Here is a 115343-nt window from a genome sequence, read left to right on the forward strand (position 1 = left end):
TACGGTCTCTTGGCGCTGGCCGCCACTGCATGACGCCGTGATGCCCTCCAGCCTGAGCAACCTGTTGTACCCGATCAGCAAGACAGACCTGTCGCCAGTGCGTTTGCTGCACTTCCTGGCATTGGCTTATGTCACCGCCAAACTGTTACCCGACAGGGGGTGGACACAAAACTGGCTCGCTCAGCAAAGCTGCCGCATGGGGCGCTATTCGCTGGAGGTGTTCTGTTTAGGCGTATTGCTCGCCCCCTTGGCGGACATGGTCAACGCCCTGTCCGACGATGTCTTCGCCATGCAAATATTCACCGCGCTGGCGGGAGTCGGGTTGATGGCATTGCTGGGCGCCTGGCTAGACCTCAACAAGCGGCTGACTCACCCCTCGCACATCGCGACAGCCTCTTAGGCAGGTTCTGATGCCGATGGCGTTGCCGCGAAGTGCCCTTGGCCCGCGGTAACCGCCAGCCCCGCAATCAAGCAATTTGCCGATCCACAATTTTTCCCCCTTCGCCAACCACCGTCTAAGCTTCAGACAAGTCCGATCAATCTGCGTGAATGGATCAATCGACCATGGGCGCTCTGTGGCAAACCGAATCGAACAAACCGGTGGTTCCGACTGAGCGTGTGGATGAAGCGCCTTTACCTGCAAAAAAACACCGTTACCGGCACGGCTGGAAAGCATTCTGGTTGCTGCTGCTGATCATCCTGATCGCCGTCGGCCTGGCTGCCTCACGGGAAATGCGCACCTCGAAATTCCAATCCCGCGAAGTCAGCAAGTTTGCCGCATCCCTGCGCTACGACCTCCAACCGGGACCCAGCGATGCCATTCGCTACCCCGGTGCCGGTCCGTTCGACCGGCGTCTGGGTTACAGCGCCATGGGCGAATTTTTACCGCGCCTGCTCAAGCGCGACTACATCATTGCCGCGCAGACCCGCTTCTCCCCCGCGCTGATGAGTTACAGCAATAAGGGCTTGTTCGTGCCCTATGCGGAAAAAATCCAGGCGGGACTCTCGATCACCGATTGCACAGCCGCACCGCTGTATCAGTTCAACTACCCGCAACAACTTTATTCAAGCTTCGAGTCGATACCGCCAGTGGTGGTCAGCAGCCTGCTGTTTATCGAAAACCGCTTTCTGCTCGACCCTCAGCAGCCCTTAGCCAACCCCGCCGTGGACTGGCCGCGATTCGGCATGGCCGCCTGGTCTCAAGTGGCCAAGTTGCTGCACCTGCCGGGGCAATCCGCGGGGGGTAGCACCCTGGCGACTCAGCTTGAAAAATATCGGCACTCCCCCGAGGGCTTGACGGTATCGGGCGCGGAAAAAATCCGGCAGATGATATCGGCCAGCGTGCGCGCCTATCAGGCTGGCCCGCAAACGTTGCAGGCGCGGCAAAATGTGGTACGTGATTACCTCAACAGCGTGCCCCTGTCGGCAGTCCCGGGCCACGGTGAAGTCCACGGCATGGCCGAAGGCTTGCGGGTCTGGTATGGCGTCGATTTCAACAAGGCCAATGAACGCCTGTCCAGCAACGCCAGCGACCCCAAAGCCTTGGCGGAAAAAGGCCTGGCACTGCGTGAAATGCTGTCGCTGATGATTGCCCAGCGTCGGCCTTCCTATTACCTGAGCAAGGGCCACCAGGAGCTGGCCGAACTCACCGACAGTCACATTCGCCTGCTCGCCCAGAACAACGTCATTGATGCGTCTCTGGCTGCCGCCGCCCTGGCCAGTCAAGTGACTTACCGCGACTGGCTAACCCAGCCGACGATCCAGCCGATTGAAACCAACAAAGGCATCAGCGTCGCTCGTAGCCGACTGGCCGCCCTACTCAACCGTCCGCTGTATGATCTCGACCGCCTCGACCTGTCGGCCACCAGCACCTTGCAGGGCGACTTGCAGAGCAAAGCCACCGACTACCTGAAACACTTGGCCGACCCGGTATTTGCCGGGCAGATCGGTCTGCTCGGCGAACGCCTGCTCACCCCCAGCAGCACCCCCCAGGTCAGCTACAGCTTCACCCTGTTCGAGCTGACCCCGGACGGTTCGCGCGTGCGGGTGCAGACCGACAGCACCGACCAGCCTTTTGACATCAACGAAGGCAGCAAACTGGAACTGGGCTCCACCGCGAAGATGCGCGTGCTGACCACCTACTTGCAGATCGTCTCCGAGCTGCACGATCAATACGGCGCCAAAACCGTCGCTGAGTTGAAGAAAACCGACGTCCCTGGCCAGGACGTCCTAAGCCGCTGGGCCGTCGATTACCTGATGCAGAACACCGACCGCAGCCTCCCGAAAATGCTCGGCGCAGCCCTGGACCGTAAATACTCGGCCAACCCCGGCGAGGCATTTTTTACCGGCGGCGGCTTGCACCACTTTCATAACTTTCGCAACGAAGACAACGGTCGCATGCCGAGCCTGCGCGATGCCCTGCGCGAATCGATCAACCTGCCGTTCATTCGACTGATGCGCGACCTGGTGCGCTACAGCACCTACTCCGGTCCCGACAGCAGCGCCCAACTGCTCAAAGACGACAGTGACCCACGGCGTCAGGAATATCTGGCTCAGTTCGCTGACCGCGAAGGCACGTCCTTCCTGCTGCGGTTTTGGAAGAAGTACCAGAAAAAGGACACCCAGGAGCGGCTCGATACATTCCTCGACGGCATGCACCCGACGCCGATTCGCATGGCCGCCGTGCATCGTTATCTGCTGCCGAACGCTAGCCAGGCAAGCTTTAACAGCTTTGTGCGGGCCCACCTGAAAAGCCTCAAGAGCGGCGAAAAACTTACCGACGAACGCCTCGACAAGCTCTATCAAAGCTACGGTCCCGGTAGATACGACCTGCCGGATCAAGGCTTCATTGCCAAGGTCCATCCGCTGGACCTGTGGCTGATGGGTTATCTGCTGAATAACCCGCAGGCCACGTTCAGCCAGAGTGTCAAAGCCAGTGAGTTCGAACGTCAGGAGGTTTATAGCTGGCTGTTCAAGAGCCGGCACAAGAGCGCGCGTGACAGCCGTATCCGCACGATGCTGGAGATCGAAGCGTTCCTTGATATTCACCAGCGCTGGCAGCAAGTCGGCTATCCGTTCGATCACTTGGTGCCGTCATTGGCCACGGCGATCGGCAGTTCCGGCGACCGTCCCGCCGCCCTCGCGGAGCTGATTGGCACGATTCTCAACGATGGCGTGCGCATGCCGACGCTGCGCATCGACAGCCTGCATTTTGCCGCCAACACCCCGTATGAAACCCAACTGATCAACGACCCGAACGTCGGCAAACGAGTGATGCCCTCCGAGGTTGCCGCGGCCATGCGCGAGGCGTTGTCGCAGGTGGTGGATGCCGGCACCGCGAAACGCGTGGCCGGCAGTTTCAAACTGGCCAACGGCGCGCCACTGGCCATGGGCGGCAAGACGGGCACCGGCGACAACCGCATTGAAGCCATCGGTGCCGGGGGACGGGTGCTCAGCTCCAAATCGATCAACCGCACGGCGACATTTGTGTTCTACATCGGTGACCGTCACTTCGGCACCCTGACCGCGTTCGTACCGGGGCGCTCGGCGGAGAACTTCAAATTCACCTCGGCCCTGCCAGTGCAGGTGCTCAAGGGCATGGCACCGATTTTGTCGCCCTATCTGCAACCCGGCAGTCAAACGCTGTGTCAAGCCAGTGCCCTGAAGCCGGCGACGGACTGAACCTGCGCGGCGCGGCATCACACAAGGTAGACCCCGCTAACCCCGCGCCAACGCTCAGGGGTTTACCGCATCAAACATCAGGTGCGCGGTGCCGTAATACTGCCCCGGAATATAGCCTTCGGCGGGTTTCACCGCCGCGATCTCCAAGCGTACCCGCTGACCGACTCGGGCTTGTTGCTCATCGACTACCGAGGTGTCGAGCAACGACAGCAGGTGACCGTTGAAACGCACTTGCAGGTCGATACGCTCACGACCGTTGAACAGAAACGGGTCATCCACCAATCGTGCCGAGACACTGCCACTGGCATTTTTCACGTCGAAAAATGCACGTAACGGGCTGAGTTCGCCGGTCACTGTGTTCCAGGCCAGGGCTTGTTCTCGTTCCAGAAACGCCGGGTCGACGGGCAGCACGTAAAACTCGTTGGTGGGGATCGTCACCGACACGTGAAACGTCTGCTCTTCACGGATCGCCATCACCGAACAACTGACCAGCACCAGCGCCCCTAGCGCCAAGACATTCCACACCAGCGTCAGAGAGCGCTTCACCCCTTCACCTCATGAACTTTGTGCGTGGCGCCTTCCACAATCCTGAAACGGTAGTGACGTCCCGGCTGTTTCTGGAAGCTGAAGACTTTGCCTGGCATGACGTGGTTCTTGGTCACGGGATGGCAATCGTTTTCATTGCTGACGGAGCAGTCCTTGAACTCATCGACCACCACCACGGTATTGCCGTTGTTGCGCAACGCGTACTGGCCGGTCGTGTCGTCGATCTGGGTGCTGTAGCGGGTGTCTTTGGGCCGCACGAAAAAGATCGTGCCGTAACCGGCCAACACGTTGACCCCGGCCGATAGGGTTTTTTCATATTGATCACGCTCTTCGGCAGAGACCGCGAACGCGTCCTCCTTCTCAGGCACCACCGGTACAAAACGCACCCGGAAATATCGCTCGTGTTCGCGCTCCCCCATAAATAACAATCGCGTGCCCTGCATGCCGTTGGCCGGAATGATCAGCCGCGCGGGGCTGGCCATCAGGCCATCGCGAGCACGGTTGTCAGCGTGAGGTTTGAGGGCCACTTCCCGAGGTTTACCGTCGGCGTCGTAGATAATTTCCAGAATGTTGACCTTGACGAATGCGGTGCTGTCGCCGCCGTTGAATACCCGTTTCAGGTACGTGCTTTTATCGCCATCGAGGTAGTCGTAAACCACCCCGACATTGATCGCAGGCCCGGCATGGGCGATCAGTGGCAAGCAAACAGCACAGAACAGTGCCCAATAACATTTCATCGTTCTCGACCTCTTGAAAATGAGTCTTGCGCAAACAGCGGCGGCGTTATTGTTCAAAGCTCCGAATCCCAGATCACCGTGACGTCGCCCGCATAGGTTTTGGCGGACCCGGTCAGCATCTGCTCGACGTCCGGGCCGGCTATTTCGAAGTGCAGGGCGGCTGGTTTTCGATCGACATAGAAACCCGGCTGAAACAACTCAGTGCCGCTGCCATCGCGCAATAAAGGGCGGCGACTGACAGACTGCCCGAGCGCATCGGTCATCCCGGTTGGCAGGCTGACGCTGATGTTCAGGGGCACGGAGTCTCCGGATTTCGGCTCATACAGCAGGCAGGTATTGCCACCGCCGCTGTACTGGCATTCGAGCTGCATCTTGAAACGGCTGGAAGCCGAAAGGTTGAAGGTCTGGTCGCGGAACAGGCGTTCCGGGCGGCGATTGCGTTGCAGCCAGGCCTGCCAGCCACCTTGAGGGACCAGTTCGACGTGGTTGCCGCCGGGCGGTACTTCGACCTTCAGTGAGTGTTGTACATCGAGGGTGAAGTTGAAGATGAACACGTCATCGGTTGCGACCATGTTGTCGCCAAAATCGAAGTCCCCACCCGGACCGATGCTGTATTTGATACTGCCGGTGTATTGCCCGGACGACATGCTCAGCGGGTTGGGCGTTTTCAACGCGTAGGCGTATTCGATATTGCTGTATTGCAACGCATCAAGCATTAGTCCGGGTTGACGGCTGCAAACACCTGCACCTTCCGGCACCAGCCAAAAGAACAGTGCAAAGTTAACGGCCGCGGCAATGTAACCGGTGCTTTCGCAGGGTCTGGGCGCATTGCGCCATTGAGCATCCCAGGGAATGCCAGGCAACGCCCAATAACTCACCCCTGGGCGCACGTCCCATCGATGGCCGATACCGGCGATACGCATTTGCACTGTGGACACTTCACCCGTGCGGGTGTGGGTGACGCTTAATTCCCGCCATTCGGAAGGTACTTTCCACATCGCGCCTTGCCGAGGATCTTTCGGGTTGGGGTAAATAGGCCCCTTGGAGTGTGCGAAGAACGCGGTGCGAATGGTGAAAATGTTCAGTTGCTTACACCGTGCAGGGATGTGCCAAGGGCATATACCGCTCTCCGGTGTGGTGTTAACGAACTCGTTTCTCAACGGGTTGGCCGGATCAGGCGTAAACACCGCCGTGATGTCCTGAGTCAGGGCCACTGCCGGCCCGGCCAGCACACTCAAAAGCATCCCCGCCACTGCCCCCAATACGTTGAGCGCCATGTGCTTTTTCATCATCAACCTGCCGATTCGGATTTAAAGGTGGTATCGGCCAACGTATCGGGTGTGCAACGCAGGTCACCGATCATCAGCACATTGTTTTCACTGCGAGCGTTGGCCGTGTCGAGGCGGAACTGGCACAGCAACTGGTCGCCACGCCGCACTTGCAGGGTCGGAGAACCGGCATTCATTTCCATCGAGAAGAACCCGTCTGCCTCACTCACCCCTCGGCTGGCGTGGTTGATGAGGTGATGGCCCTTGAGCGGCCGCCCCTGCGGATCGACCAGGCGCCCCAGCACGGTCATGGTTTTCATCACCTGCACCTTGCGGTAGGCCACGCCACCCTTGTTCAGGTGATAGCTCATGCGGGCTGGCTGGATGCTGGCGGCCGGCACATGGTTGCCTTCAAAGTCCAAAGCCACGGAGCCGCTTTTATAGGCCGTGATCGGTACGAAATTGCGCCCAGGGCGCAGGGCCGTGCTGGCGCCACTGAGGTCGTCGGCGCGCAGATCAATGCCCTCCACATCGGATTCAACATCAATGATCATCCCGGCACCGCGCCCTTGATACTGACTGGTCATGACCATTTCCTGCCCGCCGACGGCGAAGGTGCTGTCCAGGTTCAGGCCACCGGTGATGCCGCCGCTGTAGGACGAGCGCTGGGCGAAGGCATCCCCCAGCACCGTGTCGGTCATGAAACTCGCAGTCCCCGAAAGGCCCAAGCCATAGGTATCGCCAAGCGCCGTCGCCGAGATGTTTTGCAGGACATGGTTTTGCAAGTCCTTGCGATAACTCAGCGAACCGTTGGTGTCGCGGCCACCCTCGCGCGAAGTCCGCGAGCCGATGCTCCCGGAAAACTGCTCTCCTGGGCCGCCGAGTGCCAGGCTGATACTGAGGTCCACACCACGGTTGCGTTCATCGCCGCTGCTGGAGCTGGCGGGGCGATCAAACACCGTAAAGCGCCAATTGGCATCGCTGCCAAACAACCTGCCACGCTGACTCCAGCCCAAGTCCAGGCCGACACCTTCAACGTTGCCCTCACTGTGGGAGATTCGCCCGTTGAGCGAGACGCGGTTGTTCAGACGATGGTTCAGCGACAGCGCGGTATTGCTGGTTTGGCCGGTGTACACATTGCGCTGACGAATACGCGTGCCATCCGGCAGGGTTTCGTAGGTGTCGCGGGTGTCGAGCCAACTGCGATTGTGACTGGCGACCACGCTGCCCTGGCCGTAGCTGTACAACCCTTGAAGGTCGACGCCGGTGCCGTAATCCTGGGTCTGGTAGACGTTAGCGAAAAGGCTCGCGTTGTTGGCCATCGTCCAGTCGATCGAGCTGCCGTACTGCAACGAATCGCGAACCTGACGCCCCGAGACGCCAAGAATTACCCGTGGGTGCAACAAAAAGTTGAACGCAGCGCCGGCGGTCATATCGCCCTCGGACTGTTGATCCCAATTGCTCAGCAGTTTTTGCTCGCGACCGGCAAACAGGTTGTAGCGCCAGCGTTCGTCGTGGTTGCGCCAGTTGTTAGGTTTGTAGACCAGTTCCTGAGTGGTCGAGGTGATCTGGCCGTCTTCGATCAGGCGCACCTCGACCTCATAAATGCCACCGGGCAAGGGCCGGGTGTCGAGGGTCTGTAACCCGGCCGGCACCGGCTGCGTATTGATCAACAGGCCATTGCGATAAATCTCAACCGATCCCAGGCGATTCGCCGTGACGTAAATCGGGTAGACGCTGGGCTTGGGATTGTTCACCGCGAGGCTGTCAGAGCTGCCATACATCACACCCACCGCGGTGTCGGGGCTGGCGCCGAACGAACGGGGCTGACGGCTCAGACCTTCAGAGTTGGGCATGAAATAGCCCAGGCGCAGGAAGGTGCCCTCCAGTTCACGCTGGGTATAGAGTTCGTGGACGGCGTGATAGAGCTGGTCATCGGGGCCACCGAGGCGGGCCAGTTGCAGGTTGACGCTTTGGGTCCAACTGCCGAGGCTGCTACTGGCCTCAAGGCCATAACGTCCGCCTAGATCCTGCTCCTGCCCGCCATTGAGGTTTAACTGATTACGCACAATCAGCCCGGTGCTGCCACCGTCCGGCTGGTCGTAGAAAGAACGGGGCTGACTGTCTCTTTCGGCACTTTCAGTGACGATGGAGACCAGCGAGTTTTCAAGGTTGTAATGCACCGCCAACATATCAAGCGGGCAACTTCCGACACACGCACCTAACGGTACACCGGGTTTAAGGTAGGCCCCCCACGTATCACGCTCAGTGGCAGAAAGCGGACTGTCACGGCTGTCGGTAAATTCAAGCAGCGTGAGACGATCATCACGCGACAAAACAATCATCGCCTCCCCCAGAAACTGTTGATCGCGCTCGACCCGAACAACTAACGGAACGTCGAAGAAGTGCTCTTCGAATTCAGCCGGCAAACCTTTGGCCTGCGCAAGCAATGTCGTAGGCACTGCACTACCTTCAGCAGGCGAAGCCAGGGCAGCCGCACAAGTAAATAGTGCAAGCCCCATCGCGATGGGCGTCATCGGGAACATGAAACGAATACTCTGGATGCGGGTAATAAGCGCTTTAAAACCCGATCAACAGCCAACGAATGCCTGTCAACCGGGCGGCATAACTCACTAAAAACTACTGATTCAACGGTTAGTATTAGCGCGGCACAGCATCAAACATCACCACCGGTTTAGCGGTGAACAGACCGGATTGCCCGTCTGCGGGTTTGGCCGCGGTGATCACCAGATCAGCTTGCATCCCAGGGGTAGATGGAGCGTCTGCTGCCACTTCCACCGGGGTTGTACCCAAAGTGACGCCGTTCAGCGAAATGGTCAGTGGAATTGAGCTGGAGCCGCTGTACAACGCCACATCACCGTCAAGGTAGGCTTCGATCGAACCATCGGTGTTTTTCAGGTCATAGGTTGCACGCAGAGTGCTCAACTCGCCGGTGACGGTGTTGAAACTCATGGTTTCATCCTTACCGAAGTTCGGATCCCGTGGCTGGGCATGGAACTGCTTGGTCGGAATGTCAGCCGTGATGTTGATGGTGCTGCTGGCATCATCCTTGGCCTGTACAGCTATCGAGCCGAACATCAGAACAGTCAGAGGGGCAGCCATTGCAATTTTTTTGAACATGTTTGAATACCTGTATTTTCAAAATAGTCAGCTGAATAAAAGACCGTACAAACACAGTTGTTCGCTCTTTAAAACGCTAAGAATTCAACCACCTTGTTGTGCAACCACCCGAGGGCTTCATGCTTGAACTTCTAACGCCGAAACATCATCAACCAGATCAAATTAAAAGTAAGCAGGACCTTTCTGGCAAGCGCGTAGTTAATCGTGCATTTCAAGAAAAGAAAATTACTCGATATTCAATAAAAACGCTTATTGACCGTCAGAAAAATACTACACATCGACAATCCAATAACAAAACAAAGATAAACTTCTGACAGAAGCGTATGACAATTCCAACAAACAATAGGAAAAATAATTGCTTTAGAGAAGTTGCACTAAACCCGTCCGTAGCGATAGAGATAGATACACTTTTTTGAAGGTTACAAGGCTGAAGGTCTGACAGTTTTCAGGGTCTGGATCTGATCTCACGCCGAGGATGGGCCTTGCACCGTTGGTCGCCAGCACTTGTTTTTTCGTAAAGATATATCTTAAGTTGTATCTAAACACGACGAGAGAAGCGAACAATGAGAGACCATCATTCCCATCGAGAACACAGCGACGGCCGCGACGGCTTCGAGAAGCGACCCGGACGCGAGCGCGGCGGTCGCGGCCCACGCGTCTTCGCCCCTGGCGATCTGAAACTGCTGCTGCTCGCCCTGATCGCCGAACAGCCCTGCCACGGCTACGACCTGATCCGCCAGATCGAAGGCATGTTTGACGGTGCCTATAGCCCGAGCCCTGGTGTGATCTACCCGACCCTGACGTTTCTGGAAGAAAGCGAAATGATTCTGGGTGACGCCGAGGGCGGCAAGAAACGCTACGGCGTAACCGATGCCGGTCGGCAATCCCTGATCGACCAGGCCATCGCCCTGGAAGGCGTGCGCATGCGGATCGACGTCAGCAAACGCTCCTTGCGCGGCCATGATCGTCCCGCCGAAATCCACGAAGCGGTACACAACCTGCGCCATGCCTTGCAATTGCACCACGGACGCTGGAATCCGCAGGAAATCCTGCGCGTCAGCACCCTGCTCAACGACACCGCCAAAGCCATCGTCGACGGTCCTGCCGTTGAATTTGTCCAGGAGAACGCCGAATGACTGCTGTCGATACCCAGACCATCCACCGTGTAATGCATGAGATCAAACGTCGTCGACTGGAAGTCCTGCGGGTAGTCGATTTGACCCCACGGATGCGCCGGATCACCTTGGGCGGACCGCAACTGGCGGGTTTCATCAGCCTGGGCACGGACGACCACGTCAAGCTGCTGTTCCCACAAAATGCAGCGGAAACGGCGGCACTGGAAACCCTGGTGCTGGGTGCCGGCAAAGACCAGGGACCGATGCCAGCCATGCGCGACTACACTCCGCGCCGCTACGACCTGAACACCTTGGAGCTGGACATCGATTTCGTTCTGCACGGCGAAGGTCCTGCCTCGACGTGGGCCGAACAGGCCGAGCCCGGACAATTGCTGCACATCGGCGGTCCACGCGGTTCGATGATCGTGCCGGACATCTTCGACAGTTATTTGCTGATCGGCGACGAGACGGCCCTGCCTGCCATCGCTCGACGCCTGGAGGGCCTGGCGGCCAATCGGCGGGCGCTGGTGGTCGTCGAAGTGGAGAACGAAGCCGAGCAACAACCGCTCGAAAGCCCAGCGCAGGTCACGGTGATCTGGGTGATGCGCGAGGGGGGCAACGACCGCCTGCTGACCACCGTCAAACAATTAAAAGTGCCCGAGGGCCATCTGTACGCGTGGGTCGCAACCGAAACCAAAGTGTCGCGTCAGATACGCCGAGTGCTGCTGGAGGAACACGGCCTGGACGATCAGTTCGTCAAAGCCGCCGGCTACTGGCGGCTAGAGGGTAGCGACGAAACGTAATCAAACGCATCAGGCTCGGTGTTTTTTGTGGCGAGGGAACGCACGCCCTCGCCATCGTCAACGCTTACCTGCGAGCCAGGTGCCGATCAAGCCCCACCACCAGCAACGCAATCAGCATAAAACCCGCCAATATCCCCGCGGCATTGACGAACACCTGTGGATAACCGAGCGTACCGACGTCAATGAACGGATAGGCATAAGCACTCAACAAGTGCCCGCGCAGCAGCGCATACGCGAAGTACACCAGCGGATAAATCACCCACAACGCAATGTGGCGTAGACGCAACGTGCCTTTGGGCACACACAGCCACCAATACGCCAGGAACAGCAGCGGCATCACGTCATGCAGCAGTTCATCGGCCACAAATTGCCAGCCTTGTGGATGCCACAGATGGCGCAATAACAGGCTGTAGGCCAGGCCAACCACAGCGATGCTGACGGCAATCGCGCTACTCACCCACGGCTGCAAAAACCAGCGTCGCGACGCCGAATCTCGAGTGGTCAGCTCACAGGTCAGCACCACCGCGACCAACGTGTTGGTCAGCACCGTGAAATAACTGAAAAAACTCACCAGCCCACCGAGCAGACTGGCCCCCAGGTTCCAGCGTGAGTCGATGATCAGGTACATCTGAATGCTCAGCGCCGCCCAACCGAGTACCGCACTCATGGCAACCCACCGACGCCTCGCGGCAGACCCCGGCGCCATCAGGGTGCCCCTGTTCAGACGGGGCGCTTGGTGCGCATCAGCTTGACGTAAAGCCCTTCGACTTTCTCCCGCGCCCATGGGGTTTTACGCAGAAACGTCAGACTCGATTTGATGCTCGGATCGCTCTTGAAGCAGCGAATGTCGACGCGTTCAGCCAGACCCGACCATTCGTAATGTTCAACCAAGGCGTTGAGGATGTGTTCCAGGGTCACGCCGTGCAGCGGGTTGTTGTTCTGTTCGGTCATGCCGGGCCTTTGAGCAAAGTAATAATGAAGAAGCCGCGCACCTTAGCCGAGGGCTTCGTTGGGGGGAAGCGCTCTATGAGCGGTCCGTTAAATGTAGGTGAACGTGGAAAGATCGACGCTTGCGAATCTTCCTGCGCGAAAATGTCGCGGCCCCGACAGACTGTTACCGAATTGAAGATGATCCATGTCAATAAAACATCTTTCTCTATGTGTAACGGAATATTATCCTTGCGCCCTAAAGCTGAAACGGTTCCGCTGCCGGCTTCATTCCTACCGCGTTCAGCTCGTACCCTCATAAAAAGACTCAGAACGACCTCTCTATGCACTATTCACAGACTTTGCGAGACAGCGCTGTCCGACCTTCTGTTGCCCACCGAAAAGTCCTTCACTTGTTCGGTGGCCTCAGCGCTTTGGGACTCATCACCTGCGCTCACGCAGCCCCAGCTTTCGATAGCGATTCGCCGTGGATGCTCGGCGACTGGAACGGCACCCGCACCGAACTTGCGCAAAAAGGCTACGACTTCAAAGTCGATTACACCGGCGAAATGGGGAGCAACCTCCACGGCGGCTACGACCACGACCGCACGGCGCGTTACAGCGATCAATTCGGCCTCGGCACGCATCTGGATTTGCAGAAAATCCTCGGCTGGGACGATGCCGAATTTCAATTGACCGTCACTGAACGCAACGGCAACAACATCAGCAACGACCGTATCAACGACCCACGAGTCGGCGGTTTCACCTCGGCCCAGGAAGTCTGGGGTCGTGGACAAACCTGGCGCCTGACGCAGATGTGGTACCAGCAGAAATTCTTCGATCAGCGGCTTGATATCAAAGTCGGCCGTTTCGGCGAAGGCGAAGATTTCAACAGCTTTCCTTGCGACTTCCAGAACCTGGCGTTCTGTGGCTCGCAGGTCGGCAACTGGGTCGGCGGCATCTGGTACAACTGGCCGGTCAGCCAGTGGGCGATGCGCGTTAAATATCACCTGACACCTCAGCTCTACGCGCAAATCGGCGCCTACGAGCAGAACCCCTCGAACCTTGATCGCGGCAACGGCTTCAAGCTCAGCGGCAGCGGCACCCAAGGCGCGGTCATTCCGGTTGAACTGGTGTGGTCGCCGACGCTCGATGGCCTGCCGGGCGAATACCGCGCCGGTTACTACTACAGCAGTGCCAAGGCCACCGACGTCTATAAGGACAGCAACGGCCAGCCTGCCGCCCTCAGCGGCGAAGCGTATCGCAGCGCATCAAGCAAGCACGGCGTTTGGCTCGGTGTTCAACAGCAGATCACCCGCCGCGCCAGCGACAATTCTCGCGGTTTGAGCGTGTTCGCCAACGGCACGATGCACGACAAGAAGACCAACGCCATCGACAACTACGTCCAGGCCGGCGTGGTCTACAAAGGCCTGTTCGATGCCCGCGCCAAAGATGACATTGGCTTCGCGCTCGCCCGCGTTCACGTCAACCCGGCTTATCGAAAAAACGCCGAGGCCAGCAACCACGCTCGTGCCGTTTATGACTACGACGACCCAGCCTTCTTGCCGCCGCAAGACACCGAATACAGCGCCGAACTCTATTACGGCGTGCATGTGACCGATTGGCTGACCGTGCGCCCGAACCTGCAATACATTCGCCACCCCGGTGGCGTGGACAACGTCGATGACGCACTGATTGGCGGGATCAAGATCACTTCATCGTTCTAACCGACACCCAAAACCCTGTGCGCGCGAGCCCGCCTGCAAAGAAGCCGTCAGTTGACTGCCCCAGGCTCGTTCCCACAAGAGACCGTTTCAACTAAACACGCATAGCCCACATTTCACTTTTGCAACTGAACCAATGCCCACGCAAGATCGTCATCTACAGTGAACTTGCGCGGGACTACTTAAACGTCACGGAGAAACCACACTATGAGCACTGATGGTGCTTTGAGTCGAAGCCGTCTGCTACCGAGCCTGCTCGGTATCCTGCTTCTGCTAATGGGCCTGGCCATGCTGGCCGGGGGGATCAAGCTGAGCATGCTCGGCGGCTCGCTGTATTACCTGCTGGCCGGTATCGGCTTTGCACTGACCGGCGTGCTGCTGATTGCCGCTCGCCGCGCAGCACTGGGCCTGTATGCACTGGTGTTGTTTGCCAGTACCGTTTGGGCGCTGTGGGAAGTCGGTCTCGACTGGTGGCAACTGGTGCCGCGTCTTGCGCTGTGGTTTGCGCTGGGTGTGGTCTTGCTGTTGCCGTGGTTCCGCCGACCGTTGCTGCGCGAAGGCGCCGCACCGCTGGGCACCGCGGCGCTGAGCGTCGCTGTGCTTCTGTCTGGCGCCGCCGCGGTGGGCAGTCAATTCACGCATCCGGGTGAAGTCTTCGGCGAACTGGGCCGCGACACAACGGACCTGACCAGCACCGCCCCAGCGATGCCCGATGGCGACTGGCAGTCTTATGGCCGTACCGAGTTCGGTGATCGCTACTCGCCGCTGAAGCAAATCACCCCGGCCAACGTCGGCAAGTTGCAGGAAGCCTGGCGTATCCGCACTGGCGACCTGCCGACGGCTGATGACCCGGTGGAACTGACCAACGAAAACACCCCGCTGAAGGTCAACGGCATGCTCTATGCCTGCACCGCCCACAGCAAGGTGCTGGCACTGGACCCGGACACTGGCAAGGAAATCTGGCGCTTCGACCCGCAGATCAAGAGCCCGGTGGGCTTCAAGGGTTTCGCCCACATGACCTGCCGTGGCGTCTCTTACTACGACGAGAACGACTACGCCAAGTCGGCTAACGCCTCGGCCGCCGTCATTTCCGACGCTGGCAAAGCCGTTGCTCAAGCCTGCCCGCGTCGTCTATACCTGCCGACCGCCGATGCGCGTCTGATCGCGATCAACGCCGACACCGGCAAGGTCTGCGAAGGCTTTGGCAATAAAGGCACCATTGACCTGACCCAGGGCATCGGTCCGTTCACCGCCGGTGGTTACTACGCCACCTCCCCGGCCGCGATTACCCGTGATCTGGTGATCATGGGCGGTCACGTCACCGATAACGAATCGACCAATGAGCCTTCGGGCGTGATCCGTGCGTTCGATGTGCATGACGGTCACCTGGTCTGGAACTGGGACAGCGGCAATCCGGAGGCGACCGAGCCTTTGGCGCCGGGCAAAACCTATACCCGCAACTCGCCGAACATGTGGTCGCTGGCCAGCGTCGACGAAAAACTGGGTATGGTCTACCTGCCGCTGGGCAATCAAATGCCTGACCAGTGGGGCGGCGACCGTATGCCAGGCGCCGAGAAATTCAGCGCCGGCCTGGTGGCTCTGGACCTGGCCACCGGCAAGGTGCGCTGGAACTATCAGTTCACCCACCACGATCTGTGGGACATGGACGTCGGCAGCCAACCGACCCTGCTGGACCTGAAGACCGCTGATGGCGTCAAGCCGGCGCTGATCGCACCGACCAAACAGGGCAGCCTGTACGTGCTCGACCGTCGCGATGGCACACCGATTGTGCCGATACGCGAGATTCCAGTGCCGCAAGGCGCAGTGGCAGGCGACCACACCGCACCGACCCAGGCGCGCTCGGACCTGAACCTGCTGGCCCCGGAACTGACCGAAAAAGCCATGTGGGGCGCCAGCCCGTTCGACCAGATGCTGTGCCGCATCCAGTTCAAGGAACTGCGCTACGAAGGTCAGTACACCCCGCCGTCGTTGCAGGGCAGCCTGATCTATCCGGGTAACGTCGGTGTGTTCAACTGGGGCAGCGTGTCGGTCGATCCGGTTCGCCAACTGCTGTTCACCAGCCCGAACTACATGGCGTTCGTGTCGAAAATGATCCCACGCGCCGAAGTCGCGGCTGACAGCAAGCGCGAAAGCGAAACCGCTGGCATCCAGCCAAACACCGGCGCGCCGTTTGCCGTGACCATGCACCCGTTCATGTCGCCATTCGGCGTACCGTGCCAGGCACCAGCCTGGGGCTATGTCACCGGCATCGACCTGACCACCAATAAAGTGGTGTGGAAACGCAAAAACGGCACCAGCCGCGACAGCTCGCCACTGCCGATCGGTCTGCCGCTCGGCGTGCCAAGCATGGGCGGTTCGATGGTCACTGCGGGCGGCGTCGGCTTCCTCAGCGGCACTCTCGACCAGTACCTGCGCGCCTATGACGTCAATAGCGGCAAGGAACTGTGGAAGTCGCGCCTGCCGGCCGGCGGCCAAGCCACACCGATGACCTACACCGGCAAGGACGGCAAACAGTACGTCCTGCTCGTCGTCGGCGGCCACGGCTCGCTGGGCACCAAAATGGGCGACTATGTGATCGCTTACACGCTGTCCAAGTAAGCTCTGGCGGCAGTTAAACGAAAGGCGACGCCTGTGAGGGAGTCGCCTTTTTTGTGGCTCAACCGTTAAAGGTTCAGAGCACCGAATTTACTGCTCGATGACCTCGGAGCGCATCGGCGCCAGCCGGGCGATCAAACGGTTCTGCACCGGCACGGCAATCCCCTGCTGATCCATCGCCGCGATCAAGTCTTCAACCAGCGCATTGAAGTCGCTGCGGCTGACGTGCTGCCCCCTGTGACTCTCGGCCATGCTGTCGCCGCTATACACACACGGACCGCCCGCCTCGACACAAAACTTTTCAATCAGCTTGTCGCGCAAACGCTGAATATCGACCTTGCGAAAATGCTCGACGATGCGTTCATCTCGCGCAATGTTCAGCAGCATGCCCTCGACAATTCGCGTGATCCCCGCACGCGCCCCAAGGTCACGATAGAGGCTGTCATCCTTGGCGGGTTGTTGCGCGCAAGCGCTCAAGAACAACACCAGACTCAAAAGGAGAACACGCATCAAAAACTCCCCTGAACGGACAGATATGTACCGTTCTGATTGTCCAGCGTGGCGATTTCTCCGAGCCGTGCGTAGGCCAGCACCACCGACACATGTTTGTTGGGGAAGTAACCGATAAACAGATCCGTCCAATCGCTTTCCCCGGAAAACGACAGGTTGTCTGGCTTCTCGCGATACTCCACGCCCAGCGCCCAACGCGGGTTGAACAACACCGCCAACGAACCTTCTTTGAGCAGGCTGCGGGTATCTCGACGATCACCACCAAACCCCAGCAAGCCCATTTCGTTGGCCCGGCTGTAGCGCAAGCTGCCATTGACCAGCAGGTTGTAGCCAAACGCCGCGCCCATGAATAACCGACTGGCCGCCAGATACCCTTCGGTGTCGCTGTCGCGCTTGGCGCCTACCAGGCTCGGGATCAGGAAATCACGCTGGTGTTTGTACTCCAGGCCCAACGACACTTGCGGCAAGTCGTCGTAGATCACGTCGCCGAACAAGCGCACTTTCACCCCCAGCACGTCCTGACTCAGGCTGTCTTCCGGCAGGTTCAACTTCTGCACCAAAGCGCCTAAATCCAAGCGCTGCCGCGCGAAGGACAGTTCGACGCGGTTGTCGTAAGCCAGGGCCATCCCGGCAACGTCAAGCCGATAGTCCGGCAGGTTGACGGTGGTCGCGAATGCCGTGGCGCCCCACTCGTTCTTTTCACCGTAACCGGCGAGTACCGCCCACGGCGTGATACCACCACCCGCCGCACCTTCGAGGCTGCTGGCGCCGCCAGTGGCGATCAACCGTCCGTTGTCGGCTTGGGCGATGGGCAGGGTCAGACCGACGAGACAGGCAACCAACAAGGAGAAACGCAGCATCGTCAGCCTCAATGAACCAAAGAAGTTTGAGCGCTGAAGGGCAACGCTACCCAGGCTTCGAACGCGGCAGCGGTCAGCGGTCGGCTAATGAGGTAACCCTGGGCCGTGTCGCAGTGCCAACGTTCCAGCAGGCGCAGGCTGCGGGCATATTCCACCCCTTCGGCGACTACTTTGAGCCCCAGGTTATGGCTCATTTCGATGGTCGAACGGACGATCACCGCGTCTTCACTGGTTTCGTCCAGATTGCGCACAAAGGACTGGTCGATTTTCAGTTCCTGCACCGGCAGTCGCTTGAGGTGAGCCAGGGACGAGTAGCCGGTGCCGAAGTCATCCACCGACAGGCTGATGCCGCACTCGCGCAATTCATGCAGTACCTTCAATGCGCGCTCCGGTTCACGCATGACGGCGCTTTCAGTGATTTCGAAAATCAGTTGCTCGGCCGGGAGACGGTACACCCGCAACAGCGCCGAAACCCGTTGCGCAAGGTCATCACTGAGCAGATCGTCCGCCGAAATATTCAACGACAACTGCAAGCGCAGCCCGCGTCGATTCCATTCGGAAAGCTGGCGCATGCCATCAGCGATTACCCAATTGGTCAGCGTCTGGATGCTGCCCGTGCGCTCGGCCAGGGGGATGAACTCCGCCGGCGAAACCAGGCCAAATTGCGGATGCTGCCAGCGCAACAACGCCTCGGCCTGGCGCACAACGCCTTTGCGGATGTCCAGTTTGGGTTGGTAATGCAGCACCAGTTCGCCGTTGGTAGCGGCATGGCGCAGGTCGCGAATCAGGGTGATCTGACGGCGATGCGCAAGGTCGCGGCCCTGTTCATATATTTGCAGGCGGCCGGGCAGTTGGGCGGCGTCTTTCATCGCAATGGCTGCGCGTTCAAGCAAAGTCTGAGCACTCAAACCGTCCACAGGATAGGCGGCGATGCCCAAGCGGCAGTCCAGGGCCAAGTCGTGGCCATTGATTCGCTGCGGCTTGAGCAGCAGTTGCTGAAGTTGGTCAGCGACCGCCACCGCCGCATCACCGTCGAGGCCGTCGAGCAATAACAAGAATTCATCGGCAATCAAATGCGCCACCGTGTCGCCGGGACGCAGCGCTAATTGCAGGCGCTGACCCGTTTGACGCAGTAACTGATCGACCGATTCCGGCCCGGCGTTTTCATTGATTGCGCGCAAATTGTCGATGCCCAGGTACACCAGGGCCATCGGCCGCTGCGCCGAAATCGCACTGCCCAGACGCTCCATCGCGAGCATCCGGTTGGGCAGCCCGGTCAGTGAGTCGTGCAGCGCGTTGTGAGCCAGTTGCTGCTCGCGTTCGGCGATGCCCCGTTGCATGGCATCGACAGCCTTGGCCAATCGACCGAGTTCGTCGCTGCGTTCAAGGCTGACCGGGGTTTGGTAATCGCCCTGGCCAATGCGCTCAGCCGCCTCCGCCAGCTCACGCACCGGTTGCGACACACCACGGGCCAACAGCAACGCGCCGGCTAATGAGCCGAGCAACGCCACCAGCGCAATCCCGAGAATCTTTTCATAAAGCGGCGCAAAGGCCTGCATCGCCGCGTCCAGTGGGCTTTGCAGCAGTGCGATGACCTGGCTCTCACTGCCCGCCCCGGCACTGGCTAACATCAGCGACTGGCTTAAAAAGCTGTGGTCCATGTGCTCGCTCAATTGCACTTGGCTACCGGGGGTTTTATCAAGCATCAAGCGTTTCAGACTGGCGTCCATCGCCTCTGGCTGGGTGCTGACTAACTCACCCACCTGCTGGCGATCCACCGTCAGAAAAGACACCTCCAGATTGGTCAGCGCGCGCAGTTCCATGGCCCAGCTGCTGTCCATGCTGAAACCCATCACCACTCGGGCGATCGGCAATGGCGCCAGCACCGCGGCCTCCACCAGCAAATGCGGTTTGCCCTGCAACGGAACGATCAGCATGGTCTGCTGACTGTCCCGCGCGGTGCGCAGCGCCTGCTCGTAACGAAACAGTGAGCCCTCAGCCACATCATCAAGGGTGCTGGCCAGGACTTTGCCGTCCATGCCCAGCAGGATCATGTCACTGGCATTGATACGTTTGCCGTGGTTCAACAGCACCGAGCGCATCGTCGCCGAATCACCGCTGGCCACCGCATCGCGAAAGCCGAAGTCAGCTGCCAGCAACTGCGCGCCGTCTGCCAGCCGCCGACCGCGCGTGTCCAGCAAGCGTTCGAAGACCCGCGCACCGACTTCCAGCTGAGAGGCGGCCTGGCTGCGCACCGCCGAATTGGTTGCCACTTTCACGCTGAAATACAGCGCGCCCACCACAATCAGCAGCAGCAGGATGAGGACACAGGCGACTCGCGCCTGAAAGCTACTGCGCAGTTTCATGGGCCGCTCGCTTAAAGGCATCACCAAAGGCACTCGGCGGCGCGGCAGTGGCTTGCCCAGGCTTGGCTTGCAGCGTCAGGGCAAAATCATGCTTGAGGCCCTTCGCCGGGACCGTCACTTGAGCGCCATCGACCGGTTGCATGTCCAGCGCCTGGGGATGCCACAGCGTTGCGTGGTAAACCCCAGTCGGCGCCTCCAGCATCAGTTGACCCTGTGCATCGGTCACACCAAATCGCGGGTCGTCGGTGACGTACACGTAACCGAGCATCCAGTCATGAATATTGCAACCAAGGACCACCACGCCAGGTTTGTCGAACAACACCGGGGCCGATGGCGTGCCTTCGTACAACCGCAATTCAAAGCGTTTGGCCGGAGAGAACGAATAGACCTGATGGCGAATGTTGTCGCTGTTGGGGAATTTGATCAACGTGCCGGTGTGAACCGCCAAAACATGGGGCGCGAATTGCTGGTCACGCTGGTCCATATCGGCCTTGAGCGTGCCGGCCGGCTGGCCAATCGGTCCTTGTAACGTAACCACGGCATCGGCCAGCGGCAGACCATTCTGGTCATGTACCTGGATTTGCACGGGAGCAGCGCTGAGCAAAGGGCTGGCGCAGGTGGCAGCAATCATAAGTAAAGAGTAGAAAAAACGGGCCATGGAGCATCCAGTAAAGTCAGGGAGTCGAACTGGCCTGCCTTGGCGGTGAAGTCACGCTGATCAGCATCACGGTGCGTGATCATGCCTCATTTAAGGCCAAGTGCCATCATTGAATATTAAACGTCGCGTTATCACTCACCGAGGCAATACTTATGCAACCTATAAGCTTGTGTATAGGCTATCGACCATCAAACACATATCTGAAGATAGAAGGGGGGCCATTCATCCGCCAGTTTTTCAGGATGCTTCGACGAGGTTTTAACCTTGGTAACCGCACGGAGTAGGGACCGGCGTTTAGGGACGCCGGCTAACCTGAGCGGTGCGAGTCGCTGCTCAAAACCAGTGGCCGGCCACCCTCGCAGCGCTGGGCACATACCTTGAAATATCCGCGCCCATTGAAACCACCCGCCACCTGCCCCATCTAAGAGCCATACTCCATTGCGCAGGTGCCCCATGAGCGACCAGCAAGAATTCCCTGCAGACCCAGGCGAATACGCCGACCCCGAGAACGCCGAACACCCCTCCAGCAGCAAAGGCCTTGCCCTCCCAGGGCAGAACCTGCCGGACAAGGTTTACATCATCCCGATCCACAACCGCCCGTTCTTCCCGGCCCAGGTGCTGCCGGTCATCGTCAATGAAGAACCCTGGGCCGAAACCCTGGACTTGGTGAGCAAATCCGATCACCACTCCCTGGCCCTGTTCTACATGGACACGCCCCAGGAAGACCCGCGCCATTTCGACACCTCGGTGTTGCCGCTCTACGGCACCCTGGTCAAAGTTCACCACGCCAGCCGCGAAAACGGCAAGTTACAATTCGTCGCTCAGGGCCTGACCCGCGTGCGGATCAAAACCTGGCTCAAGCACCATCGCCCGCCGTATCTGGTGGAAGTCGAATACCCACACCAGCCCTCCGAGCCGACCGATGAGGTCAAGGCCTACGGCATGGCCTTGATCAACGCGATCAAGGAACTGCTGCCGCTCAACCCGCTGTACAGCGAAGAACTAAAGAACTACCTCAACCGCTTCAGTCCAAACGATCCCTCGCCGCTGACCGACTTCGCCGCCGCCCTGACCTCGGCCACCGGAAACGAGCTGCAAGAAGTGCTCGACTGCGTGCCGATGCTCAAACGCATGGAAAAAGTCCTGCCGATGCTGCGCAAGGAAGTCGAAGTCGCGCGCCTGCAAAAAGAAATATCCGCCGAAGTGAACCGCAAGATCGGCGAGCACCAGCGCGAGTTCTTCCTCAAGGAACAACTCAAGGTTATCCAGCAAGAGCTGGGGCTTACAAAAGACGACCGCAGCGCCGACATCGAGCAGTTTGAACAGCGTCTGAACGGCAAAGTGTTGCCACCTCAGGCACGCAAACGCATTGACGAGGAAGTGAACAAGCTGTCGATCCTCGAAACTGGCTCGCCGGAGTACGCGGTCACCCGCAACTACCTCGACTGGGCGACGTCCGTGCCGTGGGGCGTGTACGGCGAGGACAAACTCGACCTCAAACACGCGCGCAAGGTGCTGGACAAACACCACGCGGGCCTCGATGACATCAAGGACCGCATCCTCGAATTTCTCGCCGTCGGCGCTTATAAAGGCGAAATCAGCGGCTCCATCGTGCTGCTGGTGGGCCCACCGGGCGTGGGCAAGACCAGCGTCGGCAAATCGATTGCCGAATCCCTCGGCCGGCCCTTCTACCGCTTCAGCCTCGGCGGCATGCGCGACGAAGCCGAGATCAAGGGGCACCGCCGGACCTACATCGGCGCCCAGCCGGGCAAATTGGTGCAGGCGTTGAAAGACGTCGAAGTGATGAACCCGGTGATCATGCTCGACGAGATCGACAAAATGGGTCAGAGCTACCAGGGCGACCCGGCCTCGGCGCTCCTCGAAACCCTGGACCCGGAACAGAACGTCGAATTCCTCGACCATTATCTGGACCTGCGTCTGGACCTGTCGAAAGTGCTGTTCGTCTGCACCGCCAATACCCTGGACTCGATCCCCGGCCCATTGCTGGACCGCATGGAAGTGATTCGCCTGTCGGGTTACATCACCGAAGAAAAAATCGCCATTGCCAAGCGTCACCTGTGGCCCAAGCAGTTGGAGAAGGCTGGCGTCTCCAAAAACAGCTTGAGCATCAGCGACAGTGCGTTGAAGGCTCTGATCGACGGCTACGCCCGCGAAGCCGGCGTGCGGCAGTTGGAGAAGCAGTTAGGCAAACTGGTGCGTAAAGCGGTCGTGAAGTTGATCGACGCCCCGCAAGCGGTGATCAAGCTCGGCCCCAAAGACCTCGAAGCCTCACTCGGCCACCCGGTGTTCCGTAACGAACAGGTTCTGTCCGGCACCGGCGTCATCACGGGCTTGGCCTGGACCAGCATGGGCGGCGCCACACTGCCGATCGAAGCCACACGCATCCACACGCTCAACCGCGGTTTCAAGCTCACCGGGCAACTGGGCGATGTGATGAAAGAGTCGGCAGAAATCGCCTACAGCTACGTCAGCTCTAATCTGAAGTCGTTTGGCGGTGACCCGAAGTTCTTCGACGAAGCGTTCGTCCACCTGCACGTGCCGGAAGGCGCCACCCCGAAAGACGGTCCGAGTGCCGGCGTGACCATGGCCAGCGCCCTGCTCTCGCTGGCACGTAACCAGGCACCGAAAAAAGGCGTGGCCATGACCGGCGAACTGACGTTGACCGGGCATGTCTTGCCGATTGGCGGGGTGCGCGAGAAGGTAATCGCCGCGCGCCGACAGAAGATTTTCGAGTTGATCCTGCCAGAACCGAACCGGGGCAGTTTCGAAGAACTGCCGGACTACCTCAAAGAAGGCATGACCGTCCATTTCGCCAAACGCTTTGCCGATGTCGCGAAGGTATTGTTCTGAAAACCCTCTAGCGTCATCGCCATCGCGAGCAAGCTCGTTCCCACCAGGATTGCATGCCCCCTGCGGGAACGAGTTGGCTCGCGATAGCGTCGGCACTTACGCCGCCCGCTACGCTCGCCCCCGACCGGACCGTCACGCTTTGTCTGTTCTTCAGTTATGCTCGCCGTTCGTCGTGAATGCCGGAGCCGCTGACCTTATGTCCCCCACCCGCCTGCTTGTCCCTCTCGCCCTCACCTTGCTGGCCGCCTGCGCTACGCAACCCAAACAGAACGTGACCGTGGAAAAGCAAAGCGAATGCCCGGCGCAATTGAACAGTGGGCAAAACCTGATTGTGAGCCTGCCGAGCAACCCGACCACGGGTTACCGCTGGTCGATCCAGGATTCGGCCGGTGGCGTATTGCGGGCGCTGAGCCCCGAGGTCTATCGCAACCCGGAGGATTCCGGGATCGTCGGCAGTGCGGGTATCTCGACTTGGCGCTTCCAGGCCTTTGCCGCCGGCGCCGGCCGATTACGCCTGACGTACTCGCAGCCGTGGGAGCCTGAAACACCGGCGGTGCAAACGTTCGACTGCGCGATCAAGGTCAACTGATCATGGGCTGGCTGATCCTGGCACTAATGGGCGCAGTCACGTTTCTCTACGGGCTGAGCATCCACGCCGCGCTGCTTTGTCTGGTGGTCAAGCCGTTGCCGGTGCTCGCCTTGCTCGGCTGGTTGCACGACGCGCCACCCAGCGATTATCGGCGCTGGATCAGCCTAGGTTTGATGTTCTCTTTGCTCGGCGACGTGTTGCTGGCGTGGCCGGGGGATTTATTTGTGTTTGGCCTGGGCGCGTTTCTGGTCGCGCACCTGGCGTACCTGAAAGCGTACTTGAGTGATTGCCGGCGTTTGGCGTTGCTCCCGCTGATGCTCGCCCTCGCCGTAGGCGCCGTGCTGTTGGGGGTTCTGATTGCCCATGGACTGGGGCCGTTGCTGGTGCCCGTGATCGTTTACGGCGTGGCCATCAGCGCTATGCTGTGGCGGGCGCTGGCTCGACTCGGTACTGAGCTGCCCAAGCGCACGGCATTGTTGGCGGCGGCAGGTGCCGTGGCGTTTGTGTTTTCCGACAGCGTGATCGGCATCAGCCGCTTTGTCGTACCGTTCGACGCCGCCCCCTACGTGATCATCCTCAGCTACTGGCTGGGGCAATGGGGCATCACCGCGTCGGCGTTCGGTCCGAAACCGCGCTGAATTCCTCGCCAGCAAACTCGCGCCCCTGGGGTTGCAGTGTCCCTGTGCAAGCGAACCCGCTCACGATAGCGCGATCATTGAAGGCCCAGACTTCAGAGCCGGCCCGGCGGTTTATCAGACAACCCGCGCATCTGCGCGCCAATCTGGCTAAAATGCCGGCCTTTTCCACCTACGCCGCTGGAACCGCCGTGAGCAAAGAACCCGATCGCCTTTTCGCCCAGCCTTTGGCCCAGGTGCCCGACTTCGCCTTTAACGAGGATGTGGTGCGGGTGTTCCCGGACATGATCAAGCGCTCGGTGCCGGGTTACCCAACCATCGTTGAAAACCTTGGTGTGCTTGCCGCACAGTTTGCACAACCCAACAGCGTGCTCTACGACCTCGGTTCATCGCTGGGCGCAGTGACCCAGGCCTTACGCCGTCACGTGCGCACCGATGGTTGCCGCGTGATCGCTGTGGATAACTCGGCGGCGATGGTCGAGCGTTGCCGCGAATACCTCAACGGCCAGGACTCGATGTTTCAGGAGTTGCTGCAGGTGGAGGTGATCGAAGGCGACATTCTCGCCCTCGACTTCCAGCCCGCCTGCGTGGTGGCGTTGAACTTCACCCTGCAATTCATCGCCCCTGACCAGCGCACTGCACTGCTCGCGCGTATTCGCCAGTCCTTGCTGCCCGGTGGCGCGCTGATCCTTTCCGAAAAGCTGCGCTTCAACGACCTCCAAGAACACGCGTTACTGACTGACCTGCACGTGGCGTTCAAGCGCGCCAACGGCTACAGCGAGCTGGAAATTGCCCAGAAGCGCAGTGCCATCGAAAACGTCATGAAGCCCGACAGCCTCGAAGAACACCGTGAACGCCTGTTGGCCGCCGGTTTTTCGAAAGTCGTGCCGTGGTTCCAGTGTCTTAACTTTGCCTCGTTGATTGCCTTGCCATGATTGATTTGTCTCCCCTCGCCCGCCGTCTGGCCGGCACACCGCTGGCCGATTGGGCCAACACCCTGCAAGCACAACTCGATAAGAAAATGGAAAAAGGTCACGGCGACCTGGAGCGCTGGCAAAGTGCGCTGGATGCGTTGCCAAAGATCCAGCCGAGCGAAATCGATTTGCTCAACGGTCTGACGCTGGACACCGACTGCGACGACGAAACCCGCGCGCAAATGCGCACCGCTCTGATGGGGTTGTCACCATGGCGCAAAGGTCCGTTCGACCTGTTTGGCGTACACGTCGACACCGAGTGGCGCTCGGACTGGAAATGGTCCCGCGTCGCGGCGCATCTGGATTTGAAGGGTAAGCGCATCCTCGATGTTGGCTGCGGCAACGGTTACTACATGTGGCGCATGCTCGGTGCCGGAGCGGACAGCGTGATTGGCGTCGACCCCAACTGGCTGTTCTTCTGCCAGTTCCAAGCGGTGCAGCGCTACCTGTCAGCACCTAATGCCTGGCACCTACCGTTCCCCTTCGAAGACTTACCGCCGAACATGGAAGGCTTCGACACGGTGTTTTCCATGGGCGTGTTCTACCACCGCCGCTCACCAATCGAGCATTTGCTGGCGCTCAAGGACTGCCTGGTCAAGGGCGGTGAACTGGTCTTGGAAACCCTGGTGATCGCAGGTGATCAGCAACAGGTGCTGGTGCCGGAAGACCGGTATGCGCAGATGCGTAACGTGTGGTTCCTGCCGTCGGTGCCGGCGCTGGAGTTGTGGTTGCGGCGCGCCGGATTCAGCGACGTGAAGTGCGTGGACGTGAGTGTGACCACTGTTGAGGAGCAGCGCGGGACGGAGTGGATGAAGTTTCAGTCGCTGAGCGACTTCCTTGATCCTGACGATCACAGCAAAACGATTGAAGGCTTGCCGGCGCCGATGCGGGCGGTGATTGTCGCCCGCAAATAAGCCCGCCCCCGACAATGCAGATCCAACGGTGGGAGCGACCCGGCTCGCGCCCACATTGCCAGGTGTTTAGTCGGCAGACTTAGCCCTTCTGGCTTTGAAAAACTCGCTGAGCACCGCCCCACATTCCTCGGACAACACCCCGCCTTCAAACACCACACGGTGGTTGAGAAAACCTTGGGTAAAGAATTGGCCCTGGCTCTGCACAATCCCGGCCTTGGGCTCCAGCGCGCCATACACCACCCGCGCGATGCGCGAGTGAACGATCAGGCCGGCGCACATGCTGCAAGGTTCAAGCGTCACATAAAGCGTACTACCGGGCAGTCGATAGTTGCTGGCCGCCAACGCCGCCGCGCGGATTGCGACCATTTCGGCGTGCGCGCTGGGGTCGCTGCCGCTGATGGGACAGTTGAAGCCACGGCCGATAATTTCGCCGTTCTGCACCAGCACCGCGCCCACCGGCACTTCGCCCAGTGCCGCGCCTTCGGCGGCAAGAACCAGGGCTTCGCGCATGAAGTCTCGATCACGACTGCGATCAATGATCGCGGCAGGACGTATCTGGCGCATCAGGCCACCTCGATGGCGGCCATCAGGCCGGTTTCCATGTGGTCGATCACGTGGCAATGGAACATCCATACCCCTGGGTTATCCGCCACCAGCGCTACTTGCGCGCGCTCATTCTTGCCCAACAGGTAGGTGTCGGTGAAATACGGTATGACCTTGTGCCGGTTCGAAGCAATCACCTTGAAGCTCATGCCATGCAGGTGGATGGGGTGCTGATATTGGGTCATGTTTTTCAATTCAAAAATGTAGCTTTTACCTTTCTCAAGCTTGGCAATCGGACGGTCGGCGCACGTCTTGTCGGTGATGTCCCAAGCCTTGCCGTTGATTTGCCAGAGGCTTGGCGGTTTGCCGTTGTCGACGTTAACCGACACCGAACCGACCCATTCGAAATTGAAGTTCAGCTTCTCGGCATTGGCCAGGTCCGGCTCGGCAATCGGGTTGGCCGGCAGCGCTGGCGGCCACAGGCTCGGCGCATCGCTGTTGGCCACTGAACGCAAGGTGCCCAAGCGAACCGGGCCGTTGCGCAGGGACAGTTCTGCGCCGGCCGGTGGTGCCTTGATCGCCAGACAAATACGCATGCCGGGGCCAAGCCAATACTCCTTGCCCAACGGTCGCGGCTCGACGGGGTTGCCGTCCAGCGCATAGATCTGCGCTTCAACACCGGGAATGTTGATGCGGTAGGTCAGAGTGTTATCGAGGTTGAGCAAACGCACACGGGTGATCTGCCCGGCGGGCAAGTCGATCACCGCTTGCGGGACGCCATTGATGGTCGCCAGCCGCCCCGCCGTACCGCCACGAGCCGCCTCGCGAGGAATGCTGAACGGCACAAACGCGCCCTCCTCGTCGACATGCCAGCTCTTGAGGCTCAGGGTCTGCTCATACTTGAAACCGGTCGGCTCACGTTCTTCGATGATCAGCGGCCCGACCAGACCACGGCCGAGTTCTTGGCTGCTGTTAACGTGCGGGTGATACCAGTAGCTGCCGGCGTCCGGCACACGGAATTTGTAGTCGAAGTATTCCCCCGGCAACACCGGTAACTGCGAGACATAGGGCACACCGTCCATTTCCAGTGGCAAACGGATGCCGTGCCAGTGAATCGTGGTGGCAACCGGCAAATGATTGATGAAACGCACCCGCAGCCACTCGCCCTGACGCACCCGCAACTCGGTGCCCGGCGCCGACGGGCCGAACGCCCAGGCCTGGGTTTTGTGCCCAGCTACCAGTTCAACGTCCAACGGTGCGGCAATCAACTCATAGTCATGGCCCGCGGCGGCATCGGCCCGCTTGCCCAGCCAGTAACGCGATGCACCACCGGCCCCCACGCCAACCACTACAAGACTGGCCAGACCACCGAGTATTTGTCGACGGGTAAAGGACATGAACTCAACTACCTCACGTATCAGCGACAGGCCTGAGCCTGCAAAAGGCGAATACGATACACCTGCGGTTGAGAAACAGTAAGGGTAGGGGTGCGGATGGCCGCAAGCTTGCTACCGATCGTCCCCCAGCGCGAGAACGATCAGTGTTGGAGGCCTAGGATCAAGTGCATCACCCCAGCCTCCAACATCATGACGCCTGACACCCCAGCCCTATTCAAAACCTGCCGATCCACTCGCCCGACATCGCGCAATTCCACCCTTACCCGAGTCAGCGCCAACGGCTGCTGCGACTTGAGGTTAGCGACGCCTCCCAATGCGGCCACGACCTGCGGCGCCAACCCCGAATCAACCTGAGCCACGACCGTCGGCTCATCCACAACCAGATCCGGGGTCAACGCTCTCCAGAGCGACCGCTGTATTTTCTCGAACATACTCAGCTCTCCAACACGGGTGAAATATCGACGGTCGCCGCGCGGTGTAACCGCAACGCCTCGCGCACTTGCTCGGCGCTTTCCAGGCCCATTACCTGCCGGGCGATCAGCTCACAGCCGTGCCGGTCAACCTCGCGAACCGCTGCCTTGATCGACGGAATCAGCGGCACACTTACCGACAGTTCGTCCACGCCCAGCCCTAACAGCAGCGGCGTCGCCAACGTCTCGGAAGCGAGCGCACCACAGACACCCACCCATTTACCATGGGCGTGGGCGGCCTTCACCGTGCTGGCGATCAAGCGCAACACTGAGGGGTGAAAGCTGTCAACCTGGCTGGCCAGTTGCGGATGATCGCGATCCATGGCCAGGGTGTATTGAGTCAGGTCATTGGTGCCAATGGAGAAGAAGTCCACCTCGGGCGCGAATAGATCAGCCATCAGCGCAGCGGCGGGCACTTCGATCATGATCCCCAGCTTCGGCAACTCAGTCAGGCCCGACGCCAAGGCTTGTTCTTCCAACAATTGCCGGGCCAGCCGCAACTCCGACAGCTGAGTGACCATCGGCAGCATGATGTGCAAACGGGCCAGGCCGGCGCTGCTCAGGATCGCCTTGAACTGGTCACGCAACAACTGCGGACGCTCCAGGCACAAGCGAATGCCGCGCATCCCGAGAAACGGATTGGTTTCGCTGGCCATCGGAACATAGACCAACGGTTTGTCGCCCCCCACATCCAGCGTCCGCACCACCAGATTGCGCGCCGGCCCCAGCGCGCGGGCAATCGCCCTGTAGGTGTTAGCCTGTTCTTCATGGCTCGGCGCGTGATTGCGGTCCAGATAAAGAAACTCCGAACGCAATAATCCAACACCTTCGCCGCCCAGGGTCATAGCCCGTTCGGTTTCAGCGAGCGAGGCGACGTTGGCCGTGACTTCGATGTGATGCCCATCGCGCGTACAGGCAGCGAGGCCAGCCTCGGACAGTTGTTGTTGATGGCGCTTCTGTTGCCGCTGCCGGTTGAGTTGAAGCTGCTCGATAAACGCCAGATCCGGATCAAGATGCAGCTCGCCCTTGTCAGCATCGAGCAGCACTTGCCTACCGTTGGTCAGCGCCAGCACTTGAATGGGTAAACCGCAGATCGCCGGCAAGCCAGCGGCCCGCGCCAGAATCGCGACGTGGCTGGTCGCGCCGCCACCGACCGTGGCAAAACCCAGGACTTTGCGCGTATCGAGCCCGGCAGTCCGGGAGGGCGTCAGTTGTTCGGCAATCAAAATGGTCCCGTCAGGTAAATCCATCGCGCCATCCTGTACGCCGAGGATCAGCTTGAGCACACGTTGACCCACGTCGGCGAGGTCCGTGGCACGCTCGGCCAGCAACGGACTGCCAAGGCTCTTGAACAGCATGGCCGTGGCCTCGGTGGCCGCCCGCCAGGCGAATCCGGCGCTTTTGCCTTGGGTAATCAGTGCCTCGGCCTGATCCAACAGACTGGGGTCCTCAAGCAGTTGCTGATGGGCCTTGAAGATGTCGGTCTGCGCATCGCCAGTGGCGTTGTCACGCAGTCGCTGCAAAGCCTGGGCGGCCTCGGCCAACGCGCGCGACAAGTGCTCGCGCTCCTGCGGCGCCCCCGTTGCGAACTCTGCGACCTCAAGCACCTGCTCGGTGATCTGCACGACACGCCCTAACGCGGAGCCCGCCGAAGCGCACACCCCACGCAGCAGGCCAGACGAAAAGGCTTCAATCGGCACGGCCTCGACCTCAGGCACTGCCGCCACCGTTTCGCCACAACCGGCAATCAGCAACTCGGCCAGCACCTGGATCGCCGCATGCGCATCCGCTCCCGCCGCACTGACCCGCACGATATCGCCGTAAGCCGTTTGCAGCGCCATGATTGCCACCAGCGATTTGGCGTTCGCGCGGCCCTGCTGTTTATGCAGGAAAATGCTCGCCGAAAAACCTTTCGCAGCTTGAGCAAACACCGCCGCCGGACGGGCGTGCAAACCGCAGGGATTGGCCAGCGTCACGGGCCTGGAAAACAGCACTTGGCCCTCCTCCGGCGCCTTATCATCGGGCGCGCGCTCGGCACTCTTCAAGCTCAGCAGTGGCTGGCCACTCTCTACCACGCCCACCTCCGGCACCCGCCAGGTGAATGGCTCGCCACTGACCACCAGCATCAAGGTCAACAGGCTGCGGGCGTTGAGCGCTATGTAATCGGCATCGAACTCGATCAGCGCCTGCCCCGCCTCCACCCGCTGGCCTTCCTCCACCAATGGGGTAAATCCCTTGCCAGCCAGGTTCACGGTGTCGAGACCTATGTGCAGCAAGATCTGTACGCCGTTGTCGTCGGTGATGCTGACGGCATGCCCACTCGCTTGCAGATTGCTGATCACCCCGCCCAGCGGTGCGCACAAGGATTGCGAAGTCGGGTCAATACACAGACCGTCGCCGATCACACGGCTCGCAAACACCGGATCAGGCACCTGATCCAGCGACATCAGTACGCCGGATAGTGGCGCGAGCAGTTGCAATTGTTGGGGTGTGGCCATGACGTCACCTGCTGATTTGTTCTTGGAAGGGCCGATGAAGCGCGAGGCTCCGACAGCATCGCTTATTTCCACCAGTACTCGACCTGCAATCCAACGTTCGCACCGTGCAACGCCGTGCCAAAGGCACCGGTGTCGGACAGCGCCGAACCTGCTGCCAATTCATTGGCCGCCCGCTTGGCGGCCTCGTTCCAACTGGCATAGGTGTAATACAGACGCACCTCTGGGCGCGCCCAGAAATCCTGGCCTTTGGGCGACCAGGTTGGGGCGAACGTGAATTTGCTCAGTTTGCGCGTCCCATCCGGGGCTTTCACTTGATCGTGGCCCAATTCCGTCACCAGCTTGAACTGCTCGGTGATTGCGTAAACCGGGCGGACCCCAAGGGAAATCCAGTTTTGATCAGCGCCGTCCGGACGAATGTCTTTTTGATAGACCGCTTCGATTTGCCCGCCAAAGCGCGGCGTCACCTGCCAGTCGAAGAACTCCACCACACGGTAGCTTTTGTTGCTGTCGCCGAGTTTCACGTTACCGGTATAACCCAACCCGGTGCCGGGCCCCTCGCCGTACTGGAAGGCCAGTTTGTTCTTACCGCCCAGAAAGCCACTCTGCACATGCTGGGTGGTGATCGCCCAGCCACGATGCGCATCACGGCTGTCGGGCTTGTCGATGTAGCTAAGGCCGAACTCCAGTTCACCACCGGTGTTGCTCTTGAACCCGGAGACATTAAAGTCATGCCGGTTGATGTAGTCCTTCTGGTACAGGTTGTCCTTGCGCGAGAGGGCGTAGCTGTATTTCAGATCGCCGATGAGCACGTCCTCGATACCGCCGCCGGTGGCACTCTGGTTCCAGTAGTAGAAGTCAGAAATGTGGATGTCATTACGTTTGTAGTAACGCCGACCGGCCCACAGTGAGCCGCCATTGAGGCTCGGCAGTTTTGACCACTGCGTGTACATCTGTGGCATACGCACCGAGCCGTTATCACCGTTGAACGTTAAGTCCTTGTCGTACTGGTTATACAGCGAGGCCATGCCATCGACGCTGAGCACCGAGCCATCGTCCAGGGTGTATACGTCCTGACGAAGTTCAAGTTCGGCGTACTGCTCGCATTCGTTGCCCAATCGATATTTCGACTGTGTACCTTGCAATTGAAAGCATTGCTGGGAACTGCTGTTGACGGAGGTGCCTACGCCGCTGCGCAGGTAACCTGCGAACTCCAGCGCCTGGGCCGACAGCGGCAAAGCCAGGCACACGCAGACGGCCGCAAGGCTACGATTTATTATTATTTTCAAGAATCACCTCATTATTTTTATTCTGTGAAGCAGTAAAAACAGCGCGCAAAATTCCCCCGCACGATGTCTGCGTGTTGTTTGAAACGGTACGGTTAACGGTTAAGCATTAATGCTCGGTCAAGTGCAGAACGAACGACTCATAAGGCCTTAAAGATACCTGCTGATGTCGTGGTGGAGCGTCCGGGTAGTTGCTGATCACCAGCCGCTGTCCCATGGCTTGGCTGATAACGTCCTGCGCCAGTTCAACCTCGCAAGGCGTGCCGTAAAAGTTATTCAGCACCAGCAGTCGCTCGCCGTGGCCTTCACGCACATACGCCCAGATTTGTGAGTGATCGGGCAACAACTGCCGGTACACGCCGTCGGACATCAGTGCTTCGTCGCGGCGCAGGGCAATCAGTCGACGGTAGTGATGCAGCACCGAATTCGGATCGTCGAGCTGGGCAGCGACGTTGATGTGCGCGGCGTTGGCCGGCACGCCGATCCACGGTTTGGCAACGCTGAAACCTGCGTTCGGCTCGTCGCTCCAGTGCATCGGCGTGCGGCCGTTGTCCCGGGACTTCTGCATGATCGCCGCCATGTTGTCGGCGTCACTCTCACCGGCCTCACGCTTGAGGCGGTGGATGTTCAGGGTCTCGACATCGCGGTACTGATCGATGTGGTTGAAACCTGGATTAGTCATTCCCAGTTCTTCGCCCTGATAAACAAATGGCGTGCCCTGGAGAAAATGCAGCGCGGTGCCCAGCATCTTCGCCGAGGTCACGCGGTATTCGCCGTCATCACCAAAGCGCGAAACCACCCGTGGCTGATCGTGGTTACACCAGAACAACGCGTTCCAGCCACCACCGGCCTGCATGCCGATCTGCCAATCGGAGAGAATGCGTTTGAGTTCGAGGAAATCAAAATCAGCGCGAGCCCACTTCTGCAAGTTGGGGTAATCCACCTTCAGGTGATGGAAATTGAATGTCATCGACAGTTCTTTCGATTCCGGCCGCGAGTAGCGAATGCAGTGATCGAGGCGGGTCGAGGACATTTCACCGACGTTGATCAGATCGTGGCCTTCGAACACTTCGCGATGCATTTGCTGCAAGTACTCGTGGACATGTGGACCGTCAGTGTAGAAGCGCCGACCGTCGCTGTTGTCCTCAGGGAAATCGGCCGGTTTGGAGATCAGGTTGATCACATCCAAACGGAAACCGCCCACGCCCTTGTCGCGCCAGAAACGCATCATCTTGAAGACTTCGTCGCGGACCTTCGGGTTGTCCCAGTTCAGGTCAGCCTGGGTGTGATCAAAGAGGTGCAGGAAATACTGGCCGGTCTGGGCTTCATACTCCCAGGCCGAACCACCAAATTTTGACTGCCAGTTGTTCGGCTGGTCGCGCCAGATGTAAAAATCGCGGTACGGGTTATCAAGGCTACTGCGCGCCTGCTGGAACCAGGTGTGCTCAGTAGAGGTGTGATTAACCACGATATCGAGCATCAACTTGATCCCGCGCTTGCCGGCCTCGCAGATCAGCAACTCACAATCAGCCATGGTTCCGTAACTGGGGTCGATGGCGTAGTAGTCGCTGATGTCATAACCATTGTCTCGCTGTGGCGAGCGCAGGAACGGCGTGATCCACAGGCAATCAACGCCTAGCCAATGCAAGTAGTCGAGCTTGGCCACGACGCCGAGCAAATCCCCGGTGGGGTTGCCGGCATGGCTGTGAAAGCTTTTCGGGTAGATCTGATAGATCACCGAACGTTGCCAGTCTTGCATGACTGAGTTCCTTCAATTGATTTTGTACTGGGCTTGAGAGCCCCTTCGGGAGCAGGCTCACTCCCACACTGGGAGGCCAATCATCTGCGGGAGCGGTCTGGCCCACGCTCGTGGTCGATCAGGCGACGCGATACCCAGGCCGGACAATTTTCTTGCTCAACCCACAGGTCAAGACAAACGGTACGACCATGGCGATGACCATCCCGATCACAAACAGGGGGATGAACTGCGGAATGATCGAGATAAAACCGGGCAAACCACCGACGCCAATCGCCGAGGCCTGAACCTTGTTCAGCGACAGGAACATACCGCCCAGCGCCGAGCCGGTCAGGGCCGCATAGAACGGGAATTTGTAACGCAGGTTGACCCCAAACATCGCCGGCTCAGTGATGCCGAAGTAAGCGGAAATCGCCGAGGTAGAGGCCATACTTTTGTCGCGTATGTTGCGGGTCATGTAAAAAACCCCCAGCGCCGCGCTGCCTTGGGCGAGGTTGGACATGACGATCATCGGCCAAATGAACGTGCCGCCCTGGATCGAGATCAGTTGCAAGTCGACAGCAAGAAACATGTGGTGCATGCCGGTGATGACCAGAGGGGCATAGAGCAGACCGAAAATCGCTCCGCCTACCATCGGCGCCATATCAAACAGCGTGACCACACCTTCGGTGATCAGAATTCCCAAATGCCGGGTCACCGGTCCGATCACGGCCAGCGCCAGTACGCCGGTGACGACGATGGTCGTGATCGGAACCACCAACAGTTGAATGGCGTTCGGCACACGCGCACGCAGCCATTTTTCGATGACGCTCATGACGTAGGCTGCCAGCAGGATAGGCAGGATCTGCCCCTGATAACCGACCTTCTCGATCTTGAACCAGCCGAAGATATCGAAATACGGCAGGCTCTGGCCATCGAGACCTGCGACGGCCTTGCCGTAGTTCCAGGCATTGAGCAAGTCCGGATGCACCAGCATCAAGCCGAGCACGATGCCAAGAATTTCACTGCCGCCAAAGCGCTTGGCCGCCGACCAGCCCACCAACGCCGGCAGGAACACAAACGAGGTATTGGCCATCAGGTTGATCAGGCTCCAGACGCCATCGAGCGTCGGATAGGCCTCGAGTAGCGTCCTGCCGTCGACGAACATGTCCCTGGCGCCCATGAGGTTGTTGATGCCCATCAGCAGGCCGGCAATGATCAGTGCCGGAAGGATTGGCATGAATACATCGGAAAATACCCGGACCAGGCGCTGCATGGCATTGATCTTGTCCGCACTTTTTTGTTTAACGTCGGCGATGGTCGATGCCGCCAGACCGGTTTGTCGGCGCAGTTCGGCATACACCTTCTCCACGTCGCCGGGGCCGATGACAACCTGAAACAGGCCGCCGGTGAAAAACGAACCTTTGACCAGATCGATCTGGTTCAGCGTGGTGCTATTGACCAGGCTCGAGTCCTTGAGTGCCAGGCGCAGGCGGGTCACGCAATGCGCGGCCTGCTCAAGGTTGTCAATGCCACCGAGGCTGTGCAACAGCTCGCTGGTAATAGTGGGGTAATCGTGGCTCATGCTTTTTCTTCCGCTGTAGTTTTTGTTATTGGCAGCACGTCGAAACGAAAAATACTCGTCTGTACGAGTTAAAGCAACAACTCGTACAGACCAGTTTGAATTTGTTTATTTTTAATCATGCAATCAGCGATATTTCCTACATACAAAGCTAAAGAAATCCAAAGCTGCATGGACAAACTCCTACCCTGCCCTTAAGGTTCGATGCTTTGAAACAGCGCGGTACAGAGCAATCCACATGAGTAAATACAACCAGATCTACAGCGATCTGCTTGCCAGCATCACCACTGAACGTCTGGAGCGCGGCGCGCGATTGCCCTCCGAAACCGAATTGATGGATAGCTATCACGCCAGTCGCGGCACTGTGCGCAAAGCCATCGAACAATTGCAGGAGCGCGGCTTCGCCCAGAAAGTCCACGGCAAAGGCACCTTCGTGTTGTCGACCAACCAGATAGAGTTCCAGCTCGGCGGAATCGTCAGCTTCCAGGAAACCTACCCGCGACTGGGCAATGACGTCTGCACCGAGGTGGTCGAATTCGACCAGATTCCCCTCGAAGGCTCCCTGCTGGAACACATCAAGGCCGAAGAGGGCTGCCTGATTACGCGCATCAAGCGCGTAAGGCTGATCAACGGCAAACGGGTGATCCTGGACATCAACCATTTCGTCAACGCCGTGATCCCCGGCCTGTCTCGAGACATCGCCGAGCAGTCGATCTACGCCTTCATCGAACAGACCCTGCAACTGCAAATCGCCTACGCCCAGCGCACCATCGAGGCGGTACCGCGCAGCAAGGACGACCAGCAACACCTGGACCTGGATGGGCAGAGCCATGTAATCGTGGTCAGCAACCAGACGTTCTTACAGGACGGGCGCCAGTTCGAGTACACCGAATCGCGGCACACGCTGGACAAGTTTTACTTTTCGGATGTCGCTCGGCGCTGAATTCCGATTGACCTGCAACGCTGCGCGGCAACTCGCCGTTTCCTACTTGTTGCCTCTGCAACCGGACACCAGCAACGTCCCATCGTCCTACAGATCAAACCCTCTCCGCCTGAGATAGTGGACAGACATCAACGTCTCTCAAGGGCTCCATCATGGACGATACTCACTACACAACCCTGCCCAATGCCGCCGATGCGTTGGCCCTCCAGGCACAGATTCCGGACCTTGTTGCCGATTGTCCCGACATGTACGCCATGGCGTACCAGATCGCCAAAGACATCCTCGTTAGCCATCACATCACCGACATTGAGCCTGACAAAGTCTACTGGCACCGTTTTCACGCGGCTCAAAGCAGCGCCAGAACCTTTACCGGCTGGCAGCACGTCGTTGAAAAGCCCAAGGAGTCGATGACGTTCCCGCAACTGGTAATGCAACGCTTCGACGTCCACGATCAAGACAACGCCGACCTCCTGGACCTCTACGGCGGCTTCTATCGCGTCGGTGCGGACGCCGAAAACTACGACGAAACCAACGAAGTTCGCCTGCATTCCAACGAGGTGCTCAAAGCATTCTGGGCGATCAATTTCAGTGATCGTTATAAAACCGCCATCGCGACGTTTTGGGAAAAACACGACGCCAGCTTTCGCGCGCTGGCCAAATGCACCTTCATCGCCAAAGCCATCGAAGACTATGAAAACGGGCACCTGTGCCGTGAACACTTCACCACAGTCCTGCGGGCCGTCGCCGGCAATGTGAGCAGGCCACTCACTCGGCAAATGTTGATGGACCCATCATTCGCCGCCCAAGGATTGTCTGTGCATCAATTTCGCGTCGGCGACTTCGTGGCCACGGACATTCTTGGCATCACTGACGGCAGCGGCCTGAACATCCTTTACCTCCCGGGTGAATCCAGAGGGTTTCACAGCTTTACAACGGCCGCGCAGTTGCATGAATGGCTGGGCAACGAAGTCGACGATGCTAATGGCCGTGAACGCCTGCTGATGCACTTCCAACAAGAGGACCGCGATATTCTCCAGGACCGGCCCACAACGACGCTGTCCAAGCTCTCGTGGCTCACCGGCGTTGGCGCATTGATCCATGTGTTCGATCAACCGCACATCGACAATATTGGCCTCAACCATGAGTTTGACGTTCTAACCGCTACGGCTCCCGGCGCACATCAGCATCAGGGCAAGCAGATTCTGGGCGACGCCTTCAGCTACCTGAAGGACGCCACCCACGCCCGCATGATCAGCGATGCGAACTTTGTGCTGCACTCCAACGGCGAAATACGCAAAAAACTGTGGATCGGCTACCTCAACGCATTCAGCCATACCTTCGGCCCCTTGGCCGCGCTGGCTTGGCCGGCGGCATTAATGGTGGTGGGCGCCGGCATGGCCAATGTCGGGCTTCACATCGACCGGGCCATCAATGGCACCACGCCGGCTGAACGCAAGGCGGCCATCACGGGCGCGATCCTCAGCAGCGTGGATGTGCTGTTCAATTTGCCGTTTCTTAGAGGCGCCAGCGAATTGGCCGAAGCGTTGGACGTTGAAGAATCGCTCTCGCTCGAAGAAGATCCGAGAACAGAGATTGAAAAGGGCACTGCACCACGGACGCCCACCGACCTCATACCGACGAACCCAAGCGAAGCCGAGGTACTGGCACCGTTTGAAACCAATGAGATTGTCGACGGTGTTTCCCCGGTCAGCGACGAAGGCCGGTTTCGCGGTATTTATCAGCCTGAAACCGGGGGTAACTACATTGCCATTGATGACCGCTTTTACCTCGTGCGTTACCTCAATGAACTGAAGACCTGGGCGATTATCGACCCGATCAACCCCCACTCCTTTTACCGCAACCTGCCGGTACGAATGGATGAACTTGGCCAATGGGTGCCCATTACCCGCGCAGGACTTTACGGCGGCGGCAAACTCTCCAGTCTTTTTACGCGCGGCCCAGCGGAGGTGGCATTGCCTGATTTCGACGCACCGGCAACGGCCTACGATGTCCCGCCAGCACTCAAGTCGGCACTCAAGCCCGCGGCCGAGGGCAACCTCAGCAAATGGGACCTGAAGGACGGTTTCGTAAATATAAACAACCCGAACAACGAGTTTGAGGCTTTCAAAAAACTGCGGAGAACCCTGTACAACGACGCCGAAATTTTTTATTCAAACCTGCAAATACCGACCAGACCGTCGATTCCAACCTTCATCCCCTCCGCCAAAACCAAGGACATCATCAAGACCCTGCTTAACCGCTCATCCGCCCTGGTGGTCGGTGAGAGCCATTCCAGCGTAGGCAGCAAGCAGTTTTTGATCGAGCACATGCAGGTGCTGAGTAAACAAAAAGTCAAAACCCTGTACATGGAACATCTGCTGACCGATTTCCATCAAGTTGATCTGGACGTGTTTAACAGGACCGCAGAGATGCCCGAGGGGCTGGAGCGCTACCTCCAAAACCTCGACGCGGGCTTTCACACCGACCCCAGTGGCCAATTCACTTTTGAACAAGTCATCAGGACCGCGCAAAAAAACAACATCCGCGTTCAGGCTATCGATTGCATGGCCAGCTACCGCAGCAGCGGAATCGAGGGTGCCGACGAAACGTTTCGACAGAAGATGATGAACTACTTCGCCAAAACGGTGATCGGTGCCGATCAAGCCGCGCGCGGCGCACACAAATGGGTGGCGTTGGTGGGTAATAGCCACGCCAACACCTTTGAAGGCGCGGCGGGTCTGAGCGAGCTGGAAGGTGGGATCGGGCTACGCATTGACAGCGTGGGCCTGGATGAACCCGCCAGCATCAAGGCCGATCCGGGTGTGGCCTATGAAGCGCGGCCAGGACAATCAGCAGGCTTCGTAAAAAATGACTTGTTGCTACAAATCAAAACACCGAAAAGCGTGATCCAGGCACAAGCGCTGGAGGATGGCCTGCCCAGTGCGGGCATGTTCACCCTCACTGACGGTATCGATCACACGGTGATCGTTCACCGCAGCAGTAACGGCTTACTGGTTCGCACCCCGATCCTGCGCGATGGCCATCGTTTTTACATCGAACGACCTTCCTGGCCTTCCATCAGCGCTCGACGTTATGAAACCCCCGCCGACTTGAGCACCGCGCTCAGGCGCACAGGCATGACCCTCGTCCGCTTGCCACACGCATAAAACGCAACAGCCCGCGTGAATGGACATTCACGCGGGCTGTTTGATTGCGGCCTGGCATCAGACCATCAAGGCATGCGCGGGATTATTCCCACTCAATGGTCGCTGGCGGCTTGCTCGACACGTCGTAAGTGACGCGGGAGATGCCTTCGATTTCATTGATGATGCGGCCGCTGACGGTTTCCAGCAGCTCGTAAGGCAGGTGAGCCCAACGCGCTGTCATGAAGTCGATGGTTTCGACCGCACGCAGGGCCACAACCCACGCGTAACGACGACCATCACCGACAACGCCAACCGATTTAACAGGCTGGAACACCACGAACGCCTGGCTGACTTTGTGATACCAGTCAGCCTTGCGCAGTTCTTCGATGAAAATGTGGTCAGCGCGACGCAACAAGTCTGCGTATTCCTTCTTCACTTCTCCGAGGATCCGCACGCCCAGGCCTGGGCCCGGGAACGGGTGACGGTAGACCATGTCGTAAGGCAGGCCGAGTTCCAGGCCCAGACGACGGACTTCGTCCTTGAACAGCTCGCGCAGCGGCTCAACCAGCTTGAGGTTCATTTCATCCGGCAAGCCACCCACGTTGTGGTGCGACTTGATCACGTGAGCCTTGCCACTTTTGGCGCCAGCCGACTCGATTACGTCGGGGTAGATGGTCCCTTGGGCCAGGTACTTGATGTTGTCGAGCTTGCAGGATTCGGCATCGAAGACGTCGATGAAGGTGCGACCAATGATCTTGCGCTTCTTCTCAGGGTCCGACTCGCCGGCCAGGTTGTTGAGGAACTGGTCCGCGGCGTTGGCACGAATGACTTTGACGCCCATGTTCTCGGCAAACATGGCCATCACTTGCTCGCCTTCGTGCAGACGCAGCAAGCCGTTGTCGACGAAGACGCAGGTCAGTTGGTCGCCAATGGCTTTGTGCAACAACGCGGCAACCACCGAAGAGTCCACACCGCCGGACAGACCCAGCAACACGTTGTCGGTGCCGACCTGAGCGCGGATGTTGGCGATGGCGTCTTCAGCGATTTTCGACGGCGTCCACAGTGCTTCGCAGCCGCAAATGTCGAGGATGAAGCGCGACAGAATGCGCCCGCCCTGCTTGGTGTGGGTCACTTCAGGGTGGAACTGCACGCCGTAGTAACCACGGGCATCGTTGAACATGCCAGCAATCGGGCAGCTCGGGGTGCTGGCCAGGACATGGAAGTCTTCTGGCATTTTGGTGACCTTGTCACCGTGGCTCATCCACACGTCGAGGCCGAACAGGCCGTCAGCGTCGATGTGGTCTTCGATGCCGTCAAGCAGGCGGCTCTTACCGACCACATCGACACGGGCATAACCGAACTCACGCAACTCGGAACCTTCGACCTTGCCACCCAGCTGTTCAGCCATGGTCTGCATGCCGTAGCAGATACCGAAAACTGGGACGCCCAGCTCGAACACGGCTTGCGGGGCGCGCGGGCTGTTGGCCACGTGTACGGACTCGGGGCCGCCGGCAAGGATGATCCCTTTCGGCGCGAATTCGCGAATCGCTTCGTCGTCCATGTCGAACGGATGCAGTTCGCAATACACGCCGATTTCACGCACACGGCGAGCAATCAGCTGGGTGTACTGGGAACCGAAGTCGAGGATCAGGATGCGGTGAGCGTGAATGTCGAGGGCCATGAGTCAGTCTCGTCTATGCAATTCGAATAAATAGAATCAGAAACAACTCGGGGCTGAATAGCACAGCCCCGGTTACTTAACATATTGCTTGAAGCCTCAACCTACACGGTAGTTTGGCGCTTCTTTGGTGATTTGTACGTCGTGAACGTGGGACTCGGCCATACCCGCGCCGGTGATCCGCACGAACTCAGGCTTGGTGCGCATTTCTTCGATGTCGGCGCTGCCGGTGTAACCCATCGAGGAACGCAGGCCGCCCATCAGTTGATGGATGATCGCGCTCAGGCTGCCCTTGTAAGGAACGCGCCCTTCGATACCTTCCGGAACCAGTTTCTCGGCGCCTGCCGAGGAGTCCTGAAAGTAACGGTCGGAGGAACCTTGCGCCTGGGACATGGCGCCCAGCGAACCCATGCCACGGTAGGCCTTGTACGAGCGACCCTGGAACAGTTCGATCTCGCCTGGCGCTTCTTCAGTACCGGCAAACATCGAGCCCATCATCACGCAGGACGCACCGGCAACGATGGCCTTGGACAGGTCACCGGAGAAACGGATACCGCCGTCGGCGATCAACGGAACGCCTGTGCCTTCAAGGGCCGCTGCGACGTTGGCGATAGCGCTGATTTGCGGTACGCCGACGCCGGCGACGATACGGGTGGTGCAGATCGAGCCAGGGCCAATACCGACTTTGACCGCATCCGCGCCCGCTTCAACCAGCGCCTTGGCCGCAGCACCGGTGGCGATGTTGCCGCCGATGACCTGCACTTGAGGGAAATTGTCTTTGACCCAACGAACGCGTTCGATCACACCTTTGGAGTGACCGTGGGCCGTGTCGACCACCACCACGTCAACGCCGGCAGCAACCAGTGCCGCAACACGCTCGCCAGTGTCCTTGCCCGTACCAACCGCAGCACCGACGCGCAGGCGAGCCTGATCATCTTTGCTGGCCAGTGGGTAGGCTTTGGCTTTTTCGATATCTTTGACGGTCATCATGCCTTTGAGGGCAAATTTGTCATCGACGATCAGGACTTTTTCCAGGCGGTGCTTATGCAGCAACTCGCGGACTTCGTTCTTGTTCGCGCCTTCACGGACGGTAACCAGACGCTCTTTAGGCGTCATCACTTCACGGACGGTGGCATCCAGGCGGGTTTCGAAGCGCACGTCACGAGAGGTCACAATACCGACGAGGTCGCCATCGTGCAGGACCGGAACGCCGGAGATATTGTGCATGCGGGTCAGTTCGAACAGATCACGAACCGTGGCGTCAGCCTCGATGGTAATCGGGTCCTTGACCACGCCGGCTTCGTAACGCTTGACCTTACGGACTTCGGCAGCTTGCTGCTCGATGGTCATGTTCTTGTGGATGATGCCGATGCCACCTTCCTGAGCCATGGCGATTGCCAGCCGGGCTTCAGTAACGGTGTCCATAGCGGCAGAAACCAGCGGAATATTCAGCTCGATGCCACGGGTTAGGCGGGTCTTGAGACTGACTTCGTTAGGAAGCACCTCGGAATAACCGGGCACGAGGAGAATGTCGTCGAATGTCAGAGCTTCTTGGCTGATACGCAGCATCGCGGGGGCTCCCGAGCGGGAAAATGGAAGCGCGCCATTATATTCAGACACCCCCTCGGGTTCAATGTAAAACTCTGTCTATTATTGGCATTACTGACATACGGGATTTGTCAGGGCCTACAGCTCGACTTTCACCCAACTGACAGGCTGATCAAGCCAATCGGCAAATTCATCGATGAAGCGCTGCTTGAACCCGGCCTCGGCCCAGTTATTGAAGATGAAGCCAAGGTTGGAAAAGCCGCATTCCTGCAAAAACAGAAACCCATTGATGTCATCTTCATGCCCGCATTCGGGGCAGATGAAATTATCGGTGCGCCCCGGCATCCAGTCTTCCAGGCTGTCGAACAGCGCTTCGCCGACTTCCTTGCGGCACTCGGCGCAGCCCGCCTCTTCAAGAAAGCCCTTGGCCGGCGTATAGATACAGCGCTTGGTGATGATCTCGAGGCCATTGACCGGCTCACCGAACGGCAGCGCTTCCGGGTGCAGGACCACCGCCCGGGCGCCATCGGCCAGTGCATGACCCATACGGTTACCGGTGCGCCCGCACGTGGTGAGTTCTTCTTTGACAATATTCTTGCGTACCAGCCATCGCACAACCGCCCGGGCCCGGGGTTCGTGTACCGGCAGGGTAGAAATTTTCGGGACGATGATACTTTGCGAATTCATGGTGCAAGCCTGTAAATACTGAATGATCACCCTTGTGGGAGCTGCGGCTGGCAGCTTAATCCCTGACACTCTCAGGTCAAGCACTCAAATACCGCCCGATCAGGGCAATCCCGCTGACCAGTACCAGCCAGGTCACCAGCCGCACAAAAGCTTCGCGGGACAATCTTGAGGTCAACCGCCGGCCGACCCACAGCCCCAGCGCCATGGCCGGCATCAAACACAGCGCCAGCACCCACAAGGTTAGCTCGGCATAGACCCCGGCGATGGCAAACAGACTTAAACGCACCACGGTGCTGCAACTGATCAGCGCACTTTGGGTCGCCCGGGCCGCGTCCTTGGGTAATCGACTGTTCAAATAAATGGCGTATAAAAAACCACCACTGCCAAACAACGCCCCAAACATCCCACCCACGATCCCCATCGGCACCGCCCAGCCAGCGGCCATCTGCGTCGAACGGGTTTTGCCCCACAAGCTGTACAGCGCATAACCACTAATAAACAGCCCCATCAACAGCAGCAATAAATCGGACTTGAGGTTCAGCAGAAAAATTACACCCAGCGTGCATCCGATGGCCATGCAGGGCAGCAATCGCCGCAATTCGGGTTTGACCACATCCCGTCGCGAGGGCAGCAGATTGCCAAACGCCGCCACGAAATCCAGCAGCACCAACAGCGGCACGATTTTCGACAACGGCATGAACAGGATCAATATCGGCCCCGCCACCAGCGCCGTGCCAAACCCGGCAATGCCGAACACGATATACGCCAGGACGATACCCAGCCCTATCACCAGCCAATCCACAGCACCGAACGGCCATTGGCTCAACAACTCAAACACATTCATGGGTACATCGTCCTTGAACACTGAAGCTGGATTTACACCGGCGGGAGATTCTAAATTGCACGCTCGCCCCACAGGATTTTCGCTGGCTCATGGAGATTGATCACAGAATGCCTTTAAACTGCGCCCCATGATTAAAGATCCTTTTGCAAGACTCGGCCTGGACCGGGAAGTGCTGACTGTCAGCCAGCTCAACGGCCGCGCGCGGGTGTTGCTCGAAGACGTGTTCAGTAATATCTGGGTCGAAGGAGAAATCTCCAACCTCGCCCGCCCGGCGTCGGGGCACGTGTACTTCACCCTCAAGGACAGTGGCGCACAGGTCCGTTGCGCACTGTTTCGACAGAATGCCGCGCGGGTGCGACAGGCGCTGAAAGATGGGCTGGCGGTCAGGGTACGCGGCAAGGTTTCGCTGTTCGAGGGCCGTGGCGACTACCAGTTGATCCTCGACACCGTAGAGCCGGCTGGTGAGGGTGCGTTGCGGCTGGCCTTCGATGCGTTGAAGGAAAAGCTCAGCGCCGAAGGCTTGTTCAGTGCCGAACGCAAAGTTGCGCTGCCGGCCCACCCACAACGCATCGGCATCATCAGCTCCCCCACCGGTGCGGTGATTCGCGACATCATCAGCGTGTTCCGCCGCCGCGCCCCCCAAGTCCAACTGACACTGATCCCCACCGCGGTGCAAGGTCGCGAAGCCACCGCACAGATCGTCCGTGCGCTAAAGCTGGCGGATGCCCGCGGCTTCGACGCGTTGATCCTGGCCCGTGGCGGCGGTTCGCTGGAAGACCTCTGGTGTTTCAACGAAGAAGCGGTGGCCCGTGCCGTGGACGCCTGCGTGACGCCAATTGTCAGCGCCATTGGCCACGAAACCGATGTCTCGATCAGTGACTTCGTGGCCGACGTTCGCGCACCGACGCCGTCTGCGGCAGCCGAGCTGCTAGCGCCGGATTCCAGTGATCTGGTGCGTCGAGTCGAAAGCCTGCATCGCCGTCTAGTGATGCGTATCCGTGATCGTTTAATGCGAGATCGCCTGCGCCTGGAAGGCATGTCCCGTCGCCTGCGCCATCCCGGCGAGCGCCTTCGTCAACAAGCGCAGCGCCTGGACGATCTGGACATGCGCATACGCCGCGCGTTTGAACGCAGCCTCAATACCCGCCGCGAACGCTTGATCCGTCTGGAGACTCGCCTTGCCGGGCAACATCCGGGACGGCAACTGGCGATGCTCCGGCAACGCCTCGACAGCCTCGCCGCACGCCTGCCGCGGGCCATGCGCGAAAGCCTCAAAGGTCGCCGCCAGCAACTGCAAAGTCAGGTGCAAACGCTGCATGTCGTCAGCCCGCTGGCAACGTTGGGCCGTGGCTACAGCATTCTGCTGGACGAGCGTGGCAACGCGATCCGCAACGCCGAGCAGACCCATACCGGCCAGCGCCTGAAAGCCAAGCTCGGCGAAGGCGAATTGCACGTGCGAGTCGAAGACAATCACCTGACGCCTGTCACCCTCTCTCTACTGGACTGATTCATGCCGCGTTTTTTAGCTCCCTTGCTTCTGCTGTGCCTGGCCTTCAATGCCCACGCTGACAGCTACATCACTCGCCTGCTGAACAAACCAGTGCCGGGCGGTGTGGCAGTAGTGGACTTGGGTTCCGCTACCCAGGCGCCGAAAGCCACGTATCAGGACAAACCGGTACTGGTGGTCAAAGAGCAGAACAATTGGCTGGCGATTGTCGGCGTACCCTTGACGGTCAAACCGGGCACTCAGCAAGTCAGCAGCAGCGGCCGTCTTCTGACGTTCACTGTCGGCAACAAAAAATACCCAGAACAGCACATCACCTTGAAAAACACGCGCCAGGTCAACCCGAATCCGGCGGACCTCAAGCGTATCGACGGCGAACTGGCCGAACAGATTCAGGCTTACCGCAGTTTCAGTCCAAATACTCCGAGCAATCTGCTGCTGGATAAACCGGTCAACGGGCCGCTGTCGAGTAAATTCGGCGTGCGCCGATTTTTTAATGGCGAAGAGCGCAATCCTCACGCGGGCCTGGACTTTGCCGTACCGGCCGGCACACCGATCAAGACGCCAGCAGTGGGCAAGGTGATCCTGATCGGCAATTATTTCTTCAACGGCAACACGGTGTTTGTCGACCATGGACAGGGCTTCATCAGCATGTTCTGTCACCTGTCGAAAATCGATGTGAAGGTCGGGCAACAACTGGCGCGTGGCGCAGTGGTCGGTAAAGTGGGCTCGACCGGACGCGCGACCGGGCCCCATATGCACTGGAACGTTAGCCTGAATGATGCGCGGGTTGATCCGGCGATTTTTATTGGGGCGTTTCAGCCGTAAACCGTCGTTGAGCCGACTCGCCTCTTCGCGCACAAGCCCGCCCCCACGTTGAAGGCCGGATGGACACAAAATCTGTGTTCACACCCAACCTCCGGCACCGCGGGCTTGCCCGCGACGACGATGTAACAGGCAATGAAAAGAATCCGTTGCTGGCACACCCTCAATTGCGCCCAGCTCTAACCTCGCGCAAACATCAAAACAATCGTCGTCCTTCACAGCAATAAAATCTCGATAGATTCGCCTTTTCGAGGATTCCTCTCAAAGATTTTCGACCGCTTGCCATCCTTCACCCTCGCGGTTAGGGTTGAGGGCATGAAAACCTCTCACACCCTCATTCAGCTTCGCCAGCACCTCAGCCTGTGCCTCGTCAGTGCGCGACTGCCAGGCTGAATCGCGGTGCCTCGTCTGACACGTTTCCTCACGCACTTTTGATCCACCGGCAGGCCGCCTTTTTTCGGCCCACACACTAAGGATTTTCCGATGAGCATGCTCAAAGACCCGTCTTCGAAGTACCGTGCATTCCCAACCATCGACATCCCGGACCGCACTTGGCCGTCGAAGACTATTACTGCCGCGCCGATCTGGTGCAGCTCGGACCTGCGTGACGGTAACCAGTCGCTGATCGAGCCGATGGACGCGGTCAAGAAGCTGCGCTTCTGGAAAACGCTGGTGTCGGTAGGCGTGAAAGAAATCGAAGCCTCGTTCCCGGCGGCGTCGCAAACTGACTTCGACTTCGTGCGCACGCTGATCGAAGACGGCCACATCCCGGACGACACCACGATTCAGGTGCTGACCCAAGGCCGTGAAGATTTGATCGAGCGCACGTTTGAATCGCTGCGCGGCGCGAAAAAAGCCATCGTTCACCTGTACAACGCGACGTCCCCTTCTTTCCGCCGCATTGTCTTTAACCAGGACAAGGACGGGATTAAGGCCATCGCCGTGAACGCCGCCAAGCTGTTCGTCAAATACGCCGCCCTGCAGCCGGACACCCAGTGGACCTTCGAATACTCGCCGGAAACCTTCAGCGCCACTGAACTGGAGTTCGCCAAGGAAGTGTGCGATGCGGTGATCGACGTCTGGAACCCGACGCCTGAGCACAAGGTGATCCTCAACCTGCCTGCCACCGTTGAATGCGCTACACCGAACATCTACGCCGACCAGATCGAATGGTTCGGCCGCCACATCAACCGTCGTGACAGCGTGATCATCAGCCTGCACACCCACAACGACCGTGGCACCGGCGTGGCCGCCACTGAATTGGGCCTGATGGCCGGCGCAGACCGTGTCGAAGGCTGCCTGTTCGGCAACGGCGAGCGCACCGGCAACGTCGATCTTGTGACCGTGGCGTTGAACCTCTACACCCAGGGCATTCACCCTGAACTGGACTTCTCCGACATCGACGGCGTGCGCAAAGTTGTCGAAGAGTGCAACCAGATTCCGGTACACCCGCGCCACCCTTACGTGGGCGACCTGGTACACACCGCATTCTCCGGCTCGCACCAGGACGCTATCCGCAAAGGCTTCGCCCAGCAGAAGCCTGACACGCTGTGGGAAGTCCCTTACTTGCCGATCGACCCGGCCGACATCGGCCGCAGCTACGAGGCGGTAATTCGCGTCAATAGCCAGTCGGGCAAGGGCGGTATCGCCTACCTGCTGGAGCAGGAATACGGCATCAGCTTGCCGCGTCGCATGCAGATCGAATTCAGCCAGGTCGTGCAACGCGAAACCGATCGCCTGGGTCTGGAAATGACGGCCCAGCAAATCCACGCGCTGCTTCACAGCGAATACTTGCAGGCCAACACCCCCTACGCGCTGGTCAGCCATCGCTTGCAAGAAGAAAACGGCAATAGTGCCGTGGAAGTGGAAGTCTCGGGCAAAGGCCAGGGCGAAACCAACCTGCACTGGCGCGGCAAGGGCAACGGTGCTCTGGAAGCGCTGGTGGCCGGCCTGCCGATTCCGGTAGAAATCATGGACTACAACGAACACGCCATCGGCGCGGGCACCAACGCCAAGGCAGCGGCCTACATTGAACTGCGCGTTGACGGCCAGCGTGCGGTGCATGGCGTGGGTATCGATGAAAACATCACCACCGCCAGCTTCAAGGCACTGTTCAGCGCACTGAACCGCTCGCTGAGCCAGCCGGAAGCAAAAGCGGCGTAATCGATTGCCGCGACGCAAAAGGCCCCACGGTGCGAACCTTGGGGCCTTTCTTCATTCCTAGGCTCAGCGTGGACGCTGATCGGTTACGTGAGCTCAAAGGTGTCGGCATCCAGATTCGCCGGAAACCGTGTGCGATAAGCCGCCAGTTCCGCCGCTTCCAACACCACCTCAAATACCCCATCTGCCTCGCCGGCACTGAGCAACGTCTCGCCCTGAAAATCCAGCACCTGACTGTCACCGGTGTAGGAAAAGCCCTTACCGTCAGTGCCGATTCGGTTTACCGCTGCGACATAACACAGATTTTCAATCGCCCTGGCCGGCAACAACCGGTTCCAGTGCTGGCGCCGCGCACCCGGCCAGTTGGCGGTGTACAGCAACAGGTCCGTGTCCTGAGCATCACGACTCCAGACCGGGAACCGTAAGTCGTAGCAAATCAGTGGCCGCACGCGCCAGCCCTTGAGTTCGAACTGCACCTGGCGCTCGCCAGGGGTGTAGTGGTTATGCTCCCCCGCCATGCGAAACAGGTGGCGCTTGTCGTAATGCAGCACCTCCCCGTCCGGTCGCGCCCAAAGCAGTCGATTGCGATGACTGCCATCGGCGGCCTGGACGATCACACTGCCGGTGATCACAGCATCCAGCCTCGCGGCCTGAACTTTCAGCCACTTAGTAGTAGGGCCATTTTCCGATTCGGCGAGGGTCTCCGACTGCATGGAAAACCCGGTGGTGAACATCTCTGGCAGGATGATCAGGTCCGCGCCGCGGGCTTGTTCCAGCAACTGCTCGAAGTGCTCTAGATTGGCCTGGCGGTCGTGCCAGGCCAGCGTGGTCTGGATCAGCGCAATGTTCAGGTTAGGCAGCGCACTCAGATCACGCATAGTTTTTCCGCAGCTTCACGCAGGGTCTCCTCACGTTTGGCAAAACATAGCCGTACCAGACGCTGGCCTTCGGGGGGTTGTTGGTAGAACACCGACACCGGGATGCTCGCGACGCCGTGTTCGCGGGTCATCCACAGGGACATTTCGACATCATTGAGGTCCGGGCGAATCTGTGAGTAATCGACCAGCTGGAAATAGGTGCCCCTCACCCGAGTAAAACTGAAGCGCGAAGGTGCCAGCAAATCGCAGAACAGGTCGCGCTTGGCCTGATAGAAATCCGGCAGTTCTTCAACGTGCTCCGGGTGCTCGGCCATGTAGTCAGCCAAGGCATATTGCAGCGGCGTCACACCGCAAAAACTGACGTACTGATGCACTTTGCGCAGCTCCGCCGTGAGGGCCGGTGGTGCAACAACATAGCCGGTTTTCCAGCCTGTGACGTGATAAGTCTTGCCGAATGAACTGACCACGAACGCGCGTTTATACAGTTCTTCGTGGGCCAACACACTGACGTGGGGCACGCCGTCGAACACCAGGTGTTCATAGACCTCGTCGCTGATCAGATAAATGTCACGGTCGCGGATCAACGTTGCCAACTGGTCCAGCTCAGCACGGCTGATCAACGCACCACTGGGGTTATGCGGCGTATTGAGAATGATCATCCGCGTGCGCGGGCTCAGCACCTCAGCGAGCTTCTGGAAGTCGATGGCGAAGTCGTTGAGACCCAGTTGAACGTGCATGCAACGGCCACCGGCCAGTTCGACCGCTGGCTCATAGCTGTCGTAGCACGGGTCGAACACAATCACTTCATCGCCGCTGTGGATAACCGCCTGAATCGCACAGAAGATCGCCTGAGTGGCGCCGGGGGTCACCGTCACTTCATGGTCGGCATCGACATGAGCGCCATAGCTGCGGGCAATCTTCGCCGCAATCTGCTGACGCAAGGCCGGCAAGCCGGTCATCGGAGAATATTGGTTGTGGCCATTGGCAATATGGCGACCGACTGCATCCCGCAGGGCCTGCGGGCCATCAAAATCGGGAAAACCCTGGGACAGGTTGATCGCGCCGGTTTGCGCAGCGAGCTGAGACATCTGGGTGAAGATAGTGACGCCGACATTCGGCAACTTACTGGTGATCATCGGTGATTCCCTGCTCTGCCCCCGGCTCTAACGGCGGCGCGGGAAGGCCCGAGGATAGCCCAAACGGCGCCCATAAAAAAAGGGCGCCTTAAGCGCCCTTTCTTGAACCCGATCCTGTGGGAATCAGGCCAGCCATGGGTCAGCGTTTATCTTTACGCTTCTTCTCGGCTTTCTTGTGGTGAGTCATCATCCGCCGCTTCTTGTTGACCTGACGGTCGGTGAGCGAGTTCTTTTTGCTTTCGTATGGGTTCTCGCCGCCCTTGAACTCGATGCGGATCGGCGTACCGACCAGCTTCAAGACACGACGGTAAGTGTTTTCCAGGTAGCGGACGTAAGACTTCGGTACCTTCTCGATCTGGTTACCGTGGATCACGATGATCGGCGGGTTGGCACCACCCAAGTGGGCATAACGCAGCTTGATCCGGCGGTTGTTGACCATCGGCGGCGCATGCTCGCCAACCGCATCTTCCAGAATCTGGGTCAGGCGGTTAGTCGGCCAGCGGGTGACCGCGGACTTGAACGAGTTCTGTACCGACGCGTAGAGGTTGCCCACGCCAGTGCCATGCAGGGCCGAGATGAAGTGGATGTCGGCGAAGTCGACAAAGAACAGTCGACGTTGCAGCTCGACTTTCACGAAGTCGCGCTCACTCGGCGTCATGCCGTCCCACTTGTTGATCGCAATCACCAACGCACGACCCGCCTCAATGGCAAAGCCCAGCAAGTTGAGGTCGTGATCCACCACGCCTTCGCGGGCATCCATCACAAAGATCACCACGTTGGCGTCTTTGATCGCTTGCAGGGTTTTGACCACGGAGAATTTTTCGACTTCTTCGTGGATCTTGCCGCGCTTGCGCACACCGGCGGTGTCGATCAGCGTGTACTTCTCGTCGTTACGAGTGAACGGGATGTAGATGCTGTCGCGGGTGGTGCCTGGCTCGTCATAAACGATAACCCGGTCTTCACCGAGCATGCGATTGACCAGCGTCGACTTGCCCACGTTCGGACGGCCGATGATGGCGATCTTGATCCCGTCTTTTTCACTTGGACCAGGAATGCGCTTGGCTTCCTCGCCTTCGGCAACGATCTCTTCTTCGCCGTCTTCCGGCTCTTCGTCGTCTTTCGGGAAATCGCTCAGGGCGATTTCCAGCATCTGGGTGATGCCACGACCATGGGCACCGGCGACCGGAATCGCGTGCCCCATGCCCAACGGAGCGAACTCAGCGCGGGCCATTTCAGGGTCGATGTTGTCGACCTTGTTGGCAACCACGTAAGAACGCTTGTTACGTTTGCGCAAATGCTCGGCGATCATCTGGTCGGCGGCGGTAAAACCGGCCTTGGCATCTACCAGGAACAGAACGACATCGGCTTCTTCAATGGCCAGCAGCGACTGCTCGGCCATTTTTTCGTCCATACCGTGCTCGTCACCGGAGATACCGCCGGTGTCGACCAGAATGTAGGAACGCCCTTGCCACTTGGCCTCACCGTATTGGCGATCACGGGTCAGACCGGACAAGTCGCCGACAATAGCGTCGCGAGTCCTGGTCAGGCGGTTGAACAAGGTGGACTTGCCGACGTTCGGTCGGCCCACCAGGGCGATTACGGGAACCATGCGGCTCTCCACTTCGTTATTTCAGAAAATACAAAAGCCGCTGCGAGGCAGCGGCTGGTGCTCGGGGCAGCGCTGGAAAGCGCTACGAGCCTTGCAGAGCAAGGCCGCTTGGGGGGTAAACCCCAAGCATAGTCGTTACTTGATGGTCAGGGCTTCCAGTTTGCCGCTGTTACCAAACACATAAATCATGTCACCCACCACCAGCGGACGGGCACGAAGGCCGTCGCTGTCGATGCGCTCGCGGCCGACGAAGCGACCGTCCACCTGGCTCATCAGGTGCAGGTAGCCTTCCATATCGCCGACTGCAACGTAGCTGGAGAACACTTCCGGCGCCGACAACTGACGACGAGCCAACGATTCGTTGTTCCACAACGCAGTGGTCGAACGCTCGTCAACCGCTTCAACGGTGCCAGACGACAGGCTTATGTAAACGCTGCCGAAACCCTGGGCCAGACCCGCGTAGCTCGAAGCATCACGCTGCCAGAGCTGGCGACCGCTTTCCAGGTCCAGTGCCGAAACACGACCCTGGTAGCTGGCCACATACAGCGTACCGCCAGACAACAGCAAACCGCCGTCGATGTCGACCACACGCTCCAGTTCAGAACGACCTTGTGGAATCGCAATCCGTTGTTCCCATACCGGCACGCCGTTGGAAATATCGAGAGCGACCACTTTACCTGTCGACAAACCTGCCACCGCGAGGCGGTTGGTCACAACCGGAGCACTGGTGCCACGCAACGTCAGGACCGCAGGCGTGCTGTCATACAACCAGCGCTGGTTGCCGGTGGAGGCATCCAGACCGATAAGGCGGTCATCCTGAGTCTGAACCACCACAACGTCGCCGTTGTTGGCGGGCGGCGCGAGGACTTCACTGGACACGCGAGCGCGCCATTTCTCTTCGCCACTGCTGGCGTCCAGGGCAACGATTTCACCCTTGAGCGTACCGATCATGACCAGACCGTAACCGACGCCAACGGCGCCAGACACAGGCAGGTCGAGATCTTTCTTCCATTTGACGTCGCCAGTCATGCGATCCATCGAGACCACGACACCGGTTACGTCAGCGGCATAAATGGTATCGCCATCGATCGCAGGAACCAGCATGTTATAGGTTTCGCCCTGACCGTCACCGATCGAACGACTCCACTGCTTGTGCAGGACTACTTCTTCCTTGAAGTCGACCAGTTCGGCCGGCGGCAATTCTTTTTTGCTGTTGCTGCTGCAACCCGCGGCCAACAAGGCCAGGGCCAGCAATGCTGCATGTTTCCAACGAATCACGTCACGCATCCCCTTTGGCCAGGTCGTCCAGCTTGATTTGTAGGCCGCCGACTGCCGCTTCGTCAGACAGGGCTGCCTTGGCTTTTTGATAAGCCTTGTTCGCTTCGTCGGTACGACCCAACTGCACCAGCAAGTCGCCTTTAAGCTCTTCGCGAGTGGCCAGGAACGCCGTGTCGGCATCACCTTCCAGCAATTTCAAGGCTTCATCGGCCTTGTTCTGCGCGGCCAATACCTGCGCCAGCCGCTGACGGGCAATCTCGCCCAGCGTCGGGTTAGCCGGTTTGTCGGTAATGGCTTTCAATTGAGTGGCTGCGTCGTCGAGCTTGCCGCTGTCGACAGCGACTTTCGCCACGAACAAACCACCGTATTGCGCGTAGTCGCTGCCACCGAACTCACTGTTGAGCTTGCCAGCCAGGTCCGAAACACGTGCCGCGTCGGGCTTGCCATCAGGCGTCAGCGTGGTTTCCAGCAGTTGCTGATAGAGAATCGAGGCGCCCTGCGACTGATTGCTCTGATACTTGTGAAAGGCCTGCCAGCCGAACACGATGACTAGCGCCAACAGGCCGCCAGTGACCAGGGGCTTGCCGTTACGTGTCCACCAGTCTTTCAAATCCGCCATCTGTTCGTCTTCGGTACTCGACACCCCAATACTCCTTAATCGCTAAATCGGCTGTTTGACAGCTTCAACCCTGCACGACGCAGGTGGCCAGGTGTGCTGCGAGCGCATCCCAGGCAATACTTTGTTGTTCGCCCTGGCCACGCAGGGGTTTGAAACCTACCACTTGCTGGGCCATTTCGTCGTCACCGAGGATCAGCGCATACAACGCACCGCTCTTGTCGGCCTTCTTGAATTGGCTTTTGAAGCTGCCAGCGCCGGCATTGACTTGCAAGCGCAGGTTGGGCAACTGATCACGAACACGTTCGCTCAACACCAGACCTGCCAGTTCGGCAGCCTCACCGAAGGCGCAGAGATAGACATCGACCTGACGCGAAATTTCGTGCGGGATCTGCTCCAGGGTTTCGAGCAACAACACCAGACGCTCGATGCCCATTGCAAAACCAACGCCTGGGGTCGGCTTGCCGCCCATTTGCTCCACCAGGCCGTCGTAACGACCACCGGCACACACAGTGCCCTGGGCGCCCAACTTATCAGTGACCCATTCGAAAACGGTCTTGCTGTAGTAATCCAGCCCGCGCACCAGCTTCGGGTTGATCACGTAAGGAATGCCGGCCGCATCGAGGCGAGCCTTGAGGCCCTCAAAATGCTCGCGGGACTCTTCGTCCAGATAGTCGGCCATCTTGGGCGCGTCAACCAATACGGCTTGGGTGTCGGCGTTCTTGGTGTCGAGAACCCGTAAAGGGTTGGTTTTCAGACGGCGCTGGCTGTCTTCATCCAGTTTGTCCAGGTGGGCCGAAAGGAACTCGACCAGCGCTTCACGGTAACGACCGCGAGACTCGCTGGTGCCCAGGCTATTGAGTTCCAGTTTGACCGCATCACGAATGCCCAACTCGCCCCACAGGCGCCAGGTCAGCACGATCAGCTCGGCGTCGATGTCCGGACCGTCTAGGTTGAACACCTCGCAACCAATCTGATGAAACTGGCGATAACGACCTTTTTGCGGACGTTCGTGGCGGAACATCGGGCCGATGTACCAGAGTTTCTGCACTTGGCCACCGCCAGTGATGCCGTGTTCGAGCACCGCACGCACGCAGGCCGCCGTGCCTTCAGGGCGCAACGTCAGGGAATCGCCGTTGCGGTCGTCGAAGGTGTACATCTCTTTTTCGACGATATCGGTCACTTCACCGATGGAGCGTTTGAACAGCTCGGTGAACTCGACGATCGGCATGCGGATCTGCTTATAACCATAGTTATCCAGCAGACGCGAGACAGTGCCCTCGAAATGACGCCAAAGGGGCGTCTGCTCGGGCAGGATGTCGTTCATGCCACGAATGGCTTGCAGAGACTTGCTCACAATAAATCCTTAAATTCGTTCGGCTCGTTAGTCAGGCTCAGCCACGCGCAATAACGGCTGCGTCGGCTTCGACCTTTTCGGCCGCTTTCTGGCGGATCAAGCGTTCAAGCTCATCCACCAGATTTTCATTCGTCAATTTCTGCGACGGTTTGCCATCGATGTAAATCAGGTTTGGCGTGCCGCCGGTCAAGCCGACATGGGCTTCCTTGGCTTCGCCGGGTCCATTGACCACGCAACCGATGACTGCGACATCCAGCGGCACCAGCAAATCTTCGAGCCGCACTTCCAGCTCGTTCATGGTTTTGACCACATCGAAGTTCTGTCGCGAGCAGCTCGGACAGGCGATGAAATTGATACCCCGTGATCGCAAGTGCAAGGATTTGAGAATGTCATAACCGACTTTCACTTCCTCGACCGGGTCAGCCGCCAACGAGATGCGAATAGTATCGCCAATCCCTTCGGCGAGCAGCATACCGAGGCCTACCGCGGATTTCACCGTGCCAGAACGTAAACCACCGGCTTCGGTGATACCCAAGTGCAACGGCTGGACGATTTCCTTGGCCAGCAAGCGGTAAGCGGCGACGGCCATGAACACGTCGGAAGCCTTCACACTGACTTTGAAGTCGTGAAAATTCAGCCGTTCGAGGTGTTCAACGTGTCGCAGGGCAGACTCGACCAAGGCGGCGGGAGTCGGCTCACCGTATTTTTTTTGCAGGTCTTTTTCAAGAGAACCGGCGTTAACACCGATCCGGATCGGAATCCCGCGGTCACGTGCTGCATCGACGACTGCGCGCACGCGATCTTCACGACCGATGTTACCCGGGTTGATCCGCAGACAGTCAACGCCCAGTTCGGCGACGCGCAACGCGATCTTGTAGTCGAAATGGATGTCGGCAACCAACGGCACCTTGACCAGCTTTTTGATCTTGCCGAACGCTTCGGCAGCGTCCATGTCCGGAACGGAGATACGCACGATATCGACGCCAGCAGCTTCCAGACGATTGATCTGGGCCACAGTGGCAGCAACGTCATTGGTGTCGCTGTTGGTCATGCTCTGCACCGCGATAGGTGCATCGCCGCCCACGGGCACATTACCCACCCAGATCTTGCGAGATTCGCGACGTTTGATTGGAGATTCGCCGTGCATGACTTATTGACCCAACTTCAGGCGAGCAGTCTCGCCACTGGTGAACGGAGCGACATCAACCACCTGCCCGTTGTAACTGACCTGCGCGCCACGGGCAAAGCCCAGACGCACCGCGAAGGGCGGTTTGCCACTGACGGAAACATTTTCGCCTTTACGCTTGAGGCCACTCAACAACACCTTGCCGCCGCCGTCGGTCACTTGTGCCCAGCAATCGGCAGTGAATTGCAGTTGAACCTGACCTTCGCCCGCCACTGGAGCAGCGGCCGTCACGGCAGGAACCACCGGCGCAGCCACACCAAGCGCCGGCGCGACTGGCGCCGTGACCACAGGCGCCGCATTGTGAACCGGTGCCACCGGCGTTGCTGCCGGTGCGACAGCCGTTGGCGTTGGCACAACGGCCGCCGCTGGGGCATCAGTCGATGGTTGCGCTGGGGGCAATGCAAGAGCGGTTTCACCCTCAGCCTGACCTTGCGCGACAGCCTGGTCTTCCGGCTCGTCCAGCGGATGGATCTGAGTGGTGCCGTCGGCGCCCTCCACTTCAACATGCTCGGGGGCCAGACTCATCAGGTCCTTGGTACGCAGCGACGTTTGATCCTGCCACCAGACGAAACCACCACCAATTACTGCGATCAGTAATAGCAGGCTGACAATACGCAAAATGGTGTGAGAAACACGAACCGGCTCTTCAATACGACCCAGGCTATGAACATTGCTGCCCTGGGAATCGGTGCCGGTGGACTGGTCGAACTGCTGGACCAGCGTGGTCTGGTCCATGCCAAGCAATTTGGCGTAAGCACGAATATAACCGCGAGCAAAGGTATGCCCAGGCAGCTTGTCGAAAGCGCCGGCTTCCAGATTGCCCAGGGCATTAACGGTGAGGTTGAGCTTGAGGGCCACTTCGGCCAGCGACCAACCATTGCTTTCGCGAGCCTGGCGCAAGGTATCGCCGGGGTTAACGCGAGTCGCTGCTACAACTTCGGGATGCGCCGCTTTCATCATTGCTCCGACAGGTATTGCTGATATTCCGGCGTACCGGGATAGAGTCGTTTTAATTGCAGGCCAAAACTGGCGGCCTTGTCGCGATCTTCAAACACTTTTGCCAGCCGAACGCCGAGCAATAGACTACGTGCATTTTGTTCAGCGAGCAGGCTAAAACGGTCGTAATAGTCACGTGCGGGCACATAATGCCTGTCTTCGTAAGACAACTCAGCCATTTCAAGCAATGCACGAGGTTGTTGGCGGTTTAAACGCAAGGCTTTTTCCAGCTGCTGCTGGGCCAATTCTCGCTGACCAAGCTTTGAAGCCGTCATGCCCAAGCTCTCGAACACTCGCGAACGCTCAGGATACAGGGTATCGGCGGCAGCCTGTTCAAAGCGTTCGTAGGCTTCCTTGTAACGCTTCTCTTCGAAAAGAAAACTGCCGTAATTGTTCAGGATACGCGCATCGGCGGGACGGGAAGACAACGCCTTACGGAAGTGCTGATCGGCCAGTTCCGGCTCCATCTCGGCCTGAAACACCAGGCCTAGCGCCGCGTTGGCGTCCGCGTCGGAATCATCCAGATCCAGCGCCTTTTTCAACGGCACCTTTGCCCGCTCGGTCATCCCTTGCTGCAAGTAGCCAAGCCCCAATTGCACGTAAGCGGCACGTGCTTCATCGCGGCCCTTGCTGGTCTTCATCGGGTTGAAATCGCCCGACAGGACGCAACCAGCACAAAGGCTGGCGATCAGCACAAGCAGCGCAAAGCGCAGGGACATAGAGATCCTCTCTTAATTATTGTTCGCGGCGCTTTGTGGTACATCGTTCTCGGCGCTCAACTCGCGCACGGCGATATAACGTTCGCTGCGACGGGTGCGATCCAGCACCTGTCCTACCAATTGGCCACACGCGGCATCAATGTCTTCACCACGCGTGGTGCGCACGGTGACATTGAAGCCGGCATGGTGAAGCTGATCCTGAAAACGACGAATAGCATTGTTGCTCGGACGCTCGTAACCGGAATGCGGGAACGGGTTGAACGGAATCAGGTTGATCTTGCACGGGATGTTCTTGAGCAACTCGATCATCTCAACCGCATGTTCAACCTTGTCATTGATGTCTTTGAGCAAGGTGTACTCGATGGTCAGCACGCGTTTTTCGCCCAGGGACGACATGTAGCGCTGACACGACTCGAGGAGCATCTTAAGCGGGTATTTCTTGTTGATAGGCACCAATTGGTTACGCAATGCGTCATTTGGTGCGTGCAGCGACAACGCCAGCGAAACGTCGATGTGCTTGGACAGCTCATCGATCATCGGCACCACGCCCGAAGTGGACAGGGTCACGCGGCGCTTGGAGATCCCGTAGCCCAGGTCATCCATCATCAGGTGCATGGCGGCGACGACGTTGTCGAAGTTCAGCAGCGGCTCACCCATGCCCATCATCACCACATTGGTGATGGCACGGTCGGCGGTTGCCGGGATGCTGCCGAACGATTTATTGGCAATCCAAACCTGGCCGATCACTTCGGCGGCGGTAAGGTTGCTGTTGAAACCTTGCTTGCCAGTGGAGCAGAAACTGCAATCCAGGGCACAGCCTGCCTGGGACGAAACGCACAAAGTGCCGCGCTTGCCCTGGGGAATGTAAACGGTCTCGACGCAGCTGCCGGACGCCACACGCACCACCCACTTACGGGTGCCGTCGGTGGAAATGTCCTCGCTGACGACTTCAGGACCGCGAACCTCAGCAATCACCTTGAGCTTGTCGCGCAAGGCTTTGCTGACGTTCGTCATGGCGTCGAAATCATCGACGCCAAGGTGGTGAATCCATTTCATTACCTGACCGGCACGGAAACGCTTCTCCCCGATTGAGTCGAAGAATTTTTCCATTTCCAACTGAGTCAGACCCAGCAGGTTAATTTTTGCAGTCGATGTAGTCATGGATTCACCTTCACTCATAAGCCAATGCTTAGCGAGTGGTTACTTCAGTAGCGGCGAAGAAGTACGAGATTTCGCGAGCAGCAGCGGCTTCGGAGTCCGAACCGTGTACAGCGTTGGCATCGATGGAATCAGCGAAATCAGCACGGATAGTGCCGGCAGCGGCTTCTTTAGGGTTGGTAGCGCCCATCAGCTCACGGTTCAGAGCGATAGCGTTTTCGCCTTCCAGAACCTGAACAACAACCGGGCCGGAGATCATGAAAGCAACCAGGTCGCCAAAGAAACCGCGAGCGCTGTGCTCAGCGTAGAAGCCTTCAGCTTCGGCTTTGGACAGTTGCTTCAGTTTCGAAGCTACAACGCGCAGGCCAGCTTTTTCAAAACGAGTGGTGATCTCGCCGATAACGTTTTTTGCAACAGCGTCAGGCTTGATGATGGAGAAAGTACGTTGAACAGCCATGGTGTAACTCCAGAAACGGTAATTTGTGAAAAATTAAACCCGCGAATTATACGCGGGTTCTTGGGTATTGCCTAACCTGCAGCGTGGGCTCAGTCGAGCTCTTCGATCCAGAGCGCCTGAATGGCCTCCAGAACTTTTTCGCCACTGCGATCCGGCGCGTCATCGAACTCGGGCAATTCCATCACCCATTTCCGCAGATCGACGAAGTTAAGCGATCTTGGATCGACATCCGGCTTGCTTTCAGCTAACTGGATAGCGATTTCCTGCACATCAACCCACTTCAGACTCATTTCAATTCCTTGAATCAGTGCGGCGCTTCAGCCGCATGATTGAGCGAGTATTTCGGGATTTCGACAGTCAGGTCTTCAGTACCGACAATCGCCTGACAGCCTAGACGAGATTGCGGCTCCAGACCCCAGGCCCGATCAAGAAAGTCTTCTTCCAGCTCATCTGCGTCTTCGAGCGAGCTGAAGCCTTCGCGAATGATGCAGTGACATGTGGTGCAGGCGCAAACACCGCCACAGGCGCTTTCCATCTCGATGTGGTTGTCATGGGCCACTTCGAGAATTGACTTACCGGTTTCAGCCTCGACAACCATCCCGTCCGGGCAATGCTCGGCGTGAGGCAGAAAAATGATCTGCGGCATCAGTTATTCCTCGATTTCATTCAGGTTGCGCCCCGCCAGCGCGGCCTTCACCGTCGAATCCAGGCGGCGGGCAGCAAAGGCATCGGTCACTTGCGACAGACGCTTGGTCTGCTGCTCGATGGCATAACCATCGGTGCCTTTCATCAATTCGGTCAATTCCTGCATTTGCAACTCGATAACCATACGCTCCTCGGCATCGAGCAAACGCTCACCATCAACATCAAGAGCCCCTTGCACAGCCTCGATCAGGCGCTGGGCATCCACTTGTTGCTCACGCAGCACACGGGCAACTTTGTCGTCGTTGGCGTGCTGGAATGAATCCTTGAGCATCTTGGCGATTTCGCCATCGGTCAGACCGTAGGACGGCTTGACCTGGATGCTGGCTTCCACGCCCGAACCCAGCTCACGCGCCGCGACGCTGAGCAGGCCATCGGCATCGACCTGAAAGGTTACGCGAATCTTCGCCGCACCAGCCACCATCGCCGGAATGCCGCGCAATTCGAACCTTGCCAGAGAACGGCAGTCGCTGATCAGTTCGCGCTCGCCCTGCAAGACATGGATCGCCATGGCCGACTGGCCATCTTTGTACGTGGTGAAGTCCTGAGCGCGAGCGACGGGGATGGTGGTGTTGCGTGGAATCACCTTCTCCATCAGGCCGCCCATGGTTTCCAGCCCCAAGGACAACGGAATCACGTCAAGCAGCAGCAACTCGCCGCCATCGCGCTTGTTGCCAGCCAACGTATCGGCCTGGATCGCGGCACCAATGGCCACCACTTGATCCGGATCAATTTCGGTCAGCGGCTGGCGACCAAACGCTTCAGCGACAGCATCGCGCACACGCGGCACGCGGGTCGAACCACCGACCATGACCACAGCATGCACTTCTTCCAGCTCGATGCCGGAATCACGCACGGCGCGACGGCAAGCTTTGAGGCTGCGAGCAACCATCGGCTCGATCAGCGCATCAAAGGCTTCGCGGGTGAACTGAGCTTTCCAGTCGCCGTAAGCGACTTCAACCGTCGTAACATTCGTCAGCGCTTCTTTGGCCGCGCACGCGGTTTGCAGCAGATTGCGTTGCGCGCCCGGGTCGAGGTCAGCGGACAAACCGGCGCCCTCAATAATCCACCCAGCAATCGCGTGATCGAAGTCATCGCCGCCCAGCGCGCTATCGCCGCCGGTAGCCAGCACCTCGAACACACCACCGGTGAGACGCAAAATCGAAATATCGAACGTACCGCCACCCAGGTCGTAAATAGCCACCAGACCTTCAGCGTGCTGATCCAGACCATAAGCCACGGCGGCAGCGGTCGGCTCATTGAGCAGACGCAGCACGTTAAGACCCGCCAATTTAGCCGCGTCTTTGGTGGCTTGACGCTGAGCGTCGTCGAAATAGGCTGGAACGGTAATCACTGCCCCGACCAGCTCGCCGCCCAATGTTGCCTCGGCGCGCTGGCGCAATACCTTGAGGATTTCCGCGGAGACTTCAACCGGACTTTTAGGACCCTGCACGGTGTCGATGAACGGCATGTGCGACTCGCCACCGACGAAGCGGTATGGCAATTGATCGCCCAACTGCTTGACGTCGGACAGACCACGCCCCATCAAGCGTTTGACCGACAGCACGGTATTCAAGGGATCGCTAGCGGCAGCCAGCTTCGCCGACTCGCCGACTTCTACGCGGTCGGCGTGATAGCGCACGGCAGACGGCAGAATGACCCGCCCGTCAGCGTCTGCCAAAGGCTCGGAAAGACCACTGCGCAACGCAGCGACTAGCGAATTGGTAGTGCCCAAGTCGATCCCCACAGCCAGACGACGCTGGTGCGGTTGAGGACTTTGGCCGGGTTCGGCGATCTGCAGTAGGGCCATCGTGATCAGGACTTATCTGTATATCAGGCGTGCGACCGGAGCGGCACTGGGTTAATCGTCGAGGCGCTCTTCTAACTGGCGCACTTCGTAGGTGAGCTTGTCGAGGAACTGCATGCGCCGCATCAGGCGTTCAGCCTGTTCACGTTGCGCTGCATCATCCCAACAGGCTGCGAAGCTTTCGTTCAGTTCATCCTGAGCGGCTTTCAAGCGACGCTTGAACACGGCAACACCGGCCAGGTCGGCGCTGTCTTGCAGATCTTCAAGCTCTTCACGCAATTCCATCTGCTGCAGAAGAAACGCCGGATCATGCACCGTGACCTCCAGCGGCAGCTCGCGACCACCCATGGCGAGCAGGTAACGCGCGCGCTTTGGGGGATTTTTGAGCGTCTGGTAGGCCTCGTTGAGGCTCGCGGATTGCTCTAGCGCCAGCCGCTGCTCGCGCTCGGAAGCGTCTGCAAAGCGGTCAGGATGAACACCACGCGCCAACTCACGATAGCGCGTGGCCAACTGTTCGAGATCCAGGCGGAAGCTCGGCTGCAGTTCAAATAAAGCGAAATGACAAGGAGTACCCACGAGCAGCCTCAGATGTTGAAGCTTTCGCCGCAGCCACATTCACCGCGCACGTTGGGATTGTTGAACTTGAAACCTTCGTTCAACCCTTCCTTGACGAAATCGAGTTCGGTGCCGTCCAGGTAAGAAAGGCTTTTAGGGTCGATAATCACTTTCTCGCCATGACTTTCGAACACCTGATCCTCTGCAACCACCTCGTCGACGAACTCCAGCACGTAGGCAAGGCCGGAACAGCCCGTGGTGCGAACACCCAGACGAATCCCTTCACCTTTGCCGCGCCCGTTGAGGGAGCGCCGCACGTGTTGAGCAGCCGCTTCTGTCATGCTGATAGCCATCGTTGACTCCTTACTCGTCGCCAAATCTTGAAATTCAGATCAAGCCTTTCTTCTGCTTGTAATCGCGAACGGCCGCTTTGATAGCGTCTTCAGCAAGTACGGAGCAGTGAATTTTTACCGGCGGCAAGGCCAGTTCTTCGGCTAGCTGAGTGTTTTTGATGGTCTCTGCTTCATCCAGAGTCTTGCCTTTCATCCACTCGGTCGCCAGGGAGCTGGAGGCGATAGCCGAACCGCAACCATAAGTCTTGAACTTGGCATCTTCGATGATGCCTTGGTCGTTGACCTTGATCTGCAAACGCATGACGTCGCCGCACGCCGGCGCGCCAACCATGCCAGTGCCGACATCAGGATCTTCCGCGTCCATCTTGCCGACGTTACGCGGGTTCTCGTAGTGGTCGATGACCTTTTCGCTGTAAGCCATGATTCTTAATCCTCACTCATCAGAGAGTCGCTCTTGAAGCCCTGCCAACCCAAGGTTTACAGGGCCTGTTTGCGGCGACTTGAAATCAGTGTGCCGCCCACTCGATTTTCGAAATGTCGACACCGTCTTTGTACATGTCCCACAGCGGCGACAGAGTGCGCAGCTTGGTAACGGCCTCACAGACTTTCTGCGCGGCGTAGTCGATTTCTTCTTCGGTAGTGAATCGACCGAAAGTAAAGCGAATCGAGCTATGTGCCAGCTCGTCATTGCGGCCAAGGGCGCGCAATACGTAAGAAGGCTCAAGCGATGCCGAGGTACAGGCCGAACCGGACGAAACCGCCAGATCCTTGAGCGCCATGATCAGCGATTCGCCTTCGACATAGTTGAAGCTCAGGTTCAGGTTGTGCGGTACGCGGGCGGTCATGCTGCCGTTGATGTACAGCTCTTCCAACCCTTCGACCTGTTTGAAGAAACGATCGCTCAACGCCTTGATCCGCACGTTCTCGGCAGCCATGTCTTCTTTGGCTACACGGAAGGCTTCGCCCATGCCGACAATCTGGTGGGTCGCCAGGGTGCCGGAACGCATGCCACGCTCATGGCCGCCGCCGTGCATGGCTGCTTCAATGCGAACACGCGGCTTGCGGCTGACGTACAGCGCACCGATACCTTTAGGACCATAGGTTTTATGTGCAGAGAACGACATCAGGTCGACTTTCAGCTTCGACAGGTCGATATCGACCTTGCCGGTAGACTGAGCAGCATCGACGTGGAACAGGATGCCCTTGGAGCGGGTCATCTCGCCGATGGCCGCGATGTCGTTGATGGTGCCGATTTCGTTGTTTACGTGCATCACTGACACCAGGATGGTGTCATCGCGCAGCGCAGCTTCAATCATCTCAGGCGTGACCAGACCATCAGTGCGAGGCTCGAGGTAAGTTACCTCGAAACCTTCACGCTCCAGTTGGCGCATGGTGTCAAGGACAGCCTTGTGCTCAATTTTGGTGGTGATCAGGTGCTTGCCCTTGGTGGCATAGAAATGCGCCGCACCCTTGATTGCCAGGTTGTTAGACTCTGTGGCACCCGAGGTCCAGACAATTTCACGCGGGTCGGCGCTGACCAGATCAGCGACCTGACGACGAGCGTTTTCGACAGACTCTTCAGCCTTCCAGCCAAATACGTGGGAGCGGGACGCCGGGTTACCGAAGTTTCCGTCAACCAGCAGGCATTCACTCATCTTTTGCGCGACACGCGGATCAACCGGGGTAGTCGCAGAGTAATCAAGGTAAATCGGCAATTTCATGGACTCTCTCCTAAATCAGGCTGGCTGGCGTGCCGCTAGCTCTTTGGCTGTCATTCGACGGCGGACGCTTCAATCTTGTCCAGGCGTGGCGCCTTGCCATTGCAACGGCGCTGATCCTGACGCTGGGCTACTTCTTGCACCTCACGGCGAGTCACAAGGTCAGCCAAGCTGATACCACTCAAAAATTCGTGAATCTGCAGACTCAGGTCGCACCACAAGTGGTGGGTCAGACAGGTGTCGCCAGAATGGCAATCGCCCTGGCCCTGGCACTTGGTGGCATCGACCGATTCGTTGACTGCGTCGATGACCTGGGCGACCTGGATACCCTGCATTTCGCGCGATAGCTGGTAGCCGCCGCCCGGCCCTCGAACGCTGGACACCAGATTGCTACGACGCAATTTGGCAAAGAGCTGTTCGAGATAGGAAAGGGAAATGCCTTGGCGCTCGGAGATATCGGCCAGGGACACCGGCCCGTGCTGCGCGTGCAACGCCAGATCAAGCATGGCGGTCACGGCGTATCGGCCTTTAGTAGTCAGTCGCATGGACAATTACCACGAAGTTCGGAATGGGGGCGAGTATGCTATTCCCGAGTATTTAAGTCAACTATAAGACCTAGTAACTTAGTCAGGTTTACCGACAAAACAGCGCGCGCATCATAGCAAAGGCTGGCAGCGTATCACCAGCGCAGGCGCGTTATCGTTCTTCGCGGTTTAGCCAGCCTTGGTTTCGTCTTTGCCTTTTACGCAGGCGAAGTCTTCTTCACGCAGCTGAGGCAGATCCTTGGCGCAGTAATTACTGCCCAAATCCTTCAACGCACCGCACATACCCTCAAGACGGCCATCGACCGCCTGCAGATGGTCGAGCAACTGACCAATGGCACGCGCTACCGGGTCAGGCATGTCTTCTCCGACACCATAGGCGTCAAAGCCGATTTTCTCAGCCATCGCCTTGCGCTTGGCATCCTGCTCGTCATTGGACTTGACGATAATTCGCCCTGGGATCCCAACCACCGTTGCTCCCGGCGGCACAGCCTTGGTCACCACCGCATTGGAGCCGACCTTGGCCCCAGCCCCCACAGTAAACGGACCCAGTACCTTCGCACCGGCGCCGACCACGACGCCGTCTTCCAGCGTGGGGTGACGCTTGCCCTTGTTCCAACTTGTGCCGCCAAGCGTCACGCCCTGATACAGCGTAACGTCGTTGCCGATCTCGGCAGTCTCACCGATGACGATACCCATTCCATGATCGATAAAGAACCGACGACCAACCTTGGCCCCGGGATGAATCTCGATCCCGGTCAACCAACGACCAAAATTCGACACCACTCGCGCCAGCCACTTCCAGCCCATACCCCAAAGGGCCGAAGACAGACGATGAATCCAGATGGCATGCATGCCCGGATAGCACGTCAGCACCTCGAAAGCGTTACGTGCTGCCGGATCACGGTGAAAAACGCTCTGGATATCTTCACGCAAACGCTCGAACATTTTTAATCCTTCCGCCTTAGAAGCTCGCCACGGGCCGCTTTCTGGGTTTCCGTGAGAATGCCACGCAATATATTCATTTCCGCCCGACTGACCGAACTACGTCCGTACAGCCGGCGCAGGCGCGCCATCAAGTGCCGTGGTTTTTCAGGATCGAGAAACTCGATGGCCACCAGGGTCTGCTCAAGGTGCTCATAGAATCGCTCCAGCTCATCCATGGTCGCCAGCTCACCACTTTTGGTGGACGCCACCTCATCCTTCTCGACCTTGCTCGGCTGACCGGCAGCGGAGAGCCAGGACATACGCACTTCATAGCTCAACACTTGCACCGCAGCCCCCAGATTCAGCGAACTGAACTCAGGGTCGGACGGTATGTGTACGTGATAATGACATCGCTGCAACTCATCATTCGTCAGGCCGGAATCCTCACGACCGAAGACCAGCGCGATTTCGGCGCCCTGCCCTGCCTCCTCGACCACTTTCACGCCGCATTCGCGGGGATCTAGTAACGGCCAGGGAATGCGCCGGTCACGAGCACTGGTGCCGAGCACCAGATTGCAGCCGACCAAGGCATCTTCCAGGGTGGCAACGACCTGAGCATTCTCCAGAATATCTCCGGCGCCGGAAGCACGAGCATCGGCCTCATGGTGCGGGAACAACCGCGGCTCGACCAGCACCAAACGCGACAGGCCCATGTTCTTCATAGCACGCGCAGCCCCGCCGATATTGCCGGGGTGGCTGGTATTGACCAGGACGACACGAATGTTTTGCAGCAAGGGAGGCGCTCTCGAACACGGGAAAGGGGAGCAAATCTTACAGAACCGCCTACCGTTAAGCTATGAAAGCGAACGCCGACCTTCACCTGTAGAAACTTTCTGATAGAATGCTCGGCTTTCTTTAACAACCTTAGGTGACACATCCATGCAGCCCATGCTGAATATCGCGCTGCGCGCCGCCCGCAGCGCCAGTGAATTGATCTTCCGCTCCATCGAGCGCCTGGATACCATCAAGGTCGACGAAAAAGACGCCAAGGATTATGTATCCGAGGTGGATCGCGCCGCCGAACAGAAAATCATCGACGCGCTGCGCAAGGCCTACCCTACCCACGGCATTCTCGGCGAAGAAACGGGCATGCACCCAGGAAGCGGCGAAGGCGAAGAATACCTGTGGATCATCGATCCGCTGGACGGCACCACCAACTTCCTGCGCGGCATTCCTCACTTCGCTGTCAGCATCGCCTGCAAATACCGCGGCCGACTGGAACACGCTGTTGTTCTGGACCCGGTTCGCCAGGAAGAATTCACCGCCAGCCGTGGTCGCGGTGCTCAACTGAACGGTCGTCGCCTGCGCGTGAGTGGTCGTACCAGCCTTGATGGCGCCCTGCTGGGCACAGGCTTCCCGTTCCGTGACGACCAGATGGACAACCTTGAGAACTACCTGGGCATGTTCCGCGCCCTGGTGGGCCAGACCGCCGGCATCCGCCGCGCAGGTTCGGCAAGCCTGGACCTGGCCTATGTGGCAGCCGGCCGTTTCGACGCGTTCTGGGAGTCGGGCCTGTCCGAATGGGACATGGCAGCAGGCGCCCTTCTGATCCAGGAAGCCGGCGGCTTGGTGAGTGACTTCACTGGCGGTCACGACTTCCTTGAAAAAGGCCACGTCGTTGCCGGTAACACCAAGTGCTTCAAAGCAGTCTTGACGGCTATCCAGCCACACCTGCCGGCTTCGCTGAAACGCTAAGCATCCGACCATGAAAAAAGCACCTCTCGAGGTGCTTTTTTTACGCTTGAGATTCGAACTCGCGAGTACAAAAAAAGCACCTTTTCAGGTGCTTCTTTTTGAATGACAACAATCAGCGCTTCACTGACCCGGCTGATTTTGCCCCAGGATCAACTGACCCTGCTTGTCGACCGGAATCTGGTTACCTGGATCGCGATCCATCCGGACCTTGCCTTCCTTACCACCCAGCGAGTAGCGAACGTCGTAACCTACTACTTTGTCGCTGATGTCATTTACGGTGTTACAGCGAGTTTGAGTCGTGGTGTAGGTATCACGGTTCTGCATACCTTCCTGAACCTTGTTACCGGCATAACCACCACCAACAGCGCCCGCAACGGTGGCAATCTTCTTGCCATTACCGCCACCGACCATGTTACCCAGCAGACCGCCACCCACGGCACCGATCACCGTACCGAGAATCTGGTGCTCATCTTTAACCGGCGCTTGCCGGGTGACCGCAACATCCTTGCAGACTTCACGCGGCGTCTTGATCTGTGTCTTCACCGGCTCGACGGCCAGCACTTGCGCATACTCAGGGCCGCTTTTAACCAGGCTGTAGGTGGCAACAGCACCCCCGGCAGTGACACCGACAGCACCCAATACCGCACCAACCAGTAACGACTTGTTCACTTGAACCTCCTGACCATCACATGCGAGTCATTGCCCGCGCTTCTCCCAGCCTTGGAGCACAAAAAAAGGCGCGAGTTCAACTCGCGCCTTTTTTGGCTGACAACTGGAAAACGCTGGCCGTTATGGACGGTCGTCGATTTCCTTCTCGGAAGCCGCAGGAGGAATCAGATCCTCACTGCTCAAGTTCAGCCAGATCAGCACCACGTTAGCGATGTAGATTGACGAGTAAGTACCGGCCAGCACACCAACAAACAGCGCGATCGAAAAACCAAACAGGTTGTCACCACCAAAAAACAGCAGTGCCGCGATCGCCAGCAAGGTGGAGATCGAAGTCGCCATGGTCCGCAGCAAGGTTTGAGTGGTCGAGATGTTGATGTTCTCGATCAGGCTCGCCTTGCGCAACACACGGAAGTTCTCACGAACCCGATCAAATACCACGATGGTGTCATTGAGCGAGTAACCAATGATCGCCAGCACCGCCGCCAGCACCGTCAGGTCGAAGGTGATCTGGAAGAACGACAGGATACCCACGGTCACGATCACGTCGTGGATCAGCGAGACAATGGCGCCAACCGCGAACTTCCACTGAAAGCGGAAAGCCAGGTAGATCAGAATACCGCCCAGCGCCATCAGCATGCCGAGGCCGCCTTGGTCGCGCAGTTCTTCACCCACCTGCGGCCCGACGAACTCAACACGCTTGACCACCGCCGGGTTGTCACCGCCGACCTTTTTCAAGGCGTCAGCAACCTGGTGACCCAGTTGCGGGTCTTCGCCAGGCATGCGCACCAGCAGATCAGTGGTTGCACCAAAGCTCTGCACGATCGCGTCGTGGTAACCCGCCTCAGTGAGCTGGGTACGCACCTTGGTGACATCGGCCGGACGCTCGTAGGTCAGCTCGATGAGCGTACCGCCTGTGAAGTCCAGACCATAGTTCAGGCCCTTATGGAACCAGCTGAACAACGCAAGAGCCGTAAGGAGCAATGTGACGCCGAACGCAACGTTGCGAACGCCCATGAAGTTGATTGTACGTAACATGGCAGCCCCTTAAATCCACAACTTCTTGAAGTCCCGACCGCCGAAGATCAGGTTGACCATCGCGCGGGTCACCATGATGGCCGTGAACATCGAGGTCAGAACCCCGAGGGACATGGTCACAGCAAAACCTTTGACCGGGCCGGTGCCCATCGCAAAGAGAATTCCGCCGACCAACAGTGTGGTCAGGTTGGCATCGAGAATCGCGGTAAACGCCCGGCCGAAGCCTTCGCTGATCGCCCGCTGCACGGTCATGCCTGCTGCAATCTCTTCACGAATTCGCGAGAAGATCAGTACGTTGGCGTCGACCGCCATCCCCATGGTCAACACGATACCGGCAATACCCGGCAACGTCAGGGTTGCCCCCAGCAGCGACATCAGCGCCAGCAACAGCACCATGTTCACGCCCAGAGCAACGGTGGCGATGATGCCAAAGAAGCGGTAGATGGCGATGATGAACAGCGAGACGAACAACATGCCCCACAGCGATGCATCGACACCCTTGGTGATGTTGTCGGCACCCAGGCTCGGACCAATGGTGCGCTCTTCAGCGAAGTACATCGGTGCAGCCAGACCACCGGCACGCAGCAACAGCGCCAGCTCGGACGACTCGCCCTGACCGTTGAGGCCGGTAATACGGAACTGAGCACCCAGCGGCGACTGGATAGTCGCCAGGCTGATGATTTTCTTCTCTTCTTTGAACGTTTGAACCGCGACGTCTTTCTCGACGCCATTGACCATTTGCTTGACGTAAGTGGTGACAGGACGCTGCTCGATGAAGATCACCGCCATGCTGCGACCAACGTTGCTGCGAGTCGCACGACTCATCAGCTCGCCACCATGACCATCCAGACGGATGTTCACTTCTGGCGTGCCGTGCTCGCCGAAGCCAGCCTTGGCATCGGTAACCTGGTCACCCGTGATGATCAGGCCGCGCTCGATCTGAGCGGGCGGACGCTTGCCTTCACGGAACTCAAAGGTCTCGGAAGTGGCTTTGGAAGCACCTGGGTCGGCCGCCAGACGGAACTCAAGATTGGCCGTCTTGCCGAGGATACGCTTGGCTTCTGCGGTGTCCTGAACGCCCGGCAGCTCAACCACGATACGGTTGGCACCCTGACGCTGAACAATCGGCTCGGCAACACCCAGCTCGTTGACGCGGTTACGGACCGTGGTCAAGTTCTGCTTGATGGAATATTCACGGATTTCCGCCAGCTTCGCCGGGGTCATCGCCAGACGCAGCACCGCCTGACCATTAAGGTCGGCCGGAACAATGTCGAAATCGTTGAAGCTCTTACGGATCAGTGCACGGGCCTGTTCACGGGTCGCTTCATCACTGAAGCCTAACTGAATGGCACCGTTGAGTTGCGGCAGGCTGCGATAACGCAGACGTTCTTTGCGCAACAGGCTCTTAACGTCGCCTTCGTAAACTTTCAGGCGCGCATCAAGGGCTTTATCCATGTCCACTTCCAGCAGGAAATGCACACCACCGGACAAGTCCAGACCCAGCTTCATTGGATGTGCGCCAAGGGCACGCAGCCATTGCGGAGTCGTTTGCGCCAGGTTCAGTGCAACGACGTAGTCATCACCCAAAGCCTTGCGCACGACGTCTTTGGCCGGCAACTGATCTTCAGCTTTGGTCAGACGAATCAAACCGCCCTTGCCGTTCGCTGCCAGCGTGGCCGCCTTGACGTTGATCCCGGATTCCTTGAGCGCTGCGCTCACACGATCCAGATCAGCCTGATTGACTTGCAATGCAGTGCTTGCACCGCTGACCTGAATGGCCGGGTCATCAGGATAAAGATTGGGAGCGGAATAAATCAGACCGACCGCCAGCACTGCCAGGATCAGAATGTATTTCCACAGAGGGTATTTGTTCAGCATCACGCCGCCCGCTTATGACGCGGGGCGCCTTGCGCGCCCCGTCGATTGAGTAAAAGTTGGAACTTAGATCGCTTTGAGCGTGCCTTTTGGCAGCGTGGCGGCGATGGCGCCTTTTTGGAACTTCATTTCCACGGTGTCGGAAACTTCCAGAACCACGAAATCATCGGCTACTTTGGTGATTTTGCCGGCGATACCACCAGTAGTCACAACTTCGTCGCCTTTTTGCAGGCTGCCCAGCAGGTTTTTCTGCTCTTTGGCGCGCTTGGCCTGTGGACGCCAGATCATCAGGTAGAAAATGACCAGGAAGCCGACCAGGAAAATCCACTCAAAGCCGCCACCCATTGGGCCTGCAGCAGGTGCAGCAGCGTCAGCCATGGCATTAGAGATAAAAAAGCTCATTTAGCACTCCAGTTGCAAATATTGAATCTAGGGGTCAGAAAACTCAGTCCAAAGGCGGAACAGGTAGCCCGCGTTTGGCGTAGAAGGCATCGACAAAGGCGGCCAATGTACCCTGTTGAATAGACTCGCGCAAACCAGCCATAAGCACCTGGTAATGGCGCAAATTGTGGATGGTATTCAACATGCTACCCAGCATTTCGCCGCACTTGTCCAGATGGTGCAGATAAGCACGGGAGAAGTTCTGGCAGGTGTAGCAATCGCAGGTCGGATCCAGCGGCGAATCATCATGGCGATGGAACGCGTTACGGATCTTCAGCACGCCTGTATCAATAAACAGATGCCCATTGCGGGCATTACGGGTTGGCATCACGCAATCGAACATGTCCACACCGCGGCGCACACCCTCAACCAGATCTTCCGGTTTGCCAACGCCCATAAGGTAACGAGGTTTGTCAGCCGGCATCATGCCTGGCAGATAATCCAGCACCTTGATCATCTCGTGCTTGGGCTCGCCCACCGACAAACCACCGATAGCCAGGCCATCGAAGCCAATCTTGTCGAGGCCTTCGAGGGAGCGCATGCGCAGGTCCTGATGCATGCCGCCCTGAACAATACCGAACAGCGCCGCCGTATTATCGCCATGCGCATTTTTCGAACGCTGGGCCCAGCGCAACGACAGCTCCATCGACACCCGAGCGACGTCTTCGTCAGCGGGGTAAGGCGTGCATTCGTCAAAAATCATGACGATGTCGGAGCCCAGATCACGCTGGACTTGCATCGACTCTTCCGGCCCCATGAACACTTTAGCGCCGTCTACCGGGGAGGCGAAGGTCACGCCCTCCTCCTTGATCTTGCGCATGGCGCCCAGGCTGAATACCTGAAAACCACCGGAATCGGTCAGAATCGGGCCTTTCCATTGCATAAAGTCATGCAAATCACCGTGCTTCTTGATGACCTCAGTGCCAGGGCGCAGCCACAGGTGAAAGGTGTTGCCCAGGATGATTTCTGCGCCCGTGGCGACGATATCCCGTGGCAGCATGCCCTTGACTGTGCCGTAAGTGCCGACAGGCATGAACGCCGGTGTTTCGACGGTGCCGCGCGGAAAGGTCAGACGACCGCGACGCGCCTTGCCATCAGTGGCCAGCAGTTCAAACGACATACGACTCATACTGTTTCCTCAGGGCCGCGTGGCGCCGGGTTACGGGTGATAAACATCGCATCACCGTAGCTGAAAAAGCGGTAACCATGCTCGATAGCAGCCTTGTAGGCCGCCATGGCTTCGGGATAACCGGCGAACGCCGAAACCAGCATCAACAATGTGGATTCAGGTAAATGGAAGTTGGTGACCAGGGCATCGACCACATGAAACGGCCGGCCTGGGTAGATAAAGATATCGGTGTCGCCACTGAAAGGCTTTAGCACGCCGTCGCGGGCAGCACTTTCGAGAGAGCGCACGCTGGTGGTCCCCACGGCCACCACCCGCCCACCGCGCGCACGGCATGCGGCAACCGCATCCACCACGTCCTGGCTGACTTCAAGCCATTCGCTGTGCATGTGGTGATCTTCGATGTTTTCGACGCGTACTGGCTGAAACGTGCCGGCCCCCACGTGAAGCGTCACGAACGTAGTGTCGACGCCTTTGGCGGCGATAGCTTCGAGCAGAGGCTGATCAAAATGTAGCCCCGCCGTCGGCGCGGCTACAGCACCCAGGCGCTCGGCGTACACAGTCTGATAACGCTCACGGTCCGCGCCTTCATCCGGTCGATCTATGTAAGGAGGCAACGGCATGTGACCGACACGATCAAGTAGAGGCAACACCTCTTCGGCGAACCCCAACTCGAACAACGCATCGTGACGCGCGAGCATTTCAGCTTCGCCACCGCCGTCGATGAGGATCTTCGACCCAGGCTTGGGCGACTTACTGGAGCGCACATGGGCCAGCACGCGATGACTGTCGAGCACCCGCTCCACCAGAATCTCCAACTTGCCGCCGGAAGCTTTCTGGCCAAACAGCCGTGCCGGAATCACCCGGGTATTGTTAAACACCATCAAGTCGCCCGGGCGTAAATGCTCGAGTAAATCAATAAATTGACGGTGTGCCAGGGCGCCGCTGACCCCATCAAGGGTCAACAGGCGGCTACCGCGACGCTCAGCCAAAGGGTGGCGAGCGATCAGCGAATCAGGGAGTTCGAAAGTAAAGTCAGCAACGCGCATGATGGAGTTCGTCTAGCAGGGGCCGGAAGTCTAGCGGAAATAGTGAAAATAGACCACGAAACGTGATTGACCAACGGTAATCTCATCTCTATACTTCGCCGCCATTGAGCCCTGATGGCGGAATTGGTAGACGCGGCGGATTCAAAATCCGTTTTCGAAAGGAGTGGGAGTTCGAGTCTCCCTCGGGGCACCAAAATTAAGAAAGGCCTTGCTTTGCAAGGCCTTTTTTTCGTCTGTAGAAAAGTAGCCATGACCGACCGATAAGACATCACAAGGATCCGCACTATGGAATCGCAGCTGGAAACAGTCGCCCTTTTCGCCCTCAAGCTGGTCTACGAGACGGAAGGTCAAAGTCCGGTTTTGCGTGACGATCTGATCATGAGCGACTACCAAAAAGACGTGTTTGGCTTGCTGATTCGCAGAGGTGATGTTGCGACTATTCAGCGTAAGGTGGATGAATGCCTGAGTTTGGCGCTGACCGCTTTAGGCGGTGTTGAGACACCACTGGGCCGCGAGCTGCATAAGTTGTCCGCCAACGTTGCCGCGGCTCAGACCCTGGAGCAACTGGCCCAACCACTCATCGCGCTCAAGGACTACCTGAAAGACGTCCAATGAGCGCCGCTGAAATTGACGGTCTGCGCTCATAGATAGATAAGGGGCCAGCGTCGACCAAGCCCGCAGAACAGCTATCTCTAACTGCGGACTTTTTCCAGCAGGGTGTGCATAACTGCGTCGCGGACTTTGGCGAACCCAAGGTGTTCATCAACGATCTGTTGCACGCACCACCCACTGCGCTCCGTCAACACCTTGGAGCGCTTTGCACTCAACACCACGGTCGGCGTGGTGGGTTTGATCGACGTCTCCAGCATGGCCAGCATCGCGCGTCATGACGCCGAGAGAAAGCAAGGCAAACCACAGAAAACCACCCAGCAATGCAAAGGAGAACCGGCCGCTGGGTTCTGAAATCGATAGCTTGGTGTCGCCGCAAGGTGTGAAGCGACAGGGGCTGAACGCTTTGCGGTGTCGGGACATAAAACGGCGCTCGTTGAACAACAATCGCCAATGGGTACTCACATTTTGAGTTTTTCCCGCGCTTGAATATCCTTACACGCTGCGGCGTAACTTCGACATCGACTGCGCTATCATCGCCGGCCTCTGCGCCAAGAACTTTGAATCCGCATGCCTGCTGCCCTGCCATTGCCCGACGACTGCACCCCGCTGCCAGCGGTCCTTGTAGGGCCGCTGTTACGGCGGCTTGAACCGAAGCGCCTGGTGATGTGGCTGGTAGGGTCGAGGGCGCTGTCGCTGACGTTACGTCTGCAAGGTGTGGGCGACATCGCGCTGAATGCCGAGCACTGCACGGTGATTGCGGTCGGCCGGCACGCCTTTGTGCATTTGATCGACGTGCCGCTGTTGGACGCGCTGCCCTGCGACACGCTGATCGAGTACGACCTGTTGCTTGATAACGTGGAGTCTGGCATCGCCGATTGGGCGCCCCATATGCTCTACGGCAACGCCCACGCGCCGAACTTTGTACTGCGTGAACAGATCGATCAACTGCTGCACGGTTCCTGCCGTAAGCCCCACCATCCGGCGGCCGATGGTTTGCTCTGTGTTGATCGCTTGCTCGCTGAAGAGTCCGACGCGCAACAGCGACCGGCACTGTTAATGATGAGCGGCGATCAGGTGTACGCCGACGACGTGGCGGGGCCAATGCTGCGGGCCATACATGCCTTGATCAAACGCCTGGGGTTGTTCGACGAACACCTCAACGGCGCGGTGGTCAGCGACAGCGCAACACTCTACGACCACCCGGCCAGTTACTACCACCGTGCAGATTTGCTACCGGAGCTTGAGAGCAACGAAACACTGCGCGAGCGATTTTTCGGCGGTGTGCGTAAGCCTATTTTCACCAGCAGCAGTGCCGACAACCATCTGGTAACGTTCGCCGAAGTCATGGCCATGTACCTGCTGGTCTGGTCGCCGACCCCCTGGACGCTGATTGCGCCTCAACCACCGGCGCTGAAGCCAACTGAACTTGCGCGCTACACCCTTGAACAGACCCGTATCGATGACTTCAAAAGCGGTCTGGGTGGCAGTGCACGGGCCATGGCGCATCTGCCGTGCCTGATGATTTTCGACGACCACGACATTACCGATGACTGGAACCTTAGCGCGCAGTGGGAGGAAACGGCCTACGGTCACCCGCTCTCCAAGCGCATCATCGGTAACGCGCTGCTTGCCTACCTGCTCTGCCAAGGCTGGGGAAATAACCCGGACGCGTTCAGTGGATTGCTGGAAAAAATCCGTGTTTTGAGCAACACCGGGCCAGACCACTGCCTCGACAGTGCCGTCCAGGACGATGTGATCGACACCCTGCTGAGTTTTCAGAACTGGCACTACGTGCTGCCGACCTCGCCTGCCCTGGTGGTGCTCGACACCCGCACCCGACGCTGGCGCAGCGAGATGAACCTAAAACAACCGTCCGGCCTGATGGACTGGGAGGCCCTTAGCGAACTGCAACAGCAACTTCTGGATCACCCGTCGGCGATCATCGTATCGCCGGCACCGATCTTCGGCGTCAAACTGATCGAAGCGGTACAAAAAGTATTCAGTTGGTGCGGTTATCCACTGCTGGTAGACGCTGAAAACTGGATGGCCCATCGCGGGGCGGCCCAGGTAATCCTGAACATTTTCCGACACTCGCGCACACCCGGTAACTACGTGGTGCTGTCAGGCGACGTGCATTATTCCTTCGTTTACGAAGTGCTGATCCGACATCGCAAGGCCGACCCGCACATTTGGCAGATCACCAGCAGCGGTATCAAAAACGAATTCCCGCGCGCCTTGCTTGCAGGGTTCGACCGCCTCAACCGCTGGCTTTATTCGCCGCGCTCGCCGCTCAACTGGCTGACCAAGAGGCGGCGGATGCGTATTGTTCCGTATACCCCCGAACATGCCCAGGCAGGTGAGCGGCTGTGGAACTCGGCGGGCATCGGACACGTCTTTTTCAATGACCAGGGCCAGCCGCAGGAAATCTATCAGCACAACGCCAACGGCTCGCCGAAAACGCGCATGGTTGCACCGCAACATGATGACTGACGCTCAGCCGGTGTGCTGCTAATCCTGGCCCACGTCAACGACCCGCTTAGCAAGGATGTGTATGTTTGTACGGAGCACGTTGGTTCCTGAGTTGATGGTTACCGATATTCTGAAAAGTCTGCATTTCTGGACGGCACTGATCGGTTTCAACATCGCTTACGAGCGCCCTGAAGAGGGATTTGCCTACCTTGATCAAAACGGCGCTCAACTCATGCTTGAGCAATACAACTCGAACATAGGCCAATGGCTGACGGCTAAGCTGGAGGCACCGTTTGGCCGAGGTATCAACTTTCAGATCACAGTCGATTCAGTCGAACCAATCCTCCATCGGCTGGCCGAAGCTGAATGGCCGCTGTATCGCTCCAGTGCTGATGCCTGGTATCGCGCGGGCGCGGTGGAGGTCGGGCAGCGTGAGTTTTTGGTGAAAGACCCGGACGGTTATCTGGTTCGGTTGGTGGAAAGCCTGGGGGAACGACCTTGTTTGAGCACATAGACTTCAATTATTTACTCGCAACCTACGGCTATTGGGCGGTGTTCTTTGGCTGCCTGTTGGAAGGCGAAACCATCCTCATACTGGCGGGCATGGCGGCGCACCAACACCTGCTGCACCTGTGGACGGTGATTGCCTGGGCCAGCCTGGGTGGAATGCTGGGGGATCAGTTGTTGTTCTGGGTCGGACGTTACTTCGGCGCACGGCTGTTACCGCGCTTACAACGCAAACAAGCGGCCATCGACCGCGTGACCGGACTAATCCAGCGCTACCCGTCAATCTCGGTCTTTGCCGTGCGCTTTCTGTACGGCATGCGCCTGGTGGGGCCGGTGGTAATCGGCGCCAGCGGCCTGTCGCCGCTACGGTTCAGTCTATTGAACGCGCTGGGGGCGGTGGTCTGGGCCACGATATTCGCCAGCGCCGGTTACTGGGCCGGGCTTGCGCTGGAGGGCTTGTTGGGAAATCTCAAACCTTACCGATTGCCGATTGCCCTCGGGGTTTTGGTGCTCGGCGCGATGATTGCGCTGATTCGGCACTGGCGGGCGAAAAAGAAAGCGCGTCATGCTGAGTAAGTGGCTCAGCGACGATGTGCGCAGGCATCACTGCTGAGCCCCTTCACGCTGATGCCGATCGGCCTCTGTCAGACCGTGCTCAACGACCGGCAAATGCCTCTGACAATCATCTCCACCTCCCGCTCATCAATCGTCAGCGGCGGCAGCAGACGAATGGTTTTGCCACGTGTGACGTTGATGAGCAAGCCGTGATCCCGCGCGGTGATGAGGGTCAAGTCGCGGATCGGCTGCTTGAGTTCGATACCGATCATCAAACCCTGTCCACGAATCGCCAGCACGTTCGGATGACCGGCCAGTTCGATGCACAACCTGGCGAGCAACAGCGCCCCCTGGACACTGGCGTTTTTCAGCAGGCCTTGTTCCTCAATGATCTCCAGCACCGTGCAACCGACCCGACAGGCCAATGGATTACCACCAAACGTGCTGCCATGGCTGCCGGGGGTAAACAGCTCGCTGGCTTTGCCCCTGGCCAGACAGGCGCCAATGGGGATGCCGTTGCCAAGACCTTTGGCCAAGGTCATGACGTCTGGAACGATGCCTTCGTGCTGAAAGGCAAACCATTGACCGGTACGGCCGATGCCGGTCTGAATTTCGTCGAGCATCAACAGCCAAGCGTGCCGGTTGCAGAGCTCGCGCAGTGCTCTTAGGTAACCGGGTGGTGCCAGTTGCACACCGCTTTCACCCTGAATCGGCTCCATCAGAATCGCCACAATCCTCTGGCCGTGGGCTTGCCGGACCTTGTCCAGCGCCGCGAGATCGCCAAACGGTACTTTGACGACCCCCCCCGGCAGCTCACTGAACCCCAGACGGACCGCAGGGCCATCACTGGCCGACAAGGTTCCCAGCGTGCGACCGTGAAAGGCGTTTTCCATCACCACCACCAGCGGCTGCTCAATGCCTTTGTGCCAGCCGTAAAGCCGCGCCAGTTTCAAGGCTGTCTCGTTGGCTTCAGCACCAGAGTTGTTGAAAAACGCACGATCCATGCCCGACAGTTGCGTCAACTTCTGCGCAAGCTGCTGTTGCCAGTCGATGCTGTAGAGGTTGGACGTGTGCAGTAACAGCGCCGCCTGCTCGCTGATGGCGGCGACAATTTTGGGGTGAGAGTGGCCGACGTTGGTCACGGCCACACCGGCCACGGCATCCAGGTACTCGCGACCCGCCTGGTCCCAAAGGCGAGTGCCCAGGCCTTTCTTGAAACTCAACGCCAAGGGTTGGTAAGTGCTCATCAGGCAGGCGGCGGTCATGACATCAAGCTCCATCAATAGTCAGTGTTTTTGCAGTATGGTTAGCCACCTGAACTGGATAAACAGCGCAACACTTCAATCATTTAAAAGCAGAGCTTGATAATGGACTTGTTCCAGGCAATGACTGTGTACGTCAGAGTGGTGGAAGCCGGCAGCATGACCGCCGCCGCGCTGCAATGCGAAATGTCCACCACCATGGTGGGCAATCACCTGCGGGCCTTGGAGCAACGCCTCGGGGTACGGCTGCTCAACCGCACCACCCGGCGTCAGCGATTGACCGAATTCGGCACCGCCTACTACCAGCGATGCCTTGAAGTGCTGGGGTTGGTGGCCGATTCCGAACGTCTGGCCGAACAGGCGCTGGACGAGCCCAGCGGCACGTTGCGCATCACCGCACCCTTGACCTTTGGCACTGAGCGCCTAGCACCGGCGCTGAGCGAATTTGCCTTGTGCTGTGCGCAGGTCAAGCTGGATGTGGTGCTCACAAACCGGCGTCCGGATCTGATGGAATACGGCTTCGACGTCGCGTTTCGCCTCGGCAATCTGGAAGAGTCCAACCTGATTGCCCGCCCACTCATCGACTACACGCTGACGATGTGTGCGTCGAAGGAATACCTCGCACGCCGAGGAACACCGGACAACCCCCATGACCTTCAACAGCACGACTGCCTGGCCTTTGCCTATCCTGAGGGTGATGACTGGCATTCGGTAGGCAAAAATTGGCGTCTGCGCGGGCCCGAAGGCGAGGTCACTGTCGCAGTGAGCGGTCCGATGCTGATCAACAGTTCGGCGGGTTTGCATCAAGCGGCGCGAACCGGAATGGGCATCGTCATGGTGCCCGACGCGCTGGTGGAGCAAGACCTCAAGGACGGAAAACTGGTGGCATTGATGCAGGATTACCAACTGCCGAGCCGACCAATGAACCTGGTGTACGCCCAGGATCGCTATCGTTTGCCGAAGTTGCGCAGCTTCGTCGACTTCGCCCTGCAGAGGTGGGGCAAGCACTCGTTGGGGTAAAACGTCTTCGACTAATCTCCTCCACCGGCGTGCGACATCGATACCCGCTTGGCAGGGACACTGCGACGTATTCGATAGACCATCCACTCACTGACCAAACCGCCAAGGAAAGCCAATGCAGCCAATCCCCCTGTATCGCCAGGCAACAACAAACGACCTTCTCGCCGTTTGCGAACTGGGCCAGCAGCTCAACAGTCTTCACCATCAAGAGCGGCCGGACATCTATGCGCCGGCCACCGAAGATTTCGCGCGAGACAGCATGCACTGGCAGCCGTGCATCAACGGTGAGCGCCAAGTCACGTTTATCGCTGAACAAGCTGGCAGAGCGGTCGGGTTCGTCACCGTGCAAGTCACACAGATCAACAGCCCCCTGATGCAACCCCAGCGCGTCGGCCGAGTCGGGTCGGTGTGCGTTAACGACAGCGCTCGCGGCCAAGGTATTGGCCGGGCATTGATGTCACTTGCTCAAACCTGGGCCATCGAACAAGGCGCCACGGATCTGCGACTGACGGTGTGGGCATTCAACGCCACGGCGCTTAGGTTGTACGAAGAATTGGGCTATGAAATGCGCGCCCTCGAAATGGGCAAACGCCTGGATCAGTTGCCCTGATCGCAGTGCTCGCAGTCAAGACCCGACCTTCACGAGTACGGCTTTTTCCTGATACCGCTCCGGGTACAACTGCTTCAACTGCGCGACCTTCGGCATATCGTTGACCACGATATAGGGATACGTCGGATGTTCGGTCAGGAAGTTCTGGTGATAGTCCTCGGCCGGGTAGAAACCGTTGTAGGTTTCCAGTGTGGTCACGATGGGTTTATTGAACGAATGAGCGGCATCAAGCTGGCCGATGTAGGCCTGGGCGATACGCTGTTGTTCAGCGTTTTGCGCAAAGATCGCCGACCGATACTGGGTGCCACTGTCCGGGCCCTGGCGGTTGAGTTCCGTCGGGTTGTGGGCCACCGAGAAGTAGATTTGCAGCAAGGTGCCATAACTGACCTGACTGGGGTCAAACGTGACTTCGACCGACTCCGCATGCCCGGTATTGCCGTCGCTGACGCGCTCATACTGAGCCGTATTGGCCGCACCGCCGGCGTAGCCGGAGACGGCATTCTTTACGCCTTTGACATGCTGAAACACTCCTTGCACCCCCCAGAAACAACCTCCGGCAAACACTGCGGTTTCAGTTTTGGCCTGGGTAGTTTCGTCGAGGACCGGTGGGGAGATGACCACCGCATCCTGCGCCGCGCCGAAAGAAAATGCCGAGCATGGGCCTACAATGCTGGCCGCGACCACGCCGAACACAGTACGGCGCCAGGTGAACAGAGTTTTCATGGTACTGACTCCCAGGAAGGTAAAAGGCGACTCACGCCGCGCGTAGCTCGAAAGTTAGTGCAAGACCATTCATGCAATAACGCAGGCCTGTCGGTTTAGGCCCGTCATCGAAGACATGCCCCAAATGACCACCGCAACGCCGACAGTGGACTTCGTTGCGCAGAACGCCAAAAGAATGGTCTTCGCGGGTCGCCACAGCTTTGTCCAACGGCGCCCAGAAACTCGGCCAGCCGGTTCGGCTGTCGAACTTGGTCTCGGAGGAAAACACCGGCAACGCACACCCGGCGCAAGCAAACGTACCCGCACGATGCTCATCATTCAGTGGACTGGTGTAGGCCCGTTCGGTGCCCTCCTCCCGCAGGATCGCGTATTGCTCCGCGCTGAGCAGGGAGCGCCATTCGCTGTCGCTGTGAGTCACTTCAAAACCCTGCGCCGCGTCGGCAGAACTGACCAGGCCAGAACGGGCGGCAAATTTTGGCAACACACCCAGCACCAGGGCTGTAGCCCCCAGCCCACCGCTTGCTAAAAGAAATTGTCGTCTTGAAAACATGACCGTCTCCAAAAATCCAGGGTGCCTGATAAGGAACACAGCCTAGGCTTGAGTTGATCGCCAAATCCTCACGGGAAGTTAAACAATTCGTGATAACTCAGGCTGAGGAAAACCCGCACAATGCGCCCATTACGCTGCAAAGGATTGAGCTTCATGGAACAGACCAAACGCGTCCTGGTGGTCGAGGACGACCTGCATATCGCAGACCTTATCTGCCTGCATCTACGCGATGAGCAGTTCGAAGTAGTGCATTGCGCTGACGGGGACGAAGGCATGCGCCTGCTGCAGTTGGGAAGCTGGGACGCACTGATCCTCGACCTGATGCTCCCCGGCGTGGACGGCCTCGAAATCTGTCGCCGTGCCAGGGCCATGGCCCGCTACACCCCCATCATCATCACCAGCGCACGATCCAGCGAACTGCATCGTATTCTTGGGCTGGAGCTGGGCGCCGACGATTACCTGGCCAAACCCTTCTCGATGCTTGAGCTGGTAGCTCGGGTCAAGGCCCTGCTAAGAAGGGTCGACGCCATGGCCCGCAACCTGAAAATGGACGCCGGCGGCCTGACCCTCGACGGCTTGTCCATCGACCCGATCACCCGCGATGTGTCACTCGACAGCCGCCGTCTGGACCTCACACCCCGAGAATTCGACCTGCTGTATTTCTTCGCCCGCCAACCGGGCAAGGTGTTTTCGCGCATGGATCTGCTCAATGCGGTATGGGGCTACAGCCACGAAGGTTACGAGCACACGGTCAACACCCACATCAACCGTCTGCGGGCCAAGATCGAGACTGATCCCGCGCAACCGTTGCGCATCCTCACCGTATGGGGCCGAGGCTACAAATTCGCCGCCAGAGAGGAGCAATCATGAGATTGACCCTGACTCAGCGCCTGTCCCTGGTGTTCGCCGTTCTGCTGATGGTGTGCTGCGGCACCTCGGCATGGATGCAGGTGCGCGCCAATCAGATGCATGAACTGGAAGTGGTGCAAGGACTGTCCCGTGACCTCGCCCAGCACATCGCCCATGACACCGTGCTGATGGACAGTAATGGTCTGATGCCGCACGCAGTACGCGACCTGTTCAGCCAACTGATGCTGGTCAACCCCAGCGTCGAGGTGTACCTGCTGGACACCGAAGGGCGGATCGTTGGGAGCGCTGCGCCCGAGGGCCGGATCCACCGACAACGGGTCGATCTGCTACCCATCCAACGGCTGCTAAATGGGGATGCGCTGCCGATTCTCGGTGACGACCCGCGCAGCGCCGATGGGCGCAAGGTCTTCAGCGCCGCACCGTTACAGGTCAACGGCAAACCGGCGGGCTATCTTTACGTGGTGCTGCTTAGCGAAGAACACGACCGCTTCGCCGAACGAGGCGCCACCAGTGCGGCGCTCAATACCGCATTGTTGTCCATCGGACTGGTCGCACTGCTGTGCCTGATTGCCGGCCTCACTGCCTTTGCCCTGATCACCCGGCCGTTACGGCGCTTGACCGAAACCGTCAGACAGTTCGATATCGACGGCGTACCGATGGCGCCGTCCGAGACAACACCACTGGCACAGTCCGCCAGTCACGACGAAATTGCGATACTCGACAGCGCCTTTCGGCAAATGCAAACCCGCCTTAGCGAACAATGGCGCTCGCTGACCCGCCAGGACCAGGAGCGCCGCGAACTGGTGGCGAACATCTCCCATGACCTGCGCACGCCGCTGGCCTCGTTGCACGGTTACCTGGAAACTCTGTCGCTCAAGGACGCCACATTGTCAGCCGCCGACCGGCGCCGCTACCTGGGCATCGCCCTGGATCAAAGCCGCAAGGTCGGCGGCCTGGCGCAATCGCTGCTTGAACTGGTACGACTGGAACACGGTTTCGTGCAACCGGTGCTGGAGCGCTTTTCACTGACCGATTTGGTACAGGACATCTTCCAGAAGTTCGAACTCACCGCTGAAGCGCGTCAGGTCGAACTCAAGGCCACCTTCGCCCCGAACGTTGCCGGCGCCTGCGCCGACCTGGGGTTGATAGAGCGGGTGCTGACCAACCTGTTCGACAATGCCGTGCGCCATACACCTCAAGGGGGAGAAGTCGAAGTGAGCCTGCGCCCCCAAGGCTTGTTCGTCGAGGTCATCGTCAGTGACACTGGGCCCGGTATCGCACCCGAGCTGCGCGAGGGCCTATTTCTGCGCCCATTTAATATTGGGGGCGCGCGACGCGATGGAGGGTTGGGGCTAAGGATCGTGCACCGGATCCTGCAACTGCATGGTCGTGAGATTCAGTTGATCGAGATTCCAGGGCGTGGTGCAAGCTTTCGCTTCTCGTTGCCATTGGATGAGCAAACGGCTGAGCAAGGGGTGGTTCGCTCGATGAATTTGAATTCGCCGGGGAAATAGTCGAGTGCTTGGCACAGAACTTCTTCTATCAGGCCGCCGTGCCGCGAGAACTATCGGCGACACGGCAGGGAGTGTTGCTCAAGGCGTGTGCCTGAGGCTTTGCCACCGGGTCGTTCTGTGGGCGAACGACCCTACTGTACCGAGTGTTTCGATCATTAATGTTGCGAAAGTCTTTGGCCCGCTTGCCCGTTGGGTCGTGACAACGCCGCCTCCGTCCAATAGATTAGTCGCCCTGACAAGGCCCTGTGCTTTCTCGCCTCAACTCAAGTTAAAGAAGTAGTGAAATTTCAATGTCTGATTCCAACACCGCTGAATCCGTAGTCACCTTGTCGTCCAAAGCGGAATACGAAAACTCCATCAATCTTTCACAGCATGTGCCCCAGGCCAAGACCATCAGTGAGATGGTGCTGGATGCTTTTCAATCTACCCGGGAAAGCGACCAAATCCGCGGATTACGCACCGCGATTCGGCAGGCTCACGATAGCTTCGACGACGATAAAGCCTACGAACTCATGGGCGAACTCAAGCAACTCAAGGATGCCGAAGCCGCGGATATTGCCGCGCTGGAAGACCTGAGCAGCAAGTTCCCGATCAGCCGGATTCTGTCGAGTTTCAAAGACGACCCAGCGTTTCAAGAGATTGTTTATGGTCTGGCACTGAAAGTCCTGAACCAGACGCACCAAGCCATCAGCAACCCTGGCAGCGGCAAAAACAAAACCGCACGCGCCAAGAAAGAAGTCGAAGTGTTCACCATCAGCAAGGATGGCGTGAGCGTCACGTTGCCGCTACGAACGCCGCGTTCGCGACTGAACGTTGACCGCCAAGCCCTGGAATTCCTTGGGTTCAACTTCGTCGGAGAAGGTGAAGAGGCTGAGCTGGAAAACGACATGTTCCTGGACAATTCCGGGACCGAGCAAGCGGTCAACCGCAAGAACATCATCACCGCCTTGCAGCAACAAACCGCGTTTGATGGCTACAGCATCACTGCGCAGTAACACGAGTCATCTCGGCGCACTTGGCGCCTGACTAAAGAGCCCCCGGACTGAAACTGAGACGGGGGCTTTTTTGCATCGACTGTTTTTTGCTGTCTTATCGTCAACGCAGGGTCATCAGCCGGAGAAACAAAAGTAGGGCACCACGCGCGGCAGAGAACGCCCAATAAAAAACCCCGCGTTTCTCTCGAAGGCGGGGTTTTTTCTACAGCATCCAGACTTTAAGGCGCGTAGGTCAGCAACAATTCACTCGGCACTTTGAAGTCCAGGGACATCATCACGCTCAACGCGGTAATGGTGAAGATCGAGAACACGAACAGCTTGCGTGCCCAGACCGTATCATCCACTGCCTTGTAGCCGGTCCACGCCATGTACAACCAGTACATGCCCATGGCCGCGGCGACGGCGAGGTAGCTCATGCCGGCGTAGCCGCTGAAGGTCAGCATCAAGGTTGCGATCAGGAACGCCAGGATGTAGAGCAAAATGTGCTTCTTGGCCACTTGAATCCCACGCTTCACAGGCAGCACCGGAATCGATGCGGCCAAGTAATCATTGAAGCGAAAAATCGCGATGGCATAAGAATGCGGCATCTGCCACAAGCTGAACATCACCAGCAACGTCAGCGCAGCCATGTCGAAGCTGTTCGTCACAGCAACATAGCCAATCACCGGCGGCATAGCCCCCGACAGACTGCCCACCAGCGTGCCGTGAACCGACTTGCGCTTGAGGTACAGGCTGTAGAAGCCGACGTAGATGACAAAACCGATGACCGCGAACAGCGCGGCCAAAGGGTTGGCCACTTTATACAACAGCGCAACGCCGGCAACACCCAGGACGGTCGCATAAATCAGCGCCAGCTTCAGGGAGATCAAACCCTGGACCAGCACGCGGTTTTTGGTGCGTTCCATCTTCAGGTCGATGTCACGGTCAATGCAGTTGTTGAACACGCAACCGGAAGCCACCACCAGGGACGTGCCAATCATTGCAGCCAGGAAGATGGCCAGATCGACATGCCCTTTGGAGGCCAGGAAGAACCCGCCAGCCACAGAAAGCACGTTACCGAAAATGATCCCCGGTTTGGTGATTTGGATAAAGTGCTTGAGCGACATCGGGTCTACCTCACTTCGCCATCATGACGGTGTGGATGCTGAACATGATCCACAACGACAGACCAACCAGCAGGACAATGACCAACGCGGCGAAGATAAACGCCACCACGTTGTTGCGCTGCGCAGCCGAGCGGTCCAGGTGCAGGAAGTACACCAGGTGAACCAGCACCTGAATCACCGCAAAGGCCAGCACGATCCAAAGCGTCATGGCTTTCGGCAGCGATGGGTACATCACCAGGCCGAACGGAATGACTGTCAGGATGACCGACAGAATGAAGCCGATTGCATAGGATTTAACGCTGCCGTGGCCGGCGTCGTGGCCGTCATGGGAGTGTGCATTAGCCATTACAGAGTCCCCATCAGGTAAACAACGGTGAATACGCAGATCCACACTACGTCCAGGAAGTGCCAGAACAGACTCAGGCAGCTCAGACGCGTCTTGTTGGTCGACGTCAGGCCGTGCTTCTGGACCTGATACATCATGATCGCCATCCAGATCAGACCGCTGGTCACGTGCAGACCGTGGGTGCCGACCAGGGTGAAGAACCCGGACAGGAAGCCGCTGCGGCTAGGGCCGTAGCCTTCGGAGATCAGCTTGTGGAACTCGTTGATCTCCATGCCGATGAAGCCCAGGCCGAAGAGAAAGGTGATGGCCAACCAGCCCAACACCGCCTTCTTATTGCCCTTGAACAACGCCAGCATGGCGAAGCCGTAGGTGATCGAGCTGAGCAACAGGCAGGCGGTTTCGCCAAGCACGTAGGGCAGTTCGAAGATGTCGTGGCCCGAAGGGCCACCCGCTACGTTATTAACCAGTACCGCGTACACCGCGAAGATCGACGCAAACAAAATGCAGTCGGTCATCAGGTAGAGCCAGAAACCGAATACGGTCATCTCGCCCGAGTCGTGGTGATGGTCATCGTGCCCATGGTCATCGACATGGGCGTGTCCAGCAGTGGTCACTAAGTTCGACATGGTTTAAGCCTGTTCCAACGAGGTTTCAACACGGGTAGCGTTGGCCGGAATCGCTTTGGCCTCTACCAGACGCTTGTGCTGCTCGGCTTCGATGCGCTCGATCGTTTCAACCGGGACCATATAGCCCTGGTCATCACGAGCAGCGTGAATCACGAAGTACACAATGGTGCCGACCAAACCGAAGATAGCCAGCCACCAGATGTGCCAGATCATTGCGAAACCGAACACGGTCAACAGAGCACCCATGACCACACCGGTCGCCGTGTTGTTTGGCATGTGGATCGGCTCGTAACGAGTCGGAGTCTGGTACGCGGTACCGTTTTCCTTGTCCTCGGTGAACGGGTCGATACCTTCGGCTTTCGGCAGAACGGCAAAGTTGTAGAACGGTGGTGGCGACGAGGTCGACCATTCCAGCGTGTGGGCATTCCACGGGTCGCCGGCTTCGCACATGTTCTCTGGCAGCTTGCGATCACGAATACTGACGTACAGCTGGATCAACTGGCAGGCAATACCGATGGCGATCAGGATCGCACCGACCATCGCAACGTACAGGTAAGGCACCCACTCAGGGTTGGTGGTGCTGTTCAGACGACGGGTCATGCCCATGAAGCCCAGTGCATAGAGCGGCATGAACGCGACGAAGAAGCCGGTGATCCAGAACCAGAACGCTGCCTTGCCCCAACCTTCGTGCAGCTTGAAGCCGAACGCTTTAGGGAAGTAGAAGCTGAAACCGGCGATGTAACCGAACACGGCGCCGCCGATGATCACGTTGTGGAAGTGAGCGATCACGAACAGGCTGTTGTGCAAGACGAAGTCCGCACCCGGAATGGCCAGCAGTACACCGGTCATGCCGCCGATAGCGAAGGTCACCATAAAGCCCAGGGTCCACAGAACCTGACTGGTGATACGCAAACGCCCGCGGTAAATGGTGAACAGCCAGTTGAATAGCTTCACCCCCGTCGGAATCGAGATCAGCATCGTCGCCAGCCCAAAGAAGGCGTTGACGTTGGCACCCGAACCCATGGTGAAGAAGTGGTGCAGCCAAACCATGAAGCCCAGGATCGAGATCGCGCCACTGGCGTAGATCATCGAGTGGTGGCCGAACAGACGCTTGCCGGAGAAGGTCGAGATGACTTCGGAGAAAATCCCGAACGCCGGCAAAATCAGGATGTAAACCTCGGGGTGACCCCACGCCCAGAACAGGTTGACGTACATCATTGGATTACCACCAAGTTCATTGGTGAAAATGTGGAAATCCATGTAGCGGTCAAGGGTCAGCAGAGCGAGGGTAGCGGTCAGAATCGGGAACGAAGCCACGATCAACACGTTGGCCCAGGTGCAGGTCCAGGTGAAGATCGGCATGTCCATCATCTTCATGCCAGGGGTACGCATTTTCAGCACGGTGGCCAGGAAGTTGACCCCGGTTAGCGTCGTACCCAGTCCGGACAACTGCAGTGCCCAGATGTAGTAGTCCACACCCACGCCCGGGCTATAGCCCAGTTCCGACAGCGGTGGATAAGCAACCCAACCGGTACGGGCGAATTCGCCGACGCCCAGGGACAGGTTGACCAGCACAACGCCGGACACCAGCAGCCAGAAGCTCAGGGAGTTCAGGAATGGATAAGCCACGTCACGCGCGCCGATCTGCAACGGCACGACAAGGTTCATCAGGCCGGTGAAGAATGGCATCGCCATGAAGATGATCATGATCACACCGTGAGCGGTGAAGATCTGGTCATAGTGCTCAGGCGGCAGGTAGCCAGGTGAACCCTCGGTGGCCATGGCCAACTGGGAACGCATCATGATGGCGTCGGCAAAACCACGCAGCAGCATGACCATGGCAACGATGATGTACATCACACCGATTTTCTTGTGGTCGACCGACGTCAGCCACTCGGTCCACAAGTAGGTCCACTTCTTGAAGTAGGTGATTGCAGCAAACACCGCCAGACCACCGAGCGCGATCATGGCAATGGTCACCATGACAATCGGCTCGTGGAACGGAATCGCTTCCAGACTTAATTTACCAAACATCGTTTACTCCTCTGCCCCGGCAGCTGAATGCGAACTCTTGTCCATCCCTTCCATAGCGGCCACTTCTTTCTCTTCCTTCCCTTCGTGCAATTTCATCGGACCTGGTTTCATGCCTTCGTACTTGTCGACGATGGTCTGAAACAGGTTGGGTGTCACCGAGGAAAAGAGCTCAACCGGGTTGTTTTGGCTTGGCTTGGAAAGGGCTGCGTATTCAGCGCTTTCTAGCTGTTTAGGTGCCTTTTTGACATCACTGACCCAGGCATCGAAATCTTCCTGAGAGGTGGCGATAGCTTTGAACTTCATGCCGGTGAAACCCGCGCCGCTGTAGTTGGCGGAGATACCGTCCATCTCAGCATTCTGGTTGGCAATCAGGTGCAGCTTGGTCTGCATGCCCGCCATTGCGTAAATCTGGCCACCCAGACCCGGGATGAAGAACGAGTTCATCACGGTGTCGGAAGTCACTTTGAAGTTGACCGGTGTGTGAGCCGGGAACACGATTTTGTTAACCGTGGCGATACCCTGTTCCGGGTAGATGAACAGCCACTTCCAGTCCATCGCGACCACTTCAATGGTGATCGGCTTGACGTCGGATTCCAGCGGACGGTAAGGGTCCAGCGCGTGGGTCGACTTATAGGTCACGTAACCCAGGGCAATGATGATCAGGACCGGGACAGCCCACACCGCGATTTCAATCTTGGTGGAGTGCGACCACTTGGGCGCGTAGACAGCGTCCTTGTTGGAAGCGCGATATTTCCAGGCGAACAAGAACGTCATGACGATGACCGGCACAACGACCAACAGCATCAGCAGCGTTGCGGTGATGATCAGGTTTCGCTCGTCGAGGCCAACCTGGCCCTTGGGATCGAGCAGGGTCATGTTGCAGCCTGACAGCAACAGCGTGCCGAGCAGCGGCAATAAGCCTAGTAGTCTGGGGTACCTGTTTTTACTCATCTCACGACCTCTAAAGCAGCTTGCGCAATGCAGTTGGGTTTTGATCGCCAACACTTCACCCTGCCAAGGGTTGGCATTTTCTTGGATTGAATAAGGGCCGCCCGTCGCGCGTCAGACGCTGTTCGACAAATCCTGGGCCAGCGGTGAGTTCTTATTCGAATTCATGGTCAAAGGCCTTGTTACAGACCAATTCCATTTGGTGCGGATAGTCGGAAGGCACCAACACCTGGGGAGCCATAAGAAGCCGTTAAGCGCCTCGACTCCCTATTTGCTCTGGGGTGAGCAGTGCTGGGAATTCAGTGACGCCGATTGTAGATACGTAGCGCTTTATAAACCATGTCTTATCCCGAAATAATTTCTATCCAATCCGGCAACAATCAATCACAAATTCCGCAAAAGTTGCACATCATATCGAAATTAGTTCTCAACAAAAATACCAAAACCTATAGCTTTACCACCCACAGTTCAGACAGCCTTCAGCGCCCAGCACTGTCGGTAGACCCTGCCAAAGCCCCCATATGACAGGGCTGGTGTCGATTCAGCAGACCTTGTTAAAACTGCCTGTTGCGTCGCGTTCCGGTTTCAGAGGGCGGCCGCTCAGAGTGGCCCATTTCGTTGCGTAGCTATGCACTTAAATCCGACTTTTTGAAGCGTTGCGGCACCCAAGCTGTGACAACATGTCGCACATGCGCGACACCCTTCATTGTCCCGCATCACACTCTTTTTACCTGAGCCCTGAAATGTAAAACGCCCCGGCCCTCTCAAAGAGGAACGGAGCGTTGTTTTTGTCTGCCGCGCAGGGCCGAAAGACCTCAGCTCAGCGCTTTACGGTTACGCGATACAAGCAATGGCACCAGCACCACGATCAGAACAAAGGCCACCAAAGCCCACTGCGCCAGAGACAGCCCGAGGATCGGCGGGTAAGGCGTGTCGCAGAAGCCGTCAACCTGGAAGCCCAGCGGAAAAATCTTCGCCAGCGGCAGGCCATCGACAATCGGTTGCAGCACATCGATACCGCAGCTGACTGCCGGGTAAAACTGGGTGTAGACGTGATGCCCGGCGGCGGCAACGCCCGCCAGCGCGCAGATGACCACGAGGGTTTCAAACACCGTAATGCTGCGAGGGGTACGCATCGCTGCGCCCATAAACGCAAACAGTGCGATCAGCAGCAACGCATAACGTTGCAGGATACACAGCGGGCATGGTGCCTCACCCAGCACGACTTGCATGTACAGCGCACCACCGATCAGTGCCAGACAAATAATGCCCAGCAACACCAGATAACGTCGCTCACGTCCCAACCGCATTGTTTCCTCGCTCATTGCGTTTCCCTTCAAGGTATCGACTGCCCGCCAGTCTACACGCCAGCGAAAAGCTTTGAGAGCCTGACGCGTGTCAGCGGAATTTGAGGGGAATAAACGATAAACCGGTTAAGCGCGGATTAATTTTTGAGTGTTTTTTCGACATTCAAAACCACGGGCGACCATCCAGCGGTAGCGGACTCCCGAGTCCGCGCACCGTTTACTCCAGCGCCGAGGCCGGCCCGAAGAACTCATAACGGCTTTGCTGCGGCGGCACACCCAACGCCCCGAGGTGACGCTTGATCGCCGCCATGAAGCCCTTGGGGCCCAGGAAGTAGGCATCCAGATCCCGCTCCGGCGGCAACCACTCGCCCAATTGCTCTTGGCTTAACAGCCCGAGCTTGTGCGCTGCGGGGCTAACGCCATCATCTTCGGCATAGCAATAAAAACGTTTGAGCTGCGGGTAACGCTCCGCCATCCCGTCGATCCAGTCCCGAAAAGCATGCACGCTGCCATTGCGCGCGCAGTGGATAAAGTGAATCGGACGCTGAGTCGCCACCGCCGCTTCGAGCATCGCCAACATCGGGGTGATGCCGACACCACCACTGATTAGCACCAGCGGTTTGTCACTGGCTGCCAACGTGAACTCACCCGAAGGCGGGAATAACTGGAGGCTCGCGCCGACAGGCAGAGAATCATGTAAGTAGTTGGACGCACGGCCACCGCTTTCGCGCTTGACGCTGATGCGGTACCGCCCCTTGTCCGACAGGGAGGACAGCGAGTAGTTACGCCGAATCTCCTCGCCATCGAGGACCAGTTTCATGCCGATGTACTGGCCCGGCTCGGCCGCGAGAAGCGGGCCGTTGTCGGCGGGCTCGAGGTAAAACGAAACGATCTCCGCACTCTCTTCAACCCTGTCCACGACAGTGAACTCCCGCGCACCGCGCCAGCCGCCCGGCGCCTGGTGTTTTTGGTCGTAGAGACGGGCTTCGGCACCGATCAGGATATCTGCCAATTGGTTATAGGCCGCGCCCCAGGCCGCGATGACGTCAGGGGTCGCCACCTCCTCGCCCAAGACCTCGGCAATGGCGCGCAACAAACAGGTACCGACAATCGGGTAGTGTTCCGGCAGGATTTGCAGGGCTACATGCTTATTGACGATGTTGGCCACCAAATCGCCCAGCGAGTCGAGTTGGTCGATGTGCCGCGCATACATCAATACGCCATTGGCCAGGGCACGGGGCTGGTCACCGCTGGCCTGGTGGGCCGGATTGAACAGCGGCCGCACTTCAGGGTATTCCGACAGCATCATGCGATAGAAGTACGTGATTAACGCTTCACCGCCGCTCTCCAGCAGCGGTACGGTGGATTTAACAATGGCACGGTCTTGAAGGCTAAGCATAAAGGTGACTCCTAAGCTTGGTTTGACTACCTTGGGCTTATCAGTTTCCGTGCCAAAAAATAAAACGTTAAAAATCAATTAGTTAAAAATACTGTAGTCCTATCGACAACAATGACTTTATAGTCTTGCCGACTACATGGAGTCACTATGACTGCAAAACCCTTGCTGACAGCGCTTCTGCCTCTGGTCAGTGACCTGTCGCGCGAACTGCCCGAAGGTGAGCGCTACCGACGCCTGCTCCACGCGATGCGCACCCTGCTCCCCTGCGATGCCGCCGCCCTGCTGCGCCTGGACGGCGAGTGGTTGGTGCCACTGGCCGTGGACGGCTTGAGCACCGACACCCTCGGCCGACGCTTCAAAGTCAGCGAACATCCACGTTTCGAAGCGTTGCTGTCCAGCCCCGGACCCAAACGCTTCGCCGCCGACAGTGAGTTGCCAGACCCCTATGATGGCTTGGTCGAAGGGCGCGCCGAACATCTGGAAGTCCATGACTGCATAGGCTGCCCACTGTTTATCGACGAACGTCCGTGGGGCCTGTTGACACTCGATGCGTTGGACCCGGAGCGCTTCGAACCAATCGAGCTGGAGGCCTTGCAAGCCTTCGCCAGCCTCGCTGCCGCCACCGTCAACGCCGCCGAGCGCATCGAACGGCTGGCCAATCGCGCCGAAGACGAACATCAACGCGCCGAGGTCTACCGTCAGGCCAGTGGCCAGCAACGCCACGAGATGATCGGCCAGAGCAAAGCCCACAAACGCCTGGTGGAGGAAATCAACTTGGTGGGCGGCAGCGATTTGACCGTGCTGATCACCGGCGAAACCGGCGTCGGCAAGGAACTGGTGGCCCAAGCGATCCACGCAGCGTCGCCCAGGGCTGACAAACCGGTCATCAGCCTCAACTGCGCCGCCCTTCCCGACGCCCTGGTGGAAAGCGAGTTGTTTGGCCATGTGCGCGGCGCGTTTACAGGGGCGACGAGCGACCGCCGGGGCAAATTCGAACTGGCCAACGGGGGCACGTTGTTTCTCGATGAAGTCGGTGAACTGTCACTGAAGGTGCAGGCCAAGTTGCTGCGCGTACTGCAAAGCGGTCAGCTGCAACGATTGGGTTCAGATAAAGAGCATCACGTGGACGTGAGGCTGATCGCCGCAACCAACCGCGACCTCGCCGAAGAAGTGCGTAGCGGTCGCTACCGTGCCGACTTCTACCACCGCCTGAGCGTTTACCCACTGCGGGTGCCGGCGCTGCGCGATCGCGGGCGGGATGTGCTGCTGATCAGCGGTTACTTCCTGGAACAGAACCGCTCGCGCCTGGGCCTCAACAGTCTGCGACTGAACAGCGACGCCCAGGCTGCATTGCTCGCGTATGACTGGCCAGGGAACGTAAGGGAGCTGGAACACTTGATAGGTCGCAGCGCCTTAAAGGCATTGGGCAACTGCAAACCACGGCCGAAAATGCTTGGTTTGAGTGCGGCGGATCTGGATTTACCTCAAGAGCGCGCTGAACACCCCGCTGAGCAGCCCACCGTCAACCCTGTCGCGTTACTGGCGGGTGACTTGCGGGCCGCGACCGAGGATTATCAGCGTCAACTGATCAGCGCCTGCCTGGAGCGCCACCACAATAATTGGGCCAGCGCGGCGCGTGAGCTAGGCTTGGATCGGGCGAATCTCGGGCGGATGGCCAAGCGTTTGGGGATGAAGTGACGGCCCCAACGCGAGCCTGCTCAGGATGACGTCCTACCGTTCACCCGAATTTCTAAAGCCTGCCCCCAAGAAGTCGATAACCCGGCATCGATAGATTTTGGCGATGTTATTCCTCGCCCATCACCTTTTTCCATAGAAGGTTTTTATGTCTTCCAACAAAGCCCGCGCAGATTCACTGTCGCTTCTGCTGTTTACCTTGCGCAGCGGCAAGCTGATGGCGATCAACCTGCTCAAAGTCAGTGAAATCATTCCCTGCCCGCCGCTGACCAAGCTGCCCGAGTCACACCCGCACGTCAAAGGCATCGCCACGTTGCGCGGCACCTCATTGTCGGTCATCGACTTGAGCCGCGCGATCGGCGAACGACCACTGGAAGACCCCAACGGCGGCTGCCTGATCGTCACCGACGTCAGCCGCTCCAAGCAGGGCCTGCACGTGCAGGCGGTGAGCAAGATCATTCACTGCCTGACCACCGACATCCGTCCGCCGCCCTTCGGCTCCGGCGGCGTGCGCTCATACATCACAGGCGTGACCTCGGTGGACGGGGCCTTGGTGCAAGTACTGGATATCGAAAAGGTCATCCACGGCATCGCACCGGCGCAGATCGTCATGGCGCCGACCGAACTGAGCATGGAAGACGCTGAAGTGCTGGGCAATGCGCGAATCCTGGTGGTCGATGACAGCCAAACCGCGCTCCAGCAATCCGTACACACCTTGCGCAACCTCGGCTTGCAGTGCCACACCGCTCGCAGCGCCAAGGAAGCCATCGACTGCTTGCTGGACCTGCAAGGCACTGTGCAGCAAATCAACCTGATCGTCTCAGACATCGAAATGTCGGAAATGGACGGCTACGCCTTCACTCGCACGCTGCGCGAAACGCCTGACTTTGCCCACCTTTACGTGTTGTTGCACACGTCTCTGGACAGCGCCATGAACAGCGAAAAGGCACGTCTGGCCGGGGCCAACGCCGTCCTGACCAAGTTCTCGTCGCCGGAACTGACCAAGTGTCTGATCGAAGCCGCCAAGGCAGTTGCCGAGCAAGGACACTGAGTTGGCCGAGGATTTCTGCTTTCTGATGCGGCGCAACCTCGTCGACGCACTGCCGGCTGTCACGTGGCCGAGCGGGATAGCGTTAACCACGTATCGCCCCGAACTCGCCGACGCCGTGCATCGGTTGATGACCCAGGGCTACCAAGAAGGTGGCGGTCGCGTACCGACGCTGGACGTCTGGCAACGGCGTTTTGAAACCGACCCCGAATACGACCCGGACCTGTGCTTCATCGCCCAGGACGCCGAAGGCATTGCCGGGGTGTGTCAGTGCTGGACCAGCGCCTACATCAAAAACCTGGTGGTGCATCCTCGGGCGCAGCGCATAGGGCTGGGCCGCGCATTGCTGCTGCAGGCGTTCAAGGTATTTGAACAACGCCGGGAAGGCTGGGTGGACTTGAAAGTGCTGGAGCACAACCAACGGGCACAACGCCTGTATGAAAATGTCGGAATGCGCGTGGTTCGCCGGGAACCCGTACCGGCCTGAGACCGCCATCGTCGTATGGCGGCCCGGAGCAAGCGAGCGCTCACCCTCAGGCATACTCCAACCTTGACCCTCACCCACCCAAGGATGCCTACCCCATGAAAGCCATCACCCTGACCGTCCTCTGCCTCAGCGCCCTCGCCCCTCAAGCCCAAGCGTCCAGCCCAGAAGCGTGGGCCGCCTACGACAGCACTGTACTCGCCAGTTGCACCCAGGCCAGCGCCCTGAAAAACGCCCAGCCAGTCGGCAGTGCGGCGCAATTCGACGACCAGATCGGCTATACCGCCCTCCTACTTCAAGGCCAATACCCGCAAAAACATCTGAAGGGCCAGCAAGGCACCGAACTGTGCCTCTACAACAAAAAGACCAAAACCGCCTATGTGACTGAATGGGACAGCGTCCGCCCGACAGCAACGTCGCAATGACTGGCGCATAACTTGCTTCATCCCACCTCTACGCGGTGGCTTTCTGTCGCCGTTTAACGACCTGACATGCGACTGATCGATCAATGAACACGACATTTTCCTGCGTAGGTTGTGGCAAATGCTGCACAGACCACCATGTGCCCCTGACCCTGAGCGAAGCCAGGATGTGGGCGGCGGATGGTGGTCAGGTGATCGTGCTGGTCGAGGGATTCCTGGGCAACGGCCTGGGCCTGCCGATGCAACAGCGCGAGCACGCCGAACGCCGCTCGGTGAGGGTCAACAGCGGCGCGGCCGACGCCTACGTAGCGATCACATTCGCCGCGTACAACGTCGGCCCCTGCCGGAATCTTGACGACGACAACCTTTGCCGCATCTACGATCGCCGGCCGCTGGTGTGCCGCATCTACCCTATGGAAATCAATCCACACATTCCCTTGAATCCGCAGGTGAAGGAGTGTCCACCCGAGTCGTGGGAAAAGGGGCCTGACTTGATTATCGGTGGCCAGTTGGTGGATCAGGCACTGGCGGAATTGATTCAACGCTCGCGTCAGGCCGATCGCGATGACGTGCAAGTCAAGGACGTCATTTGTTCGCAACTGGGGATTCGGACCACAGCGCTCAAGGGGGATGGATTTACCGCTTACCTGCCGGACATGGCCGCCTTCGCAGCGGTCGTCGATAACGTCATGGCACAACCATCGTCAGCGGCTACCAGTGAATGGTTGTTCCATGTCTCGGGCGAAGATATTGCCGGGCAAGTGCTGGCAGGCGGGGCTCAGGTGGCGACGGATGCCCCGCTGAATTATGCGTTTATTTCTTTGCGGGCGGCTTGATCATCCACGATGCGCGCGCAGAGCGTCCGCGCTGAACCTCCAGAAACAAAGACCTCGGTATTTAGTCCTCACCCTGCCGCGAACACACCTCGGGCAGGTGAGGATCAGCCGTAAACCTGTCAGCGAGCGGTAACCGCCAGGCATTCAACTTCGACTCGTGCATTCAATACTAGCTTGCTGGCGGCAAACGTCGTGCGCGCCGGCAAACGATCCGCCGGGAAAGAGCGCTTGTAGACCTCATTCATCGCACCGAAATCCTTGATATCAGCGAGGATGACCGTGCATTTGGCCACGTGATCCAGGGACGAACCGCCGCTTATCAATGCCGCGCGCAAGTTATGCATGGTCTGGGTCATCTGCGGGACAATACCGCCCTTGACCAATTTGCCATCAGTGCCGAGACCCACTACGCCTGACAGATAAACAGTCTCCCCAACCTGAACGGCATCAGAAAATGGCAGGCCTTCGTCGTTGGGAAAATAGCGTGGAACATCAGCGACGGCTGGCGGCAGGTAGCGCTGGGTAATCGTTTGGTACTGGCCGTTTTGCTTGAGACGCTCAAGTGCAGCGTTCAGGTTATCGCGTAACACGGTGTCGGTTTTACGCAGCGCCATCGCAACGCCACTCCCCAGCATCGGATCGTTGAGGGCCGGCCCGGCAAACGAAAAATCGCGTCCATAGGGATGGTTGAGCAGCGCATGGGTAATTTCAATGGTGTCTTGCAGGGTGGCATCGATTTCACCCGCCGCCAGGCTGGCAATCAGTTGATCGTTGAAATTGAAACTGCGCACCACCACACCTTCCGGAGCCCAGCGCGCCTTGGCGAACGCTTCACGACTGGTGCCCGCGAGTACGCCAACCCGCTTGCCCTTAAGCGACAAAGCGGTCGGTTGCAAACCCGCATCCTCGCGCGCCACCAAGCGGCTGCTAAGCGGATAAAGGTTCTCGGTGAAATCGATACGCTCGCGACGTGCCGGCGTCGGAGTCATCGGCATGATCGCATCGAATCGCCCGGCTTCAAGGGCTTCGATATTGGTCGCGTAGTCTTGGTCAACCCAGACACACCGTGCGTTGAGCTCGGCACACAACGCATTGCCCAACTCGATGTTCAGCCCCACCAGTTCACCCTTGTCGTCACGGCTCTCGAACGGCGGGACCAGAGCTTCGACGCCAAAACGGATCTGCGGGTCGACGGCTGACGACACGCAACCTGTGGTCAGTGACATCAGAAAAAACAGTGCGGGGATTTTTACCAGGGGCATTTCGATGGCCTTCTTCAAGAGTTCACGAGCATGAATCTTCGACGAAGGACCACCGACTTTCCCATAGGACGATTCGCGCATCCTTGTGGGAACTGTCTCTTTAAGGGGGGGGCAATGACCAGCCAATCAAACTGACTGTCAGCGTTTACCCATCGAACGACGAGTACCCGGTGGTGCGACGCCAGGCGTCTTGGTGTGACCGTTCTTGGCGCCGTTCTTGTACCACGGCTGACTCGCACTCTTGGCCGCAGCCAAATCGCCCGGTTTGAACGGAAACTTGAACGCTGGGATGTCGGCTTTGGTTTCGCTGTCTGCGCTGGAGTCGACGCTGTCTGGCAGGTCTGCCTGGTCGTCGCGCAAAGCGTCGGCGACCGGCGGTTGTGTCGGGGAAGTCATGAAAGCTCCGGGTGATGCACAAAGAGTCGGGCCCGATCAGCGAGCCGCGAAAGGCGGCAGTATACCTGCCCGGCCGACACACGCACGCGCACCTTCGTCGGCCGTGAAAGAATTTCCAACGACGGCCGTTGCTTGCCCTTACCGGTAGGTAACGGTGATGATCCCCGATTCAGGCCCAGAAACGCTGCCATTGCTGGACGCCTTCAAGGGTTCAAACGCTGTCGAAAAAGGAATCGTGCCATGACCACAAGCGTTACGGTACGTGTCGACATCCAGGCTCAACCCAGGCTGCACTTGTACACGCTGGGACTGGGTAAAGCTTTGCGCCCCAGCACGCCCCACCTGGCAGCCCGAATCGACGATTTGCCCGACAAAATCAATCTGCCCCGAAGACACCTGTGGCGCGGCAGAGACGCCCAGCGGCATCAGCAACAGCACACTTGAAACGACGACTTTAAGATTCATTTCAAAGACACTCCCGGCATAACAACCCAGGATTCGCCTGAGCCACGAGCGGGACGCGTTACGACTGAACCCCACAACTTCTGTATCCGCCCGCCGGAACAGATCTTTAACAGCTTAGCGGGAAAAAGCGCCTGACCAGAGCAACGGATATCCCCCGCCCCCCCAAAACCAGGTCGGCCCAGAGGCCGCCAAGACCAAAACCAAAAGCCCAAACTGACAGCGCCGTCAGCTAGCCGTCACCGTCCTGACCGTGTAGCAAGACTATAAGAAAGGTATATAGCCGATACCACTCCCAACCACCCAGCCCGGCGTCCCACCCGCATGCGAACTCATAAAAAAAATGCCTTGATCGCCGCCGCCCTGATTATTCTGGCCGCGCTGAGCCTGTGGTACGCCACCAAACCCGCCACCACCAAACTTGCCACCCCCACCGCCATCCCCGTGCGCGTGGTCAGCGTCACCCAAAAAGACGTGCCACGCTACGTCAGCGGTATCGGCTCGGTGATCTCCCTGCACAGCGTCGTGGTGCGTGCGCAGATCGACGGCATCCTCACCAAAATACTGGTCAAGGAAGGGCAACTCGTCAAAACCGGCGACCTGCTCGCCACCATCGACGATCGCTCGATTCGCGCCAACCTCGATCAGGCCCGTGCCCAGCTGGGCCAAAGCCAGGCACAACTGCAAGTCGCGGAGGTCAACCTCAAGCGCTACAAGTTATTGAGTGTCGATGACGGCGTGTCCAAGCAGACTTACGACCAGCAACAAGCGCTGGTCAACCAGCTCAAGGCCACCGCACAGGGAAATCAGGCCGCCATCGACTCTGCCCTGGTGCAACTTTCATACACGCAGATCCACTCTCCGGTTACCGGTCGCGTCGGCATTCGCACGGTGGATGAGGGCAACTTCCTGCGCATGACGGACACGCAAGGCCTGTTCACGGTGACCCAGATTGATCCGATTGCCGTGGCATTCGCCTTGCCGCAGCAAATGCTCCCGACCCTGCAAGGCCTGATAAATGATCCCCAACACGCCCAGGTCAAGGCCTACATCGGCGCCGACACCGAGGGCGAAACCGGCAACCTGCTCGGCGAAGGCCATCTGACACTGATCGATAACCAGATCAGCGCCAACACCGGGACCATTCGCGCCAAGGCTGAATTCAATAACTCCGGACAGAAGCTCTGGCCCGGCCTGCTGGTCACGGTAAAAATTCAGACAGCGCTGGATAAGGATGCACTGGTAGTGCCGCCTACTGTCGTACAACGCGGCCTCGACCAACATTTCGTGTATCGGGTCAACGGTGACAAAGTCGAAACCGTGTCCGTGCAAATGGTCTATCAAGGCAGCAGTCAGGACATTATCAAAGGCGTTAACCCCGGCGACGTGCTCGTCAGCGACGGTCAGTCGCGACTCAAGCCCGGTTCAACCGTGCAGGTGCTGACGGATCCGCCGCCGGTGGTGCAATCGGAGTCGCCGCAATGAAGGGCCACGGCTCCGTCTCCGCATGGTGCATCGACCACCCGGTGGCGACAATTCTGCTGACGTTTGCGCTGGTGTTGCTAGGGGTGATTGCCTTCCCGCGCCTGCCGATTGCGCCCTTACCGGAAGCGGAATTCCCGACCATTCAGGTGTCCGCGCAATTACCCGGCGCCAGCCCCGACACCATGGCCTCGTCGGTGGCCACGCCGCTGGAAGTGCAATTCAGTGCCATCCCCGGCATGACCCAAATGACCTCGAGCAGTGCCTTGGGCTCCAGCCTGCTGACCCTGCAATTCACTCTCGACAAAAGCATCGACACCGCGGCCCAGGAAGTGCAGGCCGCGATCAATACCGCCGCCGGCAAATTACCCAAGGACATGCCGACGCTACCGACTTGGAAGAAGGTCAACCCGGCCGACAGCCCGGTGCTGATCCTCAGCGTCAGCTCGACCCAGATGCCCGGCACTGAACTCAGTGACTTGGTGGAAACCCTGCTTTCGCGCCAGATCAGTCAAATCGACGGCGTAGGCCAAATCAACATCACCGGCCAGCAACGTCCGGCGATCCGGGTGCAGGTGTCGGCTGACAAACTCGCGGCCATCGGCCTGACGCTGGCGGACATTCGTCTGGCGATCCAGCAGACCAGCCTCAACCTGGCCAAAGGCGCGCTGTACGGTGAGTCGAGTATTTCGACCCTGTCCACCAACGACCAGTTGTTTCACCCCGAGGAATACAGTCAGCTGATTGTTTCCTACAAGGACGGGGCACCGGTCCACCTCAAGGATGTGGCCAACGTTGTCAACGGTTCGGAAGATGCCTACGTTCAGGCCTGGGCCGGCGATCAACCCGGTGTGAACCTGGTGATCTCCCGGCAACCCGGCGCGAACATCGTCGAGACCGTAGACCGTATTCAGGCCGCCCTGCCGCGACTGGAAGCCATGTTGCCGGCCTCGGTGCAGGTCAAGGTGTTGATCGACCGCACCCAGACCATCCGTGCCTCGCTGCATGAAGTGGAAATAACCTTGCTCATCGCGATCATGCTAGTGGTGGCGGTGATGGCGCTGTTCTTGCGCCAGTTATCGGCAACGATGATTGTGTCCGCGGTACTCGGCGTTTCGCTGGTCGCCAGTTTCGCCCTGATGTACATCATGGGGTTCAGCCTGAACAACCTGACCCTGGTAGCGATCGTGGTGGCCGTGGGGTTTGTGGTGGACGATGCAATTGTGGTGGTAGAAAACATTCACCGCCACCTGGAAGCTGGCGAAGGCATGCGCGAAGCGGCGATCAAGGGTGCCGGCGAAATTGGTTTTACCGTGGTCTCGATCAGTTTCTCGCTGGTCGCTGCGTTTATCCCGCTGCTGTTCATGGGCGGCGTGGTCGGGCGGTTGTTCAAGGAGTTCGCCCTGACCGCGACCTCGACCATCCTCATTTCGGTGGTGGTTTCGCTGACGTTGGCACCGACCCTGGCCGCGCTGTTCATGCGTGCGCCCGTACACCACGCCCACAGCAAACCGGGCTTCGGCGAGCGCCTGCTGACCTGGTACGAAAAAGGCCTGCGCCGCGCCCTCGCCCATCAGAAATTGATGATCGGGGTGTTTGGCCTGTCGCTGGGGCTGGCCATCGCCGGTTACATTTTTATCCCCAAGGGCTTCTTTCCGATTCAGGACACCGGCTTCGTGCTGGGCACCACCGAAGCCGCCGCTGATATTTCATACGGCGACATGGTGAAAAAACACTTGGCGATGGCCGAAATCGTCGCGGCCGACCCGGCCGTTGAGGCGTTTTCGCACTCCGTCGGCGTCTCAGGCAGCAACCAGACCATCGCTAACGGCCGTTTCTGGATTGCCCTGAAAAAGCGCGGCGACCGTGATGTATCGGCCAGCCAGTTCATCGACCGGATTCGCCCGCAACTGATGAAAGTCCCCGGCATCGTGCTCTATTTACGCGCAGGCCAAGACATCAACCTCAGCTCCGGCCCGAGCCGCGCCCAATACCAATACGTGCTCAAGAGCAATGACGGCGCGACGCTCAGCACCTGGACCCAGCGCCTGACGGAAAAACTGCGAACCAACCCGGCATTCCGCGATATATCAAACGACTTGCAACTGGGTGGCAGCATCACTCATATCAACATTGATCGCAGCGCTGCCGCGCGGTTCGGCCTGTCCGCCAGCGATGTCGATGAAGCGCTGTACGACGCTTTTGGCCAACGACAAATCAACGAGTTTCAGACCCAGATCAACCAATACAACGTGATTCTGGAACTGGACACCCAGCAGCGCGGCAAAGCCGAAAGCCTCAACTACTTCTACCTGCGCTCACCGCTCAGCGGTGAGATGGTGCCGCTGTCGGCCCTGGCGAAATTCGATGCGCCGACCATTGGTCCACTGTCCATCGCCCATGACGGGATGTTCCCGGCCGCCAACCTGTCGTTCAACCTCGCCCCCGGCGTGGCACTGGGCGACGCGGTGATCATGCTGAACCAGGCCAAGGTCGAGATCGGCATGCCGGCGGCCATCAGCGGCAACTTCCAGGGCGCGGCTCAGGCGTTTCAGAGTTCCCTGGCCAGCCAGCCGTGGCTGATCCTGGCAGCGCTGGTGGCGGTGTACATCATTCTCGGCGTGTTGTACGAGAGCTTCGTCCATCCACTGACCATCATCTCGACCCTGCCGTCGGCGGGGCTCGGGGCGGTGATCATGCTGTGGATCTGCGGCCAGGACTTTTCAATCATGGCGCTGATCGGGCTCGTGCTGCTGATCGGGATCGTCAAGAAAAACGGCATTCTGATGATCGACTTTGCCCTCGAAGCCCAGCGCAAGGGTGGCTTGCCTCCGGAAGAAGCGATCTATCAAGCCTGTATTACGCGGTTCCGGCCGATCATCATGACCACCCTCGCCGCGCTGCTCGGCGCGTTGCCGCTGATGCTCGGCTACGGCACTGGCGCCGAACTGCGCCAGCCGCTGGGGATCGCGGTAGTCGGCGGCTTGCTGGTGAGCCAGGCGCTGACGCTGTTTACCACGCCGGTCATATACTTGTGGCTTGAGCGGCTATTTCATCGGCCCAAACCAGCCCCGATACCGGTGCTGGCGACCACAGACTGAGGCGGGTCATGCGCGTTCTGATTATCGAAGACGAGGAAAAAACCGCGGACTATTTGCACCGCGGCCTGACGGAGCAGGGTTACACCGTGGACCTGGCGCGGGATGGGATCGAAGGCCTGCACCTGGCGCTGGAAAGTGACTACGCGGTGATCATTCTCGACGTCATGCTGCCGGGCCTGGATGGCTTCGGCGTGCTGCGAGCCCTGCGTGCGCGCAAACAAACGCCGGTGATCATGCTCACCGCGCGGGAACGGGTAGAGGACCGCATCAAAGGCTTGCGCGACGGCGCCGACGATTACCTTGGCAAACCGTTTTCGTTCCTTGAACTGGTGGCGCGCCTGCAAGCACTGACCCGGCGCAGCGGTGGTCATGAGCCGGTTCAAGTTAGCATCGCTGACCTGTGGATCGATTTGATCAGCCGCAAGGCGACCCGTGCCGGCGCCCGTCTGGACCTGACCGCCAAAGAGTTCTCGCTGCTCAGTGTGCTGGCCCGTCGACAAGGTGAAATCCTCTCGAAAACGGCTATCGCCGAAATGGTCTGGGACATCAATTTCGACAGCGACGCCAACGTTGTCGAGGTCGCGATCAAACGCCTGCGGGCAAAACTCGACGGACCGTTCGACGAAAAACTGCTACACACCATTCGCGGCATGGGTTACGTGCTGGAGAGTCGCGGTGTCCAGTAACTCGATTGCACTGCGCTTGAGCGGGATGTTCACGCTGGTGGCGCTGTTGGTGTTTTTGTTGATTGGCTGGGCGCTGTATCAGCAGGTCGAAAAGGGCCTGGGCCTGTTGCCCGAGGCCGAGCTGGATGCGCGCTACAGCGTGCTCGAGTCCACGGTTGGACGCTTCGGCACCCCTGAACATTGGGTGAAGATCAACAACAAGCTCAACCTGCTGGGCGAGGAAGACAAACGCATCCGCTTCTGGATTATCAGCGGCGATACGGCCTACGAGTACGGCAACCCGCCCCCACAGGTACGGGCCTTTGCCGAGGGGCCATTGGGTCGGCGCGACTTGCAACTGCCGGGGCAGCGTTACCCGTTGAAAGTGCTGGTCAGCCAGTTCCCGGCCAAGGATCAGCGACCGCCGCTGCGCTTCCTGATCGCCATCGACACCGAGACATTTTTACAGACCCAACATCACTTGCTGATCGCCTTGATCGGCCTGGCGATTGTCGGCGTTCTGCTGGCCTCGGCCCTAGGTTACTGGGTGGCGCGGATAGGTCTCAAACCGTTGATCAAGTTGTCTCAGGAAGCCCAACGCCTGGCCCCGCCGCTGCGCTCGGGGCGTTTACGGCTGTCGCCGTTGCCGCCGGAGCTGGATCAATTCGTCAGTTCGTTCAATTCGACACTGGAGCGGGTTGAACAGGCTTATTCGCGACTGGAGTCGTTCAACGCCGATGTCGCCCATGAGTTGCGCTCGCCGCTGACCAATTTGATTGGCCAGACCCAAGTGGCGCTGACCCGCGGACGTTCGGCGGAGCACTATTTCGAGGTGCTGCAATCGAACCTAGAAGAGTTGGAGCGGCTGCGTTCAATCATCAATGACATGCTGTTCCTGGCCAGCGCCGATCAGGGCAGCAAGGCGACCAAACTGACCTCCACCTCACTGGCGGATGAAGTCGCCACGACCCTGGAGTATCTGGACTTCATCCTTGAAGACGCCCAGGTTCAGGTTCACGTCAGCGGTGACGCTCAGGTGAGCATCGAAATTGCCCATCTGCGCCGCGCCTTGATCAATCTGCTGAGCAACGCGGTGCAGCACACCGAACCTGGACAGGTGATTGAGGTGCTTATCGAGGTCGAGGCGCATCAGGTGAGTATCGGCGTGACCAACCCCGGCTTGCCGATTGCCAGCGAGCATCTGCCGCGACTGTTCGAGCGCTTTTATCGGGTGGATGCGTCACGCAGCAACAGTGGGAATAACCACGGGTTGGGACTGGCAATCGTCAAGGCCATTGCGTTGATGCACGGTGGTGATGTGTTTGTGCATAGCGATCAGGGGATGAATACCTTCGGCATCCACCTCCCGGCCTGAATGATCGCTACCCACTGCAATCGTTCCCGCGCCGAGCGTGAGAATGACCGCCCCGAACTGTTGCTTTGTTCGCAACAGTCCTTTCTGAAATCGACTCTGGTTCCCACCGCCATCGGGCCTAAGCCTTGCCAGTCAGGCGTCTTTGAAACCCGGCAAACCATTGGCTGCACGCCATTCTTTAACCGTTTGGGTGATGCCTTCTGCTGAGTTATCAGCACCGTCCTCAGGATAATAAATCAGATCAGAGCCTGTTGGATGCTCAGTGAGGCGTTCAAGCTCATCAAGTAGAGGGTCTAGAACCTCATCTGGAGACCCCTTGTTTGCAGTGAATATTTCCTGCATGAAGCTGACAAATTCAGCTTCCGTATATTCAGAGATACTCTTTTTTCATAGTCTGTTACCGGTGAATTTCAATGTGGTTTTTAGGCGTGTTGACCCGTAAATTATCTACGTTGTAGACCTCTCCGCCTTCGGAAACCAAGTCCACATGATGTATCTCAAAGGAACGTTTTTTCCCCGCATGGTCAGGCTTTCGTGCTTTTGGCGCATATCCATCTTGCATACGGTCTATATTTTGGGGAATGAACTGGCTACTTAACTCTGGGGCAGCCGCTACAGCCTTCCAAAACGCCTTCCTGAACGCATCAAAACTACTGAAGCTTTTCCCCCTGAGCTGATCAGCAATTCGAGTCGGAATCGGTGCATCAAGCCCAAGCCCAACCCCAGCACCGGCTAACCAGATACCCGAAACGGCCTGTCACCGCCCCGTCACTGTGCCCGGATCAAGACGCACGTTCATCACGATGTACAGCGGTTTTAAGTCCGAATTAGCCGGGGAAACGAGGATGAAATCCTTGTAATCAGGCGGATGAATCGGGTTGACGATCATGTTGTCCGCGTGTTCGGTCGGCGGATAAGTTCAGATTTGAGGGGCTTGCGGGGCGGCTTCGAGTGCTGGAATACCTAAGGTACTAGACGGGTCAGTGGCGGGCGTCCAGATCAACGTAACACCGTCACCGTCGTGCAGCTTTATTTTCGTGTTCAGGCGTCGAGTATTAGTGATCAAGTCCGATGCTGTGAGGTCATTCGACACGCTCGATGCGGTCTGTTTAATGTCCAACTCGACATCACCATCGAGCGTTAAACCTACGTCCTGACGGGTGATCGTCTGGTAAGGATTATCGAGCGGTGTGGCTGCGCTGGTGGTTGTACCGCTCAGAAACGGCACGTTTTGACCTACAACGATACTGGCCTTCTCGCGGTTCAGTACCAGGAGCTGAGGCGTTGAAAGAATCTTGTTCTTGCCGCAGTTTTGAACCGACTGAACAAACGCACCAAGCCTTCGAACAGTCGCAGGAAGAGATGACCGCCAAAGCCCAGGATGCTGCACACCCGCCTCAAGCGTCGACATCCGCAACCCGGCAACAGGCTGATAAAGACAGCTGATCCACCGTATCGCTCTGTTTCCCCCGACACTTTTCTTCGGCTCTTCCCTTTGAAAAGTTGTCTTCAAAGCCGCTGCTATCAGCGGCTTTTTTTTGTAGTGGTTTTAATGGTTTTACGTTGGGTCGTCAGAAAGGTCAGCATGTTTTGCTGGCCTTTTTTTAACCCGGGACTTATACAGGCGCACGGGTAGGCAGTCGTTGTGGGGACGCTGTCCGGTTCTTGAAAAGAACTATTCGCAACACCTTAATTTGCAGAAGTCAGAACCATGAGTGTGAGCAAAGTAAAATCTCACCATCCGATTCGCTCGACGCGGTCGGAGTCGCTTCTGTTGCTGAGCAGCTCGGTGTTGGTAGTCGCTATTTTGAGCATCGTCACTTTTCTGCTGGTCCGCGAGCGCGCCACCGCCCAACTTTTAGCGACGCGTGAGGCGTCGAATATCGTGCAATTGATCGATGCAGACGTGCTGCGCAACATCGAACTCTATGACCTGTCACTACGCGGTTTGATCGCAGCGTCCTGGCGCGAAGAGCTCAAAAGCGTTTCCCCTTCCATCCGTCATCTGGCCTATTTTGATCGAGCGACGGCGGCCCCCTACAAGGGCGATATTCTGCTGCTCGACACGCAAGGTGACGTGGTCGCCGACTCGGCGTCGGTAGTGCCCCGGACGGGCAACTTTTCCGACCGTGAATATTTCCAGTCGCATCTGAACAATACCGACCCAGGCATGCACATCAGCCGTCCGTTTCGCGCCAGAACCGCAGACCATGAATGGCGTATCAGCTTTAGTCGTCGGATCAGCGGCACACAAGGCGAGTTCATGGGGGTGGCCGAAGCGGCGATGCGCTTGAGCTATTTCGACAAACTGTTCAAAAGCCTCAGTATCGGCAATGGCAGCACTGTCAATCTGATCAGTACCAACGGGATTCTGCTAGCTCAGGAACCGCCCCTCGCCGATAACTTGATCGGTAAAGACTTCAGCAACCGCCCCAATTTTCTGCGCATCGTCAAGGAAGGCGAAGGCAGCTTCAGCGGCGTCTCCAGCGTTGATCAAAAGCAGCGCCTGTATACCTTTTCTCAGGTCGGCAATTTACCGCTGATTGTGATCGTTGCGCTGTCCAGTGATGACGTGTTTGCTGGCTGGAAGCGCACGATGATCGTGGTCAGCATGGCCTCTATTGCACTGTGTATCAGCCTGCTCTGGCTGACCTGGTTGTTGAGCCGCGAACTTCGCCTGCGCCACAAGGCCGAGCAGGAGCTGGCGCAATTGGCCGCCACTGACGCCCTCACGGGACTGGCTAACCGCCGCACGCTGGATCAAGTGCTGCGCCACGAATGGTTTCGCGCACAACGCTCTGGCAAACCCTTGTCGGTATTGATGATCGACGCCGATAACTTCAAGGCATTCAATGATCGCCATGGCCACCAGGCAGGCGATGATGCCCTGCGTGCAGTGGCCAAGGTCATCAGTGGCAGCATCCGACGCCCGGCCGATCTCGTCGCCCGTTACGGCGGCGAGGAGTTTTCAGTGATCCTTGCCGAAACCGACAGCGAGGGCGCGCAGCAGATCGCTGAGCACGTTCGTCGGGCGGTGGAGCAGTTACCACTGGCGCCAGGCGCAGATTCACCGATTACTGTCAGTATCGGGATCAGCACGTGGACCACTGCTACGGAGGTCGGACTGGAGCAGTTGCTGGTTGCGGCGGACAAAGCGTTGTATCAAGCCAAGGAAGGAGGCCGGAATCGAGTCATGGCGGGATAAACAGGTGCGCCGAGTTGAGTGACCTCGCCGCGAACCCAGCGTGCGCCCATCACCCCGCAACTGTCGAAAAACAGGACAGGCAGCCCCATAAAAAAAGGCCACCCGAAGGTAGCCTTTAAAAACTAGAGAGGTTTTTTTACACGGCCGCTACGGGACGCATGTAAGAGATCGGTGCAGCGCTGGCGTCTTCGAAAGTCACGACTTCCCAAGCATCTGTCTGCTCAATCAACTTGCGCAGCAGCTGGTTGTTCAATGCATGTCCGGACTTGAAGCCCTTGAACTCACCAATCAGGCTATTGCCCAGCAGGTAGAGATCACCAATTGCATCGAGGATTTTGTGCTTCACGAATTCGTCTTCATAGCGAAGACCGTCTTCGTTCAGTACGCCATCCGCGTCGACCACAATAGCGTTTTCAACGCTGCCGCCGAGTGCGAGATTGTGCTTGCGCAGGTACTCGATATCACTCATGAAACCAAAGGTACGGGCGCGGCTGACTTCTTTTACAAACGAAGTGCTGGAAAAATCCACGCTTGCACTTTGTGTGCGGTCACGGAAAACCGGGTGATCGAAATCGATCTCGAAGCTCACTTTGAAACCTTCGAAAGGAACAAAAGTGGCGCGCTTGTCGCCATCTTCAACTGTCACTTCCCGCAGGATCCGGATGAACTTCTTGGCTGCGTCCTGTTCTTCCAGGCCGGCCGATTGAATCAGGAATACGAAAGGTCCAGCGCTACCATCCATGATTGGGACTTCGGACGCGGAGAGCTCGACGTAGGCGTTATCGATGCCCAGGCCAGCCATGGCCGAGAGCAAGTGCTCCACCGTGTCCACTTTGACGTCACCGTTAACCAGTGTGGTCGACATTGTGGTTTCGCCAACGTTTTCTGCGCGAGCAGGAATCTGCACCACAGGATCGAGGTCAGCACGACAAAACACAATGCCGGTGTCGATAGGCGCGGGCTTGAGGGTCAGGTATACCTTCTCCCCGGAGTGCAGGCCTACACCTGTGGCACGGATAATATTTTTCAGTGTGCGTTGTTTAATCATGGCTTGGGCCGCTTCAGCGCAAATTGCGAACTGGTATCAACAAAGGCTGGCGATAATAGCAGACCAGACCTTTGCTGAACACCAATCACCTTCATAGCCCTGATACATTCCATCAATCAGCCTGGCGACGCAGGAAAGCCGGGATGTCCAGGTAGTCCAGGTCGTCTTGCGGATTCATCTTCGCGGCAGTCGCAGCACCGGCCTGAGCCTGGTTGCGCATAACGGTCGGACGGTCCAGATCGCGGTAGTTCACGGCAGGCTGTTCCTGACGAACGGGAGCTTGCTGTTGCGGCTGGGAGGACATCGAAGTGTGAACGGTGTTGTCGATAACCTTTACAGGCTTCTCGATTTTCGCGCCCAGACCCGTGGCAACCACGGTCACGTGCAGCTCGTCACGCATGTCCGGATCGATAACAGTACCGACCTTGACCATGGCGTGCTCGGAAGCGAAGGCTTCGATGATGCTACCCACGTCGGAGTACTCACCCAGTGACAGGTCAGGACCGGCGGTGATGTTCACCAAAATACCGCGCGCACCTTGCAGGTTCACGTCTTCGAGCAATGGGTTGCGAATGGCCGCTTCGGTGGCCTCGCGTGCACGGTTCGGACCGCTGGCGCAGCCAGTGCCCATCATCGCCATGCCCATTTCGCTCATCACGGTACGGACGTCGGCAAAGTCGACGTTGATCATGCCCGGACGCTTGATGATGTCGGAGATACCGCGAACGGCACCGGCCAGTACATCGTCAGCCTTGGCGAACGCGGACAGCAGGCTTGCGTCCTTGCCCAGGATGGTCAGCAGCTTCTCGTTGGGAATGGTGATCAACGAGTCAACGCTTTCAGACAGCAGACGGATACCTTCGTCAGCGATCTGCATACGCTTGCGACCTTCGAACGGGAACGGACGAGTCACCACCGCAACGGTGAGAATCCCCATTTCCTTGGCCACTTCAGCAATGATTGGCGCCGCACCGGTACCGGTACCGCCGCCCATGCCGGTGGTGATGAACACCATGTTGGTGCCCTGCAAGACTTCGGCGATACGTTCGCGGTCTTCCAAAGCGGCCTGACGACCGACTTCAGGGTTGGCGCCAGCGCCAAGACCTTTGGTCACGCCGGTGCCCAGTTGCAGGATGGTCCGCGCGCCAATGCTTTTCAGCGCCTGGGCATCAGTGTTGGCGCAGATGAATTCCACGCCTTCAATGTTGCTCTTGACCATGTGATTGACTGCGTTGCCGCCGCCACCGCCAACACCGATAACTTTAATTACCGGGCTTTGCGGGATGTTGTCTACGAGTTCGAACATTTTCCCTCTCCTTACATTCTCTAGTTTTTTTCGCCTACTGCATTTTTGAAACGGTATTGCGGTAATTCGTTAGAAGTTGCCTTGAACCCAGCTCTTGATGCGATCGAGCAAGGCGGGTTTCGGCTCTTCATTGCTGTAGCTGTCACGGCTGCTGATGCCCGAGAACGAAATGCCGTCGGACTGCTTTTGCAGGCCATACATCAAGAGGCCAACACCGGTGGAATAAATCGGGTTGCGCACCACGTCATCCAGTCCCTTGACGCCATGCGGTACGCCCAGACGCACCGGCATGTGGAAAATTTCTTCGGCCAGCTCGACCGCACCTTCCATCTTCGACGTACCACCCGTCAGGACGATGCCGGCCGGAATCAAGTCTTCGTAGCCACTGCGGCGCAGTTCGGCCTGAATCAGCGTGAACAACTCGTCGTAACGCGGCTCGACCACTTCAGCCAACGCCTGGCGGGACAACTCACGCGGCGGACGGTCGCCGACGCTTGGCACTTTGATGGTTTCACCGGCACCGGCCAGTTTGGCCAGGGCACAGGCGTAGCGAATCTTGATTTCTTCGGCGTACTGGGTCGGGGTGCGCAACGCCATGGCGATGTCGTTGGTCACCTGGTCGCCCGCAATCGGGATCACGGCCGTGTGGCGGATCGCACCTTCGGTGAAGATCGCAATGTCGGTAGTGCCACCGCCGATGTCCACCAGGCAAACACCCAGTTCTTTCTCGTCATCGGTCAGGACCGAATAAGCGGAAGCCAACTGTTCAAGGATGATGTCGTCGATTTCGAGGCCACAGCGACGCACACATTTCTCAATGTTCTGAGCGGCGTTAACGGCGCAAGTGACCACGTGGACCTTGGCTTCCAGACGCACGCCGGACATGCCCAGCGGCTCACGAACGCCTTCCTGGTTGTCGATCACGTAGTCCTGAGGCAGCGTGTGCAGCACGCGCTGGTCTGCCGGGATCGCCACGGCCTGGGCAGCGTCGAGGACGCGCTCAAGGTCGGCGGCGCTGACTTCGCGATCACGAATTGCAACGATGCCGTGGGAATTCAGGCTGCGGATGTGATTACCGGCCACACCGACAAACGCCGAGTGAATGCGGCAACCGGCCATCAGCTGCGCTTCTTCGATGGCGCGCTGGATCGATTGCACGGTGGACTCGATGTTCACCACTACGCCTTTTTTCAGGCCGCGGGACGGGTGCGTACCGATCCCGACGATTACCAGCGTGCCATCGTCCGCGACCTCACCGACCAGCGCCACCACCTTGGAGGTGCCGATATCGAGACCGACGATCATTTTGCCGCTTTGCACGTTTGCCATGGGTCCTGCCTCTTCTTAATTCTTCGCGACAGCGGGTTGAGCTGTCGTCGGC

Annotated in this window: 104 protein-coding genes, 1 tRNA gene and 2 pseudogenes (2 of these 107 running past the window's edge); 39 read left to right on the plus strand and 68 right to left on the minus strand. The window is 58.4% G+C overall.

The genetic code is table 11. The features are described from left to right. Together RHM68_RS19955 and RHM68_RS19960 are read left to right on the plus strand one after the other, a co-directional pair. Positions 1-400: the 3' portion of an OpgC domain-containing protein gene (locus RHM68_RS19955; RefSeq protein ID WP_322218243.1), read on the plus strand. Its footprint begins 728 nt before the window's first position; only the last 400 of its 1128 coding nucleotides appear in the window; the start codon falls outside the window, past its left edge; its stop codon occupies positions 398-400. A gap of 164 nt (positions 401-564) precedes the next feature. After that, positions 565-3681 (plus strand): transglycosylase domain-containing protein, encoded by a 3117-nt coding sequence (locus tag RHM68_RS19960; protein WP_322218245.1) that lies wholly within the window; start codon positions 565-567, stop codon positions 3679-3681. A gap of 54 nt (positions 3682-3735) precedes the next feature. Here the strand turns inward: RHM68_RS19960 and RHM68_RS19965 are convergent, their stop codons facing one another. From RHM68_RS19965 to RHM68_RS19985, 5 genes are all read right to left on the minus strand, one after another. Further along, complete coding sequence (locus tag RHM68_RS19965) at positions 3736-4227, minus strand: CS1 type fimbrial major subunit (RefSeq protein WP_322218248.1); 492 nt, start codon at positions 4225-4227, stop codon at positions 3736-3738. Beyond that, positions 4224-4964, minus strand: a complete 741-nt coding sequence (locus RHM68_RS19970; RefSeq protein WP_322218250.1) for a molecular chaperone — start codon at positions 4962-4964, stop codon at positions 4224-4226. Before RHM68_RS19970 ends, RHM68_RS19965 begins: the two co-directional genes overlap by 4 nt. Before the next feature lie 53 nt (positions 4965-5017). Then, positions 5018-6241: a hypothetical protein gene (locus tag RHM68_RS19975; protein ID WP_322218252.1), complete on the minus strand. Its 1224-nt coding sequence runs from the start codon at positions 6239-6241 to the stop codon at positions 5018-5020. 14 nt (positions 6242-6255) lie between these two features. Further along, a complete protein-coding gene (locus RHM68_RS19980) occupies positions 6256-8778 on the minus strand; it encodes a CS1-pili formation C-terminal domain-containing protein (protein WP_322218255.1) in 2523 nt (840 codons plus the stop codon). Between the two features lie 115 nt (positions 8779-8893). Beyond that, complete coding sequence (locus tag RHM68_RS19985; RefSeq protein WP_322218258.1) at positions 8894-9373, minus strand: CS1 type fimbrial major subunit; 480 nt, start codon at positions 9371-9373, stop codon at positions 8894-8896. A 119-nt stretch (positions 9374-9492) separates the two neighbouring features. Between RHM68_RS19985 and RHM68_RS19990 the strand changes: the two genes are divergently transcribed. The 3 genes from RHM68_RS19990 to RHM68_RS20000 all read left to right on the plus strand — a co-directional run bounded on the left by RHM68_RS19990 (position 9493) and on the right by RHM68_RS20000 (position 11291). Further along, positions 9493-9687 carry a hypothetical protein gene (locus tag RHM68_RS19990; protein ID WP_322218261.1) on the plus strand — a complete coding sequence of 65 codons (195 nt, stop codon included), beginning with the start codon at positions 9493-9495 and terminating at the stop codon, positions 9685-9687. A 249-nt stretch (positions 9688-9936) separates the two neighbouring features. Beyond that, positions 9937-10509 carry a PadR family transcriptional regulator gene (locus tag RHM68_RS19995; RefSeq protein WP_322218264.1) on the plus strand — a complete coding sequence of 191 codons (573 nt, stop codon included), beginning with the start codon at positions 9937-9939 and terminating at the stop codon, positions 10507-10509. Beyond that, on the plus strand, positions 10506-11291 hold the full coding sequence (locus RHM68_RS20000) for a siderophore-interacting protein (protein WP_322218267.1): 786 nt from the start codon (positions 10506-10508) through the stop codon (positions 11289-11291). Before RHM68_RS19995 ends, RHM68_RS20000 begins: the two co-directional genes overlap by 4 nt. Before the next feature lie 64 nt (positions 11292-11355). On the opposite strand, the gene RHM68_RS20005 is transcribed toward RHM68_RS20000, so the two are convergent. Continuing rightward, complete coding sequence (locus RHM68_RS20005) at positions 11356-11997, minus strand: Pr6Pr family membrane protein (protein WP_416195206.1); 642 nt, start codon at positions 11995-11997, stop codon at positions 11356-11358. Positions 11998-12011: 14 nt separating this feature from the next. Further along, positions 12012-12242: a VF530 family protein gene (locus RHM68_RS20010; protein ID WP_322218273.1), complete on the minus strand. Its 231-nt coding sequence runs from the start codon at positions 12240-12242 to the stop codon at positions 12012-12014. A gap of 320 nt (positions 12243-12562) precedes the next feature. Between RHM68_RS20010 and RHM68_RS20015 the strand changes: the two genes are divergently transcribed. Further along, entirely contained in the window at positions 12563-13945 is a 1383-nt protein-coding gene (locus RHM68_RS20015) for a carbohydrate porin (protein ID WP_322218276.1), read from the plus strand. Between the two features lie 204 nt (positions 13946-14149). Then, complete coding sequence (locus tag RHM68_RS20020; RefSeq protein ID WP_322218278.1) at positions 14150-16561, plus strand: glucose/quinate/shikimate family membrane-bound PQQ-dependent dehydrogenase; 2412 nt, start codon at positions 14150-14152, stop codon at positions 16559-16561. Between the two features lie 87 nt (positions 16562-16648). Here RHM68_RS20020 and RHM68_RS20025 read toward each other — a convergent pair whose 3' ends face one another. The 4 genes from RHM68_RS20025 to RHM68_RS20040 are packed head-to-tail and all read right to left on the minus strand — an operon-like array spanning position 16649 to position 20952. Then, positions 16649-17068: a group 1 truncated hemoglobin gene (locus tag RHM68_RS20025; RefSeq protein ID WP_322218281.1), complete on the minus strand. Its 420-nt coding sequence runs from the start codon at positions 17066-17068 to the stop codon at positions 16649-16651. Then, positions 17068-17928 carry a DUF3034 family protein gene (locus RHM68_RS20030; protein WP_322218284.1) on the minus strand — a complete coding sequence of 287 codons (861 nt, stop codon included), beginning with the start codon at positions 17926-17928 and terminating at the stop codon, positions 17068-17070. The genes RHM68_RS20025 and RHM68_RS20030 overlap by 1 nt, the downstream gene beginning before the upstream one ends. A gap of 8 nt (positions 17929-17936) precedes the next feature. Then, positions 17937-20294 (minus strand): putative bifunctional diguanylate cyclase/phosphodiesterase, encoded by a 2358-nt coding sequence (locus RHM68_RS20035; protein WP_322218287.1) that lies wholly within the window; start codon positions 20292-20294, stop codon positions 17937-17939. Further along, a complete protein-coding gene (locus RHM68_RS20040; RefSeq protein ID WP_416195207.1) occupies positions 20278-20952 on the minus strand; it encodes a methylamine utilization protein in 675 nt (224 codons plus the stop codon). Before RHM68_RS20040 ends, RHM68_RS20035 begins: the two co-directional genes overlap by 17 nt. 453 nt (positions 20953-21405) lie before the next feature. Between RHM68_RS20040 and lon the strand changes: the two genes are divergently transcribed. From lon to cmoB, 5 genes are all read left to right on the plus strand, one after another. Next, on the plus strand, positions 21406-23823 hold the full coding sequence (lon, locus tag RHM68_RS20045) for an endopeptidase La (protein WP_322218290.1): 2418 nt from the start codon (positions 21406-21408) through the stop codon (positions 23821-23823). A 196-nt stretch (positions 23824-24019) separates the two neighbouring features. Next, positions 24020-24412, plus strand: coding sequence for a protease inhibitor I42 family protein (locus tag RHM68_RS20050; RefSeq protein ID WP_322218293.1), 393 nt, complete (start codon positions 24020-24022; stop codon positions 24410-24412). A gap of 2 nt (positions 24413-24414) precedes the next feature. Continuing rightward, positions 24415-25050 carry a lysoplasmalogenase gene (locus tag RHM68_RS20055; protein ID WP_322218296.1) on the plus strand — a complete coding sequence of 212 codons (636 nt, stop codon included), beginning with the start codon at positions 24415-24417 and terminating at the stop codon, positions 25048-25050. Positions 25051-25202: 152 nt separating this feature from the next. After that, positions 25203-25982, plus strand: coding sequence for a carboxy-S-adenosyl-L-methionine synthase CmoA (gene cmoA / locus RHM68_RS20060; protein ID WP_322218299.1), 780 nt, complete (start codon positions 25203-25205; stop codon positions 25980-25982). Further along, the gene (cmoB, locus tag RHM68_RS20065; protein ID WP_322218302.1) at positions 25979-26935 is read left to right on the plus strand and encodes a tRNA 5-methoxyuridine(34)/uridine 5-oxyacetic acid(34) synthase CmoB; all 957 of its coding nucleotides are present in this window, start codon (positions 25979-25981) and stop codon (positions 26933-26935) included. The genes cmoA and cmoB overlap by 4 nt, the downstream gene beginning before the upstream one ends. 66 nt (positions 26936-27001) lie before the next feature. Here the strand turns inward: cmoB and tadA are convergent, their stop codons facing one another. The 7 genes from tadA to treP form a co-directional block, all read right to left on the minus strand. Further along, the gene (tadA, locus tag RHM68_RS20070; RefSeq protein ID WP_322218305.1) at positions 27002-27499 is read right to left on the minus strand and encodes a tRNA adenosine(34) deaminase TadA; all 498 of its coding nucleotides are present in this window, start codon (positions 27497-27499) and stop codon (positions 27002-27004) included. Continuing rightward, positions 27499-28875, minus strand: a complete 1377-nt coding sequence (locus tag RHM68_RS20075) for a multicopper oxidase family protein (protein WP_322218308.1) — start codon at positions 28873-28875, stop codon at positions 27499-27501. Before RHM68_RS20075 ends, tadA begins: the two co-directional genes overlap by 1 nt. Before the next feature lie 140 nt (positions 28876-29015). Further along, positions 29016-29306, minus strand: a complete 291-nt coding sequence (locus tag RHM68_RS20080) for a PTS glucose transporter subunit IIB (RefSeq protein ID WP_322218311.1) — start codon at positions 29304-29306, stop codon at positions 29016-29018. A 2-nt stretch (positions 29307-29308) separates the two neighbouring features. After that, positions 29309-31843 carry a phosphoenolpyruvate--protein phosphotransferase gene (gene ptsP, locus RHM68_RS20085; RefSeq protein WP_322218314.1) on the minus strand — a complete coding sequence of 845 codons (2535 nt, stop codon included), beginning with the start codon at positions 31841-31843 and terminating at the stop codon, positions 29309-29311. 62 nt (positions 31844-31905) lie between these two features. Continuing rightward, positions 31906-33129 carry a carbohydrate porin gene (locus RHM68_RS20090; protein WP_322218317.1) on the minus strand — a complete coding sequence of 408 codons (1224 nt, stop codon included), beginning with the start codon at positions 33127-33129 and terminating at the stop codon, positions 31906-31908. Between the two features lie 106 nt (positions 33130-33235). Next, entirely contained in the window at positions 33236-34885 is a 1650-nt protein-coding gene (treC, locus tag RHM68_RS20095; protein WP_322218320.1) for an alpha,alpha-phosphotrehalase, read from the minus strand. A gap of 118 nt (positions 34886-35003) precedes the next feature. Continuing rightward, complete coding sequence (gene treP / locus RHM68_RS20100) at positions 35004-36446, minus strand: PTS system trehalose-specific EIIBC component (RefSeq protein ID WP_322218323.1); 1443 nt, start codon at positions 36444-36446, stop codon at positions 35004-35006. 235 nt (positions 36447-36681) lie between these two features. Here treP and treR point away from each other — a divergent pair, with 235 nt between their 5' ends. Next, the gene (treR, locus tag RHM68_RS20105) at positions 36682-37386 is read left to right on the plus strand and encodes a trehalose operon repressor (RefSeq protein WP_322218327.1); all 705 of its coding nucleotides are present in this window, start codon (positions 36682-36684) and stop codon (positions 37384-37386) included. A gap of 152 nt (positions 37387-37538) precedes the next feature. Then, positions 37539-40553, plus strand: coding sequence for a membrane-targeted effector domain-containing toxin (locus RHM68_RS20110; protein ID WP_322218330.1), 3015 nt, complete (start codon positions 37539-37541; stop codon positions 40551-40553). An 82-nt stretch (positions 40554-40635) separates the two neighbouring features. Here RHM68_RS20110 and guaA read toward each other — a convergent pair whose 3' ends face one another. The 4 genes from guaA to RHM68_RS20130 all read right to left on the minus strand — a co-directional run bounded on the left by guaA (position 40636) and on the right by RHM68_RS20130 (position 45289). Continuing rightward, on the minus strand, positions 40636-42213 hold the full coding sequence (guaA, locus tag RHM68_RS20115) for a glutamine-hydrolyzing GMP synthase (protein WP_322218334.1): 1578 nt from the start codon (positions 42211-42213) through the stop codon (positions 40636-40638). A 96-nt stretch (positions 42214-42309) separates the two neighbouring features. Then, complete coding sequence (gene guaB, locus RHM68_RS20120) at positions 42310-43779, minus strand: IMP dehydrogenase (protein ID WP_322218336.1); 1470 nt, start codon at positions 43777-43779, stop codon at positions 42310-42312. Positions 43780-43896: 117 nt separating this feature from the next. Next, positions 43897-44445: a sugar ABC transporter ATPase gene (locus RHM68_RS20125; RefSeq protein WP_322218339.1), complete on the minus strand. Its 549-nt coding sequence runs from the start codon at positions 44443-44445 to the stop codon at positions 43897-43899. 76 nt (positions 44446-44521) lie between these two features. Further along, on the minus strand, positions 44522-45289 hold the full coding sequence (locus RHM68_RS20130; protein ID WP_322218343.1) for a sulfite exporter TauE/SafE family protein: 768 nt from the start codon (positions 45287-45289) through the stop codon (positions 44522-44524). 127 nt (positions 45290-45416) lie between these two features. On the opposite strand from RHM68_RS20130, the gene xseA reads away from it, so the two are divergent. From xseA to leuA, 3 genes are all read left to right on the plus strand, one after another. Then, on the plus strand, positions 45417-46796 hold the full coding sequence (gene xseA, locus RHM68_RS20135; RefSeq protein ID WP_322218346.1) for an exodeoxyribonuclease VII large subunit: 1380 nt from the start codon (positions 45417-45419) through the stop codon (positions 46794-46796). A gap of 3 nt (positions 46797-46799) precedes the next feature. Continuing rightward, positions 46800-47621 (plus strand): peptidoglycan DD-metalloendopeptidase family protein, encoded by an 822-nt coding sequence (locus tag RHM68_RS20140; RefSeq protein WP_322218348.1) that lies wholly within the window; start codon positions 46800-46802, stop codon positions 47619-47621. A 480-nt stretch (positions 47622-48101) separates the two neighbouring features. Continuing rightward, positions 48102-49781, plus strand: a complete 1680-nt coding sequence (gene leuA / locus RHM68_RS20145) for a 2-isopropylmalate synthase (protein ID WP_322218350.1) — start codon at positions 48102-48104, stop codon at positions 49779-49781. Between the two features lie 83 nt (positions 49782-49864). Here leuA and RHM68_RS20150 read toward each other — a convergent pair whose 3' ends face one another. The 21 genes from RHM68_RS20150 to trmJ all read right to left on the minus strand — a co-directional run bounded on the left by RHM68_RS20150 (position 49865) and on the right by trmJ (position 68566). Beyond that, on the minus strand, positions 49865-50656 hold the full coding sequence (locus RHM68_RS20150; protein WP_322218354.1) for an amidohydrolase: 792 nt from the start codon (positions 50654-50656) through the stop codon (positions 49865-49867). After that, the gene (locus RHM68_RS20155; RefSeq protein ID WP_322218357.1) at positions 50644-51792 is read right to left on the minus strand and encodes a pyridoxal phosphate-dependent aminotransferase; all 1149 of its coding nucleotides are present in this window, start codon (positions 51790-51792) and stop codon (positions 50644-50646) included. Before RHM68_RS20155 ends, RHM68_RS20150 begins: the two co-directional genes overlap by 13 nt. Positions 51793-51931: 139 nt before the next feature. Further along, positions 51932-53401, minus strand: coding sequence for a ribosome biogenesis GTPase Der (gene der, locus RHM68_RS20160; RefSeq protein WP_322218360.1), 1470 nt, complete (start codon positions 53399-53401; stop codon positions 51932-51934). A 135-nt stretch (positions 53402-53536) separates the two neighbouring features. Then, positions 53537-54688 carry an outer membrane protein assembly factor BamB gene (gene bamB / locus RHM68_RS20165; RefSeq protein WP_322218363.1) on the minus strand — a complete coding sequence of 384 codons (1152 nt, stop codon included), beginning with the start codon at positions 54686-54688 and terminating at the stop codon, positions 53537-53539. Further along, positions 54681-55322: a tetratricopeptide repeat protein gene (locus RHM68_RS20170; protein WP_322218366.1), complete on the minus strand. Its 642-nt coding sequence runs from the start codon at positions 55320-55322 to the stop codon at positions 54681-54683. Before RHM68_RS20170 ends, bamB begins: the two co-directional genes overlap by 8 nt. 40 nt (positions 55323-55362) lie before the next feature. Beyond that, complete coding sequence (gene hisS / locus RHM68_RS20175; RefSeq protein WP_322218369.1) at positions 55363-56652, minus strand: histidine--tRNA ligase; 1290 nt, start codon at positions 56650-56652, stop codon at positions 55363-55365. A 37-nt stretch (positions 56653-56689) separates the two neighbouring features. Further along, a complete protein-coding gene (gene ispG, locus RHM68_RS20180; protein ID WP_322218372.1) occupies positions 56690-57799 on the minus strand; it encodes a flavodoxin-dependent (E)-4-hydroxy-3-methylbut-2-enyl-diphosphate synthase in 1110 nt (369 codons plus the stop codon). Positions 57800-57802: 3 nt separating this feature from the next. Further along, positions 57803-58795 carry a RodZ family helix-turn-helix domain-containing protein gene (locus RHM68_RS20185; protein WP_322218375.1) on the minus strand — a complete coding sequence of 331 codons (993 nt, stop codon included), beginning with the start codon at positions 58793-58795 and terminating at the stop codon, positions 57803-57805. Continuing rightward, positions 58795-59553, minus strand: a complete 759-nt coding sequence (gene pilW / locus RHM68_RS20190) for a type IV pilus biogenesis/stability protein PilW (protein WP_322218378.1) — start codon at positions 59551-59553, stop codon at positions 58795-58797. Before pilW ends, RHM68_RS20185 begins: the two co-directional genes overlap by 1 nt. Positions 59554-59565: 12 nt before the next feature. Further along, positions 59566-60714 carry a 23S rRNA (adenine(2503)-C(2))-methyltransferase RlmN gene (gene rlmN / locus RHM68_RS20195; RefSeq protein ID WP_322218381.1) on the minus strand — a complete coding sequence of 383 codons (1149 nt, stop codon included), beginning with the start codon at positions 60712-60714 and terminating at the stop codon, positions 59566-59568. Between the two features lie 28 nt (positions 60715-60742). Beyond that, complete coding sequence (gene ndk, locus RHM68_RS20200; protein WP_007916882.1) at positions 60743-61168, minus strand: nucleoside-diphosphate kinase; 426 nt, start codon at positions 61166-61168, stop codon at positions 60743-60745. Between the two features lie 89 nt (positions 61169-61257). Further along, positions 61258-61458 carry a Fe-S cluster assembly protein IscX gene (iscX, locus tag RHM68_RS20205; RefSeq protein WP_219061130.1) on the minus strand — a complete coding sequence of 67 codons (201 nt, stop codon included), beginning with the start codon at positions 61456-61458 and terminating at the stop codon, positions 61258-61260. 14 nt (positions 61459-61472) lie between these two features. Next, entirely contained in the window at positions 61473-61814 is a 342-nt protein-coding gene (gene fdx, locus RHM68_RS20210) for an ISC system 2Fe-2S type ferredoxin (RefSeq protein WP_322218391.1), read from the minus strand. Positions 61815-61817: 3 nt separating this feature from the next. Beyond that, positions 61818-63680 carry a Fe-S protein assembly chaperone HscA gene (hscA, locus tag RHM68_RS20215; protein ID WP_322218393.1) on the minus strand — a complete coding sequence of 621 codons (1863 nt, stop codon included), beginning with the start codon at positions 63678-63680 and terminating at the stop codon, positions 61818-61820. Between the two features lie 51 nt (positions 63681-63731). Further along, complete coding sequence (hscB, locus tag RHM68_RS20220; RefSeq protein WP_322218395.1) at positions 63732-64253, minus strand: co-chaperone HscB; 522 nt, start codon at positions 64251-64253, stop codon at positions 63732-63734. Positions 64254-64261: 8 nt separating this feature from the next. Beyond that, positions 64262-64585, minus strand: a complete 324-nt coding sequence (gene iscA, locus RHM68_RS20225; RefSeq protein ID WP_054045385.1) for an iron-sulfur cluster assembly protein IscA — start codon at positions 64583-64585, stop codon at positions 64262-64264. Between the two features lie 34 nt (positions 64586-64619). Continuing rightward, on the minus strand, positions 64620-65006 hold the full coding sequence (gene iscU, locus RHM68_RS20230) for a Fe-S cluster assembly scaffold IscU (RefSeq protein WP_261741057.1): 387 nt from the start codon (positions 65004-65006) through the stop codon (positions 64620-64622). Positions 65007-65091: 85 nt separating this feature from the next. Continuing rightward, positions 65092-66306 carry an IscS subfamily cysteine desulfurase gene (locus RHM68_RS20235; RefSeq protein ID WP_322218402.1) on the minus strand — a complete coding sequence of 405 codons (1215 nt, stop codon included), beginning with the start codon at positions 66304-66306 and terminating at the stop codon, positions 65092-65094. 50 nt (positions 66307-66356) lie between these two features. Then, positions 66357-66848: a Fe-S cluster assembly transcriptional regulator IscR gene (gene iscR / locus RHM68_RS20240; RefSeq protein WP_092278442.1), complete on the minus strand. Its 492-nt coding sequence runs from the start codon at positions 66846-66848 to the stop codon at positions 66357-66359. A gap of 168 nt (positions 66849-67016) precedes the next feature. Continuing rightward, positions 67017-67793 carry a serine O-acetyltransferase gene (gene cysE, locus RHM68_RS20245; protein WP_322218405.1) on the minus strand — a complete coding sequence of 259 codons (777 nt, stop codon included), beginning with the start codon at positions 67791-67793 and terminating at the stop codon, positions 67017-67019. 2 nt (positions 67794-67795) lie between these two features. Then, on the minus strand, positions 67796-68566 hold the full coding sequence (gene trmJ, locus RHM68_RS20250) for a tRNA (cytosine(32)/uridine(32)-2'-O)-methyltransferase TrmJ (protein WP_322218408.1): 771 nt from the start codon (positions 68564-68566) through the stop codon (positions 67796-67798). Positions 68567-68711: 145 nt separating this feature from the next. Here trmJ and suhB point away from each other — a divergent pair, with 145 nt between their 5' ends. Next, a complete protein-coding gene (gene suhB, locus RHM68_RS20255) occupies positions 68712-69527 on the plus strand; it encodes an inositol-phosphate phosphatase (RefSeq protein WP_282375252.1) in 816 nt (271 codons plus the stop codon). A 120-nt stretch (positions 69528-69647) separates the two neighbouring features. Here the strand turns inward: suhB and RHM68_RS20260 are convergent, their stop codons facing one another. From RHM68_RS20260 to queA, 6 genes are all read right to left on the minus strand, one after another. Beyond that, positions 69648-70196 carry a glycine zipper 2TM domain-containing protein gene (locus tag RHM68_RS20260; RefSeq protein ID WP_322218412.1) on the minus strand — a complete coding sequence of 183 codons (549 nt, stop codon included), beginning with the start codon at positions 70194-70196 and terminating at the stop codon, positions 69648-69650. A gap of 120 nt (positions 70197-70316) precedes the next feature. Then, on the minus strand, positions 70317-71231 hold the full coding sequence (gene secF, locus RHM68_RS20265; RefSeq protein WP_322218415.1) for a protein translocase subunit SecF: 915 nt from the start codon (positions 71229-71231) through the stop codon (positions 70317-70319). 9 nt (positions 71232-71240) lie between these two features. Continuing rightward, the gene (gene secD / locus RHM68_RS20270; RefSeq protein ID WP_322218418.1) at positions 71241-73109 is read right to left on the minus strand and encodes a protein translocase subunit SecD; all 1869 of its coding nucleotides are present in this window, start codon (positions 73107-73109) and stop codon (positions 71241-71243) included. A gap of 63 nt (positions 73110-73172) precedes the next feature. Further along, positions 73173-73508: a preprotein translocase subunit YajC gene (gene yajC / locus RHM68_RS20275; RefSeq protein WP_053214538.1), complete on the minus strand. Its 336-nt coding sequence runs from the start codon at positions 73506-73508 to the stop codon at positions 73173-73175. Between the two features lie 43 nt (positions 73509-73551). After that, the gene (tgt, locus tag RHM68_RS20280) at positions 73552-74667 is read right to left on the minus strand and encodes a tRNA guanosine(34) transglycosylase Tgt (protein WP_322223879.1); all 1116 of its coding nucleotides are present in this window, start codon (positions 74665-74667) and stop codon (positions 73552-73554) included. 5 nt (positions 74668-74672) lie between these two features. Continuing rightward, positions 74673-75722, minus strand: coding sequence for a tRNA preQ1(34) S-adenosylmethionine ribosyltransferase-isomerase QueA (queA, locus tag RHM68_RS20285; RefSeq protein WP_322218423.1), 1050 nt, complete (start codon positions 75720-75722; stop codon positions 74673-74675). A gap of 108 nt (positions 75723-75830) precedes the next feature. On the opposite strand from queA, the gene RHM68_RS20290 reads away from it, so the two are divergent. The 6 genes and pseudogenes from RHM68_RS20290 (at position 75831) to RHM68_RS20315 (ending at position 79886) form a co-directional block, all read left to right on the plus strand. After that, positions 75831-75915 (plus strand) — tRNA-Leu (locus tag RHM68_RS20290). Between the two features lie 92 nt (positions 75916-76007). Continuing rightward, on the plus strand, positions 76008-76337 hold the full coding sequence (locus tag RHM68_RS20295) for a hypothetical protein (protein ID WP_322218425.1): 330 nt from the start codon (positions 76008-76010) through the stop codon (positions 76335-76337). A gap of 86 nt (positions 76338-76423) precedes the next feature. Beyond that, a pseudogene (locus RHM68_RS20300) lies at positions 76424-76619 on the plus strand (MlaA family lipoprotein); the annotation flags it as partial. A gap of 282 nt (positions 76620-76901) precedes the next feature. Further along, on the plus strand, positions 76902-78824 hold the full coding sequence (locus tag RHM68_RS20305) for an alkaline phosphatase D family protein (protein WP_322218427.1): 1923 nt from the start codon (positions 76902-76904) through the stop codon (positions 78822-78824). 61 nt (positions 78825-78885) lie between these two features. Then, the gene (locus RHM68_RS20310; RefSeq protein WP_322218429.1) at positions 78886-79317 is read left to right on the plus strand and encodes a VOC family protein; all 432 of its coding nucleotides are present in this window, start codon (positions 78886-78888) and stop codon (positions 79315-79317) included. Beyond that, positions 79302-79886, plus strand: coding sequence for a DedA family protein (locus tag RHM68_RS20315; protein ID WP_322218431.1), 585 nt, complete (start codon positions 79302-79304; stop codon positions 79884-79886). Before RHM68_RS20310 ends, RHM68_RS20315 begins: the two co-directional genes overlap by 16 nt. Positions 79887-79954: 68 nt before the next feature. Here the strand turns inward: RHM68_RS20315 and RHM68_RS20320 are convergent, their stop codons facing one another. Further along, positions 79955-81130, minus strand: coding sequence for an aspartate aminotransferase family protein (locus tag RHM68_RS20320; RefSeq protein ID WP_322218433.1), 1176 nt, complete (start codon positions 81128-81130; stop codon positions 79955-79957). 102 nt (positions 81131-81232) lie between these two features. On the opposite strand from RHM68_RS20320, the gene RHM68_RS20325 reads away from it, so the two are divergent. Both RHM68_RS20325 and RHM68_RS20330 read left to right on the plus strand, forming a co-directional pair. Beyond that, positions 81233-82147, plus strand: a complete 915-nt coding sequence (locus tag RHM68_RS20325; RefSeq protein WP_322218435.1) for a LysR family transcriptional regulator — start codon at positions 81233-81235, stop codon at positions 82145-82147. Positions 82148-82262: 115 nt separating this feature from the next. Then, on the plus strand, positions 82263-82757 hold the full coding sequence (locus RHM68_RS20330) for a GNAT family N-acetyltransferase (RefSeq protein ID WP_322218437.1): 495 nt from the start codon (positions 82263-82265) through the stop codon (positions 82755-82757). Positions 82758-82772: 15 nt separating this feature from the next. Here RHM68_RS20330 and msrA read toward each other — a convergent pair whose 3' ends face one another. Both msrA and msrB read right to left on the minus strand, forming a co-directional pair. Beyond that, entirely contained in the window at positions 82773-83480 is a 708-nt protein-coding gene (gene msrA, locus RHM68_RS20335) for a peptide-methionine (S)-S-oxide reductase MsrA (protein WP_322218440.1), read from the minus strand. A gap of 31 nt (positions 83481-83511) precedes the next feature. Beyond that, complete coding sequence (msrB, locus tag RHM68_RS20340; RefSeq protein WP_322218442.1) at positions 83512-84030, minus strand: peptide-methionine (R)-S-oxide reductase MsrB; 519 nt, start codon at positions 84028-84030, stop codon at positions 83512-83514. Between the two features lie 153 nt (positions 84031-84183). Between msrB and RHM68_RS20345 the strand changes: the two genes are divergently transcribed. The 3 genes from RHM68_RS20345 to RHM68_RS20355 all read left to right on the plus strand — a co-directional run bounded on the left by RHM68_RS20345 (position 84184) and on the right by RHM68_RS20355 (position 87409). Continuing rightward, a complete protein-coding gene (locus RHM68_RS20345) occupies positions 84184-84900 on the plus strand; it encodes a response regulator transcription factor (protein ID WP_322218444.1) in 717 nt (238 codons plus the stop codon). Next, entirely contained in the window at positions 84897-86414 is a 1518-nt protein-coding gene (locus RHM68_RS20350) for a HAMP domain-containing sensor histidine kinase (RefSeq protein ID WP_322218447.1), read from the plus strand. Before RHM68_RS20345 ends, RHM68_RS20350 begins: the two co-directional genes overlap by 4 nt. A 290-nt stretch (positions 86415-86704) precedes the next feature. Next, positions 86705-87409, plus strand: a complete 705-nt coding sequence (locus RHM68_RS20355) for a hypothetical protein (RefSeq protein ID WP_322218449.1) — start codon at positions 86705-86707, stop codon at positions 87407-87409. A gap of 218 nt (positions 87410-87627) precedes the next feature. On the opposite strand, the gene cyoE is transcribed toward RHM68_RS20355, so the two are convergent. The 7 genes from cyoE to hmpA form a co-directional block, all read right to left on the minus strand. After that, positions 87628-88515, minus strand: coding sequence for a heme o synthase (gene cyoE / locus RHM68_RS20360; protein ID WP_322218451.1), 888 nt, complete (start codon positions 88513-88515; stop codon positions 87628-87630). A 10-nt stretch (positions 88516-88525) separates the two neighbouring features. Continuing rightward, the gene (gene cyoD / locus RHM68_RS20365; protein ID WP_322218453.1) at positions 88526-88861 is read right to left on the minus strand and encodes a cytochrome o ubiquinol oxidase subunit IV; all 336 of its coding nucleotides are present in this window, start codon (positions 88859-88861) and stop codon (positions 88526-88528) included. Continuing rightward, positions 88861-89487 carry a cytochrome o ubiquinol oxidase subunit III gene (locus tag RHM68_RS20370; protein ID WP_322218455.1) on the minus strand — a complete coding sequence of 209 codons (627 nt, stop codon included), beginning with the start codon at positions 89485-89487 and terminating at the stop codon, positions 88861-88863. The genes cyoD and RHM68_RS20370 overlap by 1 nt, the downstream gene beginning before the upstream one ends. A 3-nt stretch (positions 89488-89490) precedes the next feature. Continuing rightward, entirely contained in the window at positions 89491-91521 is a 2031-nt protein-coding gene (gene cyoB / locus RHM68_RS20375; protein ID WP_322218457.1) for a cytochrome o ubiquinol oxidase subunit I, read from the minus strand. 3 nt (positions 91522-91524) lie between these two features. Then, positions 91525-92472, minus strand: a complete 948-nt coding sequence (gene cyoA / locus RHM68_RS20380; protein ID WP_322218459.1) for a ubiquinol oxidase subunit II — start codon at positions 92470-92472, stop codon at positions 91525-91527. A gap of 812 nt (positions 92473-93284) precedes the next feature. Continuing rightward, on the minus strand, positions 93285-93794 hold the full coding sequence (locus tag RHM68_RS20390) for a disulfide bond formation protein B (RefSeq protein WP_322218461.1): 510 nt from the start codon (positions 93792-93794) through the stop codon (positions 93285-93287). A gap of 199 nt (positions 93795-93993) precedes the next feature. After that, positions 93994-95175: an NO-inducible flavohemoprotein gene (gene hmpA / locus RHM68_RS20395; RefSeq protein WP_322218464.1), complete on the minus strand. Its 1182-nt coding sequence runs from the start codon at positions 95173-95175 to the stop codon at positions 93994-93996. Positions 95176-95322: 147 nt separating this feature from the next. On the opposite strand from hmpA, the gene norR reads away from it, so the two are divergent. From norR to RHM68_RS20420, 5 genes are all read left to right on the plus strand, one after another. Further along, positions 95323-96873, plus strand: coding sequence for a nitric oxide reductase transcriptional regulator NorR (gene norR / locus RHM68_RS20400; protein WP_322218466.1), 1551 nt, complete (start codon positions 95323-95325; stop codon positions 96871-96873). Between the two features lie 145 nt (positions 96874-97018). Next, positions 97019-97921: a chemotaxis protein gene (locus RHM68_RS20405; protein ID WP_322218469.1), complete on the plus strand. Its 903-nt coding sequence runs from the start codon at positions 97019-97021 to the stop codon at positions 97919-97921. A 25-nt stretch (positions 97922-97946) separates the two neighbouring features. Continuing rightward, complete coding sequence (locus tag RHM68_RS20410; RefSeq protein ID WP_322218472.1) at positions 97947-98405, plus strand: N-acetyltransferase; 459 nt, start codon at positions 97947-97949, stop codon at positions 98403-98405. Between the two features lie 95 nt (positions 98406-98500). Further along, complete coding sequence (locus RHM68_RS20415; protein ID WP_322218475.1) at positions 98501-98827, plus strand: hypothetical protein; 327 nt, start codon at positions 98501-98503, stop codon at positions 98825-98827. A gap of 83 nt (positions 98828-98910) precedes the next feature. Beyond that, positions 98911-99660, plus strand: a complete 750-nt coding sequence (locus RHM68_RS20420; protein ID WP_322218478.1) for a YkgJ family cysteine cluster protein — start codon at positions 98911-98913, stop codon at positions 99658-99660. A gap of 119 nt (positions 99661-99779) precedes the next feature. On the opposite strand, the gene RHM68_RS20425 is transcribed toward RHM68_RS20420, so the two are convergent. From RHM68_RS20425 to RHM68_RS20435, 3 genes are all read right to left on the minus strand, one after another. Beyond that, entirely contained in the window at positions 99780-100922 is a 1143-nt protein-coding gene (locus RHM68_RS20425; RefSeq protein ID WP_322223881.1) for a transporter substrate-binding domain-containing protein, read from the minus strand. A 138-nt stretch (positions 100923-101060) separates the two neighbouring features. After that, a complete protein-coding gene (locus tag RHM68_RS20430) occupies positions 101061-101318 on the minus strand; it encodes a hypothetical protein (RefSeq protein ID WP_322218481.1) in 258 nt (85 codons plus the stop codon). A gap of 138 nt (positions 101319-101456) precedes the next feature. Beyond that, positions 101457-101783: a type 1 fimbrial protein gene (locus RHM68_RS20435; RefSeq protein WP_322218483.1), complete on the minus strand. Its 327-nt coding sequence runs from the start codon at positions 101781-101783 to the stop codon at positions 101457-101459. A 321-nt stretch (positions 101784-102104) separates the two neighbouring features. On the opposite strand from RHM68_RS20435, the gene RHM68_RS20440 reads away from it, so the two are divergent. From RHM68_RS20440 to RHM68_RS20455, 4 genes are read left to right on the plus strand one after another with little or no spacing between them, the layout of a single operon-like run. Then, complete coding sequence (locus RHM68_RS20440) at positions 102105-103265, plus strand: efflux RND transporter periplasmic adaptor subunit (RefSeq protein WP_322218485.1); 1161 nt, start codon at positions 102105-102107, stop codon at positions 103263-103265. Further along, a complete protein-coding gene (locus RHM68_RS20445; RefSeq protein ID WP_322218488.1) occupies positions 103262-106363 on the plus strand; it encodes a multidrug efflux RND transporter permease subunit in 3102 nt (1033 codons plus the stop codon). The genes RHM68_RS20440 and RHM68_RS20445 overlap by 4 nt, the downstream gene beginning before the upstream one ends. An 8-nt stretch (positions 106364-106371) precedes the next feature. Then, the gene (locus RHM68_RS20450) at positions 106372-107049 is read left to right on the plus strand and encodes a heavy metal response regulator transcription factor (RefSeq protein ID WP_322218491.1); all 678 of its coding nucleotides are present in this window, start codon (positions 106372-106374) and stop codon (positions 107047-107049) included. Next, positions 107039-108403 (plus strand): heavy metal sensor histidine kinase, encoded by a 1365-nt coding sequence (locus RHM68_RS20455; protein WP_322218493.1) that lies wholly within the window; start codon positions 107039-107041, stop codon positions 108401-108403. Before RHM68_RS20450 ends, RHM68_RS20455 begins: the two co-directional genes overlap by 11 nt. Positions 108404-108535: 132 nt before the next feature. On the opposite strand, the gene RHM68_RS20460 is transcribed toward RHM68_RS20455, so the two are convergent. Further along, complete coding sequence (locus RHM68_RS20460; RefSeq protein WP_322223883.1) at positions 108536-108781, minus strand: bacteriocin immunity protein; 246 nt, start codon at positions 108779-108781, stop codon at positions 108536-108538. Between the two features lie 19 nt (positions 108782-108800). After that, a pseudogene (locus tag RHM68_RS20465) lies at positions 108801-109742 on the minus strand (S-type pyocin domain-containing protein); the annotation flags it as partial. A gap of 372 nt (positions 109743-110114) precedes the next feature. On the opposite strand from RHM68_RS20465, the gene RHM68_RS20470 reads away from it, so the two are divergent. Further along, on the plus strand, positions 110115-111608 hold the full coding sequence (locus tag RHM68_RS20470; protein ID WP_322218496.1) for a sensor domain-containing diguanylate cyclase: 1494 nt from the start codon (positions 110115-110117) through the stop codon (positions 111606-111608). A 136-nt stretch (positions 111609-111744) separates the two neighbouring features. On the opposite strand, the gene lpxC is transcribed toward RHM68_RS20470, so the two are convergent. The 4 genes from lpxC to RHM68_RS20490 all read right to left on the minus strand — a co-directional run. Then, positions 111745-112656 carry a UDP-3-O-acyl-N-acetylglucosamine deacetylase gene (lpxC, locus tag RHM68_RS20475; RefSeq protein WP_322218498.1) on the minus strand — a complete coding sequence of 304 codons (912 nt, stop codon included), beginning with the start codon at positions 112654-112656 and terminating at the stop codon, positions 111745-111747. Between the two features lie 112 nt (positions 112657-112768). After that, positions 112769-113962: a cell division protein FtsZ gene (gene ftsZ / locus RHM68_RS20480; protein ID WP_322218501.1), complete on the minus strand. Its 1194-nt coding sequence runs from the start codon at positions 113960-113962 to the stop codon at positions 112769-112771. Between the two features lie 69 nt (positions 113963-114031). Beyond that, on the minus strand, positions 114032-115291 hold the full coding sequence (ftsA, locus tag RHM68_RS20485) for a cell division protein FtsA (protein ID WP_322218504.1): 1260 nt from the start codon (positions 115289-115291) through the stop codon (positions 114032-114034). 15 nt (positions 115292-115306) lie between these two features. Further along, positions 115307-115343, minus strand: the 3' end of a protein-coding gene (locus RHM68_RS20490; RefSeq protein WP_322218506.1) for a cell division protein FtsQ/DivIB. 833 nt of this gene lie beyond the right edge of the window; 37 of the gene's 870 nt are visible here — the last part of the coding sequence; its start codon lies beyond the right edge, outside the window; it ends in the stop codon at positions 115307-115309.

The sequence above is a fragment of the Pseudomonas sp. DC1.2 genome (genome assembly GCF_034351645.1).
GTDB lineage: Bacteria > Pseudomonadota > Gammaproteobacteria > Pseudomonadales > Pseudomonadaceae > Aquipseudomonas.

Bases quoted from the DNA above. Each gene is read 5' to 3' on its own strand.
- RHM68_RS19960 (WP_322218245.1), top strand. From the start codon at position 565: ATGGGCGCTCTGTGGCAAACCGAATCGAACAAACCGGTGGTTCCGACT.
- RHM68_RS19970 (WP_322218250.1), bottom strand. From the start codon at position 4,964: ATGAAATGTTATTGGGCACTGTTCTGTGCTGTTTGCTTGCCACTGATC.
- RHM68_RS19975 (WP_322218252.1), bottom strand. From the start codon at position 6,241: ATGGCGCTCAACGTATTGGGGGCAGTGGCGGGGATGCTTTTGAGTGTG.
- RHM68_RS19980 (WP_322218255.1), bottom strand. From the start codon at position 8,778: ATGTTCCCGATGACGCCCATCGCGATGGGGCTTGCACTATTTACTTGT.
- RHM68_RS19985 (WP_322218258.1), bottom strand. From the start codon at position 9,373: ATGTTCAAAAAAATTGCAATGGCTGCCCCTCTGACTGTTCTGATGTTC.
- RHM68_RS19990 (WP_322218261.1), top strand. From the start codon at position 9,493: ATGCTTGAACTTCTAACGCCGAAACATCATCAACCAGATCAAATTAAA.
- RHM68_RS19995 (WP_322218264.1), top strand. From the start codon at position 9,937: ATGAGAGACCATCATTCCCATCGAGAACACAGCGACGGCCGCGACGGC.
- RHM68_RS20000 (WP_322218267.1), top strand. From the start codon at position 10,506: ATGACTGCTGTCGATACCCAGACCATCCACCGTGTAATGCATGAGATC.
- RHM68_RS20005 (WP_416195206.1), bottom strand. From the start codon at position 11,997: ATGGCGCCGGGGTCTGCCGCGAGGCGTCGGTGGGTTGCCATGAGTGCG.
- RHM68_RS20010 (WP_322218273.1), bottom strand. From the start codon at position 12,242: ATGACCGAACAGAACAACAACCCGCTGCACGGCGTGACCCTGGAACAC.
- RHM68_RS20015 (WP_322218276.1), top strand. From the start codon at position 12,563: ATGCACTATTCACAGACTTTGCGAGACAGCGCTGTCCGACCTTCTGTT.
- RHM68_RS20020 (WP_322218278.1), top strand. From the start codon at position 14,150: ATGAGCACTGATGGTGCTTTGAGTCGAAGCCGTCTGCTACCGAGCCTG.
- RHM68_RS20025 (WP_322218281.1), bottom strand. From the start codon at position 17,068: ATGCGTGTTCTCCTTTTGAGTCTGGTGTTGTTCTTGAGCGCTTGCGCG.
- RHM68_RS20030 (WP_322218284.1), bottom strand. From the start codon at position 17,928: ATGCTGCGTTTCTCCTTGTTGGTTGCCTGTCTCGTCGGTCTGACCCTG.
- RHM68_RS20035 (WP_322218287.1), bottom strand. From the start codon at position 20,294: ATGAAACTGCGCAGTAGCTTTCAGGCGCGAGTCGCCTGTGTCCTCATC.
- RHM68_RS20040 (WP_416195207.1), bottom strand. From the start codon at position 20,952: ATGGCCCGTTTTTTCTACTCTTTACTTATGATTGCTGCCACCTGCGCC.
- lon (WP_322218290.1), top strand. From the start codon at position 21,406: ATGAGCGACCAGCAAGAATTCCCTGCAGACCCAGGCGAATACGCCGAC.
- RHM68_RS20050 (WP_322218293.1), top strand. From the start codon at position 24,020: ATGTCCCCCACCCGCCTGCTTGTCCCTCTCGCCCTCACCTTGCTGGCC.
- RHM68_RS20055 (WP_322218296.1), top strand. From the start codon at position 24,415: ATGGGCTGGCTGATCCTGGCACTAATGGGCGCAGTCACGTTTCTCTAC.
- cmoA (WP_322218299.1), top strand. From the start codon at position 25,203: ATGCCGGCCTTTTCCACCTACGCCGCTGGAACCGCCGTGAGCAAAGAA.
- cmoB (WP_322218302.1), top strand. From the start codon at position 25,979: ATGATTGATTTGTCTCCCCTCGCCCGCCGTCTGGCCGGCACACCGCTG.
- tadA (WP_322218305.1), bottom strand. From the start codon at position 27,499: ATGCGCCAGATACGTCCTGCCGCGATCATTGATCGCAGTCGTGATCGA.
- RHM68_RS20075 (WP_322218308.1), bottom strand. From the start codon at position 28,875: ATGTCCTTTACCCGTCGACAAATACTCGGTGGTCTGGCCAGTCTTGTA.
- RHM68_RS20080 (WP_322218311.1), bottom strand. From the start codon at position 29,306: ATGTTCGAGAAAATACAGCGGTCGCTCTGGAGAGCGTTGACCCCGGAT.
- ptsP (WP_322218314.1), bottom strand. From the start codon at position 31,843: ATGGCCACACCCCAACAATTGCAACTGCTCGCGCCACTATCCGGCGTA.
- treC (WP_322218320.1), bottom strand. From the start codon at position 34,885: ATGCAAGACTGGCAACGTTCGGTGATCTATCAGATCTACCCGAAAAGC.
- treP (WP_322218323.1), bottom strand. From the start codon at position 36,446: ATGAGCCACGATTACCCCACTATTACCAGCGAGCTGTTGCACAGCCTC.
- treR (WP_322218327.1), top strand. From the start codon at position 36,682: ATGAGTAAATACAACCAGATCTACAGCGATCTGCTTGCCAGCATCACC.
- RHM68_RS20110 (WP_322218330.1), top strand. From the start codon at position 37,539: ATGGACGATACTCACTACACAACCCTGCCCAATGCCGCCGATGCGTTG.
- guaA (WP_322218334.1), bottom strand. From the start codon at position 42,213: ATGGCCCTCGACATTCACGCTCACCGCATCCTGATCCTCGACTTCGGT.
- guaB (WP_322218336.1), bottom strand. From the start codon at position 43,779: ATGCTGCGTATCAGCCAAGAAGCTCTGACATTCGACGACATTCTCCTC.
- RHM68_RS20125 (WP_322218339.1), bottom strand. From the start codon at position 44,445: ATGAATTCGCAAAGTATCATCGTCCCGAAAATTTCTACCCTGCCGGTA.
- RHM68_RS20130 (WP_322218343.1), bottom strand. From the start codon at position 45,289: ATGAATGTGTTTGAGTTGTTGAGCCAATGGCCGTTCGGTGCTGTGGAT.
- xseA (WP_322218346.1), top strand. From the start codon at position 45,417: ATGATTAAAGATCCTTTTGCAAGACTCGGCCTGGACCGGGAAGTGCTG.
- RHM68_RS20140 (WP_322218348.1), top strand. From the start codon at position 46,800: ATGCCGCGTTTTTTAGCTCCCTTGCTTCTGCTGTGCCTGGCCTTCAAT.
- leuA (WP_322218350.1), top strand. From the start codon at position 48,102: ATGAGCATGCTCAAAGACCCGTCTTCGAAGTACCGTGCATTCCCAACC.
- RHM68_RS20150 (WP_322218354.1), bottom strand. From the start codon at position 50,656: ATGCGTGATCTGAGTGCGCTGCCTAACCTGAACATTGCGCTGATCCAG.
- RHM68_RS20155 (WP_322218357.1), bottom strand. From the start codon at position 51,792: ATGATCACCAGTAAGTTGCCGAATGTCGGCGTCACTATCTTCACCCAG.
- der (WP_322218360.1), bottom strand. From the start codon at position 53,401: ATGGTTCCCGTAATCGCCCTGGTGGGCCGACCGAACGTCGGCAAGTCC.
- bamB (WP_322218363.1), bottom strand. From the start codon at position 54,688: ATGCGTGACGTGATTCGTTGGAAACATGCAGCATTGCTGGCCCTGGCC.
- ispG (WP_322218372.1), bottom strand. From the start codon at position 57,799: ATGCACGGCGAATCTCCAATCAAACGTCGCGAATCTCGCAAGATCTGG.
- RHM68_RS20185 (WP_322218375.1), bottom strand. From the start codon at position 58,795: ATGAAAGCGGCGCATCCCGAAGTTGTAGCAGCGACTCGCGTTAACCCC.
- pilW (WP_322218378.1), bottom strand. From the start codon at position 59,553: ATGTCCCTGCGCTTTGCGCTGCTTGTGCTGATCGCCAGCCTTTGTGCT.
- rlmN (WP_322218381.1), bottom strand. From the start codon at position 60,714: ATGACTACATCGACTGCAAAAATTAACCTGCTGGGTCTGACTCAGTTG.
- ndk (WP_007916882.1), bottom strand. From the start codon at position 61,168: ATGGCTGTTCAACGTACTTTCTCCATCATCAAGCCTGACGCTGTTGCA.
- iscX (WP_219061130.1), bottom strand. From the start codon at position 61,458: ATGAGTCTGAAGTGGGTTGATGTGCAGGAAATCGCTATCCAGTTAGCT.
- fdx (WP_322218391.1), bottom strand. From the start codon at position 61,814: ATGCCGCAGATCATTTTTCTGCCTCACGCCGAGCATTGCCCGGACGGG.
- hscA (WP_322218393.1), bottom strand. From the start codon at position 63,680: ATGGCCCTACTGCAGATCGCCGAACCCGGCCAAAGTCCTCAACCGCAC.
- iscA (WP_054045385.1), bottom strand. From the start codon at position 64,585: ATGGCTATCAGCATGACAGAAGCGGCTGCTCAACACGTGCGGCGCTCC.
- iscU (WP_261741057.1), bottom strand. From the start codon at position 65,006: ATGGCTTACAGCGAAAAGGTCATCGACCACTACGAGAACCCGCGTAAC.
- RHM68_RS20235 (WP_322218402.1), bottom strand. From the start codon at position 66,306: ATGAAATTGCCGATTTACCTTGATTACTCTGCGACTACCCCGGTTGAT.
- iscR (WP_092278442.1), bottom strand. From the start codon at position 66,848: ATGCGACTGACTACTAAAGGCCGATACGCCGTGACCGCCATGCTTGAT.
- cysE (WP_322218405.1), bottom strand. From the start codon at position 67,793: ATGTTCGAGCGTTTGCGTGAAGATATCCAGAGCGTTTTTCACCGTGAT.
- suhB (WP_282375252.1), top strand. From the start codon at position 68,712: ATGCAGCCCATGCTGAATATCGCGCTGCGCGCCGCCCGCAGCGCCAGT.
- secF (WP_322218415.1), bottom strand. From the start codon at position 71,231: ATGTTACGTACAATCAACTTCATGGGCGTTCGCAACGTTGCGTTCGGC.
- secD (WP_322218418.1), bottom strand. From the start codon at position 73,109: ATGCTGAACAAATACCCTCTGTGGAAATACATTCTGATCCTGGCAGTG.
- yajC (WP_053214538.1), bottom strand. From the start codon at position 73,508: ATGAGCTTTTTTATCTCTAATGCCATGGCTGACGCTGCTGCACCTGCT.
- tgt (WP_322223879.1), bottom strand. From the start codon at position 74,667: ATGTCGTTTGAACTGCTGGCCACTGATGGCAAGGCGCGTCGCGGTCGT.
- queA (WP_322218423.1), bottom strand. From the start codon at position 75,722: ATGCGCGTTGCTGACTTTACTTTCGAACTCCCTGATTCGCTGATCGCT.
- RHM68_RS20295 (WP_322218425.1), top strand. From the start codon at position 76,008: ATGGAATCGCAGCTGGAAACAGTCGCCCTTTTCGCCCTCAAGCTGGTC.
- RHM68_RS20305 (WP_322218427.1), top strand. From the start codon at position 76,902: ATGCCTGCTGCCCTGCCATTGCCCGACGACTGCACCCCGCTGCCAGCG.
- RHM68_RS20310 (WP_322218429.1), top strand. From the start codon at position 78,886: ATGTTTGTACGGAGCACGTTGGTTCCTGAGTTGATGGTTACCGATATT.
- RHM68_RS20320 (WP_322218433.1), bottom strand. From the start codon at position 81,130: ATGACCGCCGCCTGCCTGATGAGCACTTACCAACCCTTGGCGTTGAGT.
- RHM68_RS20325 (WP_322218435.1), top strand. From the start codon at position 81,233: ATGGACTTGTTCCAGGCAATGACTGTGTACGTCAGAGTGGTGGAAGCC.
- RHM68_RS20330 (WP_322218437.1), top strand. From the start codon at position 82,263: ATGCAGCCAATCCCCCTGTATCGCCAGGCAACAACAAACGACCTTCTC.
- msrA (WP_322218440.1), bottom strand. From the start codon at position 83,480: ATGAAAACTCTGTTCACCTGGCGCCGTACTGTGTTCGGCGTGGTCGCG.
- msrB (WP_322218442.1), bottom strand. From the start codon at position 84,030: ATGTTTTCAAGACGACAATTTCTTTTAGCAAGCGGTGGGCTGGGGGCT.
- RHM68_RS20345 (WP_322218444.1), top strand. From the start codon at position 84,184: ATGGAACAGACCAAACGCGTCCTGGTGGTCGAGGACGACCTGCATATC.
- RHM68_RS20350 (WP_322218447.1), top strand. From the start codon at position 84,897: ATGAGATTGACCCTGACTCAGCGCCTGTCCCTGGTGTTCGCCGTTCTG.
- RHM68_RS20355 (WP_322218449.1), top strand. From the start codon at position 86,705: ATGTCTGATTCCAACACCGCTGAATCCGTAGTCACCTTGTCGTCCAAA.
- cyoE (WP_322218451.1), bottom strand. From the start codon at position 88,515: ATGTCGCTCAAGCACTTTATCCAAATCACCAAACCGGGGATCATTTTC.
- cyoD (WP_322218453.1), bottom strand. From the start codon at position 88,861: ATGGCTAATGCACACTCCCATGACGGCCACGACGCCGGCCACGGCAGC.
- RHM68_RS20370 (WP_322218455.1), bottom strand. From the start codon at position 89,487: ATGTCGAACTTAGTGACCACTGCTGGACACGCCCATGTCGATGACCAT.
- cyoB (WP_322218457.1), bottom strand. From the start codon at position 91,521: ATGTTTGGTAAATTAAGTCTGGAAGCGATTCCGTTCCACGAGCCGATT.
- cyoA (WP_322218459.1), bottom strand. From the start codon at position 92,472: ATGAGTAAAAACAGGTACCCCAGACTACTAGGCTTATTGCCGCTGCTC.
- RHM68_RS20390 (WP_322218461.1), bottom strand. From the start codon at position 93,794: ATGAGCGAGGAAACAATGCGGTTGGGACGTGAGCGACGTTATCTGGTG.
- hmpA (WP_322218464.1), bottom strand. From the start codon at position 95,175: ATGCTTAGCCTTCAAGACCGTGCCATTGTTAAATCCACCGTACCGCTG.
- norR (WP_322218466.1), top strand. From the start codon at position 95,323: ATGACTGCAAAACCCTTGCTGACAGCGCTTCTGCCTCTGGTCAGTGAC.
- RHM68_RS20405 (WP_322218469.1), top strand. From the start codon at position 97,019: ATGTCTTCCAACAAAGCCCGCGCAGATTCACTGTCGCTTCTGCTGTTT.
- RHM68_RS20410 (WP_322218472.1), top strand. From the start codon at position 97,947: ATGCGGCGCAACCTCGTCGACGCACTGCCGGCTGTCACGTGGCCGAGC.
- RHM68_RS20415 (WP_322218475.1), top strand. From the start codon at position 98,501: ATGAAAGCCATCACCCTGACCGTCCTCTGCCTCAGCGCCCTCGCCCCT.
- RHM68_RS20420 (WP_322218478.1), top strand. From the start codon at position 98,911: ATGAACACGACATTTTCCTGCGTAGGTTGTGGCAAATGCTGCACAGAC.
- RHM68_RS20425 (WP_322223881.1), bottom strand. From the start codon at position 100,922: ATGCCCCTGGTAAAAATCCCCGCACTGTTTTTTCTGATGTCACTGACC.
- RHM68_RS20430 (WP_322218481.1), bottom strand. From the start codon at position 101,318: ATGACTTCCCCGACACAACCGCCGGTCGCCGACGCTTTGCGCGACGAC.
- RHM68_RS20435 (WP_322218483.1), bottom strand. From the start codon at position 101,783: ATGAATCTTAAAGTCGTCGTTTCAAGTGTGCTGTTGCTGATGCCGCTG.
- RHM68_RS20440 (WP_322218485.1), top strand. From the start codon at position 102,105: ATGCGAACTCATAAAAAAAATGCCTTGATCGCCGCCGCCCTGATTATT.
- RHM68_RS20445 (WP_322218488.1), top strand. From the start codon at position 103,262: ATGAAGGGCCACGGCTCCGTCTCCGCATGGTGCATCGACCACCCGGTG.
- RHM68_RS20450 (WP_322218491.1), top strand. From the start codon at position 106,372: ATGCGCGTTCTGATTATCGAAGACGAGGAAAAAACCGCGGACTATTTG.
- RHM68_RS20470 (WP_322218496.1), top strand. From the start codon at position 110,115: ATGAGTGTGAGCAAAGTAAAATCTCACCATCCGATTCGCTCGACGCGG.
- lpxC (WP_322218498.1), bottom strand. From the start codon at position 112,656: ATGATTAAACAACGCACACTGAAAAATATTATCCGTGCCACAGGTGTA.
- ftsZ (WP_322218501.1), bottom strand. From the start codon at position 113,962: ATGTTCGAACTCGTAGACAACATCCCGCAAAGCCCGGTAATTAAAGTT.
- ftsA (WP_322218504.1), bottom strand. From the start codon at position 115,291: ATGGCAAACGTGCAAAGCGGCAAAATGATCGTCGGTCTCGATATCGGC.